This is a genomic window from Mucilaginibacter sp. P2_D11 (assembly GCF_056404435.1).
Map to the genome: position 1 here is coordinate 1 of NZ_JBFUEA010000004.1, position 115,343 is coordinate 115,343.

94 protein-coding genes, 1 tRNA gene and 1 pseudogene (1 of these 96 running past the window's edge) are annotated in these 115,343 nt (G+C 47.2%); 53 read left to right on the forward strand and 43 right to left on the reverse strand.

Going from position 1 to position 115,343, the window contains the following annotated elements; genetic code table 11:
- Nucleotides 1-215: pseudogene (locus AC1DXC_RS06695) on the forward strand (IS4 family transposase); the annotation flags it as partial.
- A gap of 65 nt (nucleotides 216-280) precedes the next feature.
- On the opposite strand, the gene AC1DXC_RS06700 reads toward AC1DXC_RS06695, so the two are convergent.
- Complete coding sequence (locus AC1DXC_RS06700; RefSeq protein ID WP_294794781.1) at nucleotides 281-457, reverse strand: DUF6496 domain-containing protein; 177 nt, start codon at nucleotides 455-457, stop codon at nucleotides 281-283.
- Between the two features lie 52 nt (nucleotides 458-509).
- Nucleotides 510-1,157, reverse strand: coding sequence for a CatB-related O-acetyltransferase (locus tag AC1DXC_RS06705; RefSeq protein WP_477458369.1), 648 nt, complete (start codon nucleotides 1,155-1,157; stop codon nucleotides 510-512).
- Nucleotides 1,158-1,352: 195 nt separating this feature from the next.
- Here AC1DXC_RS06705 and AC1DXC_RS06710 point away from each other — a divergent pair, with 195 nt between their 5' ends.
- Entirely contained in the window at nucleotides 1,353-2,447 is a 1,095-nt protein-coding gene (locus AC1DXC_RS06710) for an AI-2E family transporter (protein ID WP_477458370.1), read from the forward strand.
- Between the two features lie 5 nt (nucleotides 2,448-2,452).
- Here the strand turns inward: AC1DXC_RS06710 and AC1DXC_RS06715 are convergent, their stop codons facing one another.
- Entirely contained in the window at nucleotides 2,453-2,758 is a 306-nt protein-coding gene (locus AC1DXC_RS06715) for a hypothetical protein (protein ID WP_477458371.1), read from the reverse strand.
- A gap of 95 nt (nucleotides 2,759-2,853) precedes the next feature.
- Between AC1DXC_RS06715 and AC1DXC_RS06720 the strand changes: the two genes are divergently transcribed.
- Nucleotides 2,854-3,858, forward strand: coding sequence for an MBL fold metallo-hydrolase (locus AC1DXC_RS06720; RefSeq protein WP_477458372.1), 1,005 nt, complete (start codon nucleotides 2,854-2,856; stop codon nucleotides 3,856-3,858).
- A gap of 2 nt (nucleotides 3,859-3,860) precedes the next feature.
- Here the strand turns inward: AC1DXC_RS06720 and AC1DXC_RS06725 are convergent, their stop codons facing one another.
- The 3 genes from AC1DXC_RS06725 to AC1DXC_RS06735 all read right to left on the reverse strand — a co-directional run bounded on the left by AC1DXC_RS06725 (nucleotide 3,861) and on the right by AC1DXC_RS06735 (nucleotide 6,500).
- Nucleotides 3,861-4,457: a hypothetical protein gene (locus AC1DXC_RS06725; protein WP_477458373.1), complete on the reverse strand. Its 597-nt coding sequence runs from the start codon at nucleotides 4,455-4,457 to the stop codon at nucleotides 3,861-3,863.
- 121 nt (nucleotides 4,458-4,578) lie between these two features.
- On the reverse strand, nucleotides 4,579-5,826 hold the full coding sequence (locus AC1DXC_RS06730) for a sensor histidine kinase (RefSeq protein WP_477458374.1): 1,248 nt from the start codon (nucleotides 5,824-5,826) through the stop codon (nucleotides 4,579-4,581).
- Nucleotides 5,823-6,500 carry a response regulator transcription factor gene (locus tag AC1DXC_RS06735; RefSeq protein WP_477458375.1) on the reverse strand — a complete coding sequence of 226 codons (678 nt, stop codon included), beginning with the start codon at nucleotides 6,498-6,500 and terminating at the stop codon, nucleotides 5,823-5,825. The genes AC1DXC_RS06730 and AC1DXC_RS06735 overlap by 4 nt, the downstream gene beginning before the upstream one ends.
- 205 nt (nucleotides 6,501-6,705) lie before the next feature.
- On the opposite strand from AC1DXC_RS06735, the gene AC1DXC_RS06740 reads away from it, so the two are divergent.
- Nucleotides 6,706-10,875, forward strand: coding sequence for a two-component regulator propeller domain-containing protein (locus AC1DXC_RS06740; protein WP_477458376.1), 4,170 nt, complete (start codon nucleotides 6,706-6,708; stop codon nucleotides 10,873-10,875).
- 139 nt (nucleotides 10,876-11,014) lie between these two features.
- Here AC1DXC_RS06740 and AC1DXC_RS06745 read toward each other — a convergent pair whose 3' ends face one another.
- From AC1DXC_RS06745 to AC1DXC_RS06755, 3 genes are all read right to left on the reverse strand, one after another.
- Complete coding sequence (locus AC1DXC_RS06745; RefSeq protein WP_477458377.1) at nucleotides 11,015-12,061, reverse strand: glycosyltransferase family 4 protein; 1,047 nt, start codon at nucleotides 12,059-12,061, stop codon at nucleotides 11,015-11,017.
- Nucleotides 12,021-14,297 (reverse strand): glycosyltransferase family 4 protein, encoded by a 2,277-nt coding sequence (locus AC1DXC_RS06750; RefSeq protein ID WP_477458378.1) that lies wholly within the window; start codon nucleotides 14,295-14,297, stop codon nucleotides 12,021-12,023. The genes AC1DXC_RS06745 and AC1DXC_RS06750 overlap by 41 nt, the downstream gene beginning before the upstream one ends.
- Before the next feature lie 387 nt (nucleotides 14,298-14,684).
- The gene (locus AC1DXC_RS06755) at nucleotides 14,685-15,875 is read right to left on the reverse strand and encodes an aspartate aminotransferase family protein (RefSeq protein ID WP_477458379.1); all 1,191 of its coding nucleotides are present in this window, start codon (nucleotides 15,873-15,875) and stop codon (nucleotides 14,685-14,687) included.
- 606 nt (nucleotides 15,876-16,481) lie between these two features.
- On the opposite strand from AC1DXC_RS06755, the gene AC1DXC_RS06760 reads away from it, so the two are divergent.
- Nucleotides 16,482-18,656 (forward strand): carbohydrate binding family 9 domain-containing protein, encoded by a 2,175-nt coding sequence (locus tag AC1DXC_RS06760; protein ID WP_477458380.1) that lies wholly within the window; start codon nucleotides 16,482-16,484, stop codon nucleotides 18,654-18,656.
- A 415-nt stretch (nucleotides 18,657-19,071) separates the two neighbouring features.
- Nucleotides 19,072-19,557, forward strand: coding sequence for a hypothetical protein (locus AC1DXC_RS06765; RefSeq protein WP_477458381.1), 486 nt, complete (start codon nucleotides 19,072-19,074; stop codon nucleotides 19,555-19,557).
- 128 nt (nucleotides 19,558-19,685) lie between these two features.
- On the opposite strand, the gene AC1DXC_RS06770 is transcribed toward AC1DXC_RS06765, so the two are convergent.
- Nucleotides 19,686-20,651: a hypothetical protein gene (locus AC1DXC_RS06770; protein WP_477458382.1), complete on the reverse strand. Its 966-nt coding sequence runs from the start codon at nucleotides 20,649-20,651 to the stop codon at nucleotides 19,686-19,688.
- 163 nt (nucleotides 20,652-20,814) lie between these two features.
- Between AC1DXC_RS06770 and AC1DXC_RS06775 the strand changes: the two genes are divergently transcribed.
- Nucleotides 20,815-20,885: transfer RNA gene (locus AC1DXC_RS06775), tRNA-Gln, on the forward strand.
- 113 nt (nucleotides 20,886-20,998) lie between these two features.
- On the opposite strand, the gene AC1DXC_RS06780 is transcribed toward AC1DXC_RS06775, so the two are convergent.
- Nucleotides 20,999-21,415: a hypothetical protein gene (locus tag AC1DXC_RS06780; RefSeq protein WP_477458383.1), complete on the reverse strand. Its 417-nt coding sequence runs from the start codon at nucleotides 21,413-21,415 to the stop codon at nucleotides 20,999-21,001.
- Between the two features lie 224 nt (nucleotides 21,416-21,639).
- Between AC1DXC_RS06780 and AC1DXC_RS06785 the strand changes: the two genes are divergently transcribed.
- Both AC1DXC_RS06785 and AC1DXC_RS06790 read left to right on the forward strand, forming a co-directional pair.
- Entirely contained in the window at nucleotides 21,640-23,310 is a 1,671-nt protein-coding gene (locus AC1DXC_RS06785) for a hypothetical protein (protein ID WP_477458384.1), read from the forward strand.
- A gap of 9 nt (nucleotides 23,311-23,319) precedes the next feature.
- Complete coding sequence (locus AC1DXC_RS06790; protein WP_477458385.1) at nucleotides 23,320-24,402, forward strand: sialidase family protein; 1,083 nt, start codon at nucleotides 23,320-23,322, stop codon at nucleotides 24,400-24,402.
- 6 nt (nucleotides 24,403-24,408) lie between these two features.
- Here AC1DXC_RS06790 and AC1DXC_RS06795 read toward each other — a convergent pair whose 3' ends face one another.
- From AC1DXC_RS06795 to AC1DXC_RS06805, 3 genes are all read right to left on the reverse strand, one after another.
- Nucleotides 24,409-25,908: a SusD/RagB family nutrient-binding outer membrane lipoprotein gene (locus tag AC1DXC_RS06795; RefSeq protein WP_477458386.1), complete on the reverse strand. Its 1,500-nt coding sequence runs from the start codon at nucleotides 25,906-25,908 to the stop codon at nucleotides 24,409-24,411.
- Between the two features lie 12 nt (nucleotides 25,909-25,920).
- Complete coding sequence (locus AC1DXC_RS06800; protein WP_477458387.1) at nucleotides 25,921-29,361, reverse strand: SusC/RagA family TonB-linked outer membrane protein; 3,441 nt, start codon at nucleotides 29,359-29,361, stop codon at nucleotides 25,921-25,923.
- 353 nt (nucleotides 29,362-29,714) lie between these two features.
- Nucleotides 29,715-31,874 carry a glycoside hydrolase family 3 N-terminal domain-containing protein gene (locus tag AC1DXC_RS06805; protein WP_477458388.1) on the reverse strand — a complete coding sequence of 720 codons (2,160 nt, stop codon included), beginning with the start codon at nucleotides 31,872-31,874 and terminating at the stop codon, nucleotides 29,715-29,717.
- Nucleotides 31,875-32,213: 339 nt separating this feature from the next.
- Here AC1DXC_RS06805 and AC1DXC_RS06810 point away from each other — a divergent pair, with 339 nt between their 5' ends.
- A complete protein-coding gene (locus tag AC1DXC_RS06810) occupies nucleotides 32,214-33,083 on the forward strand; it encodes an AraC family transcriptional regulator (RefSeq protein ID WP_477458389.1) in 870 nt (289 codons plus the stop codon).
- Between the two features lie 139 nt (nucleotides 33,084-33,222).
- Here AC1DXC_RS06810 and AC1DXC_RS06815 read toward each other — a convergent pair whose 3' ends face one another.
- Nucleotides 33,223-34,344: a FecR family protein gene (locus AC1DXC_RS06815; RefSeq protein WP_477458390.1), complete on the reverse strand. Its 1,122-nt coding sequence runs from the start codon at nucleotides 34,342-34,344 to the stop codon at nucleotides 33,223-33,225.
- A 419-nt stretch (nucleotides 34,345-34,763) separates the two neighbouring features.
- Here AC1DXC_RS06815 and AC1DXC_RS06820 point away from each other — a divergent pair, with 419 nt between their 5' ends.
- On the forward strand, nucleotides 34,764-37,430 hold the full coding sequence (locus AC1DXC_RS06820) for a glycoside hydrolase family 2 protein (RefSeq protein ID WP_477458391.1): 2,667 nt from the start codon (nucleotides 34,764-34,766) through the stop codon (nucleotides 37,428-37,430).
- A 99-nt stretch (nucleotides 37,431-37,529) separates the two neighbouring features.
- The gene (locus AC1DXC_RS06825) at nucleotides 37,530-37,757 is read left to right on the forward strand and encodes a hypothetical protein (RefSeq protein ID WP_477458392.1); all 228 of its coding nucleotides are present in this window, start codon (nucleotides 37,530-37,532) and stop codon (nucleotides 37,755-37,757) included.
- Here AC1DXC_RS06825 and AC1DXC_RS06830 read toward each other — a convergent pair.
- The 6 genes from AC1DXC_RS06830 to AC1DXC_RS06855 form a co-directional block, all read right to left on the reverse strand.
- Nucleotides 37,742-39,298, reverse strand: a complete 1,557-nt coding sequence (locus AC1DXC_RS06830) for an FG-GAP repeat domain-containing protein (RefSeq protein WP_477458393.1) — start codon at nucleotides 39,296-39,298, stop codon at nucleotides 37,742-37,744. The two genes, AC1DXC_RS06825 and AC1DXC_RS06830, sit on opposite strands and share 16 nt — an antisense overlap.
- An 85-nt stretch (nucleotides 39,299-39,383) precedes the next feature.
- A complete protein-coding gene (locus AC1DXC_RS06835; RefSeq protein WP_477458394.1) occupies nucleotides 39,384-40,727 on the reverse strand; it encodes a vanadium-dependent haloperoxidase in 1,344 nt (447 codons plus the stop codon).
- The gene (locus tag AC1DXC_RS06840) at nucleotides 40,727-43,981 is read right to left on the reverse strand and encodes a VCBS repeat-containing protein (protein WP_477458395.1); all 3,255 of its coding nucleotides are present in this window, start codon (nucleotides 43,979-43,981) and stop codon (nucleotides 40,727-40,729) included. Before AC1DXC_RS06840 ends, AC1DXC_RS06835 begins: the two co-directional genes overlap by 1 nt.
- A gap of 179 nt (nucleotides 43,982-44,160) precedes the next feature.
- A complete protein-coding gene (locus tag AC1DXC_RS06845; protein WP_477458396.1) occupies nucleotides 44,161-45,756 on the reverse strand; it encodes a SusD/RagB family nutrient-binding outer membrane lipoprotein in 1,596 nt (531 codons plus the stop codon).
- A gap of 5 nt (nucleotides 45,757-45,761) precedes the next feature.
- A complete protein-coding gene (locus AC1DXC_RS06850) occupies nucleotides 45,762-48,944 on the reverse strand; it encodes a SusC/RagA family TonB-linked outer membrane protein (RefSeq protein WP_477458397.1) in 3,183 nt (1,060 codons plus the stop codon).
- A 509-nt stretch (nucleotides 48,945-49,453) separates the two neighbouring features.
- Complete coding sequence (locus AC1DXC_RS06855; RefSeq protein ID WP_477458398.1) at nucleotides 49,454-50,089, reverse strand: RNA polymerase sigma-70 factor; 636 nt, start codon at nucleotides 50,087-50,089, stop codon at nucleotides 49,454-49,456.
- Between the two features lie 203 nt (nucleotides 50,090-50,292).
- On the opposite strand from AC1DXC_RS06855, the gene AC1DXC_RS06860 reads away from it, so the two are divergent.
- The 4 genes from AC1DXC_RS06860 to AC1DXC_RS06875 are packed head-to-tail and all read left to right on the forward strand — an operon-like array spanning nucleotide 50,293 to nucleotide 58,459.
- A complete protein-coding gene (locus AC1DXC_RS06860) occupies nucleotides 50,293-51,738 on the forward strand; it encodes an alpha-L-fucosidase (RefSeq protein ID WP_477458399.1) in 1,446 nt (481 codons plus the stop codon).
- Between the two features lie 11 nt (nucleotides 51,739-51,749).
- Nucleotides 51,750-54,053: a family 20 glycosylhydrolase gene (locus AC1DXC_RS06865; RefSeq protein WP_477458400.1), complete on the forward strand. Its 2,304-nt coding sequence runs from the start codon at nucleotides 51,750-51,752 to the stop codon at nucleotides 54,051-54,053.
- Nucleotides 54,054-54,058: 5 nt separating this feature from the next.
- Nucleotides 54,059-56,179 carry an alpha-L-fucosidase gene (locus AC1DXC_RS06870; RefSeq protein ID WP_477458401.1) on the forward strand — a complete coding sequence of 707 codons (2,121 nt, stop codon included), beginning with the start codon at nucleotides 54,059-54,061 and terminating at the stop codon, nucleotides 56,177-56,179.
- A gap of 3 nt (nucleotides 56,180-56,182) precedes the next feature.
- Nucleotides 56,183-58,459 carry a GH92 family glycosyl hydrolase gene (locus AC1DXC_RS06875; protein ID WP_477458402.1) on the forward strand — a complete coding sequence of 759 codons (2,277 nt, stop codon included), beginning with the start codon at nucleotides 56,183-56,185 and terminating at the stop codon, nucleotides 58,457-58,459.
- A 195-nt stretch (nucleotides 58,460-58,654) separates the two neighbouring features.
- Here AC1DXC_RS06875 and AC1DXC_RS06880 read toward each other — a convergent pair whose 3' ends face one another.
- Nucleotides 58,655-59,299, reverse strand: coding sequence for a redoxin domain-containing protein (locus tag AC1DXC_RS06880; RefSeq protein WP_477458403.1), 645 nt, complete (start codon nucleotides 59,297-59,299; stop codon nucleotides 58,655-58,657).
- A gap of 6 nt (nucleotides 59,300-59,305) precedes the next feature.
- Nucleotides 59,306-59,527: a histone H1 gene (locus tag AC1DXC_RS06885; protein WP_477458404.1), complete on the reverse strand. Its 222-nt coding sequence runs from the start codon at nucleotides 59,525-59,527 to the stop codon at nucleotides 59,306-59,308.
- Between the two features lie 345 nt (nucleotides 59,528-59,872).
- On the opposite strand from AC1DXC_RS06885, the gene AC1DXC_RS06890 reads away from it, so the two are divergent.
- The 8 genes from AC1DXC_RS06890 (at nucleotide 59,873) to AC1DXC_RS06925 (ending at nucleotide 67,639) form a co-directional block, all read left to right on the forward strand.
- Nucleotides 59,873-60,649: an SDR family NAD(P)-dependent oxidoreductase gene (locus AC1DXC_RS06890; RefSeq protein ID WP_477458405.1), complete on the forward strand. Its 777-nt coding sequence runs from the start codon at nucleotides 59,873-59,875 to the stop codon at nucleotides 60,647-60,649.
- Between the two features lie 256 nt (nucleotides 60,650-60,905).
- Entirely contained in the window at nucleotides 60,906-61,712 is an 807-nt protein-coding gene (locus AC1DXC_RS06895) for a phytanoyl-CoA dioxygenase family protein (protein WP_477458406.1), read from the forward strand.
- A gap of 107 nt (nucleotides 61,713-61,819) precedes the next feature.
- On the forward strand, nucleotides 61,820-62,140 hold the full coding sequence (gene trxA, locus AC1DXC_RS06900) for a thioredoxin (protein ID WP_477458407.1): 321 nt from the start codon (nucleotides 61,820-61,822) through the stop codon (nucleotides 62,138-62,140).
- 88 nt (nucleotides 62,141-62,228) lie between these two features.
- Entirely contained in the window at nucleotides 62,229-63,257 is a 1,029-nt protein-coding gene (locus tag AC1DXC_RS06905) for a YncE family protein (protein ID WP_477458408.1), read from the forward strand.
- Between the two features lie 377 nt (nucleotides 63,258-63,634).
- Complete coding sequence (locus tag AC1DXC_RS06910) at nucleotides 63,635-65,107, forward strand: amino acid permease (protein WP_477458409.1); 1,473 nt, start codon at nucleotides 63,635-63,637, stop codon at nucleotides 65,105-65,107.
- A 74-nt stretch (nucleotides 65,108-65,181) separates the two neighbouring features.
- Complete coding sequence (locus tag AC1DXC_RS06915; protein WP_477458410.1) at nucleotides 65,182-66,342, forward strand: MFS transporter; 1,161 nt, start codon at nucleotides 65,182-65,184, stop codon at nucleotides 66,340-66,342.
- Between the two features lie 12 nt (nucleotides 66,343-66,354).
- The gene (locus AC1DXC_RS06920; RefSeq protein WP_477458411.1) at nucleotides 66,355-66,924 is read left to right on the forward strand and encodes a MarC family protein; all 570 of its coding nucleotides are present in this window, start codon (nucleotides 66,355-66,357) and stop codon (nucleotides 66,922-66,924) included.
- 373 nt (nucleotides 66,925-67,297) lie between these two features.
- Nucleotides 67,298-67,639, forward strand: a complete 342-nt coding sequence (locus tag AC1DXC_RS06925) for a hypothetical protein (RefSeq protein ID WP_477458412.1) — start codon at nucleotides 67,298-67,300, stop codon at nucleotides 67,637-67,639.
- An 880-nt stretch (nucleotides 67,640-68,519) separates the two neighbouring features.
- Here the strand turns inward: AC1DXC_RS06925 and AC1DXC_RS06930 are convergent.
- From AC1DXC_RS06930 to AC1DXC_RS06955, 6 genes are all read right to left on the reverse strand, one after another.
- Complete coding sequence (locus AC1DXC_RS06930) at nucleotides 68,520-69,167, reverse strand: DUF2306 domain-containing protein (protein ID WP_477458721.1); 648 nt, start codon at nucleotides 69,165-69,167, stop codon at nucleotides 68,520-68,522.
- A gap of 415 nt (nucleotides 69,168-69,582) precedes the next feature.
- Complete coding sequence (locus AC1DXC_RS06935) at nucleotides 69,583-71,991, reverse strand: ABC transporter permease (RefSeq protein ID WP_477458413.1); 2,409 nt, start codon at nucleotides 71,989-71,991, stop codon at nucleotides 69,583-69,585.
- Nucleotides 71,992-72,154: 163 nt separating this feature from the next.
- Nucleotides 72,155-72,616 carry a hypothetical protein gene (locus tag AC1DXC_RS06940; RefSeq protein ID WP_477458414.1) on the reverse strand — a complete coding sequence of 154 codons (462 nt, stop codon included), beginning with the start codon at nucleotides 72,614-72,616 and terminating at the stop codon, nucleotides 72,155-72,157.
- A gap of 93 nt (nucleotides 72,617-72,709) precedes the next feature.
- On the reverse strand, nucleotides 72,710-73,006 hold the full coding sequence (locus tag AC1DXC_RS06945) for an FtsB family cell division protein (RefSeq protein ID WP_477458415.1): 297 nt from the start codon (nucleotides 73,004-73,006) through the stop codon (nucleotides 72,710-72,712).
- A 319-nt stretch (nucleotides 73,007-73,325) separates the two neighbouring features.
- On the reverse strand, nucleotides 73,326-73,691 hold the full coding sequence (locus AC1DXC_RS06950; protein ID WP_477458416.1) for a SnoaL-like domain-containing protein: 366 nt from the start codon (nucleotides 73,689-73,691) through the stop codon (nucleotides 73,326-73,328).
- Between the two features lie 3 nt (nucleotides 73,692-73,694).
- Nucleotides 73,695-73,997: a hypothetical protein gene (locus AC1DXC_RS06955; protein ID WP_477458417.1), complete on the reverse strand. Its 303-nt coding sequence runs from the start codon at nucleotides 73,995-73,997 to the stop codon at nucleotides 73,695-73,697.
- A gap of 446 nt (nucleotides 73,998-74,443) precedes the next feature.
- Between AC1DXC_RS06955 and AC1DXC_RS06960 the strand changes: the two genes are divergently transcribed.
- The gene (locus AC1DXC_RS06960; protein WP_477458418.1) at nucleotides 74,444-75,175 is read left to right on the forward strand and encodes a DUF2490 domain-containing protein; all 732 of its coding nucleotides are present in this window, start codon (nucleotides 74,444-74,446) and stop codon (nucleotides 75,173-75,175) included.
- Between the two features lie 105 nt (nucleotides 75,176-75,280).
- Complete coding sequence (eno, locus tag AC1DXC_RS06965) at nucleotides 75,281-76,576, forward strand: phosphopyruvate hydratase (RefSeq protein WP_477458419.1); 1,296 nt, start codon at nucleotides 75,281-75,283, stop codon at nucleotides 76,574-76,576.
- A 65-nt stretch (nucleotides 76,577-76,641) separates the two neighbouring features.
- Here the strand turns inward: eno and AC1DXC_RS06970 are convergent, their stop codons facing one another.
- The gene (locus tag AC1DXC_RS06970) at nucleotides 76,642-77,445 is read right to left on the reverse strand and encodes a hypothetical protein (protein WP_477458420.1); all 804 of its coding nucleotides are present in this window, start codon (nucleotides 77,443-77,445) and stop codon (nucleotides 76,642-76,644) included.
- A 148-nt stretch (nucleotides 77,446-77,593) separates the two neighbouring features.
- Between AC1DXC_RS06970 and lspA the strand changes: the two genes are divergently transcribed.
- The gene (gene lspA, locus AC1DXC_RS06975) at nucleotides 77,594-78,139 is read left to right on the forward strand and encodes a signal peptidase II (RefSeq protein ID WP_477458421.1); all 546 of its coding nucleotides are present in this window, start codon (nucleotides 77,594-77,596) and stop codon (nucleotides 78,137-78,139) included.
- A 413-nt stretch (nucleotides 78,140-78,552) separates the two neighbouring features.
- Nucleotides 78,553-79,905, forward strand: coding sequence for a DEAD/DEAH box helicase (locus AC1DXC_RS06980; protein WP_477458422.1), 1,353 nt, complete (start codon nucleotides 78,553-78,555; stop codon nucleotides 79,903-79,905).
- A 191-nt stretch (nucleotides 79,906-80,096) separates the two neighbouring features.
- On the opposite strand, the gene AC1DXC_RS06985 is transcribed toward AC1DXC_RS06980, so the two are convergent.
- A complete protein-coding gene (locus AC1DXC_RS06985; RefSeq protein ID WP_477458423.1) occupies nucleotides 80,097-81,254 on the reverse strand; it encodes an ABC transporter permease in 1,158 nt (385 codons plus the stop codon).
- Nucleotides 81,255-81,335: 81 nt separating this feature from the next.
- Nucleotides 81,336-82,100, reverse strand: coding sequence for an ABC transporter ATP-binding protein (locus tag AC1DXC_RS06990; RefSeq protein ID WP_477458424.1), 765 nt, complete (start codon nucleotides 82,098-82,100; stop codon nucleotides 81,336-81,338).
- Between the two features lie 754 nt (nucleotides 82,101-82,854).
- Between AC1DXC_RS06990 and AC1DXC_RS06995 the strand changes: the two genes are divergently transcribed.
- The 6 genes from AC1DXC_RS06995 to AC1DXC_RS07020 all read left to right on the forward strand — a co-directional run bounded on the left by AC1DXC_RS06995 (nucleotide 82,855) and on the right by AC1DXC_RS07020 (nucleotide 88,812).
- Nucleotides 82,855-83,736, forward strand: a complete 882-nt coding sequence (locus AC1DXC_RS06995) for a WaaS/CpsH family glycosyltransferase (protein WP_477458425.1) — start codon at nucleotides 82,855-82,857, stop codon at nucleotides 83,734-83,736.
- A gap of 51 nt (nucleotides 83,737-83,787) precedes the next feature.
- A complete protein-coding gene (locus tag AC1DXC_RS07000) occupies nucleotides 83,788-84,966 on the forward strand; it encodes a GDP-L-fucose synthase family protein (protein WP_477458426.1) in 1,179 nt (392 codons plus the stop codon).
- Between the two features lie 168 nt (nucleotides 84,967-85,134).
- Nucleotides 85,135-86,130 (forward strand): SDR family NAD(P)-dependent oxidoreductase, encoded by a 996-nt coding sequence (locus AC1DXC_RS07005; RefSeq protein WP_477458427.1) that lies wholly within the window; start codon nucleotides 85,135-85,137, stop codon nucleotides 86,128-86,130.
- Nucleotides 86,123-86,845, forward strand: a complete 723-nt coding sequence (locus tag AC1DXC_RS07010; protein ID WP_477458428.1) for a sugar phosphate nucleotidyltransferase — start codon at nucleotides 86,123-86,125, stop codon at nucleotides 86,843-86,845. Before AC1DXC_RS07005 ends, AC1DXC_RS07010 begins: the two co-directional genes overlap by 8 nt.
- 2 nt (nucleotides 86,846-86,847) lie before the next feature.
- The gene (locus tag AC1DXC_RS07015; protein ID WP_477458429.1) at nucleotides 86,848-87,516 is read left to right on the forward strand and encodes a PIG-L deacetylase family protein; all 669 of its coding nucleotides are present in this window, start codon (nucleotides 86,848-86,850) and stop codon (nucleotides 87,514-87,516) included.
- A 3-nt stretch (nucleotides 87,517-87,519) separates the two neighbouring features.
- A complete protein-coding gene (locus AC1DXC_RS07020) occupies nucleotides 87,520-88,812 on the forward strand; it encodes a hypothetical protein (protein ID WP_477458430.1) in 1,293 nt (430 codons plus the stop codon).
- A 97-nt stretch (nucleotides 88,813-88,909) separates the two neighbouring features.
- Here the strand turns inward: AC1DXC_RS07020 and AC1DXC_RS07025 are convergent, their stop codons facing one another.
- Nucleotides 88,910-89,230, reverse strand: a complete 321-nt coding sequence (locus AC1DXC_RS07025) for a DUF6686 family protein (RefSeq protein ID WP_477458431.1) — start codon at nucleotides 89,228-89,230, stop codon at nucleotides 88,910-88,912.
- A 48-nt stretch (nucleotides 89,231-89,278) separates the two neighbouring features.
- Between AC1DXC_RS07025 and AC1DXC_RS07030 the strand changes: the two genes are divergently transcribed.
- Nucleotides 89,279-89,428 (forward strand): hypothetical protein, encoded by a 150-nt coding sequence (locus AC1DXC_RS07030; RefSeq protein ID WP_477458432.1) that lies wholly within the window; start codon nucleotides 89,279-89,281, stop codon nucleotides 89,426-89,428.
- A 74-nt stretch (nucleotides 89,429-89,502) separates the two neighbouring features.
- Nucleotides 89,503-90,045 carry a hypothetical protein gene (locus tag AC1DXC_RS07035; RefSeq protein ID WP_477458433.1) on the forward strand — a complete coding sequence of 181 codons (543 nt, stop codon included), beginning with the start codon at nucleotides 89,503-89,505 and terminating at the stop codon, nucleotides 90,043-90,045.
- Between the two features lie 234 nt (nucleotides 90,046-90,279).
- Here the strand turns inward: AC1DXC_RS07035 and carA are convergent, their stop codons facing one another.
- Nucleotides 90,280-91,380: a glutamine-hydrolyzing carbamoyl-phosphate synthase small subunit gene (gene carA / locus AC1DXC_RS07040; RefSeq protein ID WP_477458434.1), complete on the reverse strand. Its 1,101-nt coding sequence runs from the start codon at nucleotides 91,378-91,380 to the stop codon at nucleotides 90,280-90,282.
- Nucleotides 91,381-91,878: 498 nt separating this feature from the next.
- Here carA and panB point away from each other — a divergent pair, with 498 nt between their 5' ends.
- The 4 genes from panB to AC1DXC_RS07060 all read left to right on the forward strand — a co-directional run bounded on the left by panB (nucleotide 91,879) and on the right by AC1DXC_RS07060 (nucleotide 94,155).
- Nucleotides 91,879-92,694, forward strand: a complete 816-nt coding sequence (gene panB / locus AC1DXC_RS07045; protein ID WP_477458435.1) for a 3-methyl-2-oxobutanoate hydroxymethyltransferase — start codon at nucleotides 91,879-91,881, stop codon at nucleotides 92,692-92,694.
- A 110-nt stretch (nucleotides 92,695-92,804) separates the two neighbouring features.
- Nucleotides 92,805-93,527, forward strand: a complete 723-nt coding sequence (locus AC1DXC_RS07050) for an RluA family pseudouridine synthase (RefSeq protein WP_477458436.1) — start codon at nucleotides 92,805-92,807, stop codon at nucleotides 93,525-93,527.
- A 102-nt stretch (nucleotides 93,528-93,629) separates the two neighbouring features.
- Entirely contained in the window at nucleotides 93,630-93,866 is a 237-nt protein-coding gene (locus AC1DXC_RS07055; RefSeq protein WP_477458437.1) for an addiction module protein, read from the forward strand.
- Nucleotides 93,859-94,155 (forward strand): type II toxin-antitoxin system RelE/ParE family toxin, encoded by a 297-nt coding sequence (locus AC1DXC_RS07060; RefSeq protein WP_477458438.1) that lies wholly within the window; start codon nucleotides 93,859-93,861, stop codon nucleotides 94,153-94,155. The genes AC1DXC_RS07055 and AC1DXC_RS07060 overlap by 8 nt, the downstream gene beginning before the upstream one ends.
- Nucleotide 94,156: 1 nt before the next feature.
- Here AC1DXC_RS07060 and yiaK read toward each other — a convergent pair whose 3' ends face one another.
- A complete protein-coding gene (gene yiaK / locus AC1DXC_RS07065; protein ID WP_477458439.1) occupies nucleotides 94,157-95,185 on the reverse strand; it encodes a 3-dehydro-L-gulonate 2-dehydrogenase in 1,029 nt (342 codons plus the stop codon).
- Between the two features lie 174 nt (nucleotides 95,186-95,359).
- Here yiaK and AC1DXC_RS07070 point away from each other — a divergent pair, with 174 nt between their 5' ends.
- Both AC1DXC_RS07070 and purN read left to right on the forward strand, forming a co-directional pair.
- Entirely contained in the window at nucleotides 95,360-95,863 is a 504-nt protein-coding gene (locus AC1DXC_RS07070) for a hypothetical protein (protein WP_477458440.1), read from the forward strand.
- 45 nt (nucleotides 95,864-95,908) lie between these two features.
- The gene (gene purN, locus AC1DXC_RS07075) at nucleotides 95,909-96,487 is read left to right on the forward strand and encodes a phosphoribosylglycinamide formyltransferase (RefSeq protein WP_477458441.1); all 579 of its coding nucleotides are present in this window, start codon (nucleotides 95,909-95,911) and stop codon (nucleotides 96,485-96,487) included.
- A 13-nt stretch (nucleotides 96,488-96,500) separates the two neighbouring features.
- Here purN and AC1DXC_RS07080 read toward each other — a convergent pair whose 3' ends face one another.
- The 4 genes from AC1DXC_RS07080 to AC1DXC_RS07095 all read right to left on the reverse strand — a co-directional run bounded on the left by AC1DXC_RS07080 (nucleotide 96,501) and on the right by AC1DXC_RS07095 (nucleotide 98,334).
- A complete protein-coding gene (locus AC1DXC_RS07080; RefSeq protein ID WP_477458442.1) occupies nucleotides 96,501-96,860 on the reverse strand; it encodes a hypothetical protein in 360 nt (119 codons plus the stop codon).
- Between the two features lie 3 nt (nucleotides 96,861-96,863).
- The gene (locus tag AC1DXC_RS07085) at nucleotides 96,864-97,415 is read right to left on the reverse strand and encodes an STM3941 family protein (protein WP_477458443.1); all 552 of its coding nucleotides are present in this window, start codon (nucleotides 97,413-97,415) and stop codon (nucleotides 96,864-96,866) included.
- A gap of 69 nt (nucleotides 97,416-97,484) precedes the next feature.
- Complete coding sequence (locus AC1DXC_RS07090; RefSeq protein ID WP_477458444.1) at nucleotides 97,485-97,883, reverse strand: hypothetical protein; 399 nt, start codon at nucleotides 97,881-97,883, stop codon at nucleotides 97,485-97,487.
- Nucleotides 97,884-97,893: 10 nt separating this feature from the next.
- Nucleotides 97,894-98,334: a hypothetical protein gene (locus AC1DXC_RS07095; protein ID WP_477458445.1), complete on the reverse strand. Its 441-nt coding sequence runs from the start codon at nucleotides 98,332-98,334 to the stop codon at nucleotides 97,894-97,896.
- Between the two features lie 184 nt (nucleotides 98,335-98,518).
- On the opposite strand from AC1DXC_RS07095, the gene purH reads away from it, so the two are divergent.
- The 6 genes from purH to rodA all read left to right on the forward strand — a co-directional run bounded on the left by purH (nucleotide 98,519) and on the right by rodA (nucleotide 106,243).
- On the forward strand, nucleotides 98,519-100,045 hold the full coding sequence (gene purH, locus AC1DXC_RS07100) for a bifunctional phosphoribosylaminoimidazolecarboxamide formyltransferase/IMP cyclohydrolase (RefSeq protein WP_477458446.1): 1,527 nt from the start codon (nucleotides 98,519-98,521) through the stop codon (nucleotides 100,043-100,045).
- A 446-nt stretch (nucleotides 100,046-100,491) separates the two neighbouring features.
- Nucleotides 100,492-101,514 (forward strand): rod shape-determining protein, encoded by a 1,023-nt coding sequence (locus AC1DXC_RS07105; protein WP_067054626.1) that lies wholly within the window; start codon nucleotides 100,492-100,494, stop codon nucleotides 101,512-101,514.
- Nucleotides 101,515-101,619: 105 nt separating this feature from the next.
- Complete coding sequence (gene mreC / locus AC1DXC_RS07110) at nucleotides 101,620-102,453, forward strand: rod shape-determining protein MreC (RefSeq protein WP_477458447.1); 834 nt, start codon at nucleotides 101,620-101,622, stop codon at nucleotides 102,451-102,453.
- Nucleotides 102,446-102,961 (forward strand): rod shape-determining protein MreD, encoded by a 516-nt coding sequence (locus AC1DXC_RS07115; RefSeq protein WP_477458448.1) that lies wholly within the window; start codon nucleotides 102,446-102,448, stop codon nucleotides 102,959-102,961. The genes mreC and AC1DXC_RS07115 overlap by 8 nt, the downstream gene beginning before the upstream one ends.
- A complete protein-coding gene (gene mrdA / locus AC1DXC_RS07120; protein WP_477458449.1) occupies nucleotides 102,961-104,973 on the forward strand; it encodes a penicillin-binding protein 2 in 2,013 nt (670 codons plus the stop codon). Before AC1DXC_RS07115 ends, mrdA begins: the two co-directional genes overlap by 1 nt.
- Entirely contained in the window at nucleotides 104,966-106,243 is a 1,278-nt protein-coding gene (gene rodA / locus AC1DXC_RS07125; RefSeq protein WP_477458450.1) for a rod shape-determining protein RodA, read from the forward strand. The genes mrdA and rodA overlap by 8 nt, the downstream gene beginning before the upstream one ends.
- Before the next feature lie 12 nt (nucleotides 106,244-106,255).
- Here the strand turns inward: rodA and AC1DXC_RS07130 are convergent, their stop codons facing one another.
- A complete protein-coding gene (locus AC1DXC_RS07130; RefSeq protein WP_477458451.1) occupies nucleotides 106,256-107,434 on the reverse strand; it encodes a hypothetical protein in 1,179 nt (392 codons plus the stop codon).
- 77 nt (nucleotides 107,435-107,511) lie between these two features.
- On the opposite strand from AC1DXC_RS07130, the gene AC1DXC_RS07135 reads away from it, so the two are divergent.
- Complete coding sequence (locus AC1DXC_RS07135; protein WP_477458452.1) at nucleotides 107,512-108,096, forward strand: thymidine kinase; 585 nt, start codon at nucleotides 107,512-107,514, stop codon at nucleotides 108,094-108,096.
- A gap of 248 nt (nucleotides 108,097-108,344) precedes the next feature.
- Complete coding sequence (locus AC1DXC_RS07140) at nucleotides 108,345-108,710, forward strand: response regulator transcription factor (RefSeq protein WP_477458453.1); 366 nt, start codon at nucleotides 108,345-108,347, stop codon at nucleotides 108,708-108,710.
- 69 nt (nucleotides 108,711-108,779) lie between these two features.
- Here the strand turns inward: AC1DXC_RS07140 and AC1DXC_RS07145 are convergent, their stop codons facing one another.
- The 3 genes from AC1DXC_RS07145 to AC1DXC_RS07155 form a co-directional block, all read right to left on the reverse strand.
- The gene (locus AC1DXC_RS07145) at nucleotides 108,780-108,998 is read right to left on the reverse strand and encodes a hypothetical protein (protein ID WP_477458454.1); all 219 of its coding nucleotides are present in this window, start codon (nucleotides 108,996-108,998) and stop codon (nucleotides 108,780-108,782) included.
- 140 nt (nucleotides 108,999-109,138) lie between these two features.
- Nucleotides 109,139-111,316, reverse strand: coding sequence for a TonB-dependent receptor family protein (locus AC1DXC_RS07150; RefSeq protein WP_477458455.1), 2,178 nt, complete (start codon nucleotides 111,314-111,316; stop codon nucleotides 109,139-109,141).
- Between the two features lie 105 nt (nucleotides 111,317-111,421).
- A complete protein-coding gene (locus tag AC1DXC_RS07155) occupies nucleotides 111,422-111,976 on the reverse strand; it encodes a hypothetical protein (protein WP_477458456.1) in 555 nt (184 codons plus the stop codon).
- Nucleotides 111,977-112,153: 177 nt separating this feature from the next.
- Between AC1DXC_RS07155 and AC1DXC_RS07160 the strand changes: the two genes are divergently transcribed.
- The 3 genes from AC1DXC_RS07160 to AC1DXC_RS07170 form a co-directional block, all read left to right on the forward strand.
- Nucleotides 112,154-113,572: an alkaline phosphatase family protein gene (locus AC1DXC_RS07160; protein WP_477458457.1), complete on the forward strand. Its 1,419-nt coding sequence runs from the start codon at nucleotides 112,154-112,156 to the stop codon at nucleotides 113,570-113,572.
- A 29-nt stretch (nucleotides 113,573-113,601) separates the two neighbouring features.
- Entirely contained in the window at nucleotides 113,602-114,684 is a 1,083-nt protein-coding gene (locus AC1DXC_RS07165) for a lysylphosphatidylglycerol synthase transmembrane domain-containing protein (RefSeq protein ID WP_477458458.1), read from the forward strand.
- 367 nt (nucleotides 114,685-115,051) lie between these two features.
- Nucleotides 115,052-115,343 carry the 5' portion of a hypothetical protein gene (locus AC1DXC_RS07170; protein WP_477458459.1) on the forward strand. It continues 35 nt past the right edge of the window, so the window shows 292 of its 327 coding nt (coding positions 1-292); its start codon is at nucleotides 115,052-115,054; its stop codon lies beyond the right edge, outside the window.

Genomic DNA, 115,343 nt, shown 5'->3' on the forward strand with positions numbered 1-115,343 from the left:
ACGTATCTCACCTGGTTTCCCTTAATCAAAATGGACTGCAGGTTATGTTATATATGACATTGATAACCAGTATGCTGGTGTTGATCTACAAAAAAGGGAATAAACAGGGCTATAAAACTTCCAAAAGACGATTTGCTATGGAAGTCAGAGACTTGGCAATCGCTCTGATCGTTATACAATGCGGCGGTGATCCAGGCCTCTTTTTTAAAACATAAAAAATGGCCGGAATTTCTTCCGACCATTCGTGCCATCCACGGGCCTTTTTCTATTATAATCTAATCTAATCTTTTTTCTTCGGCACTTTTGCGCCCTCTTTGCGGGCCTCGGATAAACCGATGGCCACGGCTTGTTTTTTGCTGGTAACCTTTTTGCCACTGCCGCTTTTTAGCTTGCCCTCTTTCATCTCATGCATGGTTTTCTCAACCTTTTCGCCCGCTTTTTCAGAATATTTTGCCATGATGTGTATGTTTTTAATTAATACTAAAACCAATGCAAAATTTTTGCCAGTTTTATACGGCGGCTTTCTCAAGCGTGTCGATGTCGCCCGAGTTGATGAGCAGCAGGTGTTCGGTTATTTTTTCGGCGCTCCAGTGCCACCAGGCTATTTTTTGCAGGCGGGCGGCATCGGCATCCTCAAACCGTCTGCGGATGAGCTTTGCAGGGTTGCCGCCTACAATGGTGTAGGGCGCGACATCTTTGGTTACCACAGCTTTGGAAGCGATGACCGCCCCATCGCCAATGGTAATGCCGGGCATAATGGTGGCCTCGTAGCCTATCCAAACATCGTTGCCTACTACCGTATCGCCTTTATAAGGGAATTTACCGGTAGGATGGGCACTGTCGTTTATCTTTTCCCAGCCGTTGCGGAAGATGGCGAACGGAAAGGTGGAGATAGGTGCACTCTCATGGTTAGCCCCGTTCATGATGAATTTTACGCCTGATGCTATCGCGCAAAAATTACCGATGATGAGCTTATCGCCAATAAAGTCGAAGTGGTAAATCACGTTCTTCTCAAAGTTTAGCGGATCCTTAAAATCGTCGTAATAAGTATAATCGCCCACGATGATATTGGGGCGTGTAATGAAGTTTTTTAAGAATACGAGATTTTGATACGGCTCCATAGGGTAGCGCATACCGGGGTTTGGTCCGTTAAGCATGGTTGTGAAATTTAGCTGAAATTAGGCATTTGCTCAAAAAGAACAAAGTAATACCACTGTTTCAAAAGCGTTAGTTAAGCAAATAACCCGAGGTTTTGGGCGCATTTAAAATTGATGCGAAAATTTGGCTTGCTTAAAACATTTGTTCGGCTTTTTTAACTATGTTCAACATGATAAAAACACATATCCCTTTGTATGCCCACTAAAAAGATAATAGCACCATTTTACGAGCGGCTGGCCCTTATATTAATCGGTTTCTGCGTATTAGGCTACCTGCTTATACTTGCAAAAGATTTGGTAGACCCGCTCATCTTCGGCTTCCTCTTCGCGGTACTGTTATTGCCGGTGTCGAATTTTTTAGAGAAGAAACTAAGGCTGCCGCGTAGCGCGTCGTCTTTTCTATCAATAATACTACTGGTGAGTTTCGTGGGTGGCATACTGTATTTGGTAGGTGCGCAGATATCCAATCTTAACAATGATTGGCCCATGCTGAAAAAACAGGTGGAACAATCTGTAGACGGCCTGCAGGAATGGGTACATTATACCTTTAAAATAGACGCGACCCAGCAAATGAGCTACGTAGATAATACAGCCCGTAAGATAATGGCATCGGGCGGCGCGGTGCTGGAGACTACTTTCGGGGCCATATCATCGCTGATGCTCTTTTACGTATTCATCATGGTGTTTACGTTTTTTATCCTGTTTTACAGGCGTTTGCTGTTCAGGTTCGTGATATCCGTTTTTCGCGACGATAACTCGCATGTTGTGGTAGATATTGCCGAGAACGTGCAGAAGATATTGCGGCAATACATCTTCGGGCTGCTGTTAGAGATGGTTATTGTAGCCGCGGTGGCTATTACGGCCTTTTGGATAATCGGCATCAAATACGCAGCACTGCTTGGGCTTATTGTCGGCCTGTTCAACATCATCCCCTACCTGGGTATTTTTACGGCTTTGCTGCTAAGCGTGGTCATTACTTTTGCCACGGGTACAATAAGCGATACATTTACCGTGGGCGTGTGTGTAGTGGCCATCCATGCGCTGGATGCCAACTTCCTGCTGCCTGCTGTTGTAGGCTCTAAAGTGCGGCTTAATGCGCTTATTACCTTCATCGGAATCATATTGGGCGAAATGCTGTGGGGGCTATCGGGCATGTTCCTGTCTATCCCCATCATCGCCATCTTCAAGATAATCTTTGATAGGATAGAGGCGCTGAAACCATGGGGCTACCTCCTCGGCGGCGATTATGAGGACAAAAAAAGTGCCCAAAAAGAAATGAAAACAGAGTAAGCCGCTTATTGCGCCAGCCTGTAAACGCTGGCATACAATGTGGCCGCATAAGCTATGAGCACCAATGTGTTGATAACCAGTAGCCAGTTGAGATCTGCCTTGCTGTATTTTTTAATGGAGCAAAGCACCAACAGCGTAATAAAACCCAATATCAGCAAAATGGGGAAGGCCAGCATATAAAGATGCTTTGGTGCGAGGTAAAGGTGCTGCCATTTGGCGGTATCACCCTGTAAAAAGGGGATGAGCGCAAGTAGCAACAAAATAAAAAATACACGTACTACCGCTTTGGCGGCTATCTGGCTCGTTTTCATAACAAAGGCAAAGTAAAAGTTTTTCACGCAAATTGCGTTTATAAAATAATTCGGTTATTGCGCCGGATGTTTATTTTTGAGAAAACAATTCCCCTATGCTGCACCGTAAATTATTAGCCATTGGTTTTCTGTTGTTGTTACCTGCGTTTGTATTTGCACAACGAAAACACAAAGCGAGGCATAAATCCACGCCTGTAACAGCGGCAACAAACACCGATGCCGGATCATTCCGCATAGTACCTTTGGGCGTGCTTGGCGGGATAGACGAAAGCAATCTATCCGCCTATATGGTGGCCCCCCTCGGTTCGGATAATTACGTATGCATGGATGCCGGCACCCTGCACGCAGGGATAGAAAAAGCTATCGAAAATAAAGCATTTGATGTGCGGGGCGATAAGGTGTTGAAGCAATACATCAAAGGATATTTTATTTCGCATGCCCATCTGGATCATCTGGCAGGGCTCATCATCAACTCGCCCGAGGACAGCACCAAAAACATTTACGGATTGGCCAGCACCATCGAAACCATCAAAACCCACTATTTTACCTGGGATAGCTGGGCCAATTTTGCCGACGATGGCGGCAAGCCACAACTAAAAAAGTATCATTATAGCCCCCTGCTGCCCGGCACCGAAAGCCAGGTGGATAATACCAATATGCAGGTGCAGGCCTTCCCGCTGAGCCACGCTAACCTTACCAGCACCGCTTTTTTGCTGCGCAGTAAGGATAACTACATTTTATATCTGGGCGATACCGGTGCCGACGAGATAGAAAAGAGCCAGAACCTGCATAAACTGTGGGAAGCCGTTGCTCCGCTTGTGGCTTCAGGTAAGTTAAAGGCCCTGATGATAGAAGTAAGCTACCCCAGCGACCAGCCCGATAAAAGCCTTTTCGGCCACCTTACCCCCCGGCTGTTGATGAGCGAGATGGACGTGCTTGCGCAACTATCCGGCACCACGTTAAAAGGATTGAACGTGGTGATAACGCACCTGAAGCCACCTTATAGGAGCATCAACAAAATAAAAACCCAGCTCAACTATGCCAACAAACGGCAAATGAACCTCATTTACCCAAGGCAGGGCAAGCCACTGGTGTTCTAGGCTTATTTATCCTCGAGCAGGTCGATGCAGTTTTTGGATAGGGCGGCCAGTTTAGCCTTTAAACCGGCCAATCCGGCGGTATCTTTTGTGTTTTTTAGGAGGATGTTGATGCGGGTAAGTGTATCGTCATCAGGGTCGCAGGCTTGCGCTTTTTCCAGGTAAGGGATAGCCTTTTTAGCTGCGGCGGTGTACAAGGCCATCACTTTCTTGTTTTCGGTAGGGTTGTTTGCTGTTGCGTTCAGCTTATCGGCAAAGCTTTCGGCTTCTTTGGCATAAATATAGCCCAATGCGCGCTGCGCCACATAGTAGTCGGGAACGGCGGCGGCCACCTTTTCATAAAACTGCTTCGCCCTCACCGTTTGCGCATCATCCTCATACAACTTCCCCATCGAGTAAAAGAAGTTGATGCGTGCTTTGGCGGGCAGCTTCGCGGTGTCCGGAATCAGGTTTTCGCCAAGTTGTATCGCATTGCCTTGTACGCCATCTACCCGGGCCAGGTTGAAATCCAGGTAATGGTTATAAACTTCTTCGGCGGTTTGCGCTTTGGCGCTTGCCATCGCAAATACCGCTAACAGCAGCAAGAGGGGCTTTTTTATCATTGGTAGCATTGGCGCAAATATAATCAGCTAACGTAATAAATGGAGTTTGATTGTACCGGTGTTTTTTAGACCCAGGAGTGGAGGAATGGCGATAGCTTTCAACCTCATCGCTATGCTCATATCAAAACCCTACCGAAAAAACATGCCTTTCGTTGACGAGGTTGTATTGCAGCGTAAAGCCGTAGTTATCGCATATCTGCTTGCAAATGGTAAGGCCCAGCCCGATACCCTCAGAATCTGTTGATTTATGGAATCTTTTGAGCACCTCGTTAATATCGAAAATGGTTTTGCCGGTATTGGCAATGGTTATTTGCCTGGCCTGCAAGGTAATGGCAATCTCGCCGCCGGGGTAATTGTGCCTGATGGCGTTGCTGATCAAATTATTCAACAACACCTCCATCAGCAACCTGCTGGCTTTTACCTGCATTTCTTCGAGGTTGGTTATCAGGCTGATGTTTTTGCTCTGTATAACATCCTCCTGCTGGTAAAGGCTTTCTTCTATGATAGCTTTGATATCTACCTGCTCATCGGCACCAATTAGGCCATTCTCTATCTTGGCCAGCAGCAGCATCGATTTATTGAGCCGGGTAAGTCGTGCCACGGTGCCGTAGATATCGTTTAACAGCTTGCTTTGCCTATCGGTGTATGCATCTGTTTGCAACAGGGTATCCAGCTTTGAGTTGATAACCGAGATGGGTGTCATCAACTCGTGCGAGGCGTTCTCAGTAAAGGCTTTCAGGTTTTGGTAATCGTGCTTTACGCGGCCGGCCATGGCTGTCACGGCCTGGTCCAACTCATTAAACTCGTCAATGCCCGATGGTGTGTTGTTTACCGTCACCGTATCGGCTACGTTGAAACCTTTAAGCTGGGCCAGCACGCGGTAAAATGGCTGCCAGATGCTTTTGAGGATGAACCGGTTTAACAAAGTAAGAAGCACCAGCAGAACAAATATCACTACGATGGTTATCTGGAAGATGATTTTGATGAGGTACTCCGTCTCTACCTTTGATTGGGTTACCAGTATGCGGTAGTTTTGCCCCTTTACTTTCACCATGCTAATGAGCGCGCGGCCCGCCTCCAGTTCGTTCTTGTCAATTTCCTTATAAACGGTATCCACAAAACGCCGCTCAACCTGTTGGTTGCCCAGCAGCTTAAAGGTAATTTGCTGGTGGTTAGATTCGTACACCTCTGGCAGGGCCTGGTTCAGACTTACGTAATTGAAAACCTCCTGCTCTTCCAGCTCAAGGTCTTTATCTATCCGGTTGGTTAAGATATGGCTGATGGCGTAGTAGTAAATAATGCCGGTGACCAGCATGGTGGCTATGGTAACGGCAATGTTTACGCGGTTGTATTTGTTCAGCAGTTTCATGCGCCGGCAAATTTGTAACCCATGCCATAGGCGGCTTGTATATAATCGTTGCCGCCGGCCTCCACCAGTTTTTTGCGGATATTTTTAATGTGCGAGTAAATAAAGTCGAAGTTATCGGCCACGTCGATATTATCGCCCCAAAGATGTTCGGCAATGGCGTTTTTTGACACTACTTTGCCTTTGTTGGCGATGAAATAAAGCAGCAGGGAGTACTCTTTACGGGTGAATTTTATCGGCTGCCCGTGTACGGTAACGGTTTTGGCAGCAAGGTCTATACCTATCTCGTTGTACTTAAGTAGGTTGTTGCCATTAAAGGTTTTGCGCCGTACGATAGCCGCCACGCGCGATTTCAGTTCAGACAGGTGGAAAGGTTTAGTGAGGTAATCATCGGCGCCCAGGTCCAGTCCGGTGAGGCGGTCATCCAGCGAATTTTTGGCCGATATGATAAGGATGCCGTCGTTATGTCGGTTATCCTTAAGGTGTTTAACGATGTCGAGGCCGTTTCCATGCGGCAGGGTGAGGTCTAAAATAACGCAGTCGTAGCGGTACACGCTCACCTTGGCCAGGGCCGCTGCAAAGTCGGCCGCGGTTTCGCAAATGCTGTCGGCACCTGTAAAATAGGCTTCTATGCTATCGCGCAAGCCCGCCTCGTCTTCTACTATCAAAATCTTCACAGCATAAAGTTAAGCGTAAAATTTGGAGAAATGCTGTGTAGCCGTCTATAGAAGGGTGGCTGATGTTAACGAGTTGATAATCTGATTGATGGTACGTTTTTTGAAAAATATATCCTTCCGATTAGTGTTCTTGTGACAATTAATCTTTAATTTTATCTACGGTAAATACCCCCCGAAGCGTTACCATTGCCAATTATAATTTACGATGAGATTAAAGTTATACGTGTTTTGTGTACTGTGTATTTTATTGCAGCAGGGTGCATTTGCTCAAAAAAATAATTACGAATTCTCGCGCCTGGATATTACCAACGGATTATCTGATAACCAGGTAAACTGCATTTTTAAGGATAGCAAGGGTTTCGTTTGGTTCGGCACTACATCCGGCCTTAACCGTTACGACGGCTCCAAATTCAAGGTTTTTAAGCGGGATAACAAAAACCCCAATTCCCTTTCCGAAAATCACGTGGTGCGGATAGACCAGGGCCCCGACGATAAGATGTGGGTATTTACCCATAACAATATCAGTGTGTACGACCCTCATACCGAAAAAATCACCAACAATATTGCCGCCGAGGCAGCCCGTTACAACGTACCTACCAACCAGATAACACATGTGCGTGCAGATGCGGATGGCCGGTTTTGGTTCGTTACCAACCGCGCGGGCCTGTATTGCTACAACCCGGCAACCAAATCAACGCTTTTTTACAGCACGCTATCCAACTCGGCGGCCATACTGCATTCCAATTACGTGATGGATGTGCTGCCCACCAGGCAGCACTCGGTGTGGGTGCTGTATAACGATGCCATATTAGAAGAACTGGATACCCGCGCCAACAAGGTTACCCGTAGCTACGATGGTTTTGCTAAAACAATCGATGCCAGGCCGAGCAATTATACACTAATGATGGATAACCATCGCAACATGTGGATAAGCTCGGATGGTGCGCCCATAGGGGCGTTTTGCTACAATACCGTTACCAATACCCTAACGCGTTACAATAGGGATACACCGCAGGCACGGTTAAACTCCAATGTGATAAACAGCGTGGTACAAGCCGATGACGGCAAGATATGGCTCGGCAGCGACCATGGCGGCCTCAACATCATCGACCCGAAAACCAACACGGTAAGCTATGTAATGAGCAAGCCCGACGATGCAAAATCACTGAGCGGTAACAGCTTGTATTTATATAAGGATAACAGCGGCATCATTTGGGCGGGTACTTTTAAGCAGGGCGTAAATTATTACCACAGCGGCGTTATGCAGTTCCCGCTGTATAAGCACTCTACCAGCGATCCTAAGAGCATGCCCTATGAGGATATCAACACCTTTGCCGAAGACGCTAAAGGCAACCTGTGGATAGGTACCAACAGCAACGGGCTGGTATATTTTAACCGTACAGCCAATACTTATACCAGTTTCAGGCATAACCCTGCGGATGCGAACAGCCTGGCCAACGATATCGTCGTGAAGTTGTATATCGACCATAATAATAAACTGTGGATAGGCACCTACTTCGGGGGTTTAGATTGCTACGATGGCAGCAAGTTTACCCATTACCGCCATAACGAAAAAGACCCCACCAGCATCACCGACGACCGCGTTTACACCATCATAGAAGATTATAAAGGCGAAATGTGGGTAGGTACGTTCCAGGGCGGCTTCAACGTTTTCGACCCAAAGACCAACTCTTTCAAACACCCCAAATACCCCATGCACTCCGAGTACACTGCCTTTGTTTACGAGGACCGCGACCGCAATAAATGGATAGGGCGTGATAAAGGAGTTGACGTGATAGAATACAAAACCAACAAGGTGCGCCACTACGCCGCGCAGCCCAAAAATGCTAACAGCCTGGTGGGCAATGATGTTAACGCCATTACCCAAGACAAACGCGGGCTGATATGGATAGGCACCAAAGACGGCCTGAGCATACTGGATACCAAAACCAATAACTTCCTCAATATAGAAGAGGGCGTAAACCTGCCTGCCAACAACATAAGCAACATCATCGAAGATAAGCAGGGCAAGATGTGGGTGAGCACCACTAACGGCCTGGCCAAGATAGAGCTGAGCGTGGTTGATGGCAAATACAAGTTCCGCCTTAATAATTATAACGAGCTGGATGGCTTGCAGGGCCGCGCATTCAACCTGTACTCGGCCATGAGGCTGAAAAGCGGCGAGCTGGTTTTTGGCGGGATAAACGGCTTCAACATCTTCGATCCAAACATCGTCAACACCTTTAAGCCCAAGCCAAGGCTCATCTTTACCGATCTGCACGTGTTCAACAAAAACGTAACGGTTGGCGATACTGTAAACGGCGGCGTGGTGCTTACCAAGGCCCTATCCGAAACCAAGGAGATTACCCTTGCCCACAGCCAAAACGTATTCGATATTGAGTTTGCCGCCTGCGATTACTTTAACCCCGATAAGGTAAAATTCGAGTATAAGCTGGAGGGTTTCGATAAAAACTGGATAACCGCTACAGATGGCAACCGCAAGGCAACTTACACCAATCTGGATGGTGCCGACTATGTATTTAAAGTGCGCACGCAAAACGCTGTAAGCGGCGATGATACCATATCGCTCAATATCACGGTGAAGCCGCCGTTCTTCAAATCGCCGCTGGCCTATGCAGGGTATTTTGTGGTGCTGATGGGTGGTCTGCTGTTGATACGCCGCCGCGGCATTCAAAAAATAAAACAGCAGTTTGACGCCCGCCAGGCTAAGATGGAGGCCGAGCGAAAGATAGCCCAGGAGCGCGAAGAGGCACGCCGCATGCATCAGCTGGATTTGATGAAGATAAAATTCTTCACCAACGTAAGCCATGAGTTCCGTACGCCGCTGTCGCTGATCTTATCGCCTATAGATAGCCTAATAAAAAGTGCCGAGAAAACCGACCAGCAAAACCAACTGGTCACCATCAAACGCAACGGCAAGCGACTGCTTAACCTGGTAAACCAGCTGCTCGATTTCCGTAAGATGGAGTACAACGAACTTAAGTTGAGCCTGAAAAAGGGCGATATCATCCAGTTCATCAACGAGGTTTGCTCATCATTTAAGGACGTGGCCAGCCAAAAGCAGATACAGTTTCTGGTGGAGAGCGAAGTTTGCGCCTACGTTACCGATTTCGACCATGATAAGATAGAACGCATCCTATTCAACCTACTCTCCAACGCGTTTAAGTTTACGCCATCAGGCGGGCATATCAGCGTATTGCTTAGCCTGGCAAGCCCCGATGAAAGCAGGCCGATACAAACCATGCTGGAAATAAAGGTGATAGATACAGGCATCGGCATAGCCAAAGAAAATCAGGAGCGAATTTTTGAACGATTCTTCCAGGATGACCTGCCCGAGAATTTGTTGAACCAGGGTAGTGGCATCGGTCTCTCCATAACCCGCGAATTCGTGAAAATGCAGGGCGGTACCATACAACTGGAAAGCGAACCCGACTACGGTAGCTGCTTTACCATCAACCTGCCGATAGGCGTAAAATGCGAGGAAGTGCAGCCGGTGGTAGAGGTGCAACCAGAGGAAGCGGTACCTGCTATGCTGAAGGACCCAGAACCGACCGGCCCCGGCTCGGCACGCAAGCCTACTATTTTATTGGTAGAGGATAACGATGATCTGCGGTTTTACCTGAAAGATAACCTGAAGAACAGCTTCCACATTGTAGAAGCCGTGAACGGAAAGGATGGCTGGCAGAAGGCCCTGGCTATGCACCCTAAGCTGATTGTAAGCGACATCAGTATGCCCGAAATGAATGGCATCGAATTGTGCAAAAAGATAAAGGCTGATAACCGCACGGCCGAGATACCCGTATTGCTGCTGACCGCCCTCGGCACCGAGCAGGACCAGCTGGCCGGCCTGGATAGCGGCGCCAACGATTACATCGTAAAACCTTTCAACTTCGAGATACTGCTGAGCAAAATACACAACTCGCTGCGCATGCAGCAAACCTTCAAGAAAACCTATCAGAAACAGATAGAGGTAAAGGCCAACGATATCAGTGTGGTATCTGAGGATGATAAATTCCTGAAAAATGCCTTCGCGTACATCGAGCTGAATATCACCAACCTCAATTTTTCGGTAGAAGAACTGGCGCGGCACCTTAACTTAAGCAGGGTATCGCTTTACAAAAAGCTGCTCACCCTTACAGGCAAAACCCCGGTAGATTGCATCCGTACCATCCGCCTGAAACGCGCCGTGCAGCTGCTGGAAAAAAGCAAGCTAAGCATTGCCAATGTGGCATACGAGGTGGGTTTCAACAATGCCGCCTACTTTGCCAAGGTGTTCCGCGAGGAGTACGGCATACTGCCATCAGAGTATATTGCCGACCTGAAAAACAAGGAAAAGGAAAGCGAAGTGGTGTAAGTTCTATAGACGCTGCCGCGGGCTTTCAGCCCGCGGTGTGCACAGAGTCAGCTTTCAGCTGACGCAAGCTGGAAGCTTGCACAATGCCCGCCACGAGATACGCTGCGCTAATCCCGCGGCAGCGAAGACTTTTACTATGTTAAGCTAATATCTGCTGATACAACTTAAAGTAATCCGACGCCATCTTCTCTGCCGAAAATTGCGAAGCTGCCCAATCGCGGCAGCGTTCCCTGCTGACGCTGTTTAATTTTTCTACAGCAGCTACAGCCTCTTCAACGGACTCAACCAAAAAGCCGGTTCGTTCGTGCTGTATCAGTTCGGGCATCGATCCTTTGTTGAACGCGATTACCGGTGTACCGCAAAGCATGGCCTCGGCTACGCTCATGCCAAACGGTTCGGCAAAATTGATGGGGTGCAACAGGGCTGCGGCTTTGCCTAAAAGCTCGTTGCGCTTCTCCGGACCGGCATGACCAATGTATTGTATCTGCTCATCCAGGTATGGCTCAACTTTTTCTTTCCAGTAATTTTCATCCTGTATAATGCCGGCAATCAGCAGTTTCTTTTTTGCTTTTTTTGCTATCTGTATCGCCTCGGCTGCGCCTTTATCATGGTGGATTCGGCCAAAGTATAGCAGATAATCCTCGGGTACTTCGGTAAAGGTAAAGTCTTCCGTATTCAGCCCGTTATACACCGTGGCAATGTATTCCAGTTCGGCACTGCGGTCGGCATTGCTGATGGAGACGTAATGCCCCTTTGCATTGTACTTTTTATAAACGGGGATAATCCGTGGCGACGAAAAACCATGTATGGTGGTAATCACCGGCGTTTTTATCAACGCGGAATACGTGAGCGGTAAAAAATCGAAGTTATTGTGTATGATATCGAACTTATCCGCTTTCTCCATCAGGTTACTGATGTGCAGGCACTCCAGCACCTTGGCATCCTGGGTGCGGTCTTCCTCGTAACCACGTTCGCAAATAGCTTCCAGTTCGCCGGCGGTGACAGAATCGCCCGTGGCGAAGAGCGTTACCTCTACGCCCAGCTTTATAAGGCCTTCGGCAATGTTAGATGCTACTTGTTCCCATGGCCCGTAGTGCCTGGGCGGCGTGCGCCAGGCAACGGGTGCTAATATGGCGGCCCTCAACTTAACAAACTTTGATATGTTCTTCCATTTTGTTGTACTCATATTCCAACTCGAATGCTCTCAACACAGTTAAATGGGAGATGAGGTAAGCCAGCGTACTTTCGGCACCCTGGTTGCGGTTAATGCCGGTTGGCAGCAAGCCGTCGCAGCAACCCTTGGTTTCGTGGTCGTACAATGGAGCACGCAGCGTATTTTCGCCCAGGAACCATTTATAACTCAGGAACATTTTTTCGATGTATTGGGGCTTGCGGAAAATCTGGTAAGCCTGGAAATGCATCAGCACCATGGCCATAGTTTCTATAGCCTGCTGATCAAACGCAGGGAACTTGCCGCCGCGGTGATACCAGCCATCGTTACCCACCGGGCTAAGGTATCCGTTAGATAACGTTAGCTTATCCAGGAACGCCATGGTGGTGAGCGCGATTTTTTTGGCTTTCTCGTCGCCGGTTATTTCGCAGCTGTGCAGTAAAGCTAAAGGTAATATGGCGTTATCGTAGGTCATGCTTTCTTCAAACCACTCCCAATCGTCGCTGCGGGTGTTGCCGTAGGCATCTATCAAAGGCTGGGTCATGCGTTTTAATTCGCTTACCATACCCTCGTCGGTAGGGAAGGCCTGCAGGTAAAGGCTAATGCCGATAATGGTGTTGGCCATACCGCGCAGGTATCGCAGTGCTTTAAAATGAGGATAAGAACGGTGGAACAGTTCCAGCGCAAACTCGCGATACGAATTGCTGGCTGCACAATTGATCAAATGGCCCAATGCCCAAATGGTGCGGCCAAAGGAGTCTTCGGTACCCACTTCATCCAGGTACCGCCTGTCGAAACTCAAAAAGTTACGGAAGTTGCCATCCTCGGTTTGCATGTAGTGGATATAACTTAGATAGATAGGCAGCAACTTAAAGGCCTCCTGGCTGCCGTTGCGCTGGTAGGCCATCAGGGCCATAATCAGCGCACGGGAGTTATCATCTACGCAATAGCCTTCTTTTAAATTCGGGATGCCATATTTGGCATGCTGAACGATACCGGTATCATCGGTTAAACGCTGTACATGCTGTAAGCTGAATTTTGGCAATACTTCCGGGTCTACAATACTGTTCTTTAGTATCTTATCGCTGAAATCGTGTTTGGCGGCAGCTTCCTGCGCTACCCTGATAAATTCAGCACCTGTAACCGGCCAGCGGAGGTGCAGGCCATATTCGTAGGCGTTTTCTTTTAATTCGTTCAACAGGGCATCATCATCCAACAATTCGATGACGGTTTCGGCCAGTGCATCGGCGTTCTTGAAATCGAACAAACGGCCACGGTCGTTAGCCAGCAACTCGGTAGCATGCCAGTAGGGGGTTGATACCACTGCAGCACCTGCACCCACAGCATAAGATAATGTGCCGCTGGTTATTTGCGCCTCGTTAAGGTAAGGGGTTACGTACACCTCGCAGGCGGTAAGGTAATCTATCAGTTCGTCCTCGGCTACGAATTTGTTGATGAAGGCCAGGTGCTGCGACACTTTTAGCTGCGCTGCGAGGCTTTTCAGGTGGTCGCGGTATTCTTCTCCCGAGTGTTTTACCACGCCGGGGTGGGTGTTGCCCAGGATCACATACATCACATCAGGATGCTTGGCTACTATTTTCGGCAAGGCTTTTATCACGGTTTCTAAACCTTTGTTGCGGCTTATCAACCCGAAGGTTAACATCACGCGTTTGTTTTTAAAGGGCGTAAGGCTTTTAACCGGGTTTACTTCAGGCGCTTCCAAATCGGGCACGCCATGCTCTATGATCTGTATTTTTTCTACCGGGATATCGTAAATATTAACCAAAAATTCTACCGCGCGTTTGCTCATCACGATGATTTTTGACGATTGCTCGGCAATTTCGCGGATGATGATGCGCTGTACGTAGCTGGGGTCTTTTAAGATGGTGTGGAGGATAGATATCAGCGGTTTCTCCAGCCGGTTGATGAGCGGCAGGATGTAGATGCCGCTTTCGCCGCCGTAGATGCCAAATTCGTGCTCCAGGATAACGGCATCAACTGCGCTGGTATTGATATAATTTGCTGCGCGGATATAATCCTTTTGGTGGTTTTGGCGGATAACATATTTTACGTCCTCGGGGTATTCGTATTCCTGCAGGTTTTCAGAATCGTTAAGTGCCACCACGAAACCGCCCTCGAGCAAAGTTTTCCTTTTAGGAAAATTGGCATTGATGGCGTGCATCAGGTTCTGGTTAAAGGTAGCTATACCGCATTCGCGGGGCGGATAGGTAGATATATATGCGATTTTCATAGTAGATGTTTGGTGCCGATAAATGTTGTTTTTGTAATACAATTGCGCCCTCTTGACCAAAAAAAAATGCATCGTGACCTTTTAAAAGGTATTTATGCGGGTAAAAAGCAATATTTATATGGGCACAACCCATAGTGCATAAACTATACCAATTAACTCGTAATAAAATTGAGTAACCGCGTTTTTACACAGGAATTATAGTATTAATTAAAATTGGGAAGTCGTCTTTTTTTAACCGCAAAGGACACAGAGGATTAGCATTGTGGCTAAACGCAAAGTGCGCAAAGAAAAAATGAAGAATATTTCGGGGTGGGCAGGTTAAGGGCGTCTACAAAACCTTTGCGCCTCTTTGCGAAAACTTCGCGCTCTTTGCGGTTAAACCTAAGTTCAGGAAGTATAAAACTCAACAGCCTCCATAATCACTTCGCAAGCATGAAGTATCTGCGCTTCGGTAATGATTAACGGTGGCGCAATACGCATAGAGTTACTACAGTGGAGGAACCAGTCGGTAATTACACCATTTTCAATACAGCGATCGATTATTTTTTTGTTCAGGTCGAAGCTTTCGAATTCGGCCGCGAGCATCAGGCCTTTGCCACGGATGCCTTTGATGGCGGGGTGAGTAAGCTTGCTTCGGATAAGGGTCTCTTTAGCTGCTACGCCGTCTATTAGCTTATCATCCAGCAAAACCTCCAAAGCGGCGAGTCCGGCGGCGCAGCACACGGGGTGCCCGCCAAAGGTGGTAATGTGGCCAAGTATGGGGTTCTCTTTAAATGCCGCCATCACCTCGCCCGAAGCTACGAAAGCCCCTACGGGCATACCGCCACCAAGTGCTTTGGCCAGCAGTAAAATATCCGGCACGATGCCGAAATGCTCAAAGGCGAAAAGCTTGCCTGTGCGACCGAAGGCAGCCTGTATCTCATCCAATATCAGCAAGGCGCCAACTTCGGTACAACGGTCGCGAAGGGCCTGCATGTACGCTGCCTCGGGCACGCGGATGCCCGCCTCGCCCTGTATGGTTTCTACGATTATACAGGCAGTGTTGGTAGTGATATATTGTAAGTCATCCGTCTCGTTGAAACGTATGAAATTTACGCCCGGCAATAACGGGCGGTAAGCCTGCTTAAATTCTTCGTTGCCCATTACGCTAAGCGCACCATGGGTGCTGCCATGGTAGGAATTATGCATCGCCACTATCTGCTGCCTGCCCGTATGGCGTTTGGCCAGCTTCAGCGCGCCCTCAACTGCTTCGGCACCCGAGTTGGTGAAGTAGACCGAGTTGAGTCCATCGGGCAAAACAGCAACCAGCTTTTCGGCAAAACGCACCTGCGGGGTTTGTACGTATTCGCCATACACCATCAGGTGCATGTATTTATCGGCCTGATCCTTAATCGCATCAATAACCCGCGCATTGCCATGCCCCAGGTTGCTTACGCCGATGCCCGAGATAAGATCGGTAAAGGGTTTGCCATCCTTATCGTACAAATAGACGCCTTGTGCACGCTCAAACTCCAGCAACAGCGGGAAGTGGGTGGTTTGGGCGTTGTTATTCAGAAATAGCTGGCGAAGGGTAAGCATGGGGCAAAGGTAATAATATATTGTTTTGGGGTGGGAGATGGTGAACGTGTTGGAAAGGGAAATCGTTCTTTGAATACTGCGCGCGGGGGATTGCGCGATTCCCCTCTTGAGAGGGGTGGAGGGGTGTGTTTGTGCGAAATGCTTGCATAAACAAAGCTGGAAATTCCTGGAAAATCATAGCTGAAATTCGCTCAAAACCTGGAAAAAGCTGGAAATTTTTTATTGCCCGAAAATGTGGTATTTAGCCAAAAACGGCCATTCTGCGCAAATTAAGCCCTTTTTGCATTTTGGGCGAAAAAGCCCTAAAGGCTACAAAAAACACCGAAAAACGTAGGAAAAACGCAGATTTTTGAAGGTATTTTAGCAAATTTTGGCAGATTTTTTCTGGTGTCCGCGGCAAAAAGCCAGCAGGTATGCCTCTCTCAGGGCGGCCCACTTTCGCCCGTTTTTTTCAAATTTCCATAAAATAAAAACTGGACAAAAACCGAGCTCAATAAAGGGCCTCGTAACAAATGTGTGTGTAATACACATCGCCATCGTTTTATGCGATAATATGTATATTATTGTTATTCGTTACCAAGTATTCAAACCATTAGCTTACACCCATTGTCGACAGGAAAACTCACCTTACTGCTGCTTTGCTTGTGCCTGCCGGGCCTTGCTGCCCTAGCCCAAAAAAAGAACGCCGCTTACCGGTACCACATCAAACGGGCATCGGCCCCTATAAAAATAGATGGTGTGGTAGATGAAGCCGACTGGCAGCGCGCCGACTCTGCCAGCAACTTCTACCTGGTTTTGCCTATGGATACCAGCTTTGCCAAGGTACTTACCACGGTGAAGATGACCTATGATAACGATAACCTTTACGTAGTAGCCATTTGCTACGGCGGCCTGCCGGGCCAAAATATGGTAGAATCGCTTAAGCGCGATTTTAGCTTCGGTAAAAACGATAACTTTTTGCTGTTTATGGATCCCTTCGATGCCCGTACCGATGGCTTCAGCTTCGGCGCAAACGCGGCCGGCGCGCAATGGGATGGCACCATGTACGAGGGCGGTAAGGTGGATTTGAGCTGGGATAACAAATGGTATTCGGTAGTGAAAAACTATCCGGACAGGTACGTGTGGGAGGCGGCTATCCCCTTCAAAAGCATCCGCTATAAAAAAGGCATCCGCGAGTGGGGCATCAACTTCAGCCGCAACGACCTTAAATCTACCGAAAAATCGAGCTGGGCACCTGTGCCAAGGCAATTCCCAACGGCATCGCTTGCCTACACAGGTACGCTGGTTTGGGACGAAGAACCGCCCGTAGCCAGCAGCAATGTATCTATCATACCCTACGTTTTGGGCGGTGTTAGTAAAGATTATCAGAATAAAACAGGTACCAGCTGGCGCAAGGATATTGGCGGCGATGTAAAGATTGGGCTCACTTCTTCGCTTAATCTCGATATGACGGTTAATCCCGATTTCTCGCAGGTGGATGTAGACCAGCAGGTGATAAACCTCAACCGCTACGAACTTTTCTTCCCCGAAAAACGCCAGTTCTTTTTAGAGAATGGCGATTTGTTCTCCAACTTCGGCTATGCCGATATACGGCCGTTCTTTTCGCGCAGGGTGGGGTTGAATGCGCCTATCCGCTTCGGCACCAGGCTAACCGGCAAAATCAATAAAGACTGGCGCGTGGGCGTGATGGACGTACAAACCGGCCAAACGGATATCAACAACCTACCCGGCCAAAACTTTGGTGTGGTAACTTTGCAAAGGCGGGTTTTCTCGCGCTCCAACATCGGCATCATGTTCATCAACAAGGATGCCACCGGCAGCGCACCTGTTGCAGGCAACACCGCGCCGGGTTATAACCGTAATGTGGGGATAGAATACAACCTGGCATCCTCCAATAACTTGTGGACGGGTAAGTTGCTGGGCCTGAAATCGTTCAGTCCGGGCATAAAGGGGCACGATTACGTACAGGCCGCGCACCTGCAATACCTCAGCAAGTATTGGACGTTGTACCTGCAACAGCAATACGTAGGCAGCAATTACAACGCCGAAGTAGGCTATGTGCCTCGCCGGGGGTATAATAAGCTTAGTCCGCTGTTGCTGCATAATTTCTTCCCGAAGAATGGGTCGGTGCTGATTCACAGCCTGCAGCTATCGTCTAACTATTTTTTTGACGAGCACTTCAAGAGAACCGACAACGAGAGCATCTTCAGCTATATCATCACTTTCCGCAACCGCAGCCAGTTGTGGTTTTCGGGAGTCGATACTTATGTAAAGCTGCTGCGCCCATACGACCCCACTAATATAGGTAAAGGCAATCTGCCCGTTGGTTTCGAGAGCCACTGGAACACAGCCGACGTGCAGTACATCTCCAAGCCGCAAAGCGTATTTACCTATGTGTTCGAAGCGGCATACGGCGGCTACTATGACGATGGCACTAAGCTTACCCTGAGCAGCCAATTGGGCTACCGCTTTCAGCCCTATGTAAACATCGCCGTGACTGCTTCTTATAACGATTTGCGCCTGCCACAGCCCTTTGGCCGCAACAGTTTCTGGCTCATTGGACCGCGAACGGATGTTACTTTCACCAACAACCTGTACTTTACCACCTTTGTGCAGTACAACGAGCAAGCCCGCAACATGAATATCAACACCCGCTTGCAATGGCGTTATAAACCCGCTTCCGATTTGTTTATTGTTTATGGCGACAATTCCATCCCATCGCCCTTTATGGTGAAAAACAGGCAGCTAACGGTGAAGTGGACGTATTGGTGGAATATATAGCGCGTAGAGGTTAAGGTAAAGGTTGCATCATAAATCGGGCAAGTTGATATTATAACATCCTTGTGGTTTTGTTGTGGCAGCAAACAAACGCCAGAAGCTTTCATTAAGTGTTCACGCAGCGCAGCGTGAACGCCGTGAACACTAGCAATATGCTATTAATCAGGTATTTGCAAATTTAAAAGTGGTGTCAAAATAGTGTCACTACCTAGTTGCTGTGTGCTATATTTGCGCAAAAAAGCTACTGCATCTAATAGCACGCTATGCTCATGGGGCAACATGGGTTTTGCTACAGTCTCCGTTTGCAAATGCATGATGCAAATCCGATTTGCAGATTTGACCTGTTTTACGGCAGACGCAAAATATTGCGTCTCTACGGTGAAAATCAGCTATATTTAGACGACTAATCTCTAAACCCGTGAGCAAAGAACAAACCATAGACCTGCTGAAGTTTATGGAACCCTTTAAGCCCGAGACCATCGAACTTGCTTTATGGCTGCGCGATTTTGCATGGGATCTGTTCCCCGATACCAACGAACTGGTTTACGATGCATATAACGCCGTGGCGTTTGGCTGGTCGCCCACGGAGAAGCTGGGCCAGGTATTTTGCAACGTGGCCATTTGGCGCACCAATCAAAGCGTGATATTTGGTTTCAACTGGGGCAGCGAACTGGAGGACCCGCAAAAAATGCTGATAGGTAACGGCAAGCAGTTCCGCTATATTAAAGTTACCAGTAAAGCCGATTTCCCCAAGGAATATATGTACAAACTAATGGCCGATGCCTACATCAACTCCCTGGCCAAAGTGAAGAACCCAAAAGATATCATCCAAGGGTTTACCATCACCAAATCGGTTTCGCCGGTGAAAAGGGTGTTGAAGGAGAAGGTGGAGAAGAAGAACTAATGCGTTTAGTTTGTTATTCGATATCTGTCTGAACTCGAATTTTATGGAATTTACCGAACTAACAGAATGCTTTTAATTCTGCCCATTCTTAAAATTCATTAAATTCGAGTTCAGACAACCGCATCTCATCACCCCTTCTTAGTCCCCGCTACGTTTACGATAATAAAGCATGCATGCGGAATGCCCAGGGTGGTGCCTGGTTTTACGTTGAGGTATGCCCTCAGGTAGCCATCGGTTATGCCGCGCATGGCCCGGTTATACGAGGCCACAAATTCCGGATGCAAGAAGATTACGGAACGCAGGAAATGCAGGGAGCCGTTGGCATCTACCCGTATCGAGTACGAGTATTTAAAGTCGTCGTAGGCGTTTTTTATGCTGATGTCGTACTCGGGCAGCATATAATCCTGGTTAACGCCTTCCCGTATTTCATCTACGGTTAGGCTGCTTATTGGTTTTATAGTAAGCAGTTTGGTTTTGCTGGTGAGTACTGCAGGCTCCCGGGCAGAGAATGCCTTGGAGGTATCTTTATTGGCCAGTGCCGTTTTCCGTTGGATAAACAGGGTGTCGGCACGGGTAGGTTTCATTAACGCAGCGGCGGTGGTGTGTAATTTGTTTTTGATGTAATCATCGGCGTAGAGCGTCATGTACACTACCGATTGGTCGCGCATGAGCGAGCGGCCCTCCACTTTCATTATTTGGAAGGAGATGCTATCCCGGGTAAGTTTACGCAAGCGCATCCATGACCATGCAATGTTAAAAAGAGAATCGTGATCGAACAGCACCGGGGCGTTCACGAACATCTTACGCTTGGGGTTATAGATGTTTACGGAGTCGTCTGACAGGAACGAAAAACGCCACTCGGGCTCCAATTGGTAACCATCTTCGTTAAACGCCACGCCGTTTTTAAAGTTCCGCCGCACCTCGGTATAGCGGATACCCTTTACCGGCATAAAAGTAGGTTTTACAGATTCATCGTTCTGGATGCTGGTATAGATTTTATTTTTTTTTGGTCCGCCGCAGGCAGTGAGCAAAAAAACTAAGGCAAGTATGGCAAGGATGCTGAATTTATGTTTGGCGAAGTTGGTGTACATCATACAATTGCGAAGATAGGATAATGGCTTTAAACGTAAAACAGGCGGGTTAAATCTTGGCGGGTAAAATTTTTAAGGGAAGGGAGGCCGCCTTTTCAAATAGGTTTTTTCGAAAATCTGTAAATTTTATTACTTTTGTGCCCCGGCAGCACTAAAGCTGCAAAACTTTCGTGTAGTGTAACGGTAGCACATCAGACTCTGACTCTGCTAGTAGTGGTTCGAATCCATTCACGAAAACAATATAAGGCAAAACCGAACCGGCGTAGGAAATTTTCCACGCCGGTTCGGTTTTTATACTTCAATCTGCAAATACTACTCTAGCCTCCTGCCTTATAGATTACGGGAACATATCATTCCGTATCAAGCCTAAGTATAGCATTCCTGTCTCCATCATAGTAATAAACTATTTTAACATACAGGTTTTGGCGTATAACGCCGCCGTACCAAAAAGTCTTGTTATATCCCGACCGGCCTTCTTCAAAATGAGAATAATGAAAAAAAACGCCTTTTACTGTAAACTCTTCATTGCCATGACCCTCTGCTGCTTCAGGACAATAATCTTTAACAGGCCCTTCCACCATCTTGAGTTCCTTACTGTTGCCATTTAATAACGCTTTATCATGCTCATATACATCAATCTTAAGTTTAACGGTACTTAAATAAAACAAAGTGAAAATAGCAACCAGCGGTATTATAGCCAGAAAAGGATTGGCCGTTAGTCCACCCCTAAGTGTTACTTTCAATCTTTGTCCTGTTCTTAAATGCATTATGATACAAAAAGCAACAAATAGAAATAGGAGTATATAACCGATAACTAAAGTTGATGCGCTAGGCGGGTTATCCAAAGTATTATAAACAGTATGTAAACGGTGCATGATAATATGGCCTGGTGCCTCAAATATACAATTGAGAGTTCGCAACAAAGCTTCAACTCATAGAAGAAACTGCATATTTTATTTAAATTCGGGGGCATTTACTAAAACAACCACCGATGAAATTACGGACACTTGCGGCAAGTATATTGGCATTTGCCGGGGTGATGGCAATGCTTCCATCGCTTGCCACGCCGCCTAAGCGTAAAGTTAAGCCCAGGATAGTCAACATCGTAAACTTTATTCGCCTGCTGGAGCCGAGGGACCCTGCGGTTACGCAAGACGTGCTTTACCAAACAGTTGTAAAACAGGTGGATATCATGAATAAGTATAAGCTGCGCGGAACATTCCTGCTGCAATACGATGCCCTGATGGATGCCCGCTACCAAAAACTGCTGAAAAGCCTGCCAGCAGGCAGTTTTGAAATTGGTGCCTGGTGGGAGATACCCCAGCCGATGGTAGAGAAAGCCGGTTTAAAGTGGCGTGGCCGCTACCCCTGGGATTGGCACGCCAACATTGGCTTCTCTACAGGCTATACGCCCGAAGAAAGGGAAAAGCTGGCCGATGTTTATATGGAGGATTTTAAAAGCATCTTTGGCTATTATCCTAAATCGGTAGGCTCCTGGTTTATTGATGAACACACCTTAAACTACTTGTACCAAAAATACCATATCGTAGCATCCAGCAATTGCAAGGATCAGTATGGTACAGATGGCTATACGCTTTGGGGCGGTTACTGGAACCAGGCCTATTATCCAAGCAAAGTAAACTCGTATATGCCTGCACAGCACGAAGCGAATCAAATCCCTGTGCCGATATTCCGGATGCTGGGCAGCGACCCCGTGCGGCAGTACGATGCAGGATTAGGCACCACCTGGCAGGGCGTTATTACGCTGGAACCCGTTTATAAAGAGGCCGGTGGCAGCGCAGAATGGGTAGATTGGTTTTTTAAGCAGCTGGTAAATGGCGAACCGATGGAGTTTGGTTACACCCAGGCCGGGCAGGAAAATTCTTTTACCTGGGATGCCATGGCAAAAGGTTTTGATATACAGATGCCCCTGATAGCCAAATTGAGAGACGAGAAAAAAGTACAGGTAGAAACGCTGGCCGAATCGGGCACCTGGTTTCGTAAGCATTACAAAACCACGCCGGCAACATCGGTTACGGTTAATGAAGATATTGGCACGGGCGACTGCAAAACGGTGTGGTTCAACAGCAGGTTTTACCGGGCCAATTTGCTTTGGGAAAAAGGCACACTGCGTTTTAGGGATATCCACCTGTTTAACGAGAAACTACCGTCGGCCTACCTTACCAAAAAGGTAGAGACCAATGTATGTTCGTTTTACACGCTCCCCTTTGTTGATGGTTATTTGTGGAGCACCCCCGATGATATAGCCGGCTTAAGTTTTAAAACCGTTGAAAATGGTAAGGTGGTGGCATTAACCGGCGGAAACCCTAAAATTACAAATCCTTCTCCGGGTAAGTTGCGTGTTGCCTGGCCGCTTAAAACCGGCAAAGGTACGCTGGTAATAAATCTGGACGAAAAGAAACTGACCGTAACCATTGCAGGCAAGGCGCCGGCCAATTGGTTCCTGGACCTTAACGTATCGGCAAAAGCAAATTTGCCTTTCCAGTCCATCGGCGATTCGGACATTAGTTGCCAATTCCAGGGGCTCGATTACCGCATCCATACGCCTAACGGTAAATTTTCTAAATTGGAGGATAAAGAGGTGTTCCGCATCAGCCCGGGAGCAACCGGACTTACACTGAATTTTGCTGAAGGATATTAACGATAGTTTATGCGAATAATGTTGGAGATCAAGATAGTGCCTTTTTATATCAGCCGGAAATGCTTGGCGCTCATGGGCGCGTTTATATTGGTTTTCGCCTGCGCATCGGCGCAAACCGAATGGCAAAAAGTAAAGACTGAATTGGTATTCGATGCGCCTCCCTTTGCGCAGTGCCATGCTTCTACCATCGTAGAGACAAAAAAAGGCGACCTGCTAATAGCCTGTTTCGGCGGCTCGGCAGAGAGCAGGCCCGATGTTTCTATATGGCTCAAAAAGCTGGATAATGCCGCCGGCGTAAAACAACCCATCATGATTGCCGATGGCGTGATAGACAGCGCAACCCGTTATCCCACCTGGAACCCGGTACTGTTCAAACTAAAAACCGGCAAACTGTTTCTTTTCTATAAAGTTGGCCCTAACCCCAGGGAGTGGTGGGGGATGCTGAAAACTTCTGAGGACAACGGCCTTAGCTGGTCGGCAGCGAATGCATTGCCGAAGGGCGTACTGGGCCCAATTAAAAACAAGCCCATCCAATTGGCCGATGGCAGCATATTGTCCCCATCCAGCATAGAGGAGAATAATGGCAGATGGAAGGTACACATGGAACGCTCTGTTGATATGGGAGCCTCCTGGACGAATATACCGGTAGATACCAACGGCAGGTTCGACGTAATACAGCCGAGCATTCTTACCTATAAAAATGGCAGCCTGCAGATTTTATGCCGCAGCAAAGAGGGCACGGTGGTACAGGCATGGTCTTACGATAAGGGGAAAAGTTGGGGTGCCTTGTCTGCTACTACGCTACTGAACCCCAATTCGGGTACGGATGCAGTGACCCTCAAAAGCGGCAAACAGCTTATTGTTTACAACCCCGATGTGCCGGGCAAAGAATGGTACAATGGCCGAAGCAAACTACGCGTGGCCTGTTCTACCGATGGCAATACATGGCACGACATTGCCGTTTTGGAGGATGGCACCACGGAGGAATACAGCTACCCGGCTATCATTCAAACTAAAGACGGCTTCATACACATCACCTACACTTTCAACCGCAAAAACATCAAGCATGTGGTGTTGAAAGAGGGAATTTGATTGCTCTTATTTATCCCACCAAACCCTCGCCTGCGGGTTAAAATCGTTCAGGCCGCCGTATGCGGCCAGGGCACGGTTTACGTTATCGCTGTTCAGCGTAAACTCTTGTTGCGGGTAGGGCAGCTTGCGCGGTATAACCCCATGGGAATCGCTTTGCCCGGTGATGGTATTTGGGTTGGGTGTGAGTTTGGGGTAGCCCGTACGCCGCCAGTTGGCATAGGCTTCATCGGCATCAAAAATAAAGCCCGCCAGCCAAAACTCGGTATTGATGCGCTCTATCGAACCTTCGGTGGTTGGATTTGCCGGGTTTACCAAAGGGTTTTTGGCTAAGTACGCCGTTATTTGCGCGTTGCTGATGTTCGGCGCAGTAGGCAACAAGGTCAGCGATTGCATGTGCGCCGTTACACCCGCCTGGTAATGGGCGGCGGCATCGCCGGTAATAAAGCCGCGCAAGATGGCCTCGGCTAATAAAAATTCTACCTCGGCGTATTGGAAATCAAAGAACACCGTCTCCTTGGGCTGGAACACGGCATAGTTTACCCGCGTGTTTGGTGCCGGGGCGGTAGCTTTAAAGCTGTAGCCGATAAACTTAGAGGTGTCGGTAGAGGTTACTACGCCGCCTAAAAAGGCTTCTTTGCTGTAAACCGCGCCATATATATTCAGGCGCGGGTCGCCGCTGGCGCGCATATGGTTGATAAGGGTTTGATGCAGGAAGAAATGCTGGTCGTTCAGGTTAAACGCGAAGCCGTTGGGCGCCGCAGTGTTATGTTTCAACACGGGCATATCCATATTGGAGGCCATCACGCCCTCGGCATAAGCTTCTTTGGCCAGCTTTGATGCCTGCGCTATGTCGACCTTTATCAGGCGCATACCAACCCTTAGTAACAACGATGCGGCCAGCTTACGCCATTGGTCGGCACTGCCGCCGTAAAACTGGTCGCCCTGAACAGCTATAGCAGGATTGGCTCGTAGCAGGGCTATCGAGGCCCTGAGCTCGTTCACCAAATCGGCATAGATTATCTGCTGAGTATCATAAGCCGGGGTGAAAATGCCGCTGGCCAACGCCTTGCCAGCTTGGCTGTAGGGGATGTCGCCGTAAAAATCGGTGAGTTTTTGGTAGATGAAAACCCGCCATATCCGCGCTGCGGCATAGGTAGTTACCAGGCCGGCATCGGCTTTTAGCAGCGGTAATACGTACTCCAGATTTTGCAGCACGGGGATGTAAAAATTGTTCCAGTAACGGCGGGCGATATCGTCTGAAAGGGCATATGTAGTGCCCGACCAAAAATCTGAGTATCCATACTGCATAAAAGCATGGCAATAATTGGTGCGCGGCTCCATATCGGCCTGCGAGGTTCTCACCAACGCATCCGACAATAAATAGGCGGGCTGGGGCGTGCTTACCCCATCGGGGTTCAGGTTATAATCGGCAAAATCTTTAGTACAGGCGGGTAGCAGTGCAACCGTACACAAAAGAGCAAATACTTTCTTTATGGTGGCTTTCATGGGGTTTTGCAGCTAAAAGTTGACGTTTAAATTAAACCCGAAAGTACGGCTGATGGGCAACCCGCCTGTGTCGAACCCAAAGCCATTGCCTATGCTGTCAGATGCCTCCGGGTCGAAAATAGGCAGATCCTTGCGTATATAGAATAGGTTGCGCGCTATAAGCGAGAACGTTGCCGATTTTGCGGGGGTATGCGCCAGCATGCCTTTTGGCAGCGTATAACTTAAGGCCACTTGCCTGAATTTGATGAACGTACGGCTAAAAACCGACATCTCGTCGGCGTAATAGACCAGCGTGGCAGCGGCGTTGTATTGCTGGTAAGGGCTGTAAGGCAGCGTATTTTTGATGTAGTTTGGCGCGGCATCGGTGCCCGTATTTACCATTCCCTGCGGTATGTATTTACCGTCGCGGCCCTGCAAGGTCCATTTAGAATTGCCGAAAAAGCCCGCCCAGCGCGCACCGTCTTCATAAACCTGGCCGCCAAATTGTCCGTCTATCAAAATACTCAGCCTGAAGTTTTTGTACCGGAAAGTGTTGGTTATGGCGCCCGACCAATCGGGGTTGGCGGTACCCAAATAAGTTTCGTTGTTCACCGCAAGCGAACCATTGCTTTGCCTTAGCGGGTTGCCCGATGCATCGTAAGTTAAAGCCCCTTTGTCAATCACCACCGCGTTTTTTACGCCCGTGCCATCGGTGCTTATGGCTTTGTAAAGTAGTTGCCCGTCGGCATCGCGGCGCAGCGGCGTACCGAATATAGAGCCCAGCGGATACCCCACTTTGGCTTTGATATTGTAATAAAACGCCACCCCGTTAACCGCCGAGGCATCGTTAAGAGCGGTAACTCGGTTTTTATTTTTTGCGTAATTTACGCCCAATTCCCATGAAAAATCCGAGGTTTTTAGGGGTATTCCGTTAATAAGTAGCTCAATTCCTTTGTTAGTCATAGAGCCGGCGTTTTGGTACGATGAATTGAAGCCGGTAGCCGCGGGCAGCGTAATGGGCAGCAGGAAGTTTCTGGATACTTTATTATACCAGGCAAAATCGATAAAAAGCCTGTCGCGGAAAAAGCGCAGTTCGGTACCTAATTCTGTTTCGGTAGTGGTTTCGGGTTTTAGTGAACTTGGCGGCAGCGACACATTGCTTATTTCCTGGCCGGGGATATTGTTTACCGTTGGCGTAAATTTAAAGGAGAGGTCCGTTTGGTTGGGGTTGGGATTGCTACCGGTTTGGCCTATAGCCAATCGCAATTTACCGTAGGATAATACCCCGGGCTTTATCTTAAGCGCATCGGTGAAAATATAACTAAGGTTGGCCGAGGGATAAAAGATATAGTTGATGAACCCCGGCCGTTTTGAGGATAGGGCCGAATACCAGTCGTTCCGCCCGGTAACTTCTAAAAACAGGTAGTTCTTATACCCAAATTGCGTGGCCGCGAAAACAGAATTGGTTTTTGAGCGCGGGGTTGATACCTGAATGGGCTGGCCCAGGGTTACGTTGCTCAGGGCGGTAGAGTTGGGGTCGGCGAGGCCCGTGCCGGTGAGGTTTAAGGAGCGGTAGGTAGATTTCTGGAACTCGAACCCGGAAAAGGCATTCAGGCTGAAATTGCCGAAGGCATCGTCGTAACTCAGTAGTCCGCGCACATCGCTCCGTTGCTGGTAGATGGTAATATTGTTCAGCTCGCCGTTGCCGTTTTTATTATTGGTGAGGTTTACCAGCAAGCCTTCGGTAACTACGTAATCAATGCCGCTTATTAGATTGGCGTGCAGCTTATCAGTAATATCGTAGCTGATATTGGCCGAGGACAGCACCCGGTTTTGCGTTTGGTTATTCACAACCTTTTGCAACTGTACATAGGGGTTGGTATAGGTGTACAGGTAATTGCCGGCGTCGTCTTTCTGGTTCAGGAAGGCGATATCGGTAACATTATCCGAGCGGATGAAGTACTTTACGAACGAACCCCGGTCATCGCCCCTAAGCAGGGGGATGTTGAAACGGAGCGTGCGCGAGAGATCGGCCTTGAAGTCGGTATGCAGCTTGGGGCCAAAATCCTGCACGAACCGGAACACGCCGTTATACCTTTCGTACCGGGAGCCCGGCATAGGCGTGTTGTTATTGGTTTGCGATAAGGAAGCGCGGAAGCTATTATCGTCGGTAGTTTTGGTAAAGGCAATGGTATTGGTGGTGGCAAATCCGGTGCGGAAGAATTTATCGAAACGCGTTGAAGCGAATTGCGGCACGTATGGCCCTATTTTGCCATCGGCTCCCAGTGCCATTTGCCCGGCAAAGGCCTCGCCCCAGGACTGGCCTGTTAAGTAATTGCTGTTGGAGATGTTATCCGCCGCCGTGTATAGCCTGCCGTTGTTGCCGCGGCCATATTGGTATTGCAGGTCGCCGTAGGGTACCATGCGCTCTATGGTGGTATTACTGTTGAAGGCAATGCCTACGCCGGGGCTTTTGAGGCCCTTTTTGGTGCTGATTAAGATTACGCCAGCCTGCGCGCTGCCTCCGTATAGGGCCGCTGCCGAAGCACCTTTCAGCACGCTTATCGATTCTATATCATCAGGGTTGATAGATGACAGGCCATCGCCCGGGTCGCCGCCGCCGAATACTTTCAGCGGCTCGTCGGTATTTTCTTTAGTATTGCTATTGATGGGCACGCCATCTACTACGTACAAAGGCTGGTTAGAGCCCGAAAACGACGAGTACCCACGCAGGATAACCCTTGATGAGCCACCCGGCCCGTTCGGCGGCGATTGTACGGTTAAACCGGCTACTTTGCCCGCCAGGCTGTTGATAAAAGTTGCTTCGCGCGTTTCGGCGGTTTCGATACCGCTTACCTGGGTAATAGCGTAGCCAAGTTTCCTTTCTTCCCGTTTAAAGCCCAGCGCGGTTACCACAACCTCTACCAGCGCCTTATCTAATGGTGCCATCTTTACATCCAGGTTAGTTGCGCCATCCACGGTGACTTCCTGCGGGGCATAGCCGATATAGGTAATTATCAATACGGCATTGTCCGGCGCATCTACGGCGAAATAGCCGTCGGCATCCGTTAAGGTGGCAAAGGAAGTTTTTTTTATCTGGATGGTGGCACCTGGCAGCGGCTGGTTATTTTCGTTGATTACGCGGCCGGTAACATTGCCGGTGTTCATTTGCTCGCCCAGCGGCAAAATAACGATGAGGTTGTTCGGGAGTTCGTTATAGGTAAAACCCGTGCCTTCCAGTATCTGGTCTAAAACCTTTGTTATTTCCTGGTTTTGTACATTGATAGTTATCTTTCTATCGACAGGTATCTTGTGCTCGCTGTAAACGAAATGGTAGTTACTTTGCTTTTCTATGGCTGATAAAGTCTTCTTGAAATCCACCGACTTCAGGTTGAGCGTTATTTTGCTTTGTGCGCATACGGTGGCAATTGCAGTGATATTCAAGAATACTGTTAATATAAACTTCAATTTCATTATCAATAGCTACTTATTAAGCTGCAGTAGTTTTTGTATAGGGTGCCGGTATAAATTTATCGTGATTTTTTTTAGATGCCTGTAGGCAATATTGTAGAATAAATTGTTCTTGCTATATACTGATGTGTTTTGATCATAAGAATTGGTTTAATTAGGCGCTTGACTCCATCAGAGATTTAGTTGAAAGCCGGGGAGGAGTCCCCGGCTTTTTTTTGCTGTCAGCATAACAATAATATCTCCTGTAGTGCGCCTAAGGCATAGCCTAATTGCTCCACCAGCATGTGTATTCGCCCGTAAAAAATCAATGTTTAAAATAACATAATTTTTTGCGGAAAACATTGAAGGTACAGCGTTTATTTGATAATAAAACGCTGTACGATGGCCTTGTCGGCCGAGTTGCTGCCCACTTTTATGGCATAGCTGCCGGGGAACAATCTAAACTTATGCTGCACCGCATCCCATTTTTGCAATTCGGCTACGGGTATCTTTAGCTGCACCACCTTAGTTTCGCCGGCGTTTATTTCTATCTTTTGAAAATCTTTTAGCTCTTGTATGGGCAGGTTGGCATTATCAGGGTAAACGATGTAGGCCTGCGCGGTTTCTATGCCTGCCGCCTTGCCCGTATTGGCTATGTTACAGCTTATGGTGATGGTATCCTTTAGCTTATATTCTTTGTTGATGGTACCGGCCGCCTGGTAGCTGAAGGTGGTATAACCCAACCCATAGCCGAAGGGGTATTGCACCTTGCCCGTATGGTACCTGTAGGTGCGGCCGGCCATGCTGTAGTTATCGAAGGCCGGCAAATCGTTAATAGAGTTGTAAAAGGTAAGCGGCAGCCGACCTGATGGCGGCACTTTGCCAAAAAGTATATCTGCCAGCGCGTTGCCGCCCTGCTCGCCGGGGTACCAGGCTAATACAACGGCATCGGCATATTGGGCTATTGCTGCTATGTCTACATCGCTACCTGCGGTAATCACTGCGATGATAGGCTTTTTAACGTCTTTGCGCAGGGCTTTCATAAAGGCAACCTGGCTGGCAGGCAGGCTCAGTGTTTTTTTATCGCCGCCCGATGGGGACAGGAAAGCATCGCCTGCTTCGCCCTCATTAACCGGCAACAGGCCCAGCACAGCTATGGTAATATCGGCATTGCCAGCGGCCCATATCCCGCCGAAGTGGGTGGTATCGCTTTCGCCAACGGCGAGGTCATATTCTACCCTTACGCCTTTATCTACCGCGCCTGATATACCCTCCACGAAGTTCACCATATTTGCATTTAAGCCGTGGTAGCTACCCACCAGCGCATCAAGCGATGCCGCATTTGGGCCAACTACCATAATGCTGCTATACAAGTTGCTTTTTAAGGGCAGCAGGTTGTTCTTATTCTCCAGCAGCACCATACTTTGCTGCGCGGCTAACCTTGCCAAATTGATGTGACCGGCATTGTGTATGCTATCGGCACCGAAGTTGTAATATGGCGATTGCTTTGGGTCGTTATAAAAGCCGAGCTTGAATTGTGTAAGCAGCATGGGTGCTAATGCAGCATCTACATCTTTATCGGTAATCAATTTCTGTTTTACGGCTTCGGCCACATCGGTTTGCAATACGCTGGAGCAATCGAGGTTGATGCCCGCCTTGATGGCTGCTGCAGCCGCTTCTACGCGGGTTTTTAGGTATTTGTGAGTGGTGTACACATCATCTAAAGCGCCGCAATCCGTTACGATGTAGCCCTTGAAGCCCCACTCTTTACGCAGTATGCTTTGCAGCAAGGTGTTATTTACCGAGGTGGGTGTACCGTTTACGCTGTTGTAGGCCGTCATCACGCTGGATACGCCGCCTTTCACCAGTTTGTTGAACGCGTATAGGTAGGTGTTGTGCAAATCCTGCTCGCTTACCAGCGCATCGAAGTAATCGCGGGTAGCTTCGGGGCCGCTATGCGCCACAAAATGCTTGGCAGTGGCGGCAATCTTAAACTGCCCGGGTATGCTGCCCTGCATGCCATCTACATAGGCCATACCAATGCGGCTGGTGAGGAACGGGTCCTCGCCGTAGGTTTCCTGCCCGCGGCCCCAGCGCGGATCGCGGAAGATATTGATATTGGGCGACCAGTACGTAAGCCCCACGTATTGGCCGTGGTTGTTTTTAGCGATGGCCAGGTTGTATTTAGACCGTGCCTCGGTGGATATGGCGTTGCCTACCTGCTTGATCAGCGCAGGGTTGAAAGTTGCCCCCATAGCAATCGCTTGCGGGAAAACCGTGGCCTCGCCTGCGCGGGCCACGCCATGCAGGCCCTCGTTCCACCAGTTGTAAGCGGGGATGTTAAGGCGTTCCACCGGTTGGTTGCGGTAGCCCAGCAGCATGGCTTTTTCCGTCAAGGTAAGCCTGCTCAAAAGGTCCTTCACCCGTTCTTCGTAGGTAAGGCGGCTGTTTAAATAAGGTGCCTGCTGCGCGTTGCAATCAGCAGCAAAACTAAGGACCATAGTTACCGAAAGTAACGCAGATAAGAGGATTTTCATGAAGCGTAAAGTAAATTATCTTAAAAAATTATTTAATAATTAAGCGGTATTTCCGGAGGGGACAAATCCATCTTTACCGTTAAGTGCTTGTTGTTGCCATACCGCCTGAAGGTACCGATTTTACAGGACAGGCGTTCGTTTTGCCGGGCTTTTTTTACCAGAGCATATGTATAAGCATTGCAAATAAAAGCATAACCGTGTGGTGAAGAATTAACGTTTTTATCATATTGTTAAGCGATATTGGAAAAAAATGTAAAAAATTGCATAGTTTAAAGTATAATTAGCTTACTTTAGATAACCAGTTATCGTACATACTTTTTGTAAGCCCTCATCAAATAAATGAAACCACAGCTCCTGAAATTATCGCAGAACGCTATCCATTCGTTCAGTGCCCGCAGGGATACTATGCCCAACATAAACAGCCGCTGGCATTACCATACCGAAGTGGAGCTGGTGTATTTTAAAAATGGCGACGGCACGCAGTTCGTGGGTGACAATATAAGCACCTTCGGCAGCGGCGACGTGGTGCTGCTGGGCGCAAACTTGCCCCATTACTGGAAGTTCGACGATAGGTATTTTAACAAGGAAAAACCTGTTGCTGCGGATATCAGCGTGGTGCATTTCGACCAGAATTTTTGGGGCGAAGCCTTCATGAACCTTCCCGAAAACATAGGCATACGCACCATCATTGAACTGGCCCAGCGCGGCATCAAAATTACCGGGGCAAACCAGCAAGCCATTGGGGAATTGGTGGAGAAGATACTTTCTGCCGATGGCGCCCGCAAAATTATGCTATTGATGGAAGCGCTGCTGGCCATTGGCGAATGCAAAGACTTAGTGCAACTAGCCTCGCTTGGTTTCAGCCATAATTTCCAGGAGCCGGAGAAAGACAGGATACACGATATCTACAATTACTCGATAGCCAACTTCCGCAAAAAGATAAGTTTAGATGAGATTGCGGCCATCGCCAATATCAGCCCCAAATCGTTCTGTAAATACTTTAAGCTGCGTAGCCGCAAAACGTATTCGCGCTTTATCAACGAGATAAGGATTGGCCACGCCTGCAAACTGCTGATAGAGGATAAACTGCACGTAAAAGAGATATGCTACCAAAGCGGCTTTTACAACTTTGCCAGCTTCCATAAATATTTTAAGCAGATAACCGGCAAAAGCCCGTTGACCTATCAAAAAACGTTTAAGAATTATTAGCGTGGCGGCACGACCTTTAAGATAATATCGAACACCAAATCTTGGATTCCGGATGATGAAGTGAAAAACCCTTCGGCGTTGGATATTCGAAATTCATTATTCGATATTAAACTCCCTTGGTTCTTCCTTTATTTCCGCCTTAGTCGATGTAAATGGTAGTCCCCTCTATCTTGTAGCGGAATTTCTCTATCCTTTGCAGGGCCATGAGTGCATCGGCAATGGTATCGTTCTCAAAAACGCCGCTGAAGTGGTATTGCTTGGCTGCTTCATTTTTGAATACGATATCAACGCCGTACCAGCGTTCCATTTTTTTGGCGAGGGTGGCAAAGTTATCGTCGTTGAACGCGAAGCGGTTGTTTATCCACGAAGTTTCGGATACAGTGCTGTCGTTCTGGCGGATGTAGCTAAGCGAAGTCAGTACATATTGTGCAGCCGGGGTGGTATCGTTAACGGCTCCTTTGCGCTGGGTTTTCTTAATGGTTGCGGCGTCGTTCGTCACGATGAGTTTTTCCTTTGGTTTCAGGATGATACGGTCTGACGGGCGGTCTTTCAGTGTAACTTCTATGGCACCACGTATCAGAGTAGTTTCGCTAACGGCATCGTTAGGGTACGATTTTACATCGAAAGCGGTACCCAGCACCTTAACGTTCATTTTATCGGTGTGGATGATGAAGGGATGCTCGTGGTCCTTAGTAACGTCAAAGAAAGCTTCGCCGGTCAGGGTTACTTCGCGGGTTTGGCCGGTAAATGCTGCCGGATACCTAAGCGTACTTTCGGAGTTGAGCGTAACGCTGGTACCATCGGGCAGGGTGATGATTGATTTTGCGCCTTTCTTTGTGGTTTTTTGCTGCCAGCCCAAAGTAGAACCATCCTGTTCGTGCTGGGAAGTAGGTGCTTCTAAAAAATAGAGACCTCCCGCCAATAAAATTACAGCAGCAGCTGCTGCTGGCCAAAAACGTGTTATGCTATTGTTTTTTTTTATGACGGGCAGGGGGAAGATTTGCGCTATCTCGTCTTCATCTTCGGCTTTGTTTTCGCCGGCAGCTTCGCGCTTGCTTATCTTATCCTGTATTTTCTGGAAAGCGGTGGCATCGTCGGTATATTCGGTATCGGTGTGCTCCCAATAAGTGCAAAGCTCGTCGTATTGCTTTTTACAGGCAGGATAGGTACTGATGAGGTGCTTAAGTTCGGCGCTTTCCGCCGGACTTATATCGTCTGTAAGTTGTTTCGAAACCAGTTCAATAAATTTATCGTTGCCCATCGTTATTAGTACCCGCACTTTTTACTATGGACAACTTTTTAGCGGAATTACTTACAAGCACGAAAAAAAAATATAGTAAAACTATAATCATGCTTTTAATCATCACCATTATTGCCATTAAATTAAGAAAATATTTTCTTCAGGTTTAAATTGCAGGCTTTTCTGTATTCTTCTAATTAATACATTAAAAAAGCGGCATATTAAACGCTAATTTACATATAAGACGCTGATTTTTAGCATCCGGTTGCACTAAATATCATTATGTGCATTAAAATGTTAGAAAAGTATTTCAATTTGCCTGTAGGCAAAAGGCAGCTAATGGTTGTCATTTAAGCAAAAGGCGTTTATTGCGGCATCCGAGGCACAGTATTCTGCAAAAAGCGCAATGCTTTTGAAATCCCCACATCACATAAAAAAACATGATCAAATCCCTTACCGTTGCCAAGGCGCTATTTATTTCTGCGCTGGTAATCACTTTAGTTGCCGCTACCAAATCCGTAAAAGCGCAAAATAGTTATGAATTGAATTCCGGCTGGCGTTGCGCGCCTATTGCTAATACAAAAGATCAGGGTACAGCAATATCCTCCATCAACTATAATGTCGCTGCCTGGATGCCCGCCACGGTACCCGGCACCGTGCTTACCACTTTGGTAGCCAACAAGCAAATGCCCGACCCATTCTACGGCATGAATAACGAGCAGATACCCGATATCTATAAAACCGGGCGCGATTATTACACCTACTGGTTCGTTAAGGATTTTAAGCAGGCTGCTGCAGCAAAAGGCAACCAGGTGTACCTCAACTTCAGGGGGGTAAACTACAGCTTCGATGTGTTCCTGAACGGGCATAAGCTCAATAGCCAACTTAACAAGGGCATGTTCATGCGCCGCAGTTTCAATATTACAAAATGGCTTACGGCAACCGGCAATAACAGGCTTGCGGTAATCGTGTACCCGCCTGATGTGGTGGGCAATGCCAATGGCGGCCAAGGCGGCGATGGCACCATTGCCAAAAACGTAGGCATACAATACACCGCCGGTTGGGACTGGATACAGCCCATCCGCGACCGCAACACCGGCATTTGGGATAAAGTTACCATACAAACCACGCGTGCCGTAAAAATAAACAACCCGCATGTAGTCACGCTGGTCCCCGGCATCCGCCAGCCCGATGGCCCGCAGCAACCGGCTATTATCAAAGTAAGCACGGAATTGGAGAATGCTACCAATGCACCTGTGAGCGGCACGCTGCAATATATATTGGATGGTAAAACAATATCAAAGAGAGTTACCCTAAAAGCAAATGCAACGCAGGAGATAAAGCTGGATGATTATAGCCTGGCCAACCCTAAGCTATGGTGGCCAAACGGCTACGGCCCGCAGAATTTGTACAACCTTAAGCTGCAATTTGTGGCGGATGGCAAGGTATCCGACCAGCAGGATATCTCTGTAGGCGTAAGGCAGCTTACTACCGAATGGAACGCCCGCACCGAGAGCCGCCAGATTAACGTAAACGGCCAGCGCGTGTTTATCAAAGGCGGCAACTGGATAGTATCCGACGAGATGCTACGCTTTAGCGATGCCCGCTATGATGCCGAGGTACGCTTTCACCGCGATATGAACCTGAACCTGATAAGGGTTTGGGGTGGCGCATTGATAGAACGCCCCGAGTTTTACCAGGCCTGCGATAAATACGGCATGCTGGTATTTCAGGATATGTGGGGATCGGGCGATTGCAACGGCCGCTGGCTGGACCCGATGAAACTGGAAGACCAATGGACGCGCCGCCAGTACCCCGACGACCATGGCCTGTACCTGGCATCGATAAAAGACCAGGTGAAAATGATACGCAACTACGCATCGCTGGCCATATGGTGCGGCGGCAACGAAATTACCCCGCCCGAAGATATCCTGAAAGCACTGAAAGACACCATTATGCCTGCGTTGGATAACACGCGCTGGTTTATAGAATACTCTAACTCCGAAAATATGTCGCGCAATGTGGCGGGTGGTAATGGCGACGGGCCCTACGGCATCCAGCCGCTATCCGTGTTCTGGAACGACCGTACTTTCCCTTTCAACTCGGAGGTAGGTTCGGTAGGGGTGAGCGATTACGAATCGCTGAAAAGGTTTATCCCGGCAGAGAATCTGGTGCCGCCGGTGTATGACGAAAATACCCACAAAACCAAAACCGACCCGGTTTGGGATTACCATAAGTACATCGGTTACGATGGTTTCATCAACAAATTCGGCAAACCGAAGGACGCGGAGGATTTCGCCAACAAGGCCCAGTTGGTAAATTACGACCAGTACCGCGCGCTGATGGAGGGCTTCAGTTCGCACATGTGGGATTGGTACACGGGCACCATCATCTGGAAAACGCAAAACCCCTGGACAGCCATGCGCGGGCAGATGTACGATTATTACCTGGACCCTAATGCCTGTCTCTACGGATTGCACAACGGCAGCGCGCCGCTGCACATTATGTACAACCCAACCGATGGCATGGTAATGGTGGCCAACAACACGTTCAAACCTATGACCAACCTGATGTTGGTAGCCAAGATATACGATATGGCGGGCAAGGAAACCCTTATAACGCAGGTATTTGCCGATGTGACGGCGGCTACCACCAAGCGGTATCTATCCATCAAACCCAGTATTGATGCGACAGCTAAGGAGGATGGTGCATTCGTGGTGCTGGAGCTTTTGGCGCAGGATAAGACCTTATTGAGCCAAAATATCTATTGGGTACCTAACGAAAAAGGCGACTACACCGGACTCCAAAAAATGGACAAAGCCGATTTGCAGGTAAGCGCCAAGAACCTATCTAACGGTAAAATAGAAGTGACGCTTACCAATGCCGCTAAAGGCCCGCTGGCGTTTTTCAACCGGCTATCTGTGGTGGATGCAGTTACAAAACAACGCCTGCTACCTGCTTTCTACAGCGATAACTATGTTACGGTGTTACCGGGCGAAACTAAGAAGATTATCATCGATTACACGCCGGAAAAAAATACGCCTAAACCGCTGGTAAGCATCAGCGGATGGAACATACCGGAGCGGTTTATTACCCTTGGCAATTGAGCCGGATTTTTCCAGGTTTTATTTATAGAAATTTGAATAGAATTTAGAAATTAGGCGGACCAATGGCTGCGGTATTTTTGAGATTTATAGCCCCCTTCCATGACTTATCAACTCAAAAACACCTTAAAAAATCCGTGTTTTTCGGTGTTTTTCTTTGCTTTTTGGTTCATTTTCGACGAAGTTCAAAAATGGCATTATTTGCGTGGAAACGGCTTTTTTAGCTTAAAGTCGCCGGTGGGGCTGCGAAAAAATTTCCAGCTTTTTCCAGCTTTTGCGCGCTTTTTAGCTATGGTTTTCCAGCTTTTTCCAGCTTATATTTTGGGCTGATGCAATTGGTTTTCTAACAGGATGAGGCCGTATTGGGCGCTCTTCCAGCGTTGGTCTAATGATGGGGGGACAGCACCCGGTGTTTGGGCAAAGTTGCCTAAGATGATGTCCATATCGCCGTCGCCGTCTACATCTGCTTTTTCTATGGTGAGGGATTTGACGGGCAGGCCGCTGTTTAGCGTATAGGATTTGAAGCGGTAGGTTTTGCTGTCGGTATTTTCCAGGTAAACGAAGGATTCGTTGATTAACCGGCCAAAATCGGGGAAGAAGGCTGAAGCGGCCAAATCTATATCGCCATCATTGTCGAAATCTTCGGCAAGTACTTTGGTAACGCCGTATATGGGGTAAAAGAATGCTTCTTCGAACACATCCTTGCCTTTGTTGATGTTGAGTCTTATGCCGTGATAAGGTTTCAGGATGTTGGAATAATCGGCATTGTCGCCATGTACGGTAACGATATCCGTCAGCCCATCGTGGTTGTAATCGGTGAGTACCATATCGGTTGTGCCGTAATTGGGCGGGAAACGCAGCACGCGTTTGACTTTGAACCTAAGGTTATCCTGCTGATAAAAGATGTAAACGCTCTCGTCGCCCTGCGAAAACATCGCCACGATATCCTTTTTGCCGTCGCCATTCATGTCCTTAACGTAACACATGATGGCACCGGGCATCGGCAGCAAAACATCTTCTTTATAGGTGCCGCCGGTTTTATTCTTTTTGAACAGCGAAAGCGAGCCCGTTTTATTGCCGAAGTTGCACACCACAATCTCGGGGATGCCGTCGCCATTAAGGTCGGCTATTTCGGTATGTACGGGGCGGTGGAGGTTGGTAAGCAAGGGCGTTTCGGCATCATTAGCTAATTGCTTGTAGCTGCCTGTGCTTAGTTCCGTAGGATAAAGCTTGCCAATTTCGGTAAGGTAGGTGTGGTTTTGGAAAAAGTTGAAATCGACTACAGTGCCGCCAACGTCGTAGCTTTTGGTGATGCCTGCCTGGTATTGCCAGTTGATGATTTTGTTGTGCGCGTTGCTTACCCAAAGCGTTTTGGTATCGGCATTGTATTTAAGCCCGGTAATAAGCGATGGCACCTCCTCGTCTATCTGGATATTCTTGCGGGTGAACTGCGTAAGCGGGCTATTGCGCGTGAGGCGTTTTTCATCGTACGGGATGGTATCAGGTGCCGTGCTTACGATGTAGTTTTCCAGCTTATCCCAATCGGCTTTGCTGATGATGGGCATTGCCGGGATAATGTCGTGTTTGGCTATGATGTCCTTTTCCTCGTCGTTAAGGCCGCGCAGCGGGTCGTAATTGGGATAGATGATGCCCATTCGGCTGGCCATAATGAGCAGCACGTGGTTTTTCCATATTTCTTTGGTGAGGCTCTGCACATCGGGCTGCATGTGGCAAAGGTTGCAGTAACGTATAAACAACTCGGGACCGGTAGCTTTGGTGGCAAGCCTATCCTTTTTGGTGGTGAAAGAATTAAGGCTGATGAACAGCGTACAAAGAAAGCATCCCGTCAAAACCCAGCCCCTCGTTTTCATAAACACGTGTATAATTACAACTACGTGTATAGAAGGGGAATGGATGCCCGAAGGCCGGATTTTCTAACAACTACAAGCTATATAACTAATTGCTCAGTAACGGCTTTAGTCCGGCTGCTTTTAACTTCTTTACGATATCTGCCCCAACCTGCCTGCCCTGGGTGTTGCCATTCTCGATAGCGTCTTTAAAGTGGATGCCCCCGTAAAACCGGGATACGGACGCTTCTTCGGCAGCCTGGATGAATGATTTGAAGCTGCGCGGGCCAACGCCGTACGGTATCTCCGAGTCGTCGGTGTATTCGAAGTGGTCGCCCAGTAGGTAAGATAATACGGTTGCTGATGCGTTAGACAATACGGCGTGGCCGCTCGGGTACTCGGGGAAAGGGGGAGTTTGCAAAAAAGGCATCCATTTTACATCGATATAGCGGTTGATGTAAGTTTCGGGGCGTATGCCGTTGCTGCGGTATTTCTCGTCCCAGCAACTGATGAAGGCATCCATCAGGGTGATGCCTTCCAGTGCAAGCACCTGTACCGAGGCATCGAAGCTAAGGTTGGCCTTTTTTACCGCGATGCCCGCTATATTCATCCAGTGGCCGCCGGGGCTTATCTTTTTAAAACCGATGGCCATATGGCCCGATGTGGTTACCGCAAAGGGGTTGCAATCCCAAAACGATGCGATGTTAATTTGCTCGCCGCCGGGGTGTTGCGATACCTTGTACACCTCATAGGCTTGCCGGTAATATTCGCTGGTGCTATCGGTACTGAAAGGCGTTGGCCTGGCCGGCATAAACTGCTTGGACGAATCTATCATCATCGGCCTTACGGTTTTCCAGTTGGGTTCTACGGCTTCCATATACATGGGTGGGGTAGGGTACCAGTTTTTGCCGCCTTTTACGGGCGTGTAGCGCAACTTGCCGCTCAAACGGTTGTAATTATCGCTGCGGCTAAAAGCAACTACTTTATTGGTCATCTCCACGGCTACGGCAACCGATGATTTTATTACGGCTTCGCTGATGTTGTTCTTCTTCAGCAGCTCGATATACTTATCCTCATCGTCCTGTAGCATAAAGCCCGAGGGCAGCATCTGCTTGCCCAGTTCTAAAATGCTATACACGGCGGCTATGCGGTAATCGTAACTGCCAGCGGGCAGGCTGATGGTATTATCTATCTTGTAGCTTTTGATAAAGTTACCAATGGGGACTATCTCTTTATTATTCAGTGCTACCAGGTTATAAGCACCCATCATAAAATAATTGTAATAGCGGGCCGCAGCAGGCGGGTTCACCACATCATGTATCATCACTGCCGATACGGAATTGATGGCTTTATCCAGCGCGAGGTAGTCGGGCAGGGGCGAGGTGGCCTTTTGTGCACGACTGAATTGGCCGATAATGATGGCCGAAGCCAAAAGGAATATTCTTTTGATCATTAGTTTTCCTTGTAAAATTGTAAAGGTTGGCCCGATACGCCAAGTACCAGGTATTTGAGGCCGCTGATGGTTATTTCAGTGGACGATTTTATGTCGCCGTTGACGCTTAAGCCCGATGCCGACTGTGTTTGGTAGTTAAAGCCGCCTTTGCCGTCGCCGGTTAGCAGCGTGCCGTAGTTGGCATCAAAACTACCAAGCTTAAGGCGGTTATCAGTATGGTTGCCGAATAGCAGCAGGTCGGCTTTGCCATCGTGGTTAAAATCGCCGCTCAGTATCTGCGATATCGACGAGAACTGTGCCTGGATAGGCAGTTCCACCGCCACGAATTTACCGTTACGGTTTAAGAAACAAGTGGTATTTACGTTCTCAACACTCAGCTTTGTGGCTTTTGCCAGTTCGTCCGGCGTGAAAACTTCCTTCATGGTAGCGTCGCAATAGGCTTTGTACGAGCGGAACCTGCGGCGCATGGGGAATATCTGGTCGTTCAGTTCGTCGCGGCTCACAAAGGGGTAGCTTACGCCCTGTACGTAAAAGTTGAGGAAAGGGTCTATCGAGCCGTTGTTGTCGAAATCGGCGTAATACATTTCAGCGGGCTGGCTGCTATCGGCGTGTATTTGGGTGTTTGCGCCCAGGTTGCCCGCGATAATATCCGGCTTGCTGTCGCCATCCACATCGGCGATTGTGACGCTGTTCCAGAAGCCGCCTTGCGGCTTGCCGAAGTAATCTGCCGTTTTATCCACGAAACCTGTTTTAGCATTGAGGTAAACCGTCAAAGGCATAAACTCGCCGCAAATCACCAGATCCTTGCGGCCATCGCCATCCAGATCTGCCCATTGCGCATCGGTAACCATACCTACGGTGCCGAAAGGCGCAGGCGTATTAGCGAAGGTGCCGTCGCCGTTATTGGTGAGCAGGTAACTTTGCGGCGCAACCGGGTATTGGCCGGGTACGATGCGGCCGCCTATGAATAAGTCGATTTTGCCATCATTGTTGTAATCGCAAGGTCGAACGCAACTTTTGCTGCTGGCAATAAGCAGTGGCAAGGCGGCGCTATTAAAGCTAAAGCTGCCCTTGCCATCGTTCAGGTATAGTTTATCCTGCAGTTCGTTGCTATTGGGCTCCAGCAAGGCATAACCACCTTTTGCCAGGTACAAATCGGGGAAACCATCGCCGTTGGCATCAAAAAACGCTGCGGCGGAGGTGTTTTCGGCATTCAAATCGGCAATATCCTTTACTGTCCAGCCTGTTTTGGTTTGCAGGTATAGTTTGCCAGGGCTGGACTGATCGCCGGCGATGAACATATCTTCCAGCCCGTCTTTATTCACGTCTGCACGCGCTATTACGGGCCCTGTTTTAGATGCCATGAAGAGCATCAGCGGCTGGCGCTTGAAGTCGTTGATGGTGTTTTCGGTATGGGTATAATCTACCGGCGTTTTTACCTTGGTGAATACCTGTTTCTGTGTTGATGATGCAGCAACATTGCCGGGCTTTTTGGCATCGGCATAAGCTAAATTCAGCCTTTGGTTTGCCTTTACGCCAGTGAGCACTTGCACGCTTTTATCGGGCCAGATAACTCTTACTGAATCGATGGTCTGCGCATCGCCCAGGCCAAAATTCAACACGGTAGACACGCAGGAGAGGTAGCCTCGGCTGGGGTTAAGCTCCTGGTATTGGGTGCTTTTTGCGGTATAAACATACACCTTGGCACCGGTAGTGACGATTTTACCGCCATCGGTATTCAGGCTAACCGCCAGGTAATTGGTATTTGCGGCTTCGCGGCTGGTGTTTTTAAAAATGGAGGCGACGTTGTTGATGTTATTGGTGATGATATCCAAATCGCCGTCGTTATCCAGATCGGCATACACCGCGCCGCTGGATATGCCCGGGTTATTGATGCCCCAATCTTGTTTCTTATCGGTGAAAGTAAGGTTTTGATTGTTTTTGAATATGTAGTTAGATAGGGCAGTAGAGGGCATGGCCTGTACCAGATCCATCAGCAAGGCGGGCTCCCTGTCCATCGCTTTCTTCATTTTATAATCGCCCCAGTAGCGTAGGAAATCTTTGTTGGTATAATCGCGCAGGTAGCCGTTGGATATGAAAATATCTTTATAGCCGTCGTTATCAAAATCGGCAATTAGCGGGCACCAGCTCCAGTCGGTGTTAGAGAGGCCCGCCAACTGGCCAATCTCGCTGAAGGTACCGTCGCCATTGTTCAGCTGTAGCATGTTGCGCATGTATTGTTTGTACAGGCCCTGGCCCAGCATCAGCTCGAAGGTTTCGTAATTCTCCTGCAGTTGCAGCAGTTTTTGCCTGCGGTTATCGGGCGGCAGCATATCCAGCGTCAGTATATCCGGCAGGCCATCGTTGTTGATATCGGCAATATCAACCCCCATCGAAAATTGCGACATGTGCCGCAGCATCTTTTTAGAATCCTCGCTAAAGGTGCCGTCGCCTTTGTTGATGTATATATAATCGGGTTCGTTATAGTCGTTGGTTACGTAAATATCAGGCAGGCCGTCTTTGTTTATATCGGCAATGGCTATGCCAAGCCCAAAGGTGAGCGGGTTTTGTATGATGCCTGCTTTTTTAGATACATCTATGAAATGGCCGCCCTGGTTTTCGAAGAGCTTGTTACTGGCCAGTTCGTCGGTCTGGCTTTTTATCTGGGCCAGCTCGATGTTGTTTATTTTTTTGACGTTATGGTTCAGCAGGAACATATCCAGCTTGCCGTCGTTATTGTAATCGAAAAATACAGCCTGCGTGCTGTAGCCGGGGTCGTCCAACCCGTATTCTTTTGCTTTTTCTACGAATTTGTTTTTACCCTTGTTAATGAAGAGCTGGTTGCGGCGTATTTCGGGGTCGCCCGTGCCCGAGTAGCATACATAAATATCAAGCAGGCCATCGCCGTTAACATCGGCCATGGTTGCGCCGGTTTTCCAGGCACCGCTGCGGCCGGATAAGCCGGATGCGGCATCGCTGGTAATGTCTTTAAATTTTAAGCCGCCCAGGTTTAGGTACAGCTTGTTTTGCCCCATATTGCTGGTGAAGAAGAGGTCCTGCAGACCATCGTTGTTGATATCGCCCACGGCAACGCTACCGCCGTTGTACAGGTACTCGTAGGATAGTACGTTAAGCTTTTCGTCTTCCTTAAGGTCGTTCCTAAAAGTAATGCCGGTTTGCTCTGCCGGGAGCAGGTTGAACAGCGTTTGCTGCGCAAGGCTTTTTTGGGCAATACCTGTTGCAGATAATGCCATTATAGATATCCTGAGGCTTTTTTTGACGGACTCTAATAAATTGCAGCAGCGATAACGCATGTAATTAGGGGGATTATGTATCAGTAACGTAAACTATAAAAATAGCGATTGCCTTTCACTTTAAACAAAAAAACAAGGCTGCTTGCACAGCCTTGTTTTTTTATAAGGGGTTGGGAAGATTATTTATCCCACCATACCCTGGCGGTGAATACGTCGCCGCCGGTTAGCCTCGAAACCGCATCAGTATAATTTGCTGCGTTGGTTGATGGTAAGCCTACCGGATAAGGGTTCCTTCTCGGGATAGAACCGTCGGTAAACTGGCCGATGTATTTAACAGGAGTTAAGACAGGGAAACCTGATCTTCTCCAGTTAGCCCAGGCTTCGTTGAAGTTGAACGTGGTTGATGTTACCACAAAGTACTCCATGTTTATCTGCTGCAATGCAGTTGCAGGCACCAGTGGATGCGTAGCTACATAAGTAGCAACAGTGGCAGCCGGAACGGCGCCTGCGGCGTTGAACTGTGCTATGCTGTTGATATCGGCAGCAAGTGCATTGGCGTAGTGGGTAGCAGCAACGCCGGTGTTCCAGCCTCTGCTCGCAGCCTCGGCCAATAGCAATTCGCTTTCGCCATAAGTGTACAGCATGTTTATGCGGTTACGGTCATCATAAACTGCAAAGCGCGGGCGTGAATATTTGCCAACCGGTGCAGCAGCATCATCTTTCACAGCCGGGTCTGCAGGTGAAGTTCCCGGGTAACCTGCTGCTTTAGAGATGTCGGTAGTGCCTCCTTTAAGGTCGTATCCGTTTGGCAAGCCAATTTGCGAAGCTGCTGTGTTGATACCCGCTGTGCGGGTTTCATTTGCGGCTTTACCTGTGCCGGCAGAAATTTCTGCAACAGCGCTCACACGTGGATCTGCATTCGACTGCAGGTAGCTAATCAAAGTATTTGACCAACGTACTTCTCTAAAATCATCCGGAACCAATAGTGCAGCAACGTCGCTATTGCCGTTGCCGTTTGCATCATCGGCCTTTACTTTAGCGTTATCATCAATTGATGTCATGGTGCCGCCTGCATAAGCTTTTTCGGCGTATTTTTGAGCTGTAGCGGGGTCAACTTTAGTTAAACGCATTGCTGCTTTCAGCATTAAAGAGTACCCCAACTTTTTCCATTGCGCAATATTTCCGCCGTAGATAAGGTCAGAAGAGGGTTTGTCTTTTGCGGCATCTAAGGCAGCTGTTGCCGTTTCCAATTGCGTAAGCATTGAAGTGTAGATGCTTTGCTGTGTATCAAATTTAGGCGTAACAATGCCCGATTTTGCTTGTCCTTCCTCAGAGAAAGGGATGTCGCCGTAAGCATCGGTAATACGTTGCAGTATAAGCATACGCATAATGGTACCTACATTATCAAGGTTGCTAAACTCTGCTTTTCCTTTGATCAGGTTTTTCATCTCATCAACCAGTGTTGCAGCGCCATAGCTGGTGTTCCAGGTACGTTCTAAGTAGCCACGGCCGCTACCTGCGTACACATACTTATCACCATTACCATAATAATCGTAGGTTGAAGCTAAGCTTTGCACCCACATGCTTTGGAAAAGCAACTGATCGTAACCTGTATTGGAGAACTTAATTTGAGCCTGGGCCAATAAAAAGTTGGGCGGAAAAACTTCAGCATTCACCTTGGTAGGGTCGGTATTTATCGCATCAAAGTCTTTTGTACAACCCGCTATAAAGGTGGCTCCTGCAAGCAGGCAACCATATATAAGTCGTTTTTTCATCTTTGTTATTTTTTAAATTTAAAGTTAACGTTCAACCCATAAGTTCTAACAGCGGGTACGCTGGTGCCTTCAATGCCGGCATAGTTAATGCCTGGTGCAAAGTTCGATTCCGGATCGATGTTGTCAGAGCGTTTCATGATAGTCCACAGGTTACGGGCCACTAATGATAAAGTAATGGAGTTAAACGGTGTATTAGCTATTGTAGATTTTGGTATAGCATAACCTAAAGTAACCTGGCGAAGCTTGATGAAGCTACCATCTAAAACGTTCACAGCAGATACGTTACGTGCTAAAGCCTGGTAGTAAGTTTGAGCCGGTACATTCACGGTGTTTGGTGCACCTGCCTCGTTCACGCCAGCACCTGTAACACCGGTTTCGCGGCCTGGTAAGGTTAGCTTGTTTAAACCGCGCGCTATTGAATAGTAGCTTGTTGCCGATAACACTTTGTTGCCGTAACGGTAATCGATCAGGAACGAGAAGTTGAAACCTTTGTAGCTAAAATCGTTGTTAAAACCACCGTAATATTTAGGCACAACACTACCCATTGGCACACGGCCTGTAGCTTTTGGAAGGCCTTGCGCATCGAAAATGATGTTGCCGCTTCCATCGCGCAGGTAATCGTTAGCCAAAATTTGCGGGCCGGCCATACCGGCAACAAATGCAGTTGTAGCATTCAGCGGGCGGTAGGTACCTAAGCCTAAGTTTTGGTTAGTAGCATCGGTTGATAATACTTTGTTGTTAACGTAGGTAAAGTTGAACGAAGAGCTCCAGGTGAAGCTGCCGCTTCTGAACGGAGTACCATGTAACTCAACTTCTAAACCCTTGTTTTGGGTTGATGCAGTTGGAATGTAGTAATTGGTGTAACCGCTGGAAATATCGAGCGAACCTCTTACAATTTCGTTTTTGGTTTTCCTGTTAAAGTAAGTAACATCAACACCCACACGGTCATTAAAGAATTTTAATGATGTGCCAATTTCAAACTCGCTCAAAGTAAAGGGTTTTAAGAACAAGTTTGGCAATGTGCTGTCGAAGCTACCGGCCGGAATACCGTTAATTGAATTAGCCACGTTGTAATAGACACGGTTTTTGTAAGGCTCTGCCGGGCCGCTGGTGTTAGCGTATGATACCCTTAGTTTACCAAAGTCTAAACCATTGATGTGGTAAAGCTCAGAGAAGATAAAGCTACCCGATACCGATGGCGTGAAGATACCGCGGCCTACGTCGCCACCAATACTGGTGTAAGTATCGTAACGGCCGTTGGTGCTTAGCACCAGGTAGTTTTTGATACCGAAATCAGCAGTATAGTAAGCAGAGTTTACTTGTTGTTTAAGGATACCCTGGTTACCGCTATCGCGGGTTTTACCGTTAGAAAGATCGTAGAAGTAAGGGATGATGAATTGGTTGGCATTTACATAAGTACCCGATGCATCGCTTTTGCGGATGTTACCACCCACAGAAAGATCGAGGTTCAGGAAATCTTTAATTAGGTCATGTTTAGCACCAATCAAAACATCTGAGTTAAACTCGGTGATTTGGGTAGTTTGGGTACTCATGCCGCCATTGTTGTTCAGATAAGCGGTACCTGTAGGCGTGATGCCTAAACGGCCATCATGGATTTTGTCGTACCCAACGCGGCCTTGTATGTAAGCCCATGGGGTTATGGCATATTTGGCAGATATCGAAGATATTAAGCGCTCCCTTGTTGTGTTGGTAACAAAGTTGTAAGCCGCAAAATAAGGGTTTGTTACATAAATATCGTTGGTGAAAGTCTGCTCTAAACCGCTTGACAAAGTACCCGGGCTAAGGATGCTCTGGGCCTCGTTAGGTGCCAAAAACTGTACGTTGTTTGGGTTGCCCGGGCCATCGCTCAAACCAGAACGGTTTTTTGCATTATCAAGGATATAGTTGGCAATCAGGGTAATATCCAAATTCTTCATTACGGTTTGCGAACCATTGAAGTTGAATGTTTTCCTGTTAATGCCGCTATTTGGCGTGATAGAATGGTTATTAAGATCAGACAACGATAAACGGAATGCGCCTGTTTCATTGCCGCCCGTTAACGATACCGTGTTGGTGAAAGTGTGTCCGGCTTTGTAAAACTTTGTGTAATCATCATTAGTTTTAGAATAGGCGTAAGTGTTCCCATCAAACTGAATCACTTGCGAACCATCTAATTTAGCGCCCCAGGCAACGTTGCCCGATGAAAGTGCATCAGCTACGTTTGTTGGTTTAGAGCCTGTAAGGTCTCCTGTTTTAACCTGGCCCTGGCCGTAAATGGTTTGATAATCGGTATAATCATAAACCTTGTCTAATTGGTAGTTGCTGTTATATTCAACACCAAAACCCGAGTTTTTCTTGCCAGATTTAGTCGTGATTAAAATTACACCACCAACCGCACGGGTACCGTATAGTGCAGATGCAGATTGACCTTTCAGTACGGTCATGCTCTCAATATCATCAGGGTTGATGTTGCTGATACCGTCGCCGTAGTCTGCGCCGCCCCACTCGCCCGATTGGCCTCTTTGGGTGTTATCCATTGGTACGCCGTTGATAACGAACAATGGCCCCTGGGTAGTGCTTGTACTGGTAACACCACGCAATAATATACGTGCCGATGAACCAGGGCCGCCGTTGGTACCGCTGATGCTTAAGCCCGCTACGCGGCCTTGCAACGAGTAAGCAACGTTAGTTTCTTTAGCAGTGTTTAACAAATCGCCTTTTACAGTTGTTACCGAGTAACCTAATTTGCGCTCGTCTTTTTTGATACCGAGGGCAGTTACTACAACTTCGTTAAGTTTGGTGTTAGATACCAGGGTAACCCTAAGGGCTTTGCCTGTAAATGCTACTTCCTGGGTAGTGAAGCCAACGTAGCTGAATACTAATGTTGAATTTACCGGGGCATCGAACGCAAACTTACCGTTTACATCGGTCTGGCCGCCGTTTGAAGTGCCTTTAACGGTAACGCTAACGCCTATAAGGGGTTCGCCGTTTTCGTCGGTAACTAAACCGGTAGCAGGTACAAAGGCACCGCTTTTGGTTTTTACGCTTACCGTGTTTGCGGTGGCCGCAACTGCAGGTAGCTGTATGCCGGCAATTATTAAAAATGCCAGGGCAACTTTACATACCGGTATCGCAGGCGACATCCGGTACCTATTTCTTACACCCATTGGATGTTTAAAAAATTCCATATTTAATTGATTTAAAAAGGGGTTAAATTCAATGCCCCGATTGCGGGGATTGCTTAAACAGTTTTAGTTTTCATAAGCTGTAGTCCCTACCAGGTAACTATGCTTTTTGGGGAGTGGAGGTAATTTTTTCTTACATAGGCAGGCTGCTGTGTTTTAGTTTTTGATCATACTTTTTTGAGTTTAGTTATTATGCATAAGCGGTTACATAACCGCGCATGATGTGTTCTGATGGTATGGACAAATAAAAACTGAATGTTGCCTACACGTTATGAAAATATTTTTTACTTTTTTAAAAAGAAAACTCACTTATTAAAAATTATTAAGAAGATTGACTGCAAGTTTTAGATTATTGTTCGCTGTTTGCGGTGTGGGAGGAAATAATGACGATGCAGCCAAAACGCGTGTACAGCGCATTTAGCGGCCCATTATTAGTGAGAAAGGCAAAAGCTTAGTGTAGCAAGACTAGCAAAAGGTTGCTGTTTTGGAGCGTTGGGAAAAAAAGGAATCGATTAGAAAAATAAAGAGAGCGATAACATTATGGTAATGATGCCGAAGACGGTTTTGTCGGTAGCGGGCTGTGGTATGCGGCGCTGGTCGGGATCTAGCACGGTAGTGAGTTTTTTAAGGGCCCTGAAAAGTTGCGTTTGCACTGTGCGGGGCGATATATCCAACACCTCGGCCACTTCTTTATACCGCATGCCGTCTTCTTTTATCAGCCTGAAAATGATGCGGCACTGCTGTGGCAGCGAGGCTATTGCTTTATCAAGCTTAAACACCAGCTCTTTTTTTTCGAGTTCTTTTTGCGGGTTATAGGTGTTCACCAGGGCAAAATCGTCGGTGTCTTCAATTTGTACCAGGTGTATGTTAGAGTATTTTTTTACGTAATTGAGGCTTTGGTTTTTTACGGCGATGTAAAGGTAGGTGGCCGGGTTAAGTATGCCGGTAAGTTTTTTGCGGCTCTCCCAACATTTTACGAATAATTCCGACACGATATCCTCTGCAACCTCGTTTTGCTTTACATAAAGCACGCAGAATTTGATGAGGGGTTTGTTTAATGCGTAGAAAAGCTGCTCAAAGGCTTTCATATCGTCCTGGTGGCAGGTACGGCTCCATAATTCAGCGATATTGGTATTTTTGTTTCTCAAAGTATCCTTAATTATAGTACGCAGTAAACTTTAACATTTACATAACAATAATAGTACATTTAATATAATAATCAAATAAGCCGGAGTGTATTTTTAAAAAATTTTAAAAAGAATGGGAACTTAGTGTAGGCAATACAGTATTTAATTTTGTCTTACCCTATATATAAATAGTTTAATATTGTTTGCAAAAACCTAATTGTAAGATGATGAAGAAGTTAGCGGTACTATGCCTTTTTGCCTTAAACGCCTGCGTTTTGCTGGCACAGGAGCACCAGATGTCTAAAAATTACCAGCCACCAACCGATCCCCTGGTGCAGCAGAAGCTGAGCCAATGGCAGGATCTTAAATTCGGGCTTTTTATGCATTGGGGTACCTACAGCCAATGGGGCGTGGTAGAAAGCTGGAGCATTTGTCCCGAAGACGAGGACTGGACGCAACGCAAAGGCCCCTATGGCGAAACCTATAATGGCTACCTGAAAGCATACGAAAACCTGCAGACTACCTTTAACCCTACACGTTTCAACCCCGAGAAATGGGTGGCAGCCGCCAAACGTGCCGGCATGAAATACGTGGTATTTACCACCAAGCACCACGATGGTTTCAGCATGTTTGATACCAAGCAGACCGATTATAAGATAACATCGGCAAAAACGCCTTTTTCTGCTAATCCGCGCAGCAATGTTACTAAAGAGATATTCGATGCTTTCCGCAAGGAGAATTTTATGATAGGCGCTTACTTTTCCAAGCCCGACTGGCATTCGCCCGATTACTGGTGGCCGTACTTCCCGCCTAAGGACCGCAACGTAAACTACGACCCGGCGCTGCATCCGGATAAATGGCAAAAATTCAAAGATTTTACCTACAACCAGATAAGTGAGCTGATGACCGATTACGGTAAGGTGGATATCTTATGGCTCGATGGCGGCTGGGTTCGCCCTAAAAGCACTATCGATACCGCGGTAGACTGGCAGCGCGGCATTAAATTTAACCAGGATATAGATATGCCCCGCATTGCCGCAATGGGCCGCGCCAAGCAGCCAGGCCTCATCGTAGTAGACCGTACCGTAGCGGGCGAATTCGAGAACTACACCACGCCCGAGCAACAGGTGCCCGGCGCACCTTTAGACCATCCCTGGGAAACCTGCATCACCATGGGCGATTCGTGGAGTTACGTGCCGAATGACCATTACAAATCGGCACAGCAAATAGTGCAGTTGCTGGTAAAGATCGTATCACGCGGCGGTAATTTATTGCTCAACATAGGCCCCGGTCCCGATGGCGACTGGGACCCGGTAGCGTACTCACGCCTGGCGCAGGTAAGCGGCTGGATGGAAACCAATGGCGAAGGCATTTACGGCTCGCAATCGGTAGCGCCGTATTCTTCGGGCGATATTTATTATACAAAGGCAAAAAACAGCAACACCATATATGCCTTTTTAATGGCGGGTAAGGATAGTGCGGTTAAGTTTGAGTCAACAGTTATTATCAAGCTTAATAATATAAAGGCGGTTAAAAGCGTATCGCTGTTGGGTGCTAAGCAAAAACTTAAATATAAATTAAAGGGTGACGAACTGATCGTAAGCCTGCCCGCTGCCATACAGCAAAATACAGGCTGCCAATATGCAGCAACCTTTAAAATAACGTACTAAAAAAAGCTTAAATGAGATTATATAAAGCAGTGGCTTTGGCTGTTATCATCACAGCAACAGCCACCCTTACGGCTACCGCGCAGCAAACCGATGCGCGTTACCCCATTATTCCGTATCCTACCGAATTGGTACCGGTAAGCGGAGGTTTCAGGATTACGCCCAATACAAAAATCGTTGCACAGGCAATGTTTAAAAACGAAGCTGCGTTTTTAAACCAGCTTATCGGCAATTGCATGGGGCGGAAATTGGTCATAAGTACGGCATTAGCAGGTAAAAATATCAGCCTGAAATATGATGCGAGTGTTGTCGCCGAGGAAGGATATAAGTTAAACATTAGCCCCACAGGTATTGTAATAGGCGCCAAAACGGCTAAAGGAATGTTTATGGGCGTGCAGACCTTAAGGCAATTGATGCCTGCAGCGGTGGAAATACCCATGGATATGATACCCGCCGACCACATCAATTTGCCTGGTGTAGCTATAAACGATGCACCGGTATATGCTTACCGCGGCATGCACCTGGATGTATCGAGGCATTTTTTCTCGATTGGCTACCTGCATAAGTATGTAGATATGCTGGCGCTTTACAAGTTTAATAAGTTGCACCTGCATTTAACTGATGATCAGGGCTGGCGCGTGGAGATAAAGAAATACCCCAAGCTTACCCAAAACGGCGCATGGCGCACCTTCAATAACCAGGATAGCGCCTGCATGAAAAAAGCGGTTGATAATCCCGATTTCGAGATAGATAAAACGCACATCATCCATAAAGATGGCAAAACCCTGTACGGCGGTTTTTATACCCAGGCGCAACTGAAGGAATTGGTTGCCTATGCTGCTGCCCGTAAAATAGATATCATCCCCGAGATTGATATGCCCGGCCACATGATGGCTGCCATAAATGAATACCCGTACCTGAGCAGCGATGGCAAAAAGAGCTCTTTCGGCGAGTTGTTCACCAAACCTATTTGTCCCTGCCTGCCATCAACTTTTACCTTTGCGCAGGATGTGTATAGCGAGATAATGGATATCTTCCCATCTAAATACATGCACATCGGCGGCGACGAGGTGGACCGTTCTACCTGGGCAACATCTGAAGATTGCAAGGCCCTAATGCAAAGGGAGGGCTTGAAAAACACTGCCGAACTGCAAAGCTACTTCATCAACAATATGGAGAAATTCTTCAACTCTAAAGGCCGCAAGCTGATCGGTTGGGACGAGGTGCTGGAGGGAGGCGTAACAAATACCGCCGTAATTATGTACTGGCGTAGCTGGGTGCCTAAAGCACCTATTGAGGCGGCAAAGCTGGGCAACAAAGTGATCATGACGCCGGGCAACCCGCTGTACTTCGACACGCCGCCCGATAAGAATTCTATTCCCAACGTTTATAACTTCCAGATCATCCCGAACGGGCTGACGGCTGATGAAGCCCGGAATATCATTGGTGCGCAGGCTAACTTGTGGACGGAGTACGTGCCCACAGAAAACCGCGCCGACTACATGATTATGCCCCGCATGACGGCCCTTGCCGAAGTGCTGTGGACGCACAAGCAGGATTATCCATCGTATCAGCAGCGTCTATTAGAGCAATACCCGCGTTTGGATGCATTGAAAGTACACTATCGTTTACCGGATTTGGGCGGGTTTTTATCCTCGAATGTTTTTACGGATGAAACCAAACTGGATGTCCAAATACCATTGCGAGGATTAACCGTGCACTATACCATCGATGGCACATTGCCTGATATGTTATCGCCCGCGTTGACCCAGCCATTGGTAATCAAAACCTCGCAGCACATACGCCTGGCAGCCTTTAAAACTGATGGATCGATGGGCGATGTTTACGATTTGCAGTACCAAAAGCAAACGCTGGCCGAACCGACAAGCATAGCTAACCCCGCCAAAGGATTGCTTTGCAGCGAATACAGGCAGCTGTATAAAAACACCACGCTTATCCCCAATACCAAGCCCGATACAACGTTTACCGTACAAAGCATCATCGTGCCAAAAGAAGCCGAAGCACCAAGCTTCGCCATAAAATACCGGGGTTATTTGGATATCCCGGCGGACGGCATCTACAGCTTTTATTTAACTTGTGATGACGGCGGCACGCTGAAAATTGCCGGCCGCGATGTGGTGGACAACGACGGCCTCCACGCCGCGATAGAAAAGAATGGGCAGGTTGCCCTAAAGAAAGGACTTCAGCCTATCGCGCTTGATTTTATCGAGGGCGGCGGCGGATACTCCCTGAAGTTGAAATATAGCCTGAATGGCTCGGAACCGAAAGATATACCGGCAGACTGGTTGAAAAATTAAGCATCATGCTAAAGAAATTATTGCTTTTGGGTTTTTTGATAAGCGGGACGGCCGTCGCGTTCGCACAGGCCCCGCCGAAACCTTACGGGGCACTGCCCAGTAAAGCACAGCTGAACTGGCACGAAATGGGGATGTATTGCATCATCCATTTTGGGGTAGATACTTACACCAACAAGGAGTGGGGTTTCGGCGATGAGGACCCTGCGATAGTGAACCCAACCAAATTCGACGCGATGCAGATCGTGGGCGCGGCTAAAGCCGGCGGTTTTAAGGGCGTGGTAATTGTTGCCAAGCACCACGATGGGCTTTGCATATGGCCAACCAAAACTACCGAGCATAACATCACCAAAGCCACCTGGAAGAACGGACAGGGCGATATGGTACGCGAGTACCAGTTGGCCTGCCAGAAACTGGGCATGCAACTGGGCCTTTACTGCTCGCCATGGGACAGGAACAACTCCTATTACGGCACGCCCCAATACCTGGAAATTTACCGCGCACAGCTAAAAGAACTTTATACCAATTACGGCCCGCTGTTTATTTCCTGGCACGATGGTGCTAATGGCGGTGACGGCTATTACGGCGGCAAACGCGAAGAACGCAAGATAGACCGCACCACTTATTACGATTGGGACAACACCTGGGCCATGATACGCAAATGGCAACCTAACGCCACCATATTCGGCGATATCGGTGCCGATGTGCGCTGGGTAGGCAACGAGGAAGGCGAAGCAGGTATCACCAGTTGGGCAACTTACTCGCCGCAGGCGTCAGATGCCGGCAAAAAGCCATCAAACGGGTATAGCAAGTATTGGGAAGCAACCGAAGGTACGCGGCAGGGTAGTTGGATGCCCGCCGAATGCGATGTGCCCCTGCGACCGGGATGGTTTTACCATGCATCGCAAAACGAACAGGTGAAAACGCCTTATCAATTATTGGACCTATATTACAAAAGCGTAGGCCGCGGCGCCGACCTTGACCTTGGCCTCTCGCCAAACCAACAAGGCCTGCTTGATGACCGGGACGTAGCCTCGCTCAAAACATTTGGCGAATTGCTACAACAAACCTTTGCCGTAAACCTGCTTAAGGGCGCGGCCTTTACAGCAAGCAATGTTCGTGGCGGCAACAAGCAAAAGTTCGGTCCGGCGTTTTTGACGGATGCCGACCGCTATAGCTATTGGGCAACAAATGATAATATTACCACCCCGCAGATGGTTGCCGATATGCATTCGGCCAAAACCTTCAATGTAATACGCCTGCGCGAGAACATCAAGCTGGGCCAGCGCATAAACTCGGTAGCCGTAGATGCCTTTATCAATGGTGCCTGGAAGGAAATTGCTACGGCTACCAGTATCGGCGCCAACAGGCTTATTCGCCTGCCCCAGAATGTTACTACAAGCAAGGTTCGGCTACGCATAACCAACGCCGCCGCCTGCGTTGCCTTAAGCGATTTTGGTCTGTTTAAAGAACCCGCGCACCTAAGCGCGCCTACCATCTCGCGTGATAAGGCGGGTATGGTAAGCATCGCAACCGATGCGCCGGTTGGCAGCATACATTACACAGTAGATGGCTCTGCCCCAACGCTTGCATCGCCGGGCTTTCAAAAACCTTTCCTGCTGGCGGATGGCGGCATCGTAAAAGCTATTGGCTTTGATGCAGGCAAAGGAGGGGAGGCAAGTACAAAAGAATTTGGCCTATCTAAGGTGGGCTGGAAAGTTGTCAAAGTATGGCCGCCGGCCGATGGCAAGCCGGAATTAGCTATCGACGAAGATATCAATACCAACTGGAACACCCTGCCGAAAGATACCCTTGCCAAAACGCAATATCCGCAGGAAATAACAATAGACCTGGGCAAGGAACAAACCATTACCGCCTTTACCTACCTGCCCCGGCAGGATAAGCAAACGCCCGGCATTGTGGACCGCTACGCGCTCTACACCAGCACCAACGGGCAAATATGGGATCCGGTTGCCAAAGGCGAATTCTCCAATATCCAATCGAACCCGATAGAACAGGTAGTTACGCTGGCGCAGCCTGTAAAGGCCCGGTATTTTAAATTTTCGGTACTGCACGTCACCAAAGGCAACGGCCTTGCGGTAGCTGAATTGGGTATCAAAGTAAAATAAATCATGAAAAAGTACCCGATATATTTCCTTTCTTTATTAGCCTTATGCAGCTTAAGCCTTAATCTTTCGGCACAAACGAAAAAGAAGACGGCTAAAACCACCAATTACACCAGTTTTGTAGACCCCTTTATCGGTTCGGCATTGCACGGCCACGTGTTCGTTGGTGCCAATGTGCCTTTTGGTGCCGTGCAATTGGGGCCGGTAAACATCAAGGCGGTCGACTGGGATTGGTGCTCGGGCTATAATTATTCAGACAGTACCATCGCAGGTTTCGCGCACACGCACCTTAGCGGTACCGGCATTGGCGATTTGGGCGATATCCAATTCATGCCCACTACCGGCGATGTAAAAGTACTAAGCGGCGATTTGAGTGGCTATAACAGCGGTTACTATTCGCTGTTTAGTCATAAAGAAGAAATTGCCAGGCCGGGCTTCTATTCTGTCAAATTAAAGCGCTACAATATCGACGTGCGCCTCACCGCCACCACAAGGGTAGGCATGCACGAATACACCTTCCCAAAATCGGATAATGCGCATATCGTTATCGACCTGCAAAAAGGCATCGGCTGGGATCATCCTGTAGAAACCTTTATCAAACAGGTGAACGATACCACGGTTATTGGTTATCGCCATTCCTCGGGCTGGTCGGTAGACGACCGTATTTACTTCGCCGCTATTTTCTCTAAACGCGTCAGCAATTTCGCGGTGTATGATAGCCTTGCCAAAGCCGGTGGTGCCGAATTGAAGGGGCGCAAGGTAAAAGGCGTACTCAGTTTTGCTACCCTTGCCGGGGAAAAAGTGAAAATCAAAGTAGGCATTTCGCCCGTGAGTATGGATAATGCCCTGGCCAATATCAATGCAGAAGCCTGCAACTGGGATTTTGATAAAGTGAAGAACGATGCCAATGCCTTATGGAATAATGAATTGGGCAAAATAGCTGTTAAGGCCAGCCCTGCACGTATGCGCACCTTTTATACCGCGTTTTATCATACCATGATAGCGCCTTCGGTTTATAACGACTACAATGGCGATTATTTAGGCACCGATAAAAAGGTGCACCACAAGCCGGGTTTCACCAACGTTACCACCATGAGTTTATGGGATACCTACCGGGCCGAAAACCCGCTGATGACCATTACCCAGCCCCAGCGCGTGAACGACCAGATAAGCTCGATGCTGGCCATATATCAGCAGCAAGGCAGGTTGCCCGTTTGGCCCCTGATGGGCAGCGAAACGGACTGTATGGTGGGCAACAGCGCCATCCCCGTAATTGCCGATGCCTTTCTGAAAGGTTACAACGGCTTCGACCGCAACCTGGCTTACGAAGCCGTAAAAGTAACCGCAATGGGCGACCGCCGCGGCCTTAAATTCGTGAAAGAACTTGGCTACATCCCCGCAGATACCATGACCGAAACTGTAGCTACCGGGATGGAATACGCTATTGATGATTGGTGCATTGCCCAAATGGCCAAAAAATTGGGCAAGATGGACGACTACGCGTACTTTAGCCAACGTGGCCGCAACTACATTAACTATTATAATAGCGAAACCCACTTTATGCGCGGCAGGCTTGGGGCAAACGAATGGCGCAGCCCGTTCAGTCCCTTTGTATCGCGACATATGAAGGATGATTTTACCGAGGGTAACGCCTGGCAATACACCTGGCTGGTGCCGCAGGATGTGGAGGGGCTGATGCAGTTGTTAGGTGGGAGGGATGCTTTCGTGAAAAAGCTCGATTCACTATTTATAGCAAAAGGCGATATGGGTAACGAAGCCTCTAACGATATCACCGGCCTTATAGGCCAATACGCGCACGGTAACGAGCCGAGCCATCATATCACTTATATGTATGCGTACGCGGGGCGGCAATACAAAACTGCCGAAAAGGTGCGGTTTATATTGGATAGCTTTTACACCAATAAAAAGGATGGCATCATTGGCAATGAAGATGTGGGGCAAATGTCGGCCTGGTACGTTTTATCGGCTATGGGTTTTTACCCGGTGAACCCGGCAAATGGGGCATATGTTTTCGGCAGTCCGGTAATTAATGATGCGGTACTGAAGCTGGCAGGTGGCAAAATCTTCCACATCAGCATTAAAAATAATACCGGCGCAAATAAATACATCCAGAACATCACGCTTAACGGAAAGCCCTACGCCAATGCCTACCTGCTGCATAGCGAGATAGCTAAGGGCGGCAACCTCACCATCACCATGGGCAGCAAGCCATCGGCGGTGTTTGGGGTAGCAGCATCGGCAAGGCCGAAGTCGGTTTATTAAGAAAGCAAAGCATTATAACACCCTTTTGTGGTTTTACAGTGGAGTAATTAAACCGCCAGAAGTGTTCATTAGGTGTTCACGGTGCGCAGTGTGAACACCGTGAACACTTTCAATGTGCTCTTAATCAGTTGTTTGTAAATTTCAGTATGGTGTCAAAATTGTGTCACCACCAAGGTGGTTGCGGTTTGCTATATTTTATGCCGATTTGCGGGTAGTTTGATAAAGCGAGGAGGCATGAAGCGAATCTAAAATTTGCGAAGCGGAGATTATGCCGTTCAACTCATAATCAATATCATCGTATAAAATCTGGTTGTTGGTGTCCAGCACATAGGTAGCCAGCAAAGGTACGTTCACGTCTATGCCCGAGTAGGTGTTCCATACTGGTGACGCCTCTGAAAACAGCTTTAGCTTTTGGGCTATGGCGTTATCCTCGTCATAATAAAAACTCAGTGAGAGGCTGTTATCCCATATCAAATTTTCAAAAGCTTTGCTTTCTTCGTCGGGCGTAATAATGAGCAGGTTGGCACCCGCGGCCCTTATCTCGTGCTGTATGGCGTTCAATTGTTTTAGGCGGGTTGTGCCACTCTCGCCCCAATGGGTAGAGTAGAAGCTGATAACCAGTGGTTTATTCAGCAGTTGGCGCAGCACAATAGGTCCCTGCACCTGCGAGCCGTTGAAGAACTGCCGCCAGTTATTGAATTCTTTTTTTAGGGTGAAGCCGGGTAGGCTCTGGCCGGTTTTCAATGGTTTCAGCGGTTGGTATTTTTTGTAGGAAAGCTCAAGTTCGTTAATAATCTCTAAAAAATCGAAGCTATGCTGAGTGTAGTAGGTTGATGCCATGGCGTATTATTGTTTTTCGGTTTGGGTTTTTAATTCCTGTACTTCCAGCCTTATCTCCTGGGCCAATGCCTTTACCCGTTGTAAACTCGTGCGCAAACGGGTGCCCGCTGCGTGGTTGCCTTTTACGTAAAACTTCTCTGCATCGGGCTCAATGGCGGCTATCAGGTTTTTGAGGTCGGTATATTTGCTCATGTCGACTGGAATTTTGATGATGCTCTGTATCAGCATCTATAATAAGGTTTATGTGATTTATTCTGGATGTTCGGGCCATTCGTGGGCCGCTATATCGAAGAGGACTTAACAGCAACAACAATACTGAACGCCTTTGGGGAAGCGGTACATTTTGTGAGCTGCGAGTAATTGAGAAATCATTGTATATAATGTCTATAGATTTAATAGATAATTCAAATGTAGGAAGATTACCTGATCGCATGCAAATTTTATTTGAAAAAAATTTATTGGTCGCGGCGCCTTCCGGCAAACAATAGCCTCCCAAAACAATATGCCACACCCCCTGCAACCTTGCCAATCCATTTTTGTTATTTTGACGTCGGCAACAAACAAGGTATAACAATGGATGAGTACGCATTAATTACCGGGGCAGGCCGGGGGATAGGTAAAGAATTGGCTGTGCAACTGGCCCAACGCGGGTATAATTTGCTATTGGTTGCCCGTTCCATAGGCGATTTGGAGGCGCTTGCCCAAACAGTTGAAGCAGATTATCAGGTAAAGGCCCACTGCCTCAATGCCGACCTTTCCGCAGACGGTGCTTCTATAGCGGTTGCCGATTGGTGCAAAACTTTGGGCGTATCCGTAAGCATGCTCATAAACAATGCAGGCTACGGGCTATGGGGCAATTTTGATGGACTTGATTTAGCTGCTCAAATGAATATGCTTAAACTTAATATCAATGCCCTGGTAGAGCTTACCTATTGCATGCTGCCGCTGTTAAAACAGCAGAGCGCGGCCTATATGCTTAATGTATCCAGTACGGCGGCGTACCAGGCTGTGCCCTCGCTGGCGGTGTATTCGGCAAGCAAGGCGTTTGTTTTGAGCTTTAGCCGGGCTTTGCGATACGAGCAGCAGTGCGGCAATGTAAGCGTTACCTGCCTGTGCCCCGGCCCAACTGATACAGGTTTTGCCAAACGCGCAGGCATGGATGCGTTGCAGGAAATTGCCGAGAAATTCAACATGTCGCCCGTGGAAGTTGCCCGCGTGGGGCTGAAAGCCATGTTCGATAAAAAAGCCGAAGTGGTGCCGGGTTTCCTCAACAGGGTTTCGGCCATCGCCGCAAGGCATGTAAACAAGGGCGTGGTAGAGCGCATAATCGCAAGCTTATATAAAAAGTAAAAAATATTTTAAATAATGGTTGCAGGATTGGTTTAAGTCCTTACATTTGTAATGTCTACAAAATACATAGATTTTATAGAATATAAATAAATGACCATCAACAGCCAAAATATCATCGCATGCCCAATGCGAATGCCATTGCCAACAGCGGCAATGTGTTGCTGTTGTTGTTGATTTTCCGTCAGCCCCTTTTAGTCCTGCAGGTTAGGTGCTTTTTAAGCACATAGCATTTTTGTCAACCTTACATTTCATTTCCATGTCGGTCATATACCAAAAATTTACGCTGGGTAGCCAGATTACCCAGGAACAAAAAACCTTTTTTAACGAGCACGGGTTTATCCATTTCCGTAATTTCATCAAACCCGAAACCGTGGCCGATATCCTGCGCGCATCGGAAGAGGTGCAGCAAAACTGGATTGGCAACAACATCGAAAAAGTAAACGGCGTGCCCATAAAATACGGTAAAGACCTTGATGGCAGAAAGATAGTGCAGCGCTTTGCTTTTATCAACCAGCACCACAGCCTGCTGGGCGAGTTTGCGCATGACCCGCGGTTCGATATATTGCTGGATATCATAGGCCCCGGTGCCAGGCTGGGTACTGAGGAAAAGGATGGCATGGTGTTTAACCACTACGTAAACGGCCCCGAGAGCGGCTTTACCAAAATGGGCTGGCATACCGATGGCCTGCGCGATATTTTCCTGGGCGGCAAACTTAACCCGATGCTTAATGTAGGCATCCACCTGGATAACCTGCACCCCGATAACGGCGGCCTGCGCATATTGCCTGGCACGCATAAGCAGGGCATCTATAGCATGCTGTTCAAAAAAAGATACTTCCTTGATAATGATGTCGATGCAGCCGAAATTGCCATAGCGCCCGCCGCCGGCGACCTTACCATTCACGACGGCCGCCTGTGGCACCGGGTAGCGCAGTCGACCGTTATTGGCGAGCAAAGCCGCCGCAGGGTTATCTATATCCCCATTATTGCAGGCAAGTATCAGCCCAAAAACGAGAATAGCCCAACCGCTTTCTACCAGAAATTTGCAGGCTTAGTAAAATAGGTAATATGTTGATAGCGTTGATAATAGGATACTTTATTCGCCGCCGTAAGCTGGCTGCGGCGAGGCAACAGATGCAGCCTGCGATACAAACACTTAACACGTAAACAATGTCGCTTACCATCACCGATGCAAACTTTAACGAGCTGGTACTGGGTGCCGATAAACCCGTATTGGTTGATTTTTGGGCCGATTGGTGTGGCTCCAGCAATATGGTAGGCCCTGTGGTTGAGGCTATTTACCGCGAATATGCAGGCAAGGCCATCGTAGGCAAGATAGATGTAGACACCAACCCCGAGGCAGCCAAACGTTACGGCATATGCAATATCCCGGCACTGCTATTTTTCAAAAACGGCGAGATTGTGGATAAACAGATAGGTGCCGCGCCAAAACAGCTGCTTGCAGAGAAACTCGAAAAGCAATTGGTGTAAGGCTTTGATTTTCTGTATGAACGTCAACTTATCATCCAATATTCCTACAGAATATATCCGTAATATGGCTGGAAATTAAGAGCCCATCATGAAGATTATCAACAAACAGGGGATTGCCATTGCTCTAATCACGCTGGCCTCCTTTACTGCTTCGGCACAAAATAAAACAGGCCTGCATATCCTTAAAAGCCACAGTATCAACAGCCCCGGCGGCTGGGATTATGTAACCGTAGATGCTGCTAACAAGAAAATATACGTATCGCACGGCACACAGGTGAATATCCTGAGCACCGCCACCGGCGATTCTATCGGCGTGATACCCAATACCAACGGCGTACATGGCATTGCTCTGGTGCCTGCCTTGGGTAAAGGCTACACCAGCAACGGGCGCGATAATACCTGCTCGGCTTTCGACTTGAAAACCAATGCTTTAATTGCCACCATCCCGGTCGGCACCAACCCTGATGCTATTTTCTATGACGATTTTTCGAAGAAAGTATATGTCTTCAACGGACGCAGCAGCGACGCCTCGGTGATAGACCCGGCTACCGATAAAGTGGTGGCTACTATACCATTAGGCGGCAAACCCGAAACCGGCGTATCTGACGGCAAGGGCAAAATATTCGTGAATTCTGAAACCACCAACGAGGTAATTGCCATAAATACAGCCACTTACAAAATTATCGCCCGCTATGAGATTGCGGATGGCGACGAGCCAAGCGGCCTCGCTATAGACAGGGCAACCAATCGCCTGTTCGTGGGGTGTGGTGGCAACCAAACTTTGGTGGTAATGGATGCCATCAACGGTAAAAATTTGGCTAAATTCCACATCGGCGATTGCGACGGCGTGGCCTTCGATCCGGAATTGAAACTGGCATACACCTCTAATAATGAGGGAACTATATCGGTAATCAAAGAAATCAGTGCTAATAAATTCGTGTTCGTGGAGAACATCATAACCGAAAAAGGGGCACGTACCATCGGCATAGATTTACTTACCCATCACCTGTTTTTGCCCACTGCAAAGCTGGAAGCGGTTGCCCCAACCGCTACCAACGCCAACCCAAGGCCAAAGATGGTACCCGGAACATTCCATATAATTGAGGTGGGCAAATAGCAATTTGGCCGCAAAACACCGGAGGAAATCTGAGAAAATCGGAGGATTTTCGGTGTTTTCCTTTGATAGTCGCTTGTTTCGCCTGGTTTTTTATAAGAGCGTTTTGGCATCGACCTGCCGATGCATTTAAAGGCCAGGGAAAGCAAGTCTACGGTTTCGGATGGATGGCCGGGTGGGCATAGAGGGAGTTGGCATTAGCGTCGCCACTTGCGGTTTTTAAGCGACTGGAAACTGCTAACTACTCACCGCCAACTGCCCACTAACTATGCCTATCCCTCAATTTTATATTCGGTTTATCACAAACATATAGTTGTTACATTCTGCGCTTTAACTTTTCAAAAAATTTAAGTACGTTTGAACAACTTTAACTGATCTTTATGCGATTTAAAAAACCTCTTGATTTACTATTGAAGGAAGCTGCGGAAAGCGGCCAGGGAACCTTAAAGCGGACCTTAGGCAGTTTTAACCTGGTAACTATGGGAATAGGTGCCATTATAGGAGCCGGTTTGTTTTCTTTGACCGGCCTGGCCGCCGCGAATAATGCAGGCCCTGCCGTTACTATTTCATTTATTATTGGCGCTATCGGTTGTGCTTTCGCAGGCTTATGCTATGCAGAGTTTGCCAGTATGATACCCATCGCCGGTTCGGCTTATACTTACTCTTACGCTACTATGGGTGAGTTTGTGGCCTGGATCATCGGTTGGGATCTTGTGCTGGAATACGCACTTGGTGCTGCAACGGTATCCATCAGTTGGTCGCAATACCTCATTAAATTCCTACACCTTTACGGGCTGCAGATACCGCCGCAGTGGACCATGTCGCCATGGGAAACAGCAACGCTGGCCGATGGCACAGTTGTTAACGGACTTTGCAATCTGCCTGCCGTTTTTATCATCGTTTGCCTTTCGCTGTTGCTGATAAGGGGTAATAAAGAATCGGCATTCGTAAACAACACGCTTGTTATCTTGAAAGTTGCCGTAGTATTGGTGTTCATCGCCGTAGGATGGCCACTCATAAAACCAGAGAATCATATACCATACATGCCTGCTAATACCGGCACGTTCGGCGAGTTTGGCGTATCGGGTGTGTTAAGGGGTGCCGGCGTGGTATTCTTTGCCTTCATCGGTTTCGATGCCGTATCTACTGCAGCGCAGGAAGCTAAAGACCCTAAAAAGGGTATGCCTATCGGTATCATCGGTTCATTGCTGGTTTGTACCGTGTTATATGTACTGTTCTCTCACGTAATGACGGGTGTAGTTAAATATACCGATTTTAAAGGCAGTGCAGCACCTGTTGCCGTAGCTATCCACGCTATGAATTATGCCTGGTTAGAAAAAGCGGTTATCATCGCTATCCTCGCAGGTTATACATCGGTTATCCTGGTGATGCTTATGGGCCAGTCGCGCATATTCTTTACCATGTCTAAAGACAGGTTGATGCCTCCTATATTCTCTAAAGTACACCCTAAGTTCCAAACGCCGTATGTGGCCAACTTGTTCTTCGCGGTGTTCGTGAGCTTATTCGCTGCATTCGTACCGGTGAAGATAGTAGGCGAAATGGTATCTATCGGTACCCTGTTCGCTTTCGTACTGGTTTGCGTTGGCGTAATGGTGATGCGTAAAAGCGACCCTACCACCCCACGCCCGTTCCGCACGCCATGGGTGCCTTTTGTACCTATAGCCGGTATCTTGATCTGTATTGCGATGATGGTTTCCTTACCAGGCGATACCTGGATACGTTTAGCCGTATGGATGGTATTAGGCCTCATTATTTACTTCGTGTACAGTAAAAAACATTCGTTGGTGAGGGCCAATCTGGCAAAAGCCGAAGGCAACTCTGACAAGCTTTAATAGCTATATAAAACATAAACAAAAAAGGTTCTGTGCAAACAGAACCTTTTTTGTTTTCATCCCTTTTGTAGCTGATGAAAACTAACAAAACCCTTTGGGTGCTTGTTTTTATTTCGGTAATCAACTCCATGGGGTTCGGCATCATCGTGCCGTTGCTGTATTCTTATGGCAAAAAGTTCGGAGTTACCGAGCAGACTATAGGCCTGCTCACCGCGGCATTTTCTGTAGCGCAGTTTTTTGCCACGCCTGTGCTGGGTTCCCTGTCAGACAGGTTTGGCCGCAAGCCTTTGCTGGCCATCAGCCTGGTAGGCACTTGCGCTTCGTTCATCATGTTTGGTTTGGCCGGTAGCATCTGGATGCTTTTCGCTGCGCGGATATTGGACGGCATCACCGGCGGCAACATCTCCGTGGCCCAGGCTATGGTATCTGATATCTCATCGCCAAAAGAGCGCGCCAAAAACTTCGGGATACTGGGTTCGGCTTTTGGGTTCGGTTTTGTTATTGGTCCGGCTATAGGCGGTTTGCTGAGCAAGCTGGGCGAGGGGGTGCCATTCTTTTTTGCGGCAGCTATTGCCATGGTGGGCGCACTGCTCACAGTGTTCCTGTTAAAAGAAACCAACGATATAAAAAAGAGCGGAGCGGATAAGGCTCACAAATTTACCTTTACATCGCTGGTAACGGTTGTGCAGAAACCCGTTATCGGCACGGCAATATTCGTAGGCTTTTTGTTGACCATGGCGCAGTTCACCATGATTATCGGTTTCCAAACCTTTACGGTAGATGTGCTGAAGATCAACCCAACCCAAATCGGCCTGATGTATGCGGGCTTCGGCGTAACGGGCATATTGATGCAGTTGGCGGTGCCGCTCATCAAAAAGGCCATACCCTCGCAGGCGATGATACTTTTACTCTCCACACTGGTATGTTTGGGTATGATGATACTTACGGGCATTGCCACCAGCATAGTGCTGTTCTCGGCGGCTATAGCTCTTTACGGCTTATTCAACGGCCTGCGTAACCCCATGCTCAACGCCATCATTGCCGACCATAATCAAGACACCGGTAAAGGGGAGGTGATGGGCGTTAACCAATCGTATGCTTCTATAGGGCAAACGCTGGGGCCGGTAACCGCCGGGCTGGTTACGGCTATTTCGGTACATAGTGTTTTCTTTTTATCGTCTTTATATATTTTAATCGCACTTTTGCTGAGTATTCGCTTAAAATCGAGAGAATAAAACCCTGCGCCAATGCCACACTTCATTTTCAAAGAGATATTATCGGTTACGATGATCCTCTTCGCCATTATCGATATCCTAGGGGCTATACCTGTAATCATACAGCTTCGCCAGCGCGCAGGGCATATACAATCAGAAAAGGCAAGCGTAGCGGTGCTGGTGCTGATGATCGCGTTTTTATTCGTAGGCGATGAGCTGCTGGCCATCATCGGGCTGGATATCGCCTCCTTCGCCATAGCAGGCTCCATCGTGATATTCATCATTGCGCTGGAAATGGTTTTAGGCGTGGATTTTTTCAAGGAAGAAGTGCCTGAGTCAGTATCCATCGTCCCCCTTGCTTTCCCGCTGATAGCCGGGGCGGGCACCATGACCACGCTGCTATCCCTTAAATCGCAATATCAAACCCAGAATATCATCGTAGGCATCATATTGAATACCATGTTTGTGTATCTTGTCCTTAAAAACGTGCAATGGCTGGAAAAGCTCTTCGGCAAAACCGGCCTGCACATCCTGCGTAAAACCTTCGGGGTGATACTGCTGGCCATAGCGATAAAATTGTTTAGGAGTAATTCGGGGCTGTAGAAAGAAGCTAGAATCAAGAGACAAGAATCAAGAAATAAGAATCAAGAAATAAGAATCAAGAAATAAGAATCAAGAAATAAGATAACTCCTGAACGCAGAGACAGCGTCGACGCTTGTCCCCCGCGTCATCGAGGAACGAGGCAATCTCTACGCAGGACAATCCACTATGCAAATCGCTCTGCTTATCGGGAGATTGCTTCGTGCCTCGCAATGACGATGTGGTGATTTTAGGGCTCCCGCTGCAACGAGTTTCCAACTCGAGGCGGACATGGTGTCAGCTTCCAGCTGACGCAAGCCGGACGCTTGCCCCATGCCAACCACGAGATATGCTGCGCTCGTGGTAGCTATTTAATGAACGAAACTTACCACAATAATGAACGAAGATTTAAAACGAAGGGCTTACCTGGAAGGGCAGAAGCTACAAAAAGCCGGGCACGATGCCGAGGTGATACGCGCAAGGCTGGATAAAATGGGCATCCCCGAAGATTTGATAGCACAGGTAGTAAGAAACCTGTACATTCAGCAAACAGTAGATGAAAGTAACCGGGAGGCCGCTTCGTCAAATATAAAGTTAAATACAGCGTTGATCCGCGTAGGTGCTGGCTTTGCTTTGGCTGTTATAGGTTATTTGATCTTCCCTGGCATCATTATTTTACCCATTGGCCTAATTGGCGGGGGCATAATTTCAGCTTTTATGGCCAAATCGAAAACGTAAATAACCTGACCGCCGCGACAAACGTCCACGCTGGTCGTAATTATTTTGCCCCCAACGTCATTGCTGAGGAACGAAGCAATCTCTACGCAGGACAGTCCACCATGCAAATCGCTCTGCTTATCGGGAGATTGCTTCGTGCCTCGCAATGACGATGTGGTGATTTTAGGGCTCCCGCTGCCGCGAGTTTCTAACTCGTGGCGGGCATGATGTCAGCTTTCAGCTGACGCAAGCTGGAAGCTTGCTCCATGCTAACCACGAGATACGCTGCGCTAATCTCGCGGTAGCGGAAATGGTAGGAGCGCGGCTAATAAAATGTCTACAATTTATCGTATATTTCACCATATCAAAACCTTACCAATAGCCATGAGATCCGACTTACAGATATTAGCAATTTACATCTCGATATTGAGCTTATTGGCATTGATAATCTACTTTATATCGCGGGCCGTGGAGCGCAGGCTCGAAAGATCGGGCAATAAACGGGCGAGATTATGGGGCGCACTAACCTTTATACTGACTTATTTTATTATAGTATTTGCTATTGGCACTATTATACTTCTACGGATCAGTTTTAGAAGATGATGATGGAAAACGTTACCCAGGATAAAACGCAAACCAATCCATAAACTTTAAATGCCGTCAGATACCGGCGGTAGCGGATAGCGGAAATTGACGTTGATTTACAATGTGTTATTTTATACCTTAGTTTTATAAACCAAGGCCTCACATGGGTATTCTTTTTATCTGGATTTTTACATTTCCAATAATTGCAGGCGTTGCCGCCTATTTCGTGTCGAAAGTTGCGCGGAAAAAGTTGGAGATGGCGGGTAACAGGCACGTTAGGCTAATCAGTGTCCTTACATTTATTTTCAGCTTTGTATTAATATTTGTTGCCATGTCTGCCCTGTTGTTTTACAATGTTCAATTCCGGCGATAATTTTTTGACGCGTTTCCTCCGTATCAACCATTCGGCAAATAGCAAATTCGGCACAAAGCCCATCCAGGCATCTATCATATAAAGGGGTAGCGGATCTATGCGGACCAAGCTGGAGATGATAATTTTCCAAAGCCTTAGCGTAACTGCGGATAGCGTGAGCGCATAGCTCCGTATCATATATTCTTTATGCGACTTTACGTTCCCTGCTTTAACTTCCAAAACGGCTTTATAAGTGAACCAAAACCAAAGGCAATCCAGTATCACGAAGGCAGTTTTTGTCGGTAGCAGGCCGTTGGCGTAGATGGCCATGATCATGGCTGCCGGGAAATTGACCAATAAAATATCGTAAGCATAAATACGACCCATAAGCCGATGGATAGGTTTATGATCGCGCAGTATATCGCTGTTGAATTGCGTAAAGCCCGCCAGCAAGGCAAATATTACCGAGAATACGTGCGTGTAGAAAGCTATTTTCCAAGGGAGGATGTGCAGGTACTCCTGTTTAAATTGCAGGAAGCCGATATCATCACGCATGGGAAAATATTCCACTATTCCCCGCAGCATCAAAAAAGTTGCCACGCACAGCAACATGTACGCCACTGTTGTTTTAAGGATATATCGTACTGCTTCCAGATGCGTGTTGTTTTAAATGATGGCCAAATTAGCAAATGTAATTGTAGTACCAAACGCCGCAACAATCGTAGACGCTTGTCTCCTGCTGCCGCGAGTTTCCAACTCGTGGCGGGCATGGTGTCAGCTTTCAGCTGACGCAAGCTGGAAGCTTGCCCCATGCCAACCACGAGATACGCTATGCTAATCTCGCGGTAGCAGACCTTTGGTCTTTTTCTTGATTCTTGATTCTTGTCTCTTGTCTCTTGATTCTTGTCTCTTGATTCTTGTCTCTTGATTCTTGTCTCTTGATTCTTGTCTCTTGATTCTTGCCTCTTAATTCTTGTCTCTTGTCTCTTGGTTCTTGCCTCGTAATTCTTGATTCTTTCTACAGCCGCTATTCGCTCCTCAAACTCTTCACCGGGTTAGCCAAAGCTGCTTTCAGGGTTTGCAGGCTGATGAGCACCGCAGTAACAGCAGTCAATGCCAGCACAGCCAATACAAAAGGCGCAGGGCCAAGGCTGATGCGGGTGGCATAATTATCCAGCCATCGCTGCATCATATACCAGGCCAGCGGACAAGCAACCAAACCGGCAATCAGCACGGTGCCTAAAAAATCTTTCATAAACAGCATCATCACATGGCTTATGGATGAGCCCAGCACTTTGCGAATACCTATCTCTTTGGTGCGTTTTTGAACGCTTAGCGAGATGAGCCCCAGCACGCCCAGCAGTACGATGATGATGGCCAGACCTGTGGCCAGGTAGGCGGCTTGTTTTAGTTGCAGTTCGGTTTTGTACATTTTGGCGAGGGCATCGTCCATAAAGTTATATTCGAACGGTGCGCCGGGCATTACTTCGGCCCATTTGCGTTGCAGGGCTTCAAGGCTGCTTTGGATATTGCCCGGTCGTAATTTGATGGAGAAATAACGATAAAACGTTGTTTGATTAACGTTGTAGAACGTTACCGGTTGCATCTTCGCCTGCATAGAAGCGAATTGGAAATCGGCCACTACGCCGCAGATGGATAAGGGGTCGCGGCTGCCTAATGCCCGGAACTGCTGACCGATGGCATCCTTTGGGTTGGCAAAGCCCAGCATCCTGGCCTGCATCTCATTGATGACCACCTTGGCCGAATCGGCCTGCATGTATTGCGGCATAAAGAACTGGCCGGCCTTTAGTTTTAAGCCGTAGGTTGCTGCATATTGGTTATCGGCTGCCAATACCTGCGAAGAAAAGGCCGATGCAGAGTCGGCATCCATCCTTGTTGCCTGGATGCTGCCGCCGTTGTTGCCATCGGGGATTTCCCATGACAGGCTGACTGCGCTTACCTGCGGCAGCTGAGCCAGTCGGTAACGAATACCCTCCATTTTTTGCACGCCGGGTTTGCTCCAGTCGCGCGGTAGCTGGGCATACACCACATAATCTTTATCGTAGCCCAGGCTTTTGCCGAAGAAAAGGTTGATTTGTTTCGACACCACTATCGCGCCTATCAGCACCACCGCTGCTGTGGCAAACTGGAAGGCAATGAGCGCCTTGCGGAATAGGACGTTATCCTTTACCTGATTGAGCTTGCCTTTTAACGAATCGACCGATTTTAATGCCGATAGTACTAAAGCAGGGTACAGGCCGGCGATAAGGCCAATGGCCAATGCCAATGCAATAGGCAGCAGGTAAAAATAAAGGGGGAATGAGACCAGCCCGCCGATATCCGTAGCCAGCAGCGAGGCAAAATAGGGCCGGGCCAGGCCGTAGATGCCAAGGGCAACCAAGGTGGCGATAAGTACCATTAATACCGATTCGGTGAGGAACTGCCAGATGAGTTGTTTCCTTAGGCCGCCCAATACCTTGCGGATGCCCATCTCTTTCATGCGCTGCGAGGAGCGGCTGATACAGATGTTGACGAAGTTGATTACCGCCATCAGCAAAATAAACAAGGCGATAGATGATAGTGTGTACAGCATCTTTTTTACCAGCCCGTTGTTGCCCTCCAGGTAATACTGGGATAAGGGAACGAGGTAGGGGGTGAGGTTGGCGCTGATCTGCGGCGGCGCATTCTTTTTAATGAGGCTGAGCATCGGCCCGGTCAGGGCTTCGGGTTTTACGCCGGGGCGCAGTTCTAACAGGCCAACGACTACGGTATTGTTCCAGCCGTCTAAACTCCTGCCCATAAATTTTGCAGCGGCACCTGGTAAAAAGAAAGTGCTGTTGCTTTGTTCTATTACGTTGGTTACCGAGTTTTTGCTCAGTTTATCCAGCACGCCCTTAATAACGAAATCGTGGCGTTCGCCTTTAAAGTTTTCGATGCTTAGGGTTTCGCCCACCACATCGGTTTTGCCAAAATACTTGATGGCCCGGTCGTCGGTAATCACTACGGAAAATGGGTCGTTAAGCGCGGTTGCAGGGTTGCCATGCAGCAGCTTAAAGCCGTAGGTGGTTAAGAAGGTGCTATCGCCCACCTGCAGGCTTTCTCTGAAGTGCATATCGCCTTTAGATACGTTGGAGCTTACGCCATCCCAATGGTAGTAATTGGCTACAAGCCCCGGGTATTCGTCCTTCAGGGCCTTGGGCATAGGCGCCAGTGCCGTAAGCGGGTAACCCATGTTGGGGTCTTTCCACCTGCTTTGGATGATATACTGGTTTTTGGCGTTTTTGAGGTCGGAATTGATATTCACCTCGTGCCATACATAGCTGGCAATGAGCAAGGTAAAAGCGATGCCTACCGATAGCCCGAATATATTGATGAGCGAGAAAAGCTTATGCTTGATGATGTTGCGCCAGGCGATGATGAAGTAGTTGTGCAGCATAGGTGTGGGTTTATGCACCTAAATTACGCAGCTAATACGCGATAAATGAAAAGATTAACATTATTTAACAAGGCAATTTGAAGATTGGTAATTTGAAGATTTGAAAATGTGTCGAATTTGAAATGTGTGGAAGGCCGTAACTTTGTTATTCGCTGCTGCTAATTTAGCGTAGCGTATCCCGCGGTGATTTTTGCTTAACGTTTTCTATTGCAATATTTAGCAAGCTATCATTGCGATAATAATTACTGCCCGAAGCCAAAATACCTTTGGAGGGCGAAATTTTGAGTAATTCACAGTAAATAACGCTATCTTTTAACTGCAATTCAACGCCGAAGCTACCCTGCGTCGTTTTGATGTTAAAGTCGTTCAAACTTATTTTTGGCGAAGAAACCATCAGTCTCGATAATGCTTTTACTTTTTCCGGGTCGTTTATAAAAACAGAGTCGTAACCCAAAATACCCTTGTCGTAGATTTTTATTGATTGTATTTTTTGAGGATTAAGCTTGTTGATATCATATGATGCCCCTGATGTCAGCAAAAATAAAAGGCAGAAGCCAGCAATAAGCAAGAGCATTATAAATGAGATGAAAATTACGATTACCCGGGCTGGAAGGTTTATGCGCATAAGGCAAAGGTTGGTGACGAGCAATTCTCTTTATACGATTTGTGATTTAAAAATCCCTTTTCAAATCTTCAAATCACCTCATGTTCAAATCAACTAATCCTTCTTGGGATGCTCTATCACGAAAACGTCTTCGTTGTCTTTCTTCATGAAGTACTTTTCGCGGCCGAATTTCTCCAGTTTGGATTTGTCGGTAGAGAGTTCGGCAAAATCCTTGTTGATCTTAGTGGTTTCGGTTTGATAGAAATCGCGCTCTTGTTTCAGCTTGTTCAGCTGCTGGCGGTATTGGTATTGCGAAAAGATATCGTTGTTATCAAAGAAAATCATCCATACTACAAATACTACGGTTATCAGGAAAAATTTGTTCTTGATAAGATTGATAAAACGTTTCATATAGTGCTACCGGCTGAATTTAATTATAAAGCTATTTAATTTATTTGGGCGTTGCAAGCCGGATTACTAACTTATTAACAACGTGACAGCTAAAGGGCAGATTAACAAGAGCCTGTAAAAACCGCCCGGGATAAAATTGGCTTTGTGTACCATATGGTGGCGATTTAAACACAGAGGCCGCAAAGATAAAAACGCAGAGATTACGGAGATTTTTTTGGTTTTAACCGGACTAAAAAACTCAGTGACCTCTGTGCAATCCTCTGTGAACGCTGTGTTTAAATAACCGCCAAATTTTCTTTCAAACAAGCATCCAAATAAATCAATGGTCGTAGTAAAACTGTTCTTTTACGATCTTGCCGTCCTTTACCTCATAAACGCAAAGTTCGCTCACGGTAGATCGGCCATGGCCTTCCATGTCGTTATCCATGGTAAGGATAAAGGCTATGCCGTTGCCGGCAACCAATGGCTCGGATACGGTGTACCCGTACGATTTTATTACCATAGCTTCGTAACCTTTGGCTTTCTCCTTTAGTTTATCAAGCCCCTTGGTTTCTATGCCGGATAATGGCGATGGGATTGGTTCGATATTTACGGCATCCCGGGCAAATAGTTCATCGTACGCGCCTTGCCAATCGCCTTTGCGGCAATAGTCGGCTAGTTTTTGTGCAATTTCCTTGGTTTCCATGTTTCAATTATTTGGTTGATAATTCCCTACCCGGCTTACGTCTGTACGCGCGGGAGGGGTTTCTATGCGCTCTTTTAATGCGGCCCTGAATGCTTTAAAAGCCGGCATTTCGGTAAATGCTGCATTGTCGCCTTCGTTGTCGAACGATATCATGTGCATAAAAGAGCTGTCGCCGGTTTTATACACCACATATTCTATGCCATCGGGCTTATCGACCTGCAATTGCGTGAATACATCTTTAATCAGGTCTTCGTTTTCGGTTGCGCGCCCGTCTTTCACGGTGTATTGGATAATGGAATGTGTCATGATGATTGGTTGTTTTAATTTAATCAAAGCTACCGCAAGCCGTTGGATTTATGTGAGGTGCATAAGCGACAGGTTGCGGGGCGAAACAGGCCATCAATAATGTAGAGACGCAATGTTTTGCGTCTCCCGCAGGACAGGTAGTCTATTTGCAGATTCGATTTGCATGTGGGAGACGCAAAATATTGCGTCTCTACGGAGGATGCTCCCGCGTTAAGGATAGCAGCGGAAAACCCACAGCCCGAGTGGAGGAGACGAGGGCGGGAAAAGGGCGAGGATTTGCAGCGGATAGCCTGACCCACAGGGGAACGCCCAAATTAAATATTAATAAACCCTACCGAAAGCTTTCCATTCTGAAAAACTTAACATTATGTTAACATTAACGGTCTTGATATTAACACCCACGTAACATTGAGGTAATACATTTGCATTAAAATAATATTAAATAAATGTTAAAAAATACCGCTCCCGTACTATTAACCCTCATTATAGTGCTATTATTCGGCACTGCAAGTGCTCAAAACAATAAAGCAGGCACCTGGGGCATTGCCACCGTAGTTTTACCCGGCGACAGCACACACCGCTGGGGCGGCTATATCGAACTGCAGGCCCGCGCCAACACGCTGTTTAACCAGTTTTTTTACTACGAAACAAAGGGTGGTGTGAGTTACGACATCGCAAAAAATTATACCGCGTTGGTAGGTATCGGGCGATACGTAACTTACGATTTTAACAACCTGGATGCGCCGCCAACGGTGAAAGAGTTTAGGATGTGGGAACAGCTAACGATTAACTCCTTTTTAGACAGGATAAAAATAGAACACCGCTACCGCGCCGAGCAGCGCTGGCTCAACGGCATCTACCGAAACCGTTTCCGTTACCGCCTTAACCTGGTTGTGCCGTTAAACCACAGAAAAATAGAAGCTAAAACTTTCTTTATATCGGTATTCGATGAGATTTTCCTTAACAATGTAGCGCCGCACTTCGAACGTAACCGTTTTTCGGCGGCGTTTGGCTACCAGTTTGATAAATCTTTAAGCGTGCAAGCCGGCTGGCTGGATCAGTATAATTACAACCTAGCAACGGCAGGGGCAAAAAACAATCTGGCAATAACGGTTATGTATCGTATAAACCGCAAAAATACTAAGCCAAAGGAGCATATACCTACCACAGTTGACTAATAATCACTACAAATGCAAAATTTACGTTGCGATTTGCTGTTTTTGCGCTTAACTTAGCCGACCAAAATGGTATAGTAATCCAAAAAAACACAATAATATAAATTTATGAGCTTGATAATTGATGTTCATGCGCGCCAGATACTTGATTCGCGCGGTAACCCTACGATAGAGGTAGATGTTTTAACCGAAAATGGCGCTTTAGGCCGTGCTGCAGTACCATCAGGTGCTTCTACCGGCGTGCATGAGGCTGTTGAGCTTCGCGACGACGACAAAAAAGTATATATGGGCAAAGGCGTATTGAAAGCCGTTGCCAACGTAAACGATAAAATTGCTGCCGAATTGAAAGGCATCGATGTTTTTGAGCAGAACCTGATCGATAAGATCATGATTGATCTTGATGGCAGCGAGAACAAAGGTAATTTGGGCGCAAACGCCATCCTTGGCGTTTCATTAGCTGTGGCTAAAGCTGCCGCGCAGGAAAGCCGCCAGCCTTTATACCGCTACATTGGCGGCGTAAACGCCAACACTTTGCCTATCCCGATGATGAACATTGTAAACGGTGGCTCGCACTCTGATGCGCCTATCGCTTTCCAGGAATTCATGATCATGCCGGTTGGCGCTTCTTCTTTCTCTGAAGCCTTGCGCTGGGGTACCGAAGTATTCCACAACCTGAAAAAAATTCTGCACGATCGCGGCCTTTCTACCGCCGTGGGCGATGAAGGCGGTTTTGCACCAACCTTTGAAGGTACCGAAGATGGCGTTGAAACCATCCTGCAGGCTATCGAGAAAGCCGGTTACAAACCAGGTGAAGATATCTACATCGCGTTCGATTGCGCTGCATCTGAGTTTTACAAAGACGGCAAATACGATTATACTAAATTCGAAGGCGAAAAAGGTTCTATCCGCACCAGCGAAGAGCAGGTGGAATATCTTGCCGAATTAGCAGGTAAATATCCTATCATTTCTATTGAAGATGGTATGGCTGAAGATGATTGGGCCGGCTGGAAATTATTGACCGAAAAATTGGGCAGCAAAGTACAATTAGTAGGTGATGACCTTTTTGTAACCAACGTAAAACGTTTACAACAAGGTATAGATAGCGATACAGGTAACTCTATATTGGTAAAAGTAAACCAGATTGGTAGCTTAACCGAAACCATCAATGCGGTTACTTTGGCGCAAACTAACGGTTATACTTCGGTAATGAGCCACCGTTCGGGAGAAACTGAAGACGTTACCATTGCCGATTTAGCTGTTGCCCTTAACTGCGGCCAGATCAAAACCGGTTCGGCATCACGTAGCGACAGGATCGCGAAATATAACCAGTTATTGCGTATAGAAGAAGAACTGGGTGATTCTGCCCGTTTCATTGGCAAGAACTTTAAGTTTTTGAAGAAATAAGCCCCAACCCCCTGAAGGGGGAGCAGGATAATTTATTGGAGCCCCGGTTTTGCCGGGGCTTTTTTTTACCGGAATTTGCCAACGGCGCTGGTTTTGAGGTATATACCCTCTACGGTGGCATTATGGCCCCATTCGCATTTGTCCAGGTCGTTTAGTAAATTTACTACCAAAAAGTCTTTGAACACCCGTATGCGGAATTTGCAGTCTACATGTGGCAGTTTGACATTGATAATGTTGCCCGTAACTGTAGCAGGCTGTGCATCCACCTCAGCAATGTTGTAAGCGGGCCCCGCTGTAACGCTGTTTAAGGCAACCGTTACCATCCCCGATTTGGTTTGCTTGATATCTACACCGCCAACGTACCCGTTTTTGCCGTAGTGATAGGTGTAGGCCCCGTTCAAACTAATGGGTTTTAGCGTAAGATCTATGGCTTTTGGTAGGGCTTTGATGCTTGCCGTTAAAATAAAGGGTAATTGCTTCTCTGTATTTGGGTCATGCCACAAGCCCTTAAAAGCGCCTGCGGTAATTTCGCCTAAAAATACACCTGTGATAGTTCCGTCCCTGGCAAATTCCCTAATTCTGAAGAAATTTGTTTTTGCCGATAAGTCATAGCTGATAGCCTCGCTGGTTTTCTCCAGTGTGCCTGCAACTATAATAGGTATGCGTTTTGCGGTGTTTGTATATGTTACTTCGCCTTTTAAAACGCTGTCTTTTACCGTAAACCATAAAAATACCGGAATTTTCCCGTTCAGCTTCCCTTCAAACTTATATAAGCCATTGGGCGTTGCGGGGCTGACGCTACCAAAACAACTGCCCGCAATCATCAGGGCGGCCAGCAAGAAGAAAAAGGACATTGGTTGAGCTTTCATAACGTGATATTAGATGCTTAAAGGTAACACGATAGTTTGAATTATAGAGGAACTACTCCTAAAAGCTTAACTGATGCACCCCTGCCGGGAATACCCACCCGCAACATAACATTAGCAAATCTCGTTTTCTCTTTTTACTTTCGTGGTAATGAAGATGAAGACAGTGTACAGGGCTATGGTTATTTTAGTGGTATTGGCCCTCAATATCGGTTGCGACCAGGTTTCCAAATCTATCGTGCGCCAAAAACTAAGTTATGAGCAACCCATCAGCTTTATCCACGACCATTTTACGCTGATCAAAATAGAGAACACCGGCGCATTCTTAAGCGTGGGCGATACCCTGGGTAGGCCTTACCGTTTTATATTGCTTACCCTGTTGCCTGTACTTTCGCTGCTGGCAGGGGTAATCTTCCTCATTATACAGAAGAATTTTAGTAAGCTTATACTGGCCGGCATGATATGTGTCATAGGCGGCGGTATCGGAAATATATACGACCGTATTGCCTATGGTTCGGTTACCGATTTCATGCACATCCGTTTCGGCATCTTCCAAACAGGTATCTTCAACGTGGCCGATGTATCCATCATGATAGGCATCGGGCTGATTTTACTGGATGCTTTGGTGAAGAAGATGGAGGAGAAGAAACTACAGCCGCAAACCGAGCCGCCGATTGAAACAGTAGACGCTGAGTAAACCCACCCTACCGCGTTAACGATTGCAGCGGATACCGGCCCTGTGGCAAAGGCCTGTGCAGTATGAGCGGAAAGCGTGGGCCGAAGGCAACGCCCATGAATCAGTTAGCAGTTTCCAGTTGGCTGTTTCCTTTCAATTTGCCAATGCTATGCCTGGCGGGCTTCTTTCCCTAACAAGATTCCTTGAATATTTACGCATCTGAAATCCTTACATCTTGGCCCTCCATGCGTCCATTTGCAATCTAAAATTTGCACATCTGCATATCCGTACGTCTGCAATCTGCACATCTGATTTAAAAACCGTATCTTTGCAGAAATAATTACCCGTTGATTTACGGTTTTGATCAATAGACACTCTTCAGATCCGCTTAATGCTTCGCGTTAGCACACAATACAATACATTTATTACATTACATGTCATTCGAAAATTTAAATTTAATTGAGCCTGTCTTAAAGGCTTTAAAAACAGAGGGTTATACTACACCTACCCCCATACAAGAACAAGCAATCCCTTACATATTACAACACCGCGACTTGCTTGGCTGCGCCCAAACCGGTACAGGTAAAACGGCTGCCTTTGCTATCCCTATTTTGCAGTTATTGTTTTTAGATAAGCAAAAACACAAGGAGCAAAAATCCATTAAGGCCCTTATTTTAACCCCAACCCGCGAACTGGCTATACAGATAAGCGAAAGCTTTACCGCCTATGGCAAACATACCGGCTTGAAGAACCTGGTGATATTCGGTGGCGTATCGCAGGGCCCGCAAACAGATGCTTTGCGCCGCGGCGTGGATATCCTGATTGCAACTCCCGGTCGCCTTTTGGATTTGATGAACCAACGTTTTGTACATCTTGATCAGATAAAAATGCTGATTTTAGATGAGGCCGACCGCATGCTGGATATGGGCTTTGTACACGATGTGAAAAAAATCATCGCCAAGGTTCCACAGAACAGGCAGACCTTGTTCTTCAGTGCTACTATGCCGAATGAGATACAAAGCCTGGCCGATTCTATCCTGCAGAAACCTGCTAAAGTAGAGGTTGCCCCGGTATCGTCAACTGCCGATACTATACAGCAGTCGCTATACTATGTGGAGAAGAACGATAAACGTTTATTGCTTAACCACATCCTGAAAGATAAAAACATCAAAACTGCCCTTGTATTTACCCGTACCAAGCACGGTGCCGATAAGGTGGTTAAAGATTTGGTAAAAGCCGGCATCACTGCCGAAGCTATCCACGGCAACAAATCGCAGAATGCCCGCCAGCGCGCGTTAACCAACTTTAAAAACCGTACTACACGCGTTTTAATCGCAACAGATATCGCTGCCCGTGGTATTGATATTGACGAGTTGACGCACGTGATCAACTACGAAATCCCCAACATCCCCGAAACTTACGTACACCGTATTGGCCGTACCGGCCGCGCGGGCGCAAGCGGTATAGCGCTTACTTTTTGCGATGGTGAGGAAGAAATAGATTACCTGAAAGATATCCATAAACTGATTGCCAAAGAAATCCCTGTAGAAGAAGGGCACCCTTACCCGCTTAGCATACAAGCCATGACGGAGAAGATGATGAGCAAAGCTAAAAATGCACCTGCGAAAAGCAAAAGCGGTGGTGGTGGCGGCGGTTCACGTGGCGGTCGCCCGGGTGGCGGCGGCGGTGGTGGCCGTAGCAATGGCGGCACCAGGGCCGATGGCAGCCGCAAAGCAGGCGGTGCCAGCGGTATGAGCGGTGCCGGCGGCCGGATGGGTAGGCGGTAAGCCAGTTAATAAGCTAAAAGATTTAAATTAATATCGAATATCGAACACTCAATAATGAATAATGAAGTGCGCTTCTGCTACTTCATTATTCGAAGTTCGGCATTCATTATTCGATATTATTTTGCTCCTTATATAGAGGCCAGCAATTGGAAATTAGGAATACTAATCTCCAATTGTTGGCCTCTAACCTTTTACTCCCACTTAAACGTCTTCACTGCCACAGCATACACGCCTATGCCCCATAGCAGCAGGATGAACAGCTGGTGAGTAACATCGCCCAGGCCGGCGCCTTCGAAGGCTACCTTGCGCATGGCGTTGTTGAGGTGGGTGAGTGGCAAGGCATTACTTACGTATTGCAGCCATTTTGGGAAAGCCGTTACCGAAAAGAAAGTACCCGATAGCAGGAACTGCGGCAAGGTGATGATATTGGATAACGGCGGCACGGTACTCTCGTTTTTGGCGATGCCGGATATAGTGAACCCGAAGCCCATGAATATGATAAGCCCGATAGTGCAGAGCACAAGCATATTCAGCACCGTGACGACCCCATGCACCAGCGTAAACCCGAACGCGAAGTGCCCTACCATGAGTATGAATAGCGCGCCTAATAAGGAAAAGGTGAGTCTGGCCAAAGCCTCGCCCAATACGATGCTGTAACGCTTTACCGGCGTAGCAAAAAAGCGCTTGATAACCAGTGTGAGCCGCAAGCTGAGGAATACGAATGCAGTACCGAACACCCCGCTGCTGAGCAACGAGAAGCCCAACTGCCCCGGCAATATAAAATCGATGTATTTGTACTCGCGACCGGTTACGGTGGTTTCTTTTACCTCGGCAAGTACGGGTGCTTCTTCTATCTGTATTATTTTCCGGAACTTTTCGTTTATTTTGGTAAGGATATCGGCAAGTACCGATTGGAATATTGCACCTTTTGCAGATGCTTTAGTGTACTGTACGTTTACGGTGTAAGGCGCGTTTTGTTTTTTGGACAGTGCCGAAAGCGGCGGGTATAAGGTGATGCCTTCTGGCCCGGTCTTCCGAATATCCATGATGGCATCTATCGAGCCTTTTGACAGGTCGGCTTTCATTTCCTCCGGAGTTTCATTGGTAACAAGGTTTACCATTTTGGCCTTTTCTTTCAGGGCTTTATAAATAGGGTTAAGCGTATCGCAGCCTTTAGCCACGCCTATATCAATGGCAACCCCGCTACCGCCGATATTGGCAAACACCAAAATAAATATCAAAGGGAAAGCCAAACTAAATACCACCGCCGAGGGGCTGCGGAGTATAGACCGGAAACTTGCTTTGGCAATGGCCAGCGTGGCACGCGTATTACTGTAATTTTGGTTCATTAGTTAATAAATCATTGGGTCATTAGGTCATTGAGTCATTTTTGATAAGTGGATAACTGCTACCGCCACTGCCAACTGCAACTACCCTTCCCGCCATTCTTTGCCGGTTAGGTTGATGAAAACATCCTCCAGGTTGGCTTCTTTTACCTGCTTCTTGCGTTCGAAACCGGTATCCAGGAGTTTATCTATGAAATTATCGGGGGTGTCGAGGCCTACAATGTGGCCGCCATCTACAAAGGCTACACGGTCGCACAGTACTTCGGCTTCGTCCATATAGTGGGTGGTGATTACTACTGTGGTGCCGTTATCGCGTATCTCGCGTATCAGGTCCCACAGGTTGCGGCGGGCTTGCGGGTCGAGGCCGGTAGTAGGTTCGTCCAGGAAGATTATCTTAGGGTCGTTTATCAGGGTAGTGGCTATAGAGAAACGTTGCTTCTGCCCGCCGGAAAGTTCCTTGTATTTAGATTTTGCTTTATCGGTAAGGGCCACTTTCGCAAGCATCTCCATCGGTGTTTTGTCGATACCGTAGAGGCCGGAGAACAGTACGATCAATTCGGACAGGTTGAGGTTTGGATAGTAACCCGCTGCCTGCAATTGCACGCCTATTATTTTTTTGATGCTGTCGGCATCTTTACTAATATCGAAACCGCCTACAGTAATTTCGCCCGAGGTTTTCTCGCGCAGGGTTTCAATAATTTCCAGCGTGGTGGTTTTGCCTGCGCCGTTGGGGCCAAGCAGGCCAAATATCTCGCCCTCGTGAACCTTGAAGCTGATGCCCTTGACGGCGGCGAAATCGCCGTAGTTTTTGGTAAGGTTGTTAACCGTAATAATAGGTTGTTTCTCCATAGCGTAAATATGCGATGGATTTACGGATTATCCATACAACCATGGTGTTTAGGGCATTAAATTTTCATTAGATTTTATTTGCCACTTTGCCTTCGGCTACCAATGTGCCCCATTGCCAGTGTACGGTATCTCCTTTTTCATGATTGATGTGTTTAACCGAAGAAACCAATGTGCCTGCCAGTGTACGCAGCGGGGCTATGATGACGGATAAGGCTGTGATGGAAATTCTACCGTATGTTTCGGCTTACGGGCCAAAACATACGGATATATGATGGAGGTATGATTAGCAGGCCAGGCATCCTACGCCGATGATCAACACGGCTACTACAAGTGCCATGATGGAGTAAAGTGATGGGATAGTAAGTTGAGTTGTCATGATGATGTTGCGTTGTTTTAACACTACAAATGTGCATCAGCGGGCAAATTTTGTTTAACGTTATTAGGCGAAACATGGCAAATCGTCGGTAAACGGATTTCTGGGGGGAATGAATAGGGGAGGCATTATCGGTGAATTCGGCGGCTATCGGTGAGTGCAGTTAAACGCGGCGGCGAATGGCATTACAAACAATCCCGAACGAGCGCGGTAAATTATCAAAAACTATTCCTTGTTAAAATATTTTGAATATCTTTCTGATCTATTACAAAAGCCTATTGTATAGTCAAGCAGATGGACGGATCGCCGGGAAAGAAGTATTGTTTATTAATTGTTCAGCAGAGTTTCCACTCGTTTGCCCGGCATTTAAGAATTGCGCTGATGGCACAAGGCTTTGATGTGCACATTGCCAATGATATTTACCCCCTGGGCCTCATCGGCAGCATAATGGGTAAGTTGCGGATCCCGCTGGTTTTTACGACTACCTACAGACACATTAAAAAAAAATTTCTCAAGGATAAGAAATATGAGGTAGCTGTAATTATACGGGGGAGAGGCATAAGCGATAGATTGATTAAGGAGATCCGCAAAAAGGTGCCCCGTATTATCGGGTATAATTGGGATACTTTCGATTTTAATGCTGCACCTTTAGGCTGGTATCGGGATACCGACAAATACTATACGTTCGATTATGCCGATGCCGACAAGCACCACATACCGGTGCTGGAGTTGTTTTCGGCCATACCTGCTCTAACAGGCACCAAGGCCATAAAATACGATATATCTGCCGTTGGCAAAAACTACCCCGGGCGGCTTAGATATATTCACAGGGTTTTGGAGGTGATTAAGCCGCAACGCGTATTCATTCGCTTGCACGAGAATAATATTTTTTACCTGTTACGCAATTTTTTCGCAAGCCCGATATTGTACCTAAAATACCGTAAGTATATTACGATGAGCCCGTTAAATGATACCGATTACCTTGATGCCATTGGTGCGGCGGAATTTACTATCGACTATGCCAAAAAAGGGCAAACCGGTATCACCATGCGCTGTTACGAAGCCATCAACCTGAAAACAAAATTAATCAGCAATAATACTTATATCACACGTAGCGCTTGCTTTAACCAAAATAATACAGTGGTGTTTGGCGAAGCTGAGCCGAATGCAGCTTTAACAAATGCCTATAACCAATGCCAAAAAACGGGCTTTGCAAAAGAAGGCAGGGATATAAATGCATTTGTAAACGGGCTTTTAGCCTGAGTTTTTAATGCCGATTGCCGGTAAATAATACATCATATCAAATAAGTATAAATGAATCAGTCAGAAAAGATATTAGTCGCGGGTGGCACGGGGCTTGCCGGATCGGCAATTGTGAGGGAGCTTATAAAAAAAGGCTTTACTAATATAATAGCCACTTACCATACCCGCAACCCTGTAAGTTGCTTTAATGCGGCCGATTTGGAGGCCGGGGCCTGTAAATTTATCAAAATAGACCTGTTAGACCCTTTTGCGGTAGTAAAGATGTTTAAAGATGAGGCGCCTGTTTACGTTTTTTTGGCGGCGGCCCGGGTTGGCGGCATTATGGCCAATCACACGTACCGCGCGCAGTTTATTTATGAAAACCTGCAGATACAAAACAACATCATCCACAATAGTTATCTCTCCGGGATAAAGAAACTGATATTTTTAGGCAGTACCTGCATATACCCAACCAATGCCCCCCAACCCATGGAAGAGGGCTATTTGCTGACCGATACGCTTGAATACTTAAGCGAACCATACGGCATAGCCAAAATAGCGGGCATAAAAATGTGCGAAAGCTACAATGTGCAGTACGGTACTAATTATATAGCCGTTATGCCAACTAACCTGTATGGCCCCAACGATAGCTACGACCTTACCAACTCGCATTTTTTACCGGCGTTTATCCGAAAGATGCATTTGGGGAAATCACTAATGGACGATAACTGGGAAGCTATCCGGCATGATTTGGCCAAAAATCCGGTTGAAGGAATTGGCGGTGATGCAACCGAAGAACAGATTACCGGCATACTGTGTAAATATGGTATCCAGAATGAGGATGCCGGGGCGGGCGGTAATATTTTGTTATGGGGCACAGGCAAGCCGCGCCGCGAAGTAATGCATGCCGGCGAGTTGGCCGATGCCTGTTTGTATATTATGGAAAATGTTGATTTCACAGATTTGCTTAAGTATTCGGCAGTGCAATACTCTGCAGGTATTGTGAAGAGCGAGGTAAGGAATACGCAGATAAATATCGGGCTGGGTACCGATCATACCCTCTACGATATTGCTCATATGGTGAAAGAGGTGGTTGGCTATAAAGGCGATATAGTGTGGAACCACGATATGCCCGACGGGACTTTACAAAAGCTCACAGGGATTGACAGGTTAAAGGAGTTGGGATGGCAAAGTAGCCTCAATTTGCAACAAGGGATAAAGGAAACCTATAAGTTTTATATAACAAATTGATTGTTAGATAAATATACGTCATGTTTACTCATTTTAGGTAAAATTATTTGTTTTAACGCCGCGGTTTTTTCAATAGGTAACATTTTTGTTCTTTTAATTAATTATAGCTGATCCTACCAATTTTATGGCTATATTGGGCATACATTTACCACCTAATCATTTCACAGGATGCCTCAATTTTGGCAAAACAAAAGAGTTTTAATAACAGGTGCCGACGGTTTCATAGGATCGCATTTGGTAGAGTACCTGCAAAACAAAGGGGCAATAATACGGGCTTTAGTGTTATACAATTCTTTTAACAGCTGGGGCTGGCTGGAAAACATCCCAAACCATTTAAATGTTGAAGTAATAGCAGGCGATATCCGCGATGCGGATTGCTGCCAAAAACTAACCAGCGATATAGATATTGTTTTTCATCTCGCCTCGCTTATCTCCGTTCCATACTCCATTCAAAACCCGGCAAGTTTTATAGATACCAATATCAGCGGCACTTTTAATATGTGCAGCGCGGCCCAAAAAAGTAATGCCAGGTTTATTTATATATCCAGCAGCGAGGTTTATGGCAGCGCTCAATATTTACCAATCGACGAAAAACATCCTTTGCAGGCACAATCGCCATACAGCGCCTCAAAAATAAGCGCAGAAGCTATTGTGTACAGTTTTCACCGTTCATACGGGTTAAAGGCAGCAATTGTGAGGCCATTTAATACTTATGGGCCCAGGCAATCGGCAAGAGCCATTATACCGGCCATCATAGTACAAATAGCGAGCGGCAGCAAAGAGGTTAAGTTGGGCAATGTATCGCCACGGCGCGACCTTAATTATGTAGCCGATACCTGCCGTGGCATGGCACTCATTGCCGAAAATGATGCAATGGTTGGCGAAACGGTTAATATTGGTTCTGGTATCGATTACTCCATGGCTGATGTGTTTGCACTCATTTGTAAACAAATGGATGCCGATGTATTGTTGGTGGCCGACCAGGAACGTGTACGGCCTGCCGGTGCAGAAGTGCAACACCTACTATGCAACAACCATAAGATAAAGGAATATACCGGTTTTACACCGGCTTATACATTTGAAAAAGGACTGCAGCAAACGATAAACTGGCTGCTGATACCTGGTAATATGGCCGGTTATAAAAGCAAAGTTTACAATGTATAAGCACGCGGTCATCATATCGGGTGGCAAAGGCAGCCGTTTAATGTCGTTCACGCATGCTATGCCCAAGGCTATGTTGCCGGTAGGAGAGTACCCAATATTAGAAATAATAGTACGCCAGCTTAGATACTTTGGCTTTAACGACATTACTTTTTCGGTATTTCATTTTGCTCAAAATATCCAGAACTACTTTGGCAATGGCGATAAATGGGGGGTAAGAATCCATTACTCGGTAGAAGATTTTCCATTGGGCACTGCGGGGCCATTAAAAATTTTAACCGCCCTGCCTGATGATTTCCTTGTAATTAATTGTGATATCCTCTCCAGCCTCGATCTTCGGGCTATGTTTAATAATCATATAACAGGCAATAACCTGTTCACTGTGGCGGCCTACAAAAAAAAATACAAAATAGCGTACGGCGTATTACAATCTGATGCCAATAACCGGTTAATTAAGCTGGAAGAAAAGCCCGATACCCTGCAAATAAACGCAGGTATTTATATAGCTAACAAGGCAGTGCTCGAGTTTATACCCCTTAACAAACCCTTTGGGATGGATGAGTTGGTGGATAGCATGCTGCGCCTGGATAAGCAGGTTTCGGTTTACCCGTTTGATGGTTACTGGCAGGATATAGGTAACGAGGAGGAATACAAAACCGCCATGGTAGCATTCAAAGTAAATCAATATGCTTATATGACAGAAGATAGCGAAGGATGATGATGGAAAGCATACTTATAATAGCGCCCCATCCCGATGATGAAACCCTTGGTTGCGGCGGTGCCATTTTAAAATACATTAGCCAGGGGTGCCGGGTTTACTGGCTTATTTGCACCGAGTTTTACCGAAACGGCAAAACACCGGAGAATATAAAACTGAGGCAGCAGGAAATTGAAAAAGTAGATGCCATGTACGGCTTCACCAAACGCTTTGAATTAGGTTACGCCGCCGCAGGCATTACATTTAACGATATAGGGCCCTTAGTATCTAAAATTAGCAACATTGTAAAAGAGGTGCGGCCGGATACGGTTTTTTTACCGAACCACAGCGATGTGCACACCGACCACCAAATTATATTTAAGGCTGCATTTAGCTGTACAAAAAACTTCAACTTCCCTTTTATAAAACAGGTGTTGATGTACGAAACCATATCCGAAACTGAGTTTTCCCCCCCTTTACCTGGCAATGCTTTTACGCCAAATGTTTATATCGATATAAGTCCCTATCTGCACAAGAAGTTGGATATTATGCAGGTTTACCAATCTGAAGTGATGGAAGCGCCACTGCCGCGCTCTCTTGTTGCTATAAAAGCGTTGGCAGCTTACCGTGGCAGTAGTATAGGTTCAACAGCTGCCGAGTGTTTCACGCTGCTTAAACACATTATCGACTAATCTATGCAGCGTAAACTACACGTATATAAACGGTTCAACATTTATTATGTGGTTACCGTGCTGTTTATCCTGCTTTCGTCAAACGCCAACGTTCTGTCGTCTACAAACGCGTGCTGGATAGGGGTACTAGTGTTTTTTACAGCTGTTTATTTAGCCAAACGGCTTTTTACATTGAAGGACCTGCAGGTTATTTGTTTTTTTTCAATAGGGTACCTGCTATTGGTGTTCACCCGCGATTATTACATCAATAACCTTAACGATGAGTTTTTTGTATCAGATGTCATGTTCCTGTGTAAATATATTTTCACTGCGTTCCTTTTCTGCGTTATCCTGAAGAATAAGGCTATCGCTTACATCGTGCAGGTAATGGCCGATCTTACCGTACTTTCGTTCCTGTTTTTCGCCGTTCAACTTTTGGCGCCTGCCCTTTTGTATAAGGCTTTTATGGCGGTTAATTTGCCAAATAACCAATTGCTGGCTGGTTACAGCAACCTGATATTATTCACGTTCCACAAAGATTTGCACGATTTTGCGAATTCGGGTTTTGCCTGGGAACCCGGGGCTTTTGGCTGTTTCCTTGTTGTCGCCCTCGTTTTTCATTTCTTTTTAAACCAATTCAAGGTCGATAAAAAGGCGCTGCTTTTTATTATAGGCGTTTTCACCACTTTCTCAACCACCGCCTGCCTTGGTTTGCTTGCAGTAATATTTTTAGCTTTACGATACCGAGCCAAAATAAAAGCCTGGGTATTACTATTTATCCCATTATGTGCAGTATGTATTATGTACGTGCCATTTTTAGGCAACAAAATAAAGTTCACCTATCACCAGGATATGGACGATCTTAAGCATCTGGCACAATTAGATGAAAGCTTCCGCCGTATACATGAACAAATACCGCTCGATCGTTTTTCCAGTATGGTGTTTGTTTACCGCAAGTTTGGCACAAAGTTAATTTGCGGCGTAAATAACCGATATGATGTTTTTGTTAACACTAAATACAACATCAACGTGTCAAATGGGATAATTGAGGCATTGGCGCAATTCGGACTATTGGGCATGATGTACATGGCCTATCGGTATATTAAATTTTGCCGTGCGCAGCTTTTGAACGCCGAGCAGGTGATTTATTGCCTTGTTGTAATGTTTATCTTAAGCTTTGGCGAACCTATATTAGGGGTACCGCTACTGTTAGCTTTTCTGTTTTTAACCAGATTGCAAGAAAAGCTAAATACGTTTTTCCTGCCCGATGTAAAGGAAAAACCAGTTAGTCCTTTTATTCAATATTCCGCACATTAAAAAATATGCCGTCTATTTTTTGAAGCGGCCTCTGAAGCAGAGGAGCTATTTTGCCCATTTCGCTGCATATCTCTGTGTTTTTATTTAAAGCTTTGCTCTATCCTTCCATCAACCCGTAAACTTCCTGCATATAGGCGGCCTCGTCCATTGCTGCATGGAAATCCTCCCACTCGTGGGTGGTGAAGGTGAATTGTATATCGCTTACAGGGGTGCGCATCACAATGCGTTCCTGACCATCCGGGAACGGGAAGGAGTGCCCGTCGAAATCCAGGTCGGCAGCGAAATCCCTGAACTGCGCAAATTGCCCGGGCGTGAAGCTGAGGATAAGGTTGTGGTTCCAGATGAAAACACAGTGGCATTCGGAGCACCGGCTGATAACCGATGCCCCTTTCTGACTGAGCACTTTTGCGTCGCACATAGGTAGGTGATGTTAAAAATTTGTGCCTGCTTAAGCGGTGTTTCCCCCATGAAAAAGTACTTACCGAAAAAGCAGGGCTTAAGTTTTTCAGAGCATATCAACCGCTCACGCCAACAAAGTAAAACCTTATTTAGAATAAATCCAAATAAAAATAATAAAATTACAAATAGTCAGGCAGTAATTTTTTGCATTCGCTAATTTATCTTCAAACCCTTTAGCGCTTAGGAAAAAAGCGTGTAAATCAGTAGCTTCGTATAAACACAATTGCAATTATGAAAAACCTGTTATTGGTAGCAGCCATGGCGTTAGCAATTTCCGCATGCCAAACTGCTGATAAAAAATCCGCTGAAGTGCAAACCTCTTCGGCTGGTTACACAGTTCCCGAAGACAGTGCCATAACCAAAGCGGTACATGATGCTTACACCGCTCTCACTTTTAAAAAAGGGGAGCAACCCAGGTTTGATGAGATAGGAAATTATTTTATCCCGCAGGCGCAATTCATCAATTTCCGCGCCGATACAGCAGAAGTTGCCTCCTTGCCACAAATCATTAAATTGTACAAAAATTTTGTAACCGACGGCCATATAACTATGTTTTATGAGGAAGAAGCATACGGCAAAACCGAGCAGTTTGGCAGTGTAGCGCACCGCATCAGCACCTATAACACTTATTTAAATACCAGGGATAGTATTGCTGAGCGTGGCGTAAATAGCTTTCAGCTCATTAAAACACCTAAAGGCTGGAAAGTAAGCAGCATTATTTGGGATGTAGAGAAGAAGGGATTACCGGTGCCGGCGTATTATTTGAAAAAGTAAGTAAGTACGTCCTTGCGAGGAACGAAGCAATCGCTACGCAGGACGGGCTCTATGCAGGTCGCTCTGCTAATCGGGAGATTGCTTCGTGCCTCAATGACGCGGTGTTTAAAGGAGAACGCCTCTCAAGTTAAGCTTGAAAGGCGTTCGGCATTGTCTGAACCTTGATTCTCTTGATTAGAGGATTTTCCTGATTTTAAATCGGTGAAATCGTAAAAATCCGCTTAATCCCGGTTCTTATTTCATCAGATTAATAAAGTCATCGAACAGATAACGGCTATCGTGCGGGCCGGGCGACGATTCGGGGTGGTATTGTACCGAGAATGCCTTTTTATCTTTTACGCGGATACCTTCTATCGATTGGTCGTTAAGGTTTATGTGGGTAATCTCTACCTTATCAGATGCCCTCACCGCCTCGGGCACTACGCCGAAGCCGTGGTTTTGCGAAGTAACCTCGCAATGGTTGATGATTACGTTCTTCACCGGGTGGTTAAGGCCACGATGCCCGTTGTGCATCTTTTTGGTTGGTATGTCGTTTGCCAAAGCCAGCAACTGGTGGCCCAGGCAAATGCCGAATAAAGGCTTATCGGCAGCTAAGATTTCTTTTACGGTTTCCACAGCGTAGGGCATAGCCGATGGGTCGCCGGGGCCGTTAGAAATAAAGTAACCTGCCGGGGCAAAATCCTTTTCCATTTCGGCAAAGGTGGTCTTTGCAGGGTACACCTTGGCGTACACGTCGCGGTCGTCAAAATTGCGGAGGATATTTTTCTTCACGCCGAGGTCTAAAACGGCCACGCGGTAGGTAGCTGTTTCGCTGCCGAAGGTGTAAGTTTCTTTGGTAGATACCTGCGAGGATAACTCCAATCCATCCATATCCGGCGCTTCGGCCAGTTTGGCTTTCAGTTCGTCGAGGTCTAATATCTCCGAGGAAATAATGGCGTTCATGGCACCTTTATCGCGTATATGGCGAACCAGCTGGCGGGTATCTATATCAGATATGCCTACGATGTTCTGCTCCTGAAAATAATCCTGTATCGATTCATCGGCCTGTTTGCGGCTGTAGGCAATGTTGTAGTTTTTGCAAACCAGCCCGGCTATCTGTATCTGGCCCGATTCTACCTCCTGGGCAGAGATGCCATAGTTGCCGATGTGCGCATTGGTAGCCACCATTATTTGCCCAAAGTAAGATGGGTCGGTAAAAATTTCCTGGTAGCCGGTCATCCCGGTGTTAAAACATATCTCGCCGGTGGTGGTACCTATTTTACCTGCGGCTTTACCGTTAAAAACGGTGCCATCGGCCAATAACAATACTGCGGGCAGTTTGGTGTAATGGTTCATTTTGCAAAAAAATTGAAAGGGTAATTTGTTCGGATTTCCTGGCACGAAGCTCCGTATGAACAGCACTGAAAATTGAAGTAAAACACCTCTTTATTCACGCCGCAAAAGTAGGATTTAATTTTTTAAATCAAAAGTTATTACCACTTGTTTTTTGCACTCACTAAAACGCGCGTGTTTGGCTACTTGCCTTTGTTGCCCCAAAAGAAAGTTGTTTTTAGGCAATGCGTGCACCAGAATGGTCTGATAGGCAAAAAGGGTAGGAATTTTTTAAGGTAAAAATTACGCGGTTTGCGGTCGGTATGGTTCATGGGTTTACCGCAGTATATGCATGGGTATATTTTATCGTCCATTAAAATCTAATAGTATTATACTTTATAATTGGGGCTGCACTAAAATAGTAAATAATATATAAATGCAAAACCGCAGTGAGCCGTTTTTTTCATCCGTAAAAATACCGGATGAGTTCCTAACTTTGCGGCTCACGAAACTATCATCAGTATGTCGGTAAATAAGGAAGTAAAGCGCATTACGGTGCATACCCTGCAGGAAATGAAGAACCGGGGCGAAAAAATTGCCATGCTTACGGCATACGATTATTCAATGGCGCTGATCGTTGATAATGCGGGTACCGATATTATACTGGTTGGCGATTCGGCCTCCAACGTAATGGCCGGGCACGAAACCACCCTGCCCATCACGCTCGACCAAATGATATACCACGCTGCATCGGTAGTACGGGCCGCTAAGCGGGCGCTGGTGGTGGTAGATTTGCCTTTCGGCTCGTACCAGGGGAATTCTAAAGAAGCCCTTGCTTCGGCCATCCGCATCATGAAAGAAGCGGGCGCGCACGCAGTGAAGCTGGAGGGTGGTGTGGAGATTGCAGAATCTGTAACACGTATCCTTACCGCCGGTATCCCGGTAATGGGGCACCTGGGCCTAACGCCGCAATCGATATACAAATTCGGTACCTACACCGTAAGGGCCAAAGAAGAGGCGGAAGCTGCCAAGTTAAAAGAGGATGCTTTAAAGCTGCAGGAACTGGGCTGCTTTGGCATTGTGCTGGAAAAAATCCCATCTAAACTGGCAAAAGAAGTAAGCGATAGCCTTAATATACCAACCATTGGCATTGGTGCCGGGCAGCATTGCAGCGGGCAGGTGCTGGTGATACACGATATGCTTGGCCTGAACAAAGGTTTTAAACCACGCTTTTTACGCCAATACGCCGACCTGCACAGCGTGATGGACGGCGCAATAAAAAATTATGTAAGCGATGTAAGGGCAAGTAATTTCCCGAACGAAAAGGAAGAATATTAGGTGTGCAGATTTCAAATGTGCAGATGAAGCTTCAATAAACCTATTAGATAAATTGATGCCATTTGCAGATAAATAAATCCCAAATCGTAAATCCCAAATCCGAAATAAAATTGGCCCGCCCCGAACATAATTATACCAGCCACGATGTTACCGATAAGGATATCCTTTACGAGGATAACCACCTGATTGCCGTGAACAAACGCGCCGGTGACATTGTACAGGTAGATGATACTAACGACGAGCCGCTTGACGAGAAGGTAAAGAAATACATCGCCGCTAAATACAACAAACCCAATGGCGCTTTCCTGGGCGTGGTACACCGGTTAGACAGGCCCGTGAGCGGCGTTATCCTCTTCGCCAAAACCAGCAAGGCTTTGGATAGGATAAACAAGCTGTTCAAAGGCCGCGAGATGCATAAAACCTATTATGCCATTACCCGCAAACGTCCCCAGCCCGAGGTCGGCAACCTGGTACATTGGTTAGTGAAAAACCCTCAGAAGAACGTTACCAAAGCGCACGATAAAGAAGTGCAAGGCAGCCTCCGTTCCGAACTGAACTACAAACTGGTTGGCGAGCTGGATGGCTATTACGTAATAGAGGTAGACCCGATAACCGGCCGGCCGCACCAGATACGCGTGCAGCTAAGCACCCTGGGCTGCCCCATAGTAGGCGATAACAAATATGGCTACCCCCGCGGTAGCCTGCGCAAAAGCATATGCCTGCATGCCCGCCGCCTGCAATTTGTCCACCCAGTAAAAAACGAACCGGTACTCATCGTGGCACCTTTGCCGAAGGATGGTTTTTGGGATAAATTTGAGGGGTTGGTGAGGTAGGGGGAGATGTGCAATGCCGCCTCCCGATCTGTTAGTAGTCTGTTTGGGATAAATAGTTTTTATAACTAACTTAGTATTAACAAAGCAGCAAAACATTCAGCTATGAGTTTACAATATATTTCCGACAGCACAGGTGAAACCACTGGCGTATTTATTCCAATAAACGAATGGAATGAATTGAAAGATAAATACCAGGGCATTGAAGAGATGGAAGCGGATGTTCCGCAATGGCATATCGATATTGTTCGCAAACGTTTAGCTGAACACGACGCAAATCCTGATAACGCGTTAGACTTTAATGAGGTAATGGACAAACTCGAAAAGAAATTTAGTGTATAGGTCAGTTATTTTGCCATTGGCGGAATTGGATATATCCGAAGCTGCAGCATGGTATGAAGAAAGACAGGCCGGATTGGCTAAAAAATTTCTGTTCCAGGTTCGGCGCAAATTAGCGTTGATAGAGCAGAATCCTTATATGTTTGCTATTCGCTACGATGATATTCATACGGCGGTATTAGATGTTTTTCCGTTTATGATACATTATCGTATCGGGCACAATCCTAAAACGGTTACTATTGCAGCCGTGTTACACATGAGCCGAGACCCTGACATTTGGAAAAGATTTTAACTCACATCCCCTTCACCTCTTCCCAAATCCTTTCATCTACCAACACGCCCTCGGCTTGGCTTTTTTCCCTGGTGCGTAGCATATTTTCGCCGGGGTATAAAATTTCGTTGCCGCCCTCGGTTGCGCTGCTTTTGGTGTAATCTATAATCTGTTCTATTAGCGCTTCGTTTTGCTCCGCATCAGCTTTTATGGCTATAAACACTTGCGATACGCCGGTTTCTTTGCGGCCGCTTTGGGTAATGGCAGCGGTTGAGTTGCCGTCGCTAAGTATGGTAGCGAGCAGATCGAGCACCAGAGATAGGCCCGAGCCTTTCCAGAAACCGATGGGCAATGCCCGTTTTGTCGCTAAAATGGCTTTGGCATCGGTGCTAAGCTTACCTTCACTATCGTAGCCGCCGGGTAGGGGCAGGGGTTTGTTTGTTGCTTCGTATTGCCACAGCTTGCCGAAGGAGAATTGGGAGATGGCCATATCCAGCACCACATGCCCGCCTTGTTTGGGGACGGCTATAATTAACGGATTGTTGCCCAGGCGTGGCTGGGTGCCGCCCCAGGGCGGTAGGTTGGCTATGGTATTGGTAAAGCAAATGCCCACGCAGCCGGCCTCTGCTGCCTGCCAGCCGTAGGTGCCGCCGCGCATCCAATGGTTGGTGTTTTTGATGGCTACGCAACCTATGCCGTTCTCGTGAGCCATGCTTATGGCTCTATCCATACTAAAACGCGCATTGAGCATGCCGGTGGCAAAGTTGCCGTCCCATTGCTCAAGGGCGCCAAAGGAGCTTATTAGCGATGGCTCGGCATTGGGGGTAATAAACCCTTCTTTTAGATATTCGATGAATACGCCAAAGCGGTTAAGCCCGTGCGAAGCAACGCCATCGCGGCTGTTATCGGCAAATATGCCGGCGCAGGCATCAGCTTTATCATCCGTAAAATTCAGTGAAAGTAAAACGCGCTTAAATTCGGCTTTGAGCTGCGGGTAAGGTATCCGCATGGTTTGCTGGTCTGCTGAGTGGTTGATGGGCTTATTTAACATCGCATTATCCTCCGGTTATTTATTGCCGCAATTTAGTTGTTTTGCAAACCTAATCAACCGCCCCCCGTTTAAGTAATAACCCACATGCAAAATAATGCGGACTTAATACAGTTATATTGATTGGCCGGGCAGGTGTATGTAAATGTAATTCCTATTTTTGCGGCTGATTAAAGGATGAAGAAAAATATTGGTTTCTGTTGTGCATCGTTATTGCTGCTGATTGGGCTGGTGGCAAACTCCTGCAAAAAAGAGGATAAAAGCAATATACCCAATTTGCTTACCACCCGGCAGTGGGAACTGGCATCGCTGCAGGTGTATAATTATATAGGCGATACCCAGCAATCAACCGATACTATCACCTGTGATAGCACGCAAATATTTAAGTTTTATAAAGACGGCAGCTGCACTTATACCAATTTCGATTGTACAGCGCAGGATATTGCCCGGGGCACTTACAGCCTGAGCGATACTAAGCTGATCTTGTTTGCCGATATGGTTTGCAAGGACAACAGCACCGTAGGCAGCTCCAAGCCATTTGCCAATGCGCAAATAAGCAACCTTGGCGAATTTTCTATGGTGCTGCAAACCGGCGATACACAGGCTTATTATACCTCTACGCAGCCGCGCACCATATACCGCTGGGGATTTATACGCCAGAAAGAAGTAATAACGCGATAACCGGTTAAATTTTTATATTTTGCAGTAATAAAGCTGATAGCCATTTTGAAAAAGAGAATAGCCATTTTTGCTTCCGGTTCGGGGTCGAACGCCCAGAAGATAATGGAGCACTTTAAACGTAATGCCGATGCCGAGGTGGTATTGATACTCACCAACAACCCGCAGGCCTACGTATTGCAGCGCGCCGATAATTTCGAGGTGCCCTCGCATGTTTTTACCCGCACCGAGTTTTACGATACCGACGAGGTGATCGCTTTGCTTAAAAACCTGCAGGTAGATCTTATTGTGCTGGCGGGTTTCTTATGGTTGGTGCCCAAAAATTTGTTAGCTGCTTTCCCTAACAAAATTATCAATCTGCACCCTGCGTTACTACCCAAATTTGGCGGGAAGGGCATGTATGGCGATAATGTACACAAGGCGGTATTGGCCGCAGGCGAAGAGGAATCGGGTATTACCATACACTTCGTAAATGCCGAGTTCGATGAGGGCGAGCCCATCCATCAATCCAAATTTAAGATAGAGCCCGGCGATACGCTGGAGATCGTAAAATTCAAGGGCCAGCAACTGGAGCATCTGCACTTCCCCAAGGTGATTGAGAATTTATTGAAGAAGATGAGGAGTTAGGCAGGTTTGGAAATTAGGCCTTTGTTATGTAGCAGTCGGTATACTCAATTGTTCTGCTGCCTGCATTCGTAATCATCTCAATTTTATTTCTTGTTGTCTTTATTGCGTTTTCGCCATGTCCTAACATCTTGGCAACGCTTTTCAGTTCATTAATTTCCAATATAGTTACAGGTCCAGCAAATGGAATTTCATCAACTTTGTAACTAATAACATCGTGGAATTTTAGTAAATGATACTCAAAAATATTGTTATTCCAATCTGTAGGGAAATCTATAAGAAATTCTAAAATCTGGTTGTGGTTTTCTGTCACTCTCAGGATTTCTGAATCGTGAAAGGAGTAGTCGCTGATAATTATAAAAGGAGCATCTGGCATAATTTATCTCTTGTTTTCGGCCAACTTCTCTCTCAATACTTTAAACAACCCCTCCAATTCGTATTGCAAAGTATTAGCAGTAATGCTCACCGGTGTTTGGTACTGTCGGTAATTCATGGCGGCCATTTTCTTCATGATAGCGTTGCTTTGGCGATCGATGTATTCGGCGGGGTTATGCACCAGTATCATAATAAGTTTTTGTTTGCCTATTTCTATTACCTCAATACCTTCTATATCTGCCCAGGGTATCAAGCCGAAAGTATAGCCGCTGCAATTATCAGTAATACCTTCGCTGCTTACGATGAGGCCGGGCCGGGTATCGAATAGTTTTTTCACCAGGCAATACGCGCAAAAGCCAAAGAACGCCACGGCCACAATGCCTAAGCCATAACCCAGTATTGGGTTTGGTTGGTTGCCAAAAAGCCTGATGTTGGGATGGGTAATAAACCACACTCCGGCTGCTACAAAGGCAACCGAGCCAAGTGCCATTAATGATAACTTGGTTTTATTTAAAGGGATTTCAATAGTGTCGGTGTGCTGCAGGTTTTCGGCCATGGTATTTTAAATTGCGATGGCCTAAAATAGTAAGCTTTGCCTAAAATGGCAAGTCTGCCCGTTCAATAATCATTTGCTTTTGACGAATTTAAACGAACAGCCTTCGAAGCAATAAACAGGCCCGTTAGGGCCGATGCTTAGCGAATCGCCTTTAATATGGTAGTAATAATTTTGGTAGTTGCTGCCATCTGCATGCGTCATCACCAGGGTTACGCTGTCTTTAAGCGTGTACTTTTTATATTCGGTGCTGGTGGTCCAGTCCATGGTGCCATCGGTGTTCAACTGCAGGTAATCGGTGCTTTTGGTTGCCGGCACAAAGTATTGCGGGCCGCCGCTACTCATCATGCCACCGGTGTACTTCCATTTTCCGGTTAAGGATGCATTTGGCGCAGCGCCCTGTTTGGTACACGCTAACGCGATAACGCCAACGATGAACAATGTTGATAAAATTTTTATTGTAGTTTTCATGGTTCAATGCTTATTCATCAACCTTTTTAAAACGCACACCGCAACCCTCAATGCACATAAGCGGCCCGGCCGGCGATAGCGACAGCTTGTCCCCTTCTATTTTATAAAGGAAGTTTTGTGTAGTTGTGTCGGCCGTCCTTTTAAAAACAAGGGTAATGCTGTCTTTAACAGTGTAGCTGTCGTATTGCGAAAAGTAAAGCAGGAAATTATCAGCGTCGCTCAACCCGCTAACTTCTATCGTTCCGTTGGCTTTTAGGTTGATGCTGTTGTTGCCAGGGTTTGCCACGGGCTGATAGGTGCCACTGCCATCGCCAGGGGATATATAACTGGCGTTTAGTTGCCATGTACCGATGAGCGATGCTTTGGCTTTGGGTGTTTCGCCTTGTTGTTTGGTGCATGCGGCCATAAAAATGATAATGGCAAGTGCTGCAAGTTTAGCTGAAGTTTTCATCGGTTTGTTTTTTATCCTTACGGATGAGCGGCTCGCAACGCAACAACCGGGGCTTATTTTTATGGCAAAACATCCTTTTTATCTCCTTAAGCATCAATTACAAACCCAATAAAAAAAACTAACCTTAAGTCTCTAATCTCTAATCTCTAATTCATACCTTTGCGGCTCAAAAAAAGCCCTGCAAATGAGCCAGTCCGTTCAAATAAAAAATGCCCTTATTTCTGTTTATTACAAAGACAACCTCGAGCCGATAATCCACGAGCTGAATCGCCTTGGTGTCAACATATATTCAACCGGTGGTACCGAAACTTTTATCCGCGATCTTGGCGTCGATGTGATTGCCGTTGAGGACCTTACCTCGTACCCATCCATACTGGGCGGACGCGTAAAAACCCTGCATCCAAAGGTGTTCGGCGGTATTTTATCGCGCCGTGGTTTAGATAGCGATGCGCAGCAACTGGAGCAATACGCCATCCCGGAGATCGATCTGGTAATCGTAGACCTATACCCCTTCGAAGAAACCGTAAACTCCGGCGCAGGCCAGGAAGATATCATCGAGAAGATAGATATCGGCGGCATCTCGCTTATCCGTGCAGCGGCTAAGAATTTCAAAGACGTAGTTATCGTAGCGTCTAAAAACGATTACGGTATCCTGGAAGATATCCTGAAAAGCCAGGAGGGTACCACTACCATAGACCAACGCCGTACTTTCGCCCAAAAGGCATTCAACATATCGTCTAACTACGATACGCACATCTTCCAATATTTCGACCAAACCGAGCCTATGCCTGTTTTTAAACAGAGCATACAAACCAGCCAAACCCTGCGTTACGGCGAAAACCCGCACCAAAAGGGTACTTTCTACGGTAACCTTGATGCGATGTTCACCAAACTGAACGGCAAAGAGTTATCATACAACAACCTGGTTGACGTTGATGCCGCTGTAGCGCTGATAAACGAGTTTACGGAGCCAACCTTCGCTATATTGAAACACACAAACGCCTGCGGTATTGCCAGTCGTTTACATACCAAAGAGGCCTGGTTAGATGCCTTGGCTTGCGATCCGGTATCGGCCTTTGGCGGTGTATTAATTACCAACGCCGAAGTTTGCGAGGCAACTGCTTTAGAAATAGATAAGATATTTTACGAGGTGCTGATTGCCCCGGCTTATACCGATGATGCGCTGAAAGTATTAACCGCTAAAAAGAACCGCATCGTACTCATCCGTAATAAGGTTGAACTGCCTACGAAGCAATTCAAAACATTGTTGAATGGTGTTATCGAACAGGATATGGACCTGGTTATTGAAGGCCCGGCACAAATGAACCCGGTTACCGAAAAAGTTCCTACTACGGAGGAACTGAAAGACCTTTACTTTGCCAATAAAGTGGTAAAGCACACCAAATCCAACACCATCGTTTTCGCTAAAAACAACCAGCTGATGGCAAGCGGCGTTGGCCAAACCTCGAGGGTAGATTCTTTGAAGCAAGCCATCATCAAAGCCGAAAGCTTTGGTTTCGATCTGAAAGGCGCGGTAATGGCATCTGATGCTTTCTTCCCTTTCCCCGATTGTGTGGAGATAGCTGCTGATGCCGGTATTACTGCTGTGTTGCAGCCGGGCGGTTCGATAAAAGACCAGGATTCTATCAACATGTGCAACCAAAAAGGCATTGCCATGGTTACTACCGGGGTAAGGCACTTTAAGCACTAAGGGTTAGAGGTTGGTGATTAGAGGTTAGGGGAACATGTGCTGTCAGCGAAATCTTTTAATCAGTAAAATCAGCGGTTCAGGGAAATGCGTTAGGGGTAGAAGCGGATACCGGCCTGTGGCTAATGCCCGTGCAGTATGAGCGGATAACCCGGGCCGAAGGCAACGCCATAAGCATCTCCTAAAATATAACCGGAATAAAATTTATAACACAAATCATACGATTAACGCCAGTTCCACAGAAAAGAACGGGTACAATACGATAAATAAAACCGAACTTACACGAAGGTTTTAGCGAATAAAAGTCGACACAAGGGCACGAATTATACAAATCGGGAGTTATTAACTATTAATTAGTTTTAATTCGTGAAATTCGTACCCTCTACGCATTTTCGTAACAAATCGTGTTCATTATTATTAACTTTGCAAAATATTTGAAATAACGCCACATGGGTTTATTTAATTTTTTCACACAAGAAATCGCCATAGATTTGGGTACTGCCAATACCCTCATTATACATAATGATAAAGTAGTTGTTGATGAGCCGTCGATAGTTGCTTTCGATCGTACAACTAATAAGGTTATTGCCATTGGCCGCCAGGCTATGCAAATGGAGGGTAAAACCCACGATAACATCCGCACCGTGCGCCCGCTTAAAGATGGTGTAATTGCCGACTTTAACGCCGCCGAACTGATGATACGCGGGATGATAAAAATGATAAACCAGGGCAAAGGGTGGTTCTTCCCATCGCTGCGTATGGTTATCTGTATCCCATCGGGCATTACCGAAGTAGAAAAACGCGCGGTACGCGATAGCGCCGAAATTGCAGGCGCTAAAGAAGTGTACCTGATATACGAACCAATGGCTGCTGCCGTAGGTATCGGTATAGACGTGGAAGAACCTATGGGTAACATGATCATCGATATCGGCGGTGGTACTACGGAGATTGCCGTTATCGCCCTATCGGGGATTGTTTGCGATCAGAGTATCCGCGTAGCGGGTGACAACTTCGATTCCGACATCGTACAGTACATCCGCCGCCAGCACAATATCATGATTGGCGACCGTACTGCCGAGAAAATAAAGATTGAAGTAGGCGCCGCTCTTCCGGAGCTATCGGAACCACCTGCAGATTTCGCTGTACAGGGTCGTGACTTGATGACCGGTGTGCCTAAGCAAATCACGGTATCGTACACCGAGATTGCGCATTGCCTGGATAAATCCATCTCTAAAATAGAGGAAGCGATACTGAAGGCATTGGAGATAACCCCGCCGGAGCTTTCTGCGGATATTTACCAAACCGGTATTTACCTTACAGGTGGTGGCGCATTGTTACGCGGCTTAGACAAGCGCGTAGCCGCAAAAACCAAACTGCCCGTACACGTTGCCGAAGACCCATTGCGCGCAGTAGTGCGCGGCACCGGCACCGCCCTTAAAAATATCGGTAACTTTAAGTTTTTAATGCAATAGTTGTTAGAGAAACAAGAGATAAGAACCAAGAATTAAGAGGGGAAGGGAATCCTGTCTTGTTTCTTGGTTCTTGAGTCTTAATTCTAATCTCCAATTTTTAAGTAGATGCGTAACCTCCTGATATTTATCACTAAGTACAACGCATTCTTTTTGTTCCTAATTTTCTTTGTAGCATCGCTGGTTATCTACATCAAGTACAACTCTTTCCAAAAGGCGAGTTTCATCAACAGCACCAACAAGGTTACCAGCGAATTTTATACCCATGCCGATGAGCTGAAGGGCTACCTATCCTTACGGCAGGTGAACGACCAACTGGCCCGTGAAAACGCGGAACTGCGCAACCAACTACGCTCTTCTAAATATGCCGATTCGGTTGCCAAACATGTGGTGAATGATACCATTTACAAGCAGCAATACGAGTATATAGAGGCCAAGGTTATCAATAACTCTGTAAACAAACGTAATAACTACCTTACTATAAACCGTGGTAGCAAAGATGGCATTGGTAAGGGCATGGGCGTAATAACGGGCGCGGGGATAGTGGGCAAAGTGGTGCTGGTAGGCGAGCATGTTTCCATAGTGCAATCGCTGTTGCATAAAGATTCGCGCTTTAGCGTGATGCTTGCTACACATAAAGAAATTGGCTACCTGCAATGGGGCGAGGACTTTGATCCGCACAAGGCCCTGCTGGAAGATGTATCGAATAACGCATCGCCTAAGGTAGGCGAGCAGGTGGTAACTTCGCAGCTATCGCTTTTCCCGGCAGGGATACCCGTAGGTAAAGTAAGCGGCCTCAACGCTAAGGGCACCGGCTTTTTCCTGAAGATGGAAGTAGCGTTGGCGGTAGATTTCGGCAAGCTGGAATATGTGTATGTGGTAAACAACAAGTTTGCCACCGAACAGATGGGATTGGAGGCCCAGGAGAAGAAAGATGAGTAGGGTAATCCTGATAAGCCTGGTGCGTTTCGTGCTGCTGATATTCCTGCAGGTGTTCCTGCTAAAGAATATCGCACTTTACGATTTGAGCATCCCGTATCTGTATATACTTTTTATACTGCTGCTGCCTTTCGAGATACCCAACGTGCTGTTGTTTATCCTGTCGTTCGCGGTGGGGCTGACTATCGACATGTTTTACGATACGCCGGGGCTGCATGCCGCCGCTTGTACGGTGCTTGCCCTGGTACGTGTGTTGTTCATCAGCATAACGGTGCAGAAGGATGGTTTCGATAACGAGCCCGAGCCAACACTCAGCATTATGGGTTTCCGCTGGTTTTTCTTCTACGCCTCAGTACTTACACTGGTGCATCACTTCGTGCTGTTCAACCTTGAAGTTTTTAGGATAAATGAATTCGAGTACACACTAATACGCTGGGTATCGAGTTCAATATTTACCGTATTTTTGATGATCGTTTCGGGCTTGTTATTTTTCAGGAGAAAACAGCGTTAATGAACAGTTTTTTTGAGCGGCGATACATAATCGCCGGTATTTTCATCGCTTTTATTTTGCTATTGCTGGGCCGCCTGTTTTACATACAGGTGGTGGATGACCGCTATGCCCTTTACGCCAGCCAGAACGTAATCCGCAAGATGATACAATATCCGGCGCGTGGCCCCATACTGGATAGGAACGGCAAGATAATGGTGCAGAGCGATATCATTTACGATATTATGGTGATACCGAAGCAGGTAACGCCGTTTGATACCATAGAATTCTGCAAGTTACTGGGCATTGATAAGGAAGGCTATGATAAACGCATGGCCAAGGCCCGCAAATACTCGCCCTACCGCGCCTCGGTTTTCGAGAAACAATTGTCGCCGCAGTTGTATGCCACTTTCCAGGAACGCCTTTCGGAGTTCGTGGGTTTCTTCCCGCAGCAACGACCCGTGCGTTCCTACCCCGATTCTGCCGCTGCGCAGTTTTTGGGCTATATTGGCGAAGTTACCGACCCTATTATCAAACGCTCGGGCGGGTATTATAGTCCCGGCGACTACATCGGCATATCCGGAGTAGAGCGGTCTTACGAAACCGTATTGCGTGGGCAGCGTGGCGTGCTCAATAAGATGGTAGATTCGCGCAATCAGCCCAAAGGCTCCTATGCCAACGGCGCTTTCGATACCGTGGCAGTAGCGGGAGAAAAGTTGGTATCGTCATTAGATATGACCATACAGAAGCTTGGCGAGGCACTGATGCGCAATAAAGTGGGCAGCATAGTTGCCATAGAGCCATCTACCGGCGAGATACTGGCCTTTGTAAGCACCCCTACTTACGACCCGAACCTGCTGGTAGGGCGAGAGCGCGGCAACAACGCTGCCAAATTATATAAAGACCCTTACAAACCCTTCTTTATCCGCCCGGTGCAGGCAACGTACCCCCCCGGCTCATCGTTTAAACCTTTAAGCGCTTTGATAGCTATGCAGGAGGGTATGATAACGCCGCAAACGGTTTATGTATGCCGTGGCTATTATCAATCAGGTAATCGCCGCATTAAGTGTTTTCATAACGAGGTGCATGGCGCGGTAAACCTGTCGCAGGCTATTGCACATTCGTGCAACGGGTATTTCGATATGGTGTTTGAGAAGTTGGTGAACCGCTTTGGGGCACGCAATGTTGATACGGGCTTTAGCGCCTGGCGAAACAACGTGGCCAAATTTGGTCTCGGCAGTAGGCTGGATCTTGATTTGCCCGGAGAAAGCAGGGGCCTTTTACCCAAAGCCGATTTTTACGACAAAATTTACAGCAAAGGCGGCTGGCGTTCCAGCACTGTTATTTCCCTTGGGATTGGGCAGGGCGAGCTTGCGGCAACGCCGTTACAGCTGGCCAACATTGAGGCTATTATTGCCAACCGCGGCTTTTATTATAAACCCCATCTCATCAAAGCCATAGGTGATAAACGGGTTATCAAACAAGAGTACACGGTGCGCAATTATGTAGGGGTTGATTCTGCCTATTTCCATCCCGCTATCGATGGCATGCAGCAGGTAGTGGAAGTGGGTACCGCCTATGGCTCAAAAATACCCGGTATTATCATGTGCGGCAAAACAGGTACGGCGGAAGTTAAAAACCGGGGGGATAATTCGGTATTCGTAGCATTCGCGCCGCGCGATAACCCTAAAATTGCCATTGCCGTAATTGTAGAGAACTCCGGCCAGGGCGCAACCTGGGCCGCGCCGATAGCCAGCTTTATTGTAGAGAAATATTTAACCGGTAGTATATCAAAACGCGCATCTGGTATTACGCCTGAGTATTATATGAATGCCAACTTGTTGCCAGTAATTGTACCCACGGCTGCCGACAAACGAAAACTGCACCTGGATAGCCTTAAAAAAGCCCAGGTAGATTCATTGAGTAAACTGAAACTGAAGACGGCTTCAACCCAGCCGGCACCACGTATGCCTGCGGGCAAGCAACCCTTAAGTAAACCCACGGCGATGCTGCCAAAACGTAAGGACGATGAATAACAACAACCAGCGCAGCAGCTTTTTTTCTAATGTAGACTGGCTAACGGTGTTCCTGTTTATCACCCTGTGCATTATTGGCTGGTTCAACATACGTGCAGCAGTGTTTGATGAGAACAACTCCAGCTTCATCGATACCGATACCCGTTACGGCAAGCAGTTCATCTACATCTCCGTAGCTATGGTACTGGGTATGCTGATTTTGCTGCTGGAGAGCCGTTTCTTATCTGCCCTGGCGCCATTCTTTTACGTGACTACGGTATTGATGCTATTGCTGGTGCTGTTAGTGGGCCATAACGTGGGCGGTAACCAGGCCTGGATAGATATGGGCGGCGGCTTTAGGCTACAGCCCTCGGAGTTTGCTAAATTTGCCACCTGTTTGCTGCTGGCGCGATACCTTAGCGCTACCAACGTAAAAGTAACCGACACTAAGAGTTTCCTGATAGCAGGGAGCATTATTCTGCTCCCCATGGTACTTATTAAGCTACAGCCCGATGATGGCTCCACGCTGGTATTCTGTTCGCTCATATTTGTTTTATACCGCGAGGGGCTGTCGCCATATTTCCTGATAGTTGTAGGCCTGCTTATTACGCTCTTCATTACTTCGTTACTGTTCCCCAGCGGTTATGTGGTTGCGGTTATCGTTATCGCAACTCTGCTTATTTCGTTATCTATCAAAAGGAACAGGCCGCTTATATTCAAAGTCATCATTGGGGCCGCCATCAGCATAGGTTTCGTATTCGGCGTAAAGCCGTTGTATGAGCATGGTTTAAAGCCGCATCAGCGCAAGCGTATAGATGTGGTGCTTGGGCTCACCAGGGATATCAAAGGGGTTGGATATAACCAGAATCAGGCAAAAATAGCCATCGGATCTGGCGGGGCCTGGGGTAAGGGATACTTGCAGGGCACGCAAACCAAGTACGCCTTTGTGCCGGAGCAAAGCACCGATTTTATTTTCTGTACCATAGGGGAGGAGTGGGGGTTTGCGGGTTCGGTAGTAGTGCTCGGTCTCTACCTGTTCTTGCTGCTGCGCATCGTGCATATAGCCGAGCGGCAGCGTGCGCCGTTCTCTCGTATTTATGGGTATGGCGTGGCCTCCATTATTTTCTTCCATGTACTCATCAATATAGCCATGGCCATAGGGGTGATGCCGGTAATAGGTATCCCGTTGCCTTTTATCAGCTACGGAGGCTCTTCATTGCTTAGCTTTACCATCCTGCTGTTTATTTTGCTGAAGCTGGATAGCAACCGTATGGGGGTTATCCACGGATAGGGGGGCGGTTACTTATGCGTAGCGCCTTCTCAGCAAGGCATAAAATTTATCTGAGGTTTCTTTTTTGCCTTCCCAGTTGTTTTTGGTTACGTAGTTGTTCTGCAAAAAGCGGTCGGCTTCTTCAAAGCTACTGAAACGGTTTACAATCTCTATCGCTTCGGTGTAAGCCAGGTTGTAACCTTTGAACAGGTCCTTCACAAATAGCAGCTTGTCGTTAAGCGTAATGGCAGATTTGATATCTGCCAATGGCTCTAAAGTTTCTAGGGGCTCCTGTTTAACTTCCTTCTTCTGCGCCGATAGGCGTTGGTTAAGGGTAAGCACAGGCTCTGCTTCTTTTTCTTCTTCGGCCTTTTTGCCTTTGGTTTTTGGCATCAGGTTCTCTACCTGTATATCCTCCATGCTTTCGGCTAATGCCTTTTTGCCATTTTTCTTCGGTTCGTCAAATACGGTTGGCTCCGGTTCCGGAAGTTCTTCTTCTGCTGTTTCTTCAATTACCGGTTCAGGCTCAACAATTTCTGCAACAGGAGCTGGAACTTCTTCGATTTCCGGCTCCTGTTCAACTTCTTCTTCAACCACCACTGGCTCTTCTTCAGCCGCCCCAATTGCTTCTTCTTCGGCCTCCGGGTTTTCGGCTTCAGTCTCTTCTTCTATCTCCGCAATCGGCGTCAGCAAAACTTCGTCCTGGCTTTGGCCGTCTTCTTCGTCTTCAAAATTATCGGCTTCATCAAGCAGCAGTTCATGGCGGATGGTTTCGGGTTCTTCCTCCACTTCCGGGCTATCGGCAGGGGCATCGGTACTAACGTCAATAACCGGCTCCGGTTCTTCCGCAAACTCAGGTTGCTCAAATTGCAGTTCATCTTCGGGCTGCACTATCTCAAACCGGATGCTATCGTTATTTACAGGCTTAGGTGCATCAAATTTAAAAGGCGTAGCGGTGGATTTTGCGGGCTGCACCATCGGCTCGAACCATTTAGGCTCATCCTTAATACTGGTTTTGGCCGCTGGCTGGCTTTTTATGGCGTTCAGTTTGCGCAGTATTTCGGCATGGTCCTTTAAAAAATGGGTGTTGGCAACAAAAAGCTCAAGCTCCAGGTCGTTCAGGTCGTCTACCGTAGTTTGCAGATACTCATACTGTTCGTTCAGTTCTTGTATAATTACGCCTATCTTTTTAAATACTTCCTGTTGCTTCATAGCTATTATGTTAGGAAAAATGCCAATCAAAAATAGGATAAAATTCTGATATTAGCCCCTCACAAAAGTTTTGCGATTTGTACACAGAGGAAGTTTTTAGGCGGCGTAACGAGGTAGGCGGAAGCATAGAGGTAATTTGCGGGTCGATGTTTTCGGGTAAAACCGAAGAGCTCATCAGGCGGGTAAACCGTGCGCGTATTGCCAAAGTGCAGGTGGAAATTTTTAGCCCAGTGGCCGATACCCGCTACGATAAAAGCGCCCTGGTATCACATAACCTCAACTCTATCCCCTCTAAAGCCGTCGACAATGCATCAGCCATATTGCCGCTTGCTGCGCATATACAGGTGGTAGGTATTGATGAAGCCCAGTTTTTTGATGATGACTTGCCGCACGTGGTAAGCAAGCTGGCCAACAGCGGCGTAAGGGTAATTGTTGCCGGTTTAGATATGGATTTTAAGGGCCGCCCCTTTGGCTCGATGCCCGAACTGATGGCCATGGCCGAATCTGTGACTAAACTGCATGCCGTATGCGTAAAATGCGGCAGCCCCGCGCTGAACTCGTATCGCCTGGTGCCCGACGAGCGCCAGATACTGCTCGGCGAAAAAGAAAGTTACGAGCCCCGCTGCCGCAACTGCTTTAATTTGGATGGCGTAGCCGGGTAGCAGTAGGCAGTTTGCGGTTTGCAGTAGATAGTTTGCTGGAAGCAAGGAGTTGCTCGTTCACCCATAATTAATACTTAAATTTCAGTTGCTTTCATCAACGGAATCACCTAATCATTAAAATCAGCGGTACATCTGCGCATCCGATTTTTTTCCTTGTCGTAATAAACAAATTATGTGCCCTAGTGTTAATTGTACGAGGGCGTTGGATGCGCGCCTGCGAAATCAACATTATTTACAGGCTTAAGATTATGGCTAAGAAAGTTTTAGTTATTGAGGATGATAAGGATATAAGGGATGCCGTTACGCTTGCCCTGGAGGACGAAGGCTATGTAGTGATATCTTCCGACAATGCCCGGATACTGAAGCATCTGAGCGAACACGCCCCGGATATCATCCTGCTGGATAACTGGCTTACCGACTGGAGCAGCGATGCCAACGGCCAGCAAATAAGCAAGGGCTTAAAAACTGACCCCGCCACCAGCCATATCCCCGTAATCATTGTATCAGCCGTAAGTAACATCGCAGAAGTTGCCGAAGCCGGCCTGGCAGATGGTTACCTCAAGAAACCGTTCGATTTGACAGAACTGGTTGCGGTGGTGGAGAAATATGCTTAGATGCCCGGCCCCTAGCCCCCTGAAGGGGGAACAGAAGTTGGAGGCATGTTTAATGTGTTGCCCAAGAGATTAGTCATTCCATAATCCTGATGCTGGGATGCCTTTTAGTTTACCATCTTTGATTAACAAGGCTTCTTTATAAGCGGATTTTAGTAATTCCATTTCGTCTACGCTCAACCCCTCGTCAAAAGAAATAGATATTTCTCCGCCTGCATTTTTTACAAGCGAGGTTATATCAGATATTATATCCGAACTATCGTCTGGGATATTAATAGTTAGCGTTGTCATGATATTCCATTTAAAATCATAACAAATATCAGCGGAATTTAATTCATAGAAAAGCCCATCTGAAAAATTCAGATGGGCTTAAAAATGTCAAACTCCCCTTCTTCATAGGAGTCCTTCGGACAGGCGGCCTGGGGGCTCGCCTAAATCTTTATCCCCAATCCCAGGTTAATGGTACGGCCGTCGCCGGGGAGGATGCCGGGGCCGGGGTACATGTTTATCCTGCGGGTGAAGTATTTCTGGTTGAGCAGGTTGTTTACATGGAAGTTTACGTGGTAATTCTTCAGGAAATTGTAATTGAAACTCCAATCTACCAAATGGTAGGCCGGTACTACGCCGCTCGCGCCCGTTGGGTTGAAGGCTGTGTTATTGGCATCGCTGAAGTTTTTGCTCACGTAGCTGAACAATACGGTGCTGGTTACCACTCCGCTCAGGAAGGTAAGGCCGGTACGGTTTGTCCAGGTTGGGGTGCCTTCTATCTGATGGTCCACCAGGCTATTGTTTACGCCCGAAACGTTTATAGCACCCGTAACGTACCTGGCATGCGTATAAGCCAGGGTGTTGAACAACCTAATGTCAGTGCCCGATTGTGGGTTGAACCCGCGCAGCAACGATACCTCGGTATAAGCCTCGATACCTTTAGATACCGCATCGCCGATGTTGGTTAAATACAGGTGTTTTGCGTTGGCGTTATCGGTTATGGTTAGGGTGCCGGCGCGGTTGTTATATTTTACATAAAAGGCGTTTACATCAAACGTAAATACTTGTGCAATCCGGCCGCGATAACCAAAATCAATGTCGTACCCGCGGCTATCCTTGATATCCTTGTCCACAACGGTGAGCTGGTCTGCCGGCACTACTGCCGCGTATAGGTAAGGGCGGTAGGCTTGCGAAATGTTGCTGTATAGCTGGCTGCCGTTGCTCACCTGGTATTGTAGCCCCGCGCCAAACAGCGGGAAGTTGCGGCTCTGGTGGAAATAGATAGGCGTAGTCCTGTTGTTTACCACACCTGTCAAGTTAGATTTGATTACCTCTAACCTGACACCCGGCGTAAAAGAGAAGCTTTTGCTGATGCGGAAAAGGTTCTCGGCAAAGGCGGCGTAGTTATCCGTTTTAAGGTGGGTATCAATGCCGTAATCTTTCACCAGGCTCAAATCAAAGTCAGATGCGGTTGTGCCCACGCCTTTTTGTAAGCGTTTGGTAAGGGTGTTAGAGTAGCGTATGCCCGTGCTTAAGATGCTTACGTGCCCGCCTAAAAGGTAGCTGGTAGCCAGGCGCGCCTCGGTAGTGAAGCTTTTGTAATAGTCGCGGTCTACCTGGCGTGGGTTATACGTTTTGAGGGTGGTGTTTACGGTATCGCCTACGTTTGGGGTGGCAATAAATTGTACGCTATTGCGCTGGCCCGCAAGCATGTGCGAGGTAACTTCCAGTTTGGTGTGTTTGCTGAAGTTGTAGTTGAACAACAATGCCGGTATATTGATGACCGGGTTAAAGAAGTTACGCGCACGGTTCGACTGGCGGCTGGTAACGGCAAACTGCGCATCGGTTAAGCCGCCGGCAATCTGCTGCACATAATCTGACCGGGAGAACTCGAACGCCAGGCTTCCCTTGCTGTTGATCTGGTATTTAATGTGCGCATAAAACGCATGGTAATTGAACTTGGAATTGGGCCGCCATCCATCGCCGTTGCGGGCATCAAAGTAAGCGTAATAGCTAATTTTGCCCACTTTGCCGCCAATAGCATTGTAGGTGTTAAAGAAACGGTTAGAGCCAATGGTTTGCTCGCTCTCCAGCCCGAAGGTTTTGGTGGTATCGGGTTCTTTTATCTTAAAGTTAATCATCCCGCCAAACTGGTCTCCAAATTGCAAGGCTGCCGAGCCACGCACATATTGCACCTCGCCAATTGCCTGGAAAGGCATGTTGTAATGGTTTTCGGGGTAGCCGAACACATCCGAGTTGGTGTTGTATCCGTTTTGGCGGATGTTCGTTTCAATAGAGCGGTGCATATCTGTACCGCGGGTGCCTATGTTAAGCTGCAGGCCCGCGCCATCCATTTCCCAAACGTTGATGCCTGGTACCTGCGCAAACAGCGTACGCGCCACGTTGCCCGATAGGTTTGCTTTGCCCGGGTCGGCATATATTACGTTAGTTTTTTTGCCCGAGAAGAGGTAAGTGCCGCTTTGGTCGGGCAGGTTTTTGCTGCGGCCCTCTTTAATGATAACGCTATCGAGCTTTACGGTGTCTATAGCGGTTTTTTGTTGTGCCTGTGCCGCGCCGCCCACAAAAATAGCCAGCAGCAACATTATATATAAATGTTTCATTTACAATTTCTTGATAAAGTATTTGGATAAATAAGACAATAGCAGCTACCTGCCGCAACATGGTGCGCAGGCGTATTGATTATAGCTGCTTAAATTGAAGGGGATTTAAGCCAAATGCTCTGGCGGTTGACCGGCTACAGTGATGAATGGATCAATTAAGCCGTTTTGTACAGGCTTAATGGTTATAGGCGCAATATTCTTAAACGATGCAAATTGATAAGTAAGCATCGGGAGACTGTATTTGCCATCCAGGCCGCCTTTCTTTATGGAGGCATCGTGGTCTTTATCGCCCTGGGGGATATCGTTTATCTGCCTGGCGTAGATGATGTTCTTGCCTATCAGTTTGGTTTTTTCGTAGTTCTGTATCACCATCAGGTAAAGCGTATCGCGCGTTACTTTTAGTTTTACATAGTTGTAGCAGGCGTTTTTAAGCTGTACCTGCCCGTCGATGTTTTTGTAATCGCCCCAGGTTTCGGTTATGCCGGGGAGGTGCTGGGCAACCTTTACTTCAATCAATGCGTTGGGGTTGTACAGGTTTTGGCTGATGAGCTCGTTCATGCGCTTATCCGTGCGGTAAACCTGGTATTGCTGCATCAACATATATCCGCCCGCGTTGAACAGGTGGATGCTTATCAGCAATATGGCAATCAGTCGCTTCAATCAATAATGGTTCTAAACAACCGCAATTTTAACAAAAAATTAACAGAATGTAATAGTCATTTCTCGGTTACAATATTAATCCGGCGTTTTACTCTTGTTAAATTAAATTACCTTTGCGGCAATTGACTGAAAACCACATTTGGTCAACTTTGATTGTTTTTAACATAATTGATTTTAATGCAAAGTAAAAAAAGAGTGCTGTTTTATCTGGTAGACGGCGCCCATAGCGAAGTACTCCCCGAACTGTTAGCGCAGGGGATACTCCCAAATATAAAAAGGATAATAGACGAAGGCACCTACCGCAAAGCCACTACCTGTTTCCCAAGTACCACCGGCCCGGCTTACCTGCCGTTCTTGACCGGCCATTTCCCCGGCACGCAGGATATTACGGGTATCCGCTGGTTCGATAAAAAAGAATTCAAACGTACCCGTTGGAACAAGAACGCCATGCGCAGCTATTGCGGGCCAGAGGCGGCATGGTTCAATACCGATATGCACCCGGATAAACCCACGCTGTTCGAGTTGATGGGCGAATCGTACAATATGTACAACATGATAACCCGTAACGTGCCCGATGAATACGATTTGGGCAAAAAAGGCAAGGGCATGCTGTACACCAAAGCGCACTTTAAACAGATACACCACCCGGTTGATTTGCAGGGCCATGCCCGTATTATGGAGATGTTGGAAAGTGGCAAAGATTTCGATTTCCTTTTCGCGGTGTTCCCCAGCGTTGACTGGGATTCGCACTATCACCACATCCGCGATGAGCGCACTATAGAAGCTTATCGCATAGTAGACCGCAGCTTGGGCACCGTACGCGCCAAGCTCGAAAGCAAAGGCTGGTGGGACGACACCCTCTTTGTGATGACATCCGACCACGGGCTTACCCCAACTACCAAACACCTGGATCTGGGCGACTGGATGACCAACAACGGCCTTAAATCTGTTTACTACCCGGTTATCTGGAGACGCAAACCAAAATCGGCGGTAATGATATCCGGCAACTCCTTCGGTAGCATACACCTGCTAGATCACGAGGGCGACCACGTGCTCCGCGAAGCCGAAATAGTAAAGATAATGGGCAGCGAACGCCTGGAGAAACTGATCAAAGAAGACGCTGTAGATTTTGCCATTTACCGTGGCGACGACGAGCAGACGTTCATCACTCACAACCGCGAAGGCAAAGCTAAGATATCGGTTAAAGACGATGTGTTTACCTACGAGCCGATAACCGCAGATGTACTGAAGTATGGCGGCAAGGTTGAAGCCATGGGCCACCGCGCCATTTTGGAAGCCACCTTCGAAACCGATTACCCCGACGCTATATTCCAAATTTATCAACTGTTCCAAAGCCGCAGGGCGGGGGATATCGTGATAAGCGCTACCGTGGGTTACGATCTGCGCGATTTTTGGGAATACCCCGAGCACGTGGGGTCGCATGGTTCACTGCATCGCCAGCACATCCATGTACCAATGATTTATAACCAAAAAGGTTGGGACACCAAGCCCGCACGTACCGCCGATTTGTTCGATACCATCCTGAAGTGGAAAGGCATTACTCCCGAAAAATCGGAAGGCGAACCATTATTTTAATATCAAAGAGAGAAAATTAGCATATACAAATGACCGAACAGGAAGCTATTAAAGAAGATAAGCAGGAAATAAATAAGGTATTCAACAAAAACGTTATCATCAAAGGTGCCCTTTGGTTCGCGCTGATAACGGTTATTACCATTGCTGGTATCTTTTTTTACAACAACACCGGTAATACCGTAAAGGCACTTCAGCATATCTCCTATAAATATATCGCTATTTGCTTTGTGATGCTGTTTGTAGATCTGCAATTGGGCAGCTGGCGAAACCATATCTATGTTCGTAAACTGGCACCTGCCGTTTCGCATTGGGTAAGTTTTAGGGCAAACGTGGCCAATATGTTTATGGGGGCGGTTACCCCGGCCCACGGCGGTGCAGGCCCTGCACAGATATTTGTTTACACCAGCAACGGTGTTACTTTTATTGATGCCTTTGCCATTAGCCTCATCAATATGGGTGCTACGCTGATATTTATGCCACTGGCAGGCTTTGTGGCCATAACACTGATGGATACCAGCAGTGTAAGCAGCTTCGTGCCGCAGATGCTTAAATTCGGTTTTACTTTTTTCCTGCTGTTTTTAATGGCTTTTATCCTGGCGTTCTGGAAACCGCTTTGGGTGGGTATGATTATCAAAAAAATCGCGAACGGACTCTCAAAAGTATTCCCGAAACGTAAAGAGAAACTAAGCCATTGGGCAGAGCACTCTTTTGCAAGCATCAGCAAATACCAGCAAACCTGCAGCGTTATCATACGCAAGCACCCCTTTTTGTTCCCACTTAGTTTGCTGATAACTACCTTGCTTTACCTTAACAAGTATTGCCTGCAATGGGTAATTTTGATGGGTCTTGGTGTAAATGCTAACCTGGTGCAGGTGATCGCTTTCCAGGTGATTATCCAGTTCGGTATATACTTTGCGCCTAGCCCTGGGGGCAGCGGCTTTGCCGAGGTGTTGATATCCAAATTGTTCGGTACCATTATCCCGGCTACTTTGCTGCCCATTTTTACCCTGCTGCAACGCTCGTTCCTGCTGTTTTTTCCGGCTATGGTGGGGGCTTACGTGGTAATCAATTTACTGCGGAAGCAAACGATGAAGAAGGCGGCATCCTCATAGGCGATAATGGTGCCATCTATACCACCTGGCAGCGCAAAGGCGGCATCTACTATGCTCAGCCTGGCCGCCCCGAAACTTTTATTGCTAAAGGCCGCACCTGCGATATCTCCGGCCCGGACGATAATCTGGTGTTAACCTATCAAAATAATGATACCGTTAAGATGGTATCCCTGAAAACGAAAAAGATTACCGCCATTGATAAAGGGGCGTTTCTGCAAACTGCTGTGCTGGCCCGTAATAAAACGCTTTGTGTTTGGGAGCAGGGGAGTATGATTAAGTGCAAGATGATGTAACAGCTTAATGTCTTGAGATTACAGATTCGTCGAAAAAACTCTGAAAGTTGTGTTGATATTGTATATTTAAAGGAATGTGGATTGAAACAATTGTTGTAATAATATTGATAACAGGCGGTATCTACTTCGGTTTTTTCAAAACCGGGGAATATGTAATTAAAAATCCTATAAATGCAGTAGGCACCGTTATCGGAGTAGAAAAAACACCAATAACTCAAGGCATGGGCTCAAGTGCGGAGCGCGTTTGTAAGATAACCTTACAAATAGAGGAAGAATCGGGATCAAGAAACATAGTAATTAAGCAGCCGTTTAAACAGTATGCACGACCGGAGCCCGGTGATATAGTAAACATTATTTTCGATGCCG

Bases quoted from the DNA above. Each gene is read 5' to 3' on its own strand.
- AC1DXC_RS06700 (WP_294794781.1), bottom strand. From the start codon at position 457: ATGGCAAAATATTCTGAAAAAGCGGGCGAAAAGGTTGAGAAAACCATG.
- AC1DXC_RS06705 (WP_477458369.1), bottom strand. From the start codon at position 1,157: ATGCTTAACGGACCAAACCCCGGTATGCGCTACCCTATGGAGCCGTAT.
- AC1DXC_RS06710 (WP_477458370.1), top strand. From the start codon at position 1,353: ATGCCCACTAAAAAGATAATAGCACCATTTTACGAGCGGCTGGCCCTT.
- AC1DXC_RS06715 (WP_477458371.1), bottom strand. From the start codon at position 2,758: ATGAAAACGAGCCAGATAGCCGCCAAAGCGGTAGTACGTGTATTTTTT.
- AC1DXC_RS06720 (WP_477458372.1), top strand. From the start codon at position 2,854: ATGCTGCACCGTAAATTATTAGCCATTGGTTTTCTGTTGTTGTTACCT.
- AC1DXC_RS06725 (WP_477458373.1), bottom strand. From the start codon at position 4,457: ATGATAAAAAAGCCCCTCTTGCTGCTGTTAGCGGTATTTGCGATGGCA.
- AC1DXC_RS06730 (WP_477458374.1), bottom strand. From the start codon at position 5,826: ATGAAACTGCTGAACAAATACAACCGCGTAAACATTGCCGTTACCATA.
- AC1DXC_RS06740 (WP_477458376.1), top strand. From the start codon at position 6,706: ATGAGATTAAAGTTATACGTGTTTTGTGTACTGTGTATTTTATTGCAG.
- AC1DXC_RS06745 (WP_477458377.1), bottom strand. From the start codon at position 12,061: ATGAGTACAACAAAATGGAAGAACATATCAAAGTTTGTTAAGTTGAGG.
- AC1DXC_RS06750 (WP_477458378.1), bottom strand. From the start codon at position 14,297: ATGAAAATCGCATATATATCTACCTATCCGCCCCGCGAATGCGGTATA.
- AC1DXC_RS06755 (WP_477458379.1), bottom strand. From the start codon at position 15,875: ATGCTTACCCTTCGCCAGCTATTTCTGAATAACAACGCCCAAACCACC.
- AC1DXC_RS06770 (WP_477458382.1), bottom strand. From the start codon at position 20,651: ATGATGTACACCAACTTCGCCAAACATAAATTCAGCATCCTTGCCATA.
- AC1DXC_RS06780 (WP_477458383.1), bottom strand. From the start codon at position 21,415: ATGCATTTAAGAACAGGACAAAGATTGAAAGTAACACTTAGGGGTGGA.
- AC1DXC_RS06785 (WP_477458384.1), top strand. From the start codon at position 21,640: ATGAAATTACGGACACTTGCGGCAAGTATATTGGCATTTGCCGGGGTG.
- AC1DXC_RS06790 (WP_477458385.1), top strand. From the start codon at position 23,320: ATGCGAATAATGTTGGAGATCAAGATAGTGCCTTTTTATATCAGCCGG.
- AC1DXC_RS06795 (WP_477458386.1), bottom strand. From the start codon at position 25,908: ATGAAAGCCACCATAAAGAAAGTATTTGCTCTTTTGTGTACGGTTGCA.
- AC1DXC_RS06800 (WP_477458387.1), bottom strand. From the start codon at position 29,361: ATGAAATTGAAGTTTATATTAACAGTATTCTTGAATATCACTGCAATT.
- AC1DXC_RS06805 (WP_477458388.1), bottom strand. From the start codon at position 31,874: ATGAAAATCCTCTTATCTGCGTTACTTTCGGTAACTATGGTCCTTAGT.
- AC1DXC_RS06810 (WP_477458389.1), top strand. From the start codon at position 32,214: ATGAAACCACAGCTCCTGAAATTATCGCAGAACGCTATCCATTCGTTC.
- AC1DXC_RS06815 (WP_477458390.1), bottom strand. From the start codon at position 34,344: ATGGGCAACGATAAATTTATTGAACTGGTTTCGAAACAACTTACAGAC.
- AC1DXC_RS06820 (WP_477458391.1), top strand. From the start codon at position 34,764: ATGATCAAATCCCTTACCGTTGCCAAGGCGCTATTTATTTCTGCGCTG.
- AC1DXC_RS06825 (WP_477458392.1), top strand. From the start codon at position 37,530: ATGACTTATCAACTCAAAAACACCTTAAAAAATCCGTGTTTTTCGGTG.
- AC1DXC_RS06830 (WP_477458393.1), bottom strand. From the start codon at position 39,298: ATGAAAACGAGGGGCTGGGTTTTGACGGGATGCTTTCTTTGTACGCTG.
- AC1DXC_RS06835 (WP_477458394.1), bottom strand. From the start codon at position 40,727: ATGATCAAAAGAATATTCCTTTTGGCTTCGGCCATCATTATCGGCCAA.
- AC1DXC_RS06840 (WP_477458395.1), bottom strand. From the start codon at position 43,981: ATGGCATTATCTGCAACAGGTATTGCCCAAAAAAGCCTTGCGCAGCAA.
- AC1DXC_RS06845 (WP_477458396.1), bottom strand. From the start codon at position 45,756: ATGAAAAAACGACTTATATATGGTTGCCTGCTTGCAGGAGCCACCTTT.
- AC1DXC_RS06850 (WP_477458397.1), bottom strand. From the start codon at position 48,944: ATGGAATTTTTTAAACATCCAATGGGTGTAAGAAATAGGTACCGGATG.
- AC1DXC_RS06860 (WP_477458399.1), top strand. From the start codon at position 50,293: ATGATGAAGAAGTTAGCGGTACTATGCCTTTTTGCCTTAAACGCCTGC.
- AC1DXC_RS06865 (WP_477458400.1), top strand. From the start codon at position 51,750: ATGAGATTATATAAAGCAGTGGCTTTGGCTGTTATCATCACAGCAACA.
- AC1DXC_RS06870 (WP_477458401.1), top strand. From the start codon at position 54,059: ATGCTAAAGAAATTATTGCTTTTGGGTTTTTTGATAAGCGGGACGGCC.
- AC1DXC_RS06875 (WP_477458402.1), top strand. From the start codon at position 56,183: ATGAAAAAGTACCCGATATATTTCCTTTCTTTATTAGCCTTATGCAGC.
- AC1DXC_RS06880 (WP_477458403.1), bottom strand. From the start codon at position 59,299: ATGGCATCAACCTACTACACTCAGCATAGCTTCGATTTTTTAGAGATT.
- AC1DXC_RS06885 (WP_477458404.1), bottom strand. From the start codon at position 59,527: ATGCTGATACAGAGCATCATCAAAATTCCAGTCGACATGAGCAAATAT.
- AC1DXC_RS06890 (WP_477458405.1), top strand. From the start codon at position 59,873: ATGGATGAGTACGCATTAATTACCGGGGCAGGCCGGGGGATAGGTAAA.
- AC1DXC_RS06895 (WP_477458406.1), top strand. From the start codon at position 60,906: ATGTCGGTCATATACCAAAAATTTACGCTGGGTAGCCAGATTACCCAG.
- trxA (WP_477458407.1), top strand. From the start codon at position 61,820: ATGTCGCTTACCATCACCGATGCAAACTTTAACGAGCTGGTACTGGGT.
- AC1DXC_RS06905 (WP_477458408.1), top strand. From the start codon at position 62,229: ATGAAGATTATCAACAAACAGGGGATTGCCATTGCTCTAATCACGCTG.
- AC1DXC_RS06910 (WP_477458409.1), top strand. From the start codon at position 63,635: ATGCGATTTAAAAAACCTCTTGATTTACTATTGAAGGAAGCTGCGGAA.
- AC1DXC_RS06915 (WP_477458410.1), top strand. From the start codon at position 65,182: ATGAAAACTAACAAAACCCTTTGGGTGCTTGTTTTTATTTCGGTAATC.
- AC1DXC_RS06920 (WP_477458411.1), top strand. From the start codon at position 66,355: ATGCCACACTTCATTTTCAAAGAGATATTATCGGTTACGATGATCCTC.
- AC1DXC_RS06925 (WP_477458412.1), top strand. From the start codon at position 67,298: ATGAACGAAGATTTAAAACGAAGGGCTTACCTGGAAGGGCAGAAGCTA.
- AC1DXC_RS06930 (WP_477458721.1), bottom strand. From the start codon at position 69,167: ATGTTGCTGTGCGTGGCAACTTTTTTGATGCTGCGGGGAATAGTGGAA.
- AC1DXC_RS06935 (WP_477458413.1), bottom strand. From the start codon at position 71,991: ATGCTGCACAACTACTTCATCATCGCCTGGCGCAACATCATCAAGCAT.
- AC1DXC_RS06940 (WP_477458414.1), bottom strand. From the start codon at position 72,616: ATGCGCATAAACCTTCCAGCCCGGGTAATCGTAATTTTCATCTCATTT.
- AC1DXC_RS06945 (WP_477458415.1), bottom strand. From the start codon at position 73,006: ATGAAACGTTTTATCAATCTTATCAAGAACAAATTTTTCCTGATAACC.
- AC1DXC_RS06950 (WP_477458416.1), bottom strand. From the start codon at position 73,691: ATGGAAACCAAGGAAATTGCACAAAAACTAGCCGACTATTGCCGCAAA.
- AC1DXC_RS06955 (WP_477458417.1), bottom strand. From the start codon at position 73,997: ATGACACATTCCATTATCCAATACACCGTGAAAGACGGGCGCGCAACC.
- AC1DXC_RS06960 (WP_477458418.1), top strand. From the start codon at position 74,444: ATGTTAAAAAATACCGCTCCCGTACTATTAACCCTCATTATAGTGCTA.
- eno (WP_477458419.1), top strand. From the start codon at position 75,281: ATGAGCTTGATAATTGATGTTCATGCGCGCCAGATACTTGATTCGCGC.
- AC1DXC_RS06970 (WP_477458420.1), bottom strand. From the start codon at position 77,445: ATGAAAGCTCAACCAATGTCCTTTTTCTTCTTGCTGGCCGCCCTGATG.
- lspA (WP_477458421.1), top strand. From the start codon at position 77,594: ATGAAGATGAAGACAGTGTACAGGGCTATGGTTATTTTAGTGGTATTG.
- AC1DXC_RS06980 (WP_477458422.1), top strand. From the start codon at position 78,553: ATGTCATTCGAAAATTTAAATTTAATTGAGCCTGTCTTAAAGGCTTTA.
- AC1DXC_RS06985 (WP_477458423.1), bottom strand. From the start codon at position 81,254: ATGAACCAAAATTACAGTAATACGCGTGCCACGCTGGCCATTGCCAAA.
- AC1DXC_RS06990 (WP_477458424.1), bottom strand. From the start codon at position 82,100: ATGGAGAAACAACCTATTATTACGGTTAACAACCTTACCAAAAACTAC.
- AC1DXC_RS06995 (WP_477458425.1), top strand. From the start codon at position 82,855: ATGGCACAAGGCTTTGATGTGCACATTGCCAATGATATTTACCCCCTG.
- AC1DXC_RS07000 (WP_477458426.1), top strand. From the start codon at position 83,788: ATGAATCAGTCAGAAAAGATATTAGTCGCGGGTGGCACGGGGCTTGCC.
- AC1DXC_RS07005 (WP_477458427.1), top strand. From the start codon at position 85,135: ATGCCTCAATTTTGGCAAAACAAAAGAGTTTTAATAACAGGTGCCGAC.
- AC1DXC_RS07010 (WP_477458428.1), top strand. From the start codon at position 86,123: ATGTATAAGCACGCGGTCATCATATCGGGTGGCAAAGGCAGCCGTTTA.
- AC1DXC_RS07015 (WP_477458429.1), top strand. From the start codon at position 86,848: ATGGAAAGCATACTTATAATAGCGCCCCATCCCGATGATGAAACCCTT.
- AC1DXC_RS07020 (WP_477458430.1), top strand. From the start codon at position 87,520: ATGCAGCGTAAACTACACGTATATAAACGGTTCAACATTTATTATGTG.
- AC1DXC_RS07025 (WP_477458431.1), bottom strand. From the start codon at position 89,230: ATGTGCGACGCAAAAGTGCTCAGTCAGAAAGGGGCATCGGTTATCAGC.
- AC1DXC_RS07030 (WP_477458432.1), top strand. From the start codon at position 89,279: ATGAAAAAGTACTTACCGAAAAAGCAGGGCTTAAGTTTTTCAGAGCAT.
- AC1DXC_RS07035 (WP_477458433.1), top strand. From the start codon at position 89,503: ATGAAAAACCTGTTATTGGTAGCAGCCATGGCGTTAGCAATTTCCGCA.
- carA (WP_477458434.1), bottom strand. From the start codon at position 91,380: ATGAACCATTACACCAAACTGCCCGCAGTATTGTTATTGGCCGATGGC.
- panB (WP_477458435.1), top strand. From the start codon at position 91,879: ATGTCGGTAAATAAGGAAGTAAAGCGCATTACGGTGCATACCCTGCAG.
- AC1DXC_RS07055 (WP_477458437.1), top strand. From the start codon at position 93,630: ATGAGTTTACAATATATTTCCGACAGCACAGGTGAAACCACTGGCGTA.
- yiaK (WP_477458439.1), bottom strand. From the start codon at position 95,185: ATGTTAAATAAGCCCATCAACCACTCAGCAGACCAGCAAACCATGCGG.
- AC1DXC_RS07070 (WP_477458440.1), top strand. From the start codon at position 95,360: ATGAAGAAAAATATTGGTTTCTGTTGTGCATCGTTATTGCTGCTGATT.
- AC1DXC_RS07080 (WP_477458442.1), bottom strand. From the start codon at position 96,860: ATGCCAGATGCTCCTTTTATAATTATCAGCGACTACTCCTTTCACGAT.
- AC1DXC_RS07085 (WP_477458443.1), bottom strand. From the start codon at position 97,415: ATGGCCGAAAACCTGCAGCACACCGACACTATTGAAATCCCTTTAAAT.
- AC1DXC_RS07090 (WP_477458444.1), bottom strand. From the start codon at position 97,883: ATGAAAACTACAATAAAAATTTTATCAACATTGTTCATCGTTGGCGTT.
- AC1DXC_RS07095 (WP_477458445.1), bottom strand. From the start codon at position 98,334: ATGAAAACTTCAGCTAAACTTGCAGCACTTGCCATTATCATTTTTATG.
- purH (WP_477458446.1), top strand. From the start codon at position 98,519: ATGAGCCAGTCCGTTCAAATAAAAAATGCCCTTATTTCTGTTTATTAC.
- AC1DXC_RS07105 (WP_067054626.1), top strand. From the start codon at position 100,492: ATGGGTTTATTTAATTTTTTCACACAAGAAATCGCCATAGATTTGGGT.
- mreC (WP_477458447.1), top strand. From the start codon at position 101,620: ATGCGTAACCTCCTGATATTTATCACTAAGTACAACGCATTCTTTTTG.
- AC1DXC_RS07115 (WP_477458448.1), top strand. From the start codon at position 102,446: ATGAGTAGGGTAATCCTGATAAGCCTGGTGCGTTTCGTGCTGCTGATA.
- mrdA (WP_477458449.1), top strand. From the start codon at position 102,961: ATGAACAGTTTTTTTGAGCGGCGATACATAATCGCCGGTATTTTCATC.
- rodA (WP_477458450.1), top strand. From the start codon at position 104,966: ATGAATAACAACAACCAGCGCAGCAGCTTTTTTTCTAATGTAGACTGG.
- AC1DXC_RS07130 (WP_477458451.1), bottom strand. From the start codon at position 107,434: ATGAAGCAACAGGAAGTATTTAAAAAGATAGGCGTAATTATACAAGAA.
- AC1DXC_RS07140 (WP_477458453.1), top strand. From the start codon at position 108,345: ATGGCTAAGAAAGTTTTAGTTATTGAGGATGATAAGGATATAAGGGAT.
- AC1DXC_RS07145 (WP_477458454.1), bottom strand. From the start codon at position 108,998: ATGACAACGCTAACTATTAATATCCCAGACGATAGTTCGGATATAATA.
- AC1DXC_RS07150 (WP_477458455.1), bottom strand. From the start codon at position 111,316: ATGAAACATTTATATATAATGTTGCTGCTGGCTATTTTTGTGGGCGGC.
- AC1DXC_RS07160 (WP_477458457.1), top strand. From the start codon at position 112,154: ATGCAAAGTAAAAAAAGAGTGCTGTTTTATCTGGTAGACGGCGCCCAT.
- AC1DXC_RS07165 (WP_477458458.1), top strand. From the start codon at position 113,602: ATGACCGAACAGGAAGCTATTAAAGAAGATAAGCAGGAAATAAATAAG.